This window comes from Flagellimonas crocea, assembly GCF_033441595.1.
GTDB lineage: Bacteria > Bacteroidota > Bacteroidia > Flavobacteriales > Flavobacteriaceae > Flagellimonas > Flagellimonas crocea.
The window spans coordinates 956,438-1,071,780 of record NZ_JAUZVX010000001.1; the positions used below are offsets into that span (position 1 = coordinate 956,438).

A 115,343-nucleotide genomic window follows, 5' to 3' on the forward strand; every position below is an offset into this window, starting at 1 on the left:
GATCATTCAAAAGCAAGTGAGGGACTTTAATCAGCGAGATTTGGATGGTTTTGTCTCTTGCTTTGCTGAAGATGTCCTGGTCACACGTTTTCCGAATGAGAAAATGTATCAGGGAAATGGTACGATGAAGGAGAACTACGAACGCTTTTTTGAAAATGTGGAATCATCGAGCGTAGAAGTGGTCAATCGAATTATTTTGGGAAACACCGTAATCGACGAGGAAATTACCAAAGTGGATGGTAGGGAAGGACATCAGGTGGCCATTTACCAGATTGAAAATGGACTTATCGCATCGATGACCTTTATTTTCCCTGATGGGCCCTTGACCGATGCGGAAAGTATTGTACAAGAACAACTGGATGCCTACAATAAACGGGATATTGATGCCTTTGCGGATACCTACGCCGATTCCATTGAGATATTTGAATTCCCCAATAAATCGATGGCAAATAGCAAATCCATGCTCAAAAAACAGTACGGTCCATTTTTTGAGAACACCCCCGATCTTCAGGCCAAGATCAAAAACAGAATAGTAATCGGGAACAAGGTAATCGACCATGAAATGGTTACGGCCAATAGCATGGAATTCAAGGCCGTTGCCATTTACGAAGTGGAAAGCGGGGAAATTACCAAGGTAACCTTTATCAAATAACCATTATGAAACTTCCGCACAACATCAGCAGAATTGAAGCCTTTAGCGACGGGGTCTTCGCTTTTGCAGCAACGCTTTTGGTCGTGTCCGTAGGAACGCAAGCGGAGAATTCCATACTCCAAGTGGATTGGATGGTATTTTTAAGTTTTGGGGTCAGTTTTTTTGCCTTGGTCGGGCTGTGGTCGGTACACTACAATTTCTTCCGACGCACCAATTATATGGACAATATGATCATTGGCCTCAATGCGGTTCTCCTGTTTTTGATACTCTACTACATTTTCCCAATAAAATCCCTGATCAATTCATGGACTGGGACCTTACAGATCAATGCTGAAGAATTTTCATCACTCTTCCAGCTCTACAGTCTCGGCTTTCTATTGATATTTACCTGCTACGCATTGATGTATTGGAGGGTGTATAAGAAAGCTGGCAAAAGTACATTGCAACATTTGTTTTACGCCCGACATTTTGGGCTTTTTATGATTGTTGCCCTCATCTCCATCATTTTTGCCAAATTTCATTGGGGACTAAATTATGGACTTCCAGGGATTGTCTACATGCTTCTGGGTCCTTTTTGCTATTTTCACGCTGTATACTTTCAGAAAAAAACCAACGCTTTTTAACATGAGAAATATTTTACTTGCACTAGTACTTACTTTCACTTCTTTGACTTATTCCCAAACCGATACACGGCTGTACGACATCATCAATTCCGTATCCGCAGAACGTATTGAAAGTGATGTGACCACGCTGGTCAATTTCGGCACAAGACACACTCTGAGCGATACCGTTTCACAAACAAGGGGAATTGGCGCTGCCAGACGATGGATTAAATCGGAATTCGAAAAAATCTCTTCGGACTGCAATGATTGCCTTGAAGTCTTCTATCAAAAAAACTTGATAGAGGAAGGCGATAATGCCCGAATCGTAAAAGATGTGGAAATTGTGAACGTGGTCGCCATCCAGCGAGGGACCAAATTTCCAAACAGATTTATCATCATGAGCGGGGATATTGACTCCCGTGTCAGCGACCCTACCAACTATACTTCGGATTCCCCTGGAGCCAACGATAATGCCAGCGGAATGGCAGGTACTATTGAAGCATCCCGTGTGTTATCCAAATACAAGTTCGAGAGCAGTATCATTTACGTTGGACTTTCGGGCGAAGAACAGGGCCTTTATGGCGGTAAGGGATTAGCGGCCTACGCCAAAAATCAGGGATGGGATATTGTGGGCATCCTTAACAACGATATGATCGGAAACATAACAGGAGTCGATGGCGTTGTGAGCAATAGGGACTTTAGGATTTTCTCCGAGCCCGTTCCCCCTACCGAAACCGAACAAGAGCGCAGGGCACGCCGTTTTTATGGTGGCGAAGTGGACGGGATTTCCCGTCAGTTGGCGCGCTACGTGTACGAAACCACCAAAACCTATATGCCCGAAATGAACCCGATGATGATCTACCGATTGGATAGATTTGGCCGCGGCGGACATCACAGGCCTTTTAATGATGCTGGATATGCTGGTGTTCGTATTATGGAGGCACATGAAAATTATACGCAACAACATCAAGATATTCGCGTAGAGGATGGCATTGCCTACGGAGACGTTTTGGAACACGTTAATTTTGAATACGCCAAAAAGCTGACCGCCGTAAATGCCATTACCCTTGCATCCATTGCATGGGCGCCACCCGCTCCCGAAACTGTTGAAATCGGTGGAATTGTGGAACCCAGTGCCAAACTTCGATGGAGCAAGGTCGAGGGAGCCGTAGGGTATAAAATATATTGGAGAGATACCACTTCCCCTACTTGGGACAATTATAAATACGTCGGAGATATTAGCGAGCACACCTTGGAAGGTATTGTCATCGACAATTACTTTTTTGGCGTTGCTGCTGTTGGCAAGGATGGACACGAAAGTCCCGTGGTTTTCCCAAACAAGGTTTTTAGGTAATAAAAATTCATAAATGAAACAAGCAACCCTGATCATTGCTCTTTTAGTTGGAGCATGGGCCATTAATGCCCAAGAATTTACCAGACAAGACTCCCTTCGTGGGAGCATTACCCCAGAACGTGTATGGTGGGATTTGAATTATTACGATTTGAACGTAAAAGTGGAACCTTCCAAAAAGTTTATCTCTGGGTACAATGTGGTCAGATATAAGGTGCTGAAAGAAGATAAAATCCTTCAGATTGACCTGCAGGAACCCATGAAGATTGAATCCGTTGAACAAGACGGTAAAAAGCTGAAGTTCTCCTCTGAGGGAAATGCACATTTCATCAAACTAAAAAAGAGGCAGATTCCTGGAGATTTCAACGAATTGAAAATTGTATATTCTGGATATCCAAGAGAAGCGGTGAGAGCTCCTTGGGACGGTGGTTTTTCATGGAAGGAGGACCCCAATGGCAATCCTTTTGTCGCCACTTCCTGCCAAGGACTTGGAGCAAGCGTTTGGTGGCCCAACAAAGACCATATGTACGACGAAGTGGACAGTATGCGCATCAGTGCCACCGTTCCGAAAGATTTGATGAATGTCTCCAACGGGCAATTGGAAAGCATAGAGGACAAAGGGGATTTCAAAACGTACAATTGGGTGGTCAAAAATCCTATCAACAATTATGGCGTAAACGTAAATATTGCGAATTACACCCATTTTGGTGAAGTCTACCAAGGTGAAAACGGGCCGCTACAGTTGGATTACTACGTGCTGCCTGAAAATTTGGAGAAGGCCAAAAAGCAATTCGCCCAAACCCCAATGATGATGCGCGCTTTTGAACATTGGTTTGGCCCATACCCCTTTTATGAGGATGGTTTTAAATTGGTTGAAGTACCCTATTTGGGCATGGAACACCAAAGCTCCGTAACCTACGGCAATAAATTTGAAAATGGCTACTTGGGCCGTGATCTATCGGGTACGGGCTGGGGACTACAGTTCGATTTCATCATAATCCACGAGGCGGGACACGAATGGTTTGCCAATAACATCACCTATAAAGACATTGCCGATATGTGGGTACACGAAGGATTTACCGCCTACTCGGAGAACCTGTACCTCGACTATCACTTTGGCAAAAAAGCATCCGCTGAATATGTTATCGGTACCCGCTCCAACATTCAAAACGACCGTCCGATCATTGGCCCGTACGGCGTAAATAAAAGCGGTTCTGGGGATATGTATTACAAAGGTGCCAACATGTTGCATACACTTCGCCAATTGGTAGAGGATGATGACAAATGGCGTCAAATTTTACGAGGGCTCAACAAGGATTTTTACCATCAGACCGTTACATCCGAACAAATTGAAAATTATTTGAGCGAAAAATCAGGCAAGGATTTATCCGCTTTCTTTGATCAATATTTACGTACCACCATGATTCCCATCTTAGAATATAAGCTTGATTGGGAATCCATCAGCTTTAGATACGTAGACATTGTGGATGGTTTTGATATGCCCATCAAAATTGTTGTAGATGGTTCGGAAAAGTGGTTGTTCCCGAATGCTACATGGCAAACTGAAAAATTGGAGGGAAACCAAGTTGATTTTGACAAAAACTTCTACATCGAGACCAAAAAAGTATAACCTTAAACTTTTAGACAAAAAAAAGGCTCCGCTAATGCGGAGCCTTTTTTTTATTTGCTTGTATTATCTTCTTAATTGAACTGTACCTGTGTCAGTGCAAACGGGCTTGCCTCTTCACCTTCGGCCTTATAAGTAAGGTATAGCTCAGGTTGTACCCCATCCGTTTTCTCGATAGGTATCACAATGGCACTACCTTGACCGCTAAGTCCATTTGGATTCAGTTGTCCTGTTCCGAGAACTTCGCCATCAGGAGATCCTGCCCTCAACTCCATGGTATAACCAATGCTTGGAGGCTCTTGCCATCCTACCATTACCATCAACCTACTTACACCGGTCAGGTCGGTATCTCCAATTTTCAACCATCCTTCGGTAGCGTTCAACAGCTGCAGCTGCATTCCGCCAAAGGCCATGGCCTGCATACCTTCCGTTGGGGTTCCATCAGGGAACGACATGCTGTTGCTTGCCAATACCACCGTTTTGGAACCTGTCAAAGGCAATGCCTCGTCGGTACCTTCGTCGGTGTAACTTGCCGTTAACAAGAACACTTCCCCACTCTCCTTGGCCTCTGGAGTAACGGAGCCCGAAAGTGGAAGTGATTGTTTTTTGCCATCTCCCGTTAAAGATTGAATGTATTGTGTAATCTGTCTTGCTTCCATTTGAGAAACATTCGGATGTGCAGGCATTACCACTTCTCCCCAAACTCCAGAACCACCTGCAATGATTTTCGCCATCAAGTAGTTGGTGGAACGTCGGTCTCCCTTATATTTTTCAGAAACCTCAAGGTAGCTTGGCCCAATGGATTTTTCATTTTCCTTGTGACAGGACTTACAATCCAAGCTTTGGGTCAATGCCTTGCCCATAACGGCACCTGAAACTTGTTGGTGTCCCAAGTTCATGTTCACCTCATCCATACCCGAACGGTACTCTACAGAAACATATACATTGTCCTCATTTACCTCGCTATCAGCATCGGTAACGTTAACCTTGTAATTGATAGGCTGTCCAGGAATATAGAAGGATGTATTCGCTTGATCCATATCAATATTCACGACTGGCCTTACATTTCCTGCCACAATGGTCTGGTCGGTACTTGATACCTCCTCGCCTGCAGGATCTTTAACCGTAACGTTCAATTTGTATGCTCCAGCTTCATCGTAAGTGTAAGTCAAGGTAGGTTCAGTGGTCTCTTTGGTCGTACCATCGCCCAAATCCCAAACATAACTCATGCTATCGCCTTCCCTATCATGAGCTTCAACAGTGGCCGTAACGGAAAGCGGCAAAGAACCAGAGTCGTTATCCACGATAAAGCTATCGATTACAGGGGCACGGTTTCCGCCGTTATATTCAATATAGCTCAACCCACTGTCCGGGTTTGCAGAGAACCATCCGCTACCATATTCCAATAGGTATACGCGTCCATCAGGACTCATCTCCATATCTATCAAATTGCTCAGTTCGATATCCGGGGCAAACGGCTCCATTTTGTTTACCGAACCATCTTCAAACAGGTGCAGTGCCATCATCCAACCTCTCATCCAATCGTATATGATGACTTTTCCATCATAATATGATGGCAATCCGCCGCCATTTGGATACAAATCTGACCAATACGTTGGTCCGGCCATGGCATTTCTTCCCCCTGAACCCAATTGTGGGAAATCTTGGGTTTCACCATAATGATAATATGCATACGCTGGTTGTGCCGGTGGCAATTCGGTCAACCCCGTATTGTTCTTGGAATCGTTGATGGGTTTATCTGGATTGAAAAACCTTCCGGACTCCCCTGTTTCGTAGTTGTACTTGTTATAAGCGAAGTTATCGCCGATGAACATTGGCCAACCGTAGTTACCTGGTTCACGGGCCTGGTTCATCTCATCGTAACCCCTTGGGCCACGGGTCTGTAAACTATCTGCACGAGCATCAGGACCAACATCTCCCCAATACACATATCCACGTTTTAAATCCACGGAAATGCGATATGGGTTACGGTGACCCATGGTATAGATCTCTGGGCGTGTTTTTTCTGTTCCTACGGGGAATAGGTTCCCTTCTGGAATATCATAACTTCCATCTTCGTTCACCTTGATCCTTAAAATTTTTCCTCTTAGGTCATTGGTGTTCGCAGATGAACGTCTTGCATCAAATTGTTCCTTTCCGGGAATATCGTTCAGCGGAGCGTAGCCATTGTTTACATATTTGGCCTCGTTATCGTTGAACGGGGTTGAGTTATCACCGGTTGATAAATATAGATTCCCATCCGGCCCGAAAGCAATGGAACCTCCTGTATGACAGCATATCTCACGTTGGCTATTCAACTCAAGAATAACCTGTTCGGATTCCATATCGAAGTTGCCGTCCTTATACTTGAAACGTGACAAACGGTTGATCCATTTGTCCCCAGTAGGCGCATAGTAAACGTAGATCCAATTATTATCCGCGTAATTGGGGTCTTTTTGCAATCCCATTACACCTTCTTCCGCATTTACACCCGGAGTTTCCAGTGTTTTATGGTAAACATCCAAAAATGCCACTTGACTGATTTCTTTGGTCTCATCGGAATATAACATGATCTCTCCCCTACGCTGGGCCACCAAAACGTCGTTGTTTGGAAGTACCGTCATTTCGGTAGGCTCGAAAAATTGTCCTGTTGATAGCACCACTTTGCTAAAACGGTCCGCCTCCGGAGGCATTTGGGAACTTGCCTTGGCATAATCCAATTCCAGATTTTTACCGATGGCATAATTGATTCCTCCCAATACATGCTTTAAGAACAACTCTTCGGAATAGCTTTCGTCCGTATGTCCTGCAGCGGTGTAAAAAGCACGTCCGCCATCAAATTCGTGGTACCATGCCATGGGATGATAGTCGCCATTTTGGCCACCTTCATATGTGGACTCGTCAACGGTCATCACAACATTGATACCGTCGTAAATATTTTTGTAGTTGTATAGTTCATCGGCACGGTGCCAAATGGTATCCGTGAAGAATTCGGTCGACGGATGATTTTTATCTTTAATGATAAAATCCGCTTCCGGTGTACCTGCCGGGTGGCTTAAGAATTGAGCTCCGACCAGTTTATTGTACCAGCCCCAATCGTATTCAGTGTCGGCAGCTGCGTGAATTCCCACGTAACCCCCACCTGCTTGGATGTAGCGCTCAAAAGCTGCTTCTTCCCGTGCATTGAGAACGTTTCCTGTGGTACTCAAAAAAACCACTGTGGAATATTGGGTCAAATTTTCATCGGTGAACAATTCCCCATTGGTTGTGGTATCCACAACAAAATCATTCTCCTTGCCCAATTTTTCGAGTGCTGCGATTCCTGCCGGGATAGAAGCGTGTTTAAAGCCCATTGTTTTTGAAAAAACGAGAAGCTTAGGTGACCCTTTACGCTTTTTGTCACACCCAACAAGAACAAAAAGTAGGCATAAAGCCCCTAAAATGTAATTCTTCATGTGCATTGATAATAGTTGAAATCTTAAAATTTAGTTTTAATAATTAGCAGATAGCCAATTAAGTGGCAATATAATTACTATTTTATTGAAATCGCGTTTCTATTGTCTCAAATTGTAAAAATAACCCTGTGAACAACATAATACGGCACACAAAATGCATCTGGGCCATTAGTTTTCAAGTCATTATTATAAAAATAGCGAAGGCTTACTTACCATAATTTCTGTGGTATATAAATGCTGCTACTCCTCCGACCAAAGCAAAGGCGCTCAGCATCCAAAACACGTTTTGATGTCCGATTTCTTCGCCTGGGTGCGCGTCCAAAAGCATGCCGTAAGCAGGACCTGCAAATACATCAGGAGTATAGCCCACCAAGGAAATAAGCCCTACTGCCGTACCCGTTAAAACCAATGGTATTTTGCCAACGTGCATAACACCAAAATACAAGGCTCTTATACCATATACTCCAGCAGCGATAATAACCACCGAGAGAAAAAACAAAAGTGTGGTTGTCGGGGCAATAACCCCACTTGCAAAGAGCAAGCCGCCTACTAGGGCCAACATAAAACTTACGACCAAAAGCCACGTAATCTTTAATCGATCGGCAATCAACCCGAAGAGAATCCCTACGGTCGGTCGAAGAAATTGTAGCAAGGTTCCCACTTTGGCCGATTCCACTTGGTTGTACAACATCACCTCCTCTGCATATTGTGAGATGATATCCGTGATTTTGTAGCCTACATAACCACATAAAATAATCACCATAAGCAACCAAACCGATGGCAATTTCAATACTTGTTTGATATCCTGCCAAGAAATGTGCTCAAGAATCACCTTTTCTTCGTCTACATCTGTTTTCATAAAAAACCAGACCAGAATTCCTATGAGTATGATGATTATGGAAGCAGAATAAATAACATAGGTAAAGGCTTCCTTTCGGTCATTAAGGTCGGCAACTTCGGGAGACTCGGATAAAAAGAAAGAAAATACCACTACCCCCAACAAACTGAAAAGCCCTCCCGTAAGTCCTCGCCCACCATCAAGAAAACCAAAGGCTTTTCCTTGCGAGTTGGTGCCTCCCCAAATTCTTGTGGCCTTTATCATGGCGGCCCAAAACAAAAAGATGGTCGTAAAACCCCACCAACCATAAACCATCTGCAGCACCCACATGTCCGGGTATTGAGCAAATACGAACCCGCCCAAAGCGGTCATCCATAATGCAATAGCTATCAATTTTCTGGGTTGGTACTTATCGGCCAAAGGTCCTCCCAACACATAAGAAACCATGGCAACCAAACCGTAAACGGAAAAACAGAGTCCCAACTCTACATTCTCCAATTCCAGAACATCCAATACGGTGGGCCTAAAAACCCGAGGGAATACAAAAGGAAGGATAAAGATGGCTTCACCCGAAAGAATCAATAAGAATAAATAGAACCAACTTGGCTTAGCCTCTTTCAAAAATTTGAATTTGGTTAAAAATCACTAAAAAAATTGGAAAAACCCAGAAGCATGATCAATAAAAAATCAGGTATCTTTAAGGATTCAAAATCAACCACAAATGACCCGATCACTCCTATTATGCCTTTTACTATTAATTGTTAGCTGCAAAAAGAAGGCCGTAAACCAATATGACTTGGCCATTACCAACGCACAAGTCATCCATCTGGAAACTGGAAAAATTGAAAAGCAAAACATACTTATTTCTGCGGGGAGAATTGAAGCTATCGAACCTGTGGACTCTAGTAATTTTAAGGCTGATTCCACCATCGACGCCTCTGGAAAGTATGTATTGCCAGGGTTTTGGGACAATCATATCCATTTAAGGGGAAGTGACAGCTTAATCAAAAACAACAAAAACTTTCTAAAACTGTTCATTGCCAATGGCATTACCACGGTTCGTGATGCGGGCGGCGACCTCACCCATTCCGTTATGGACTGGAAAAATCAAATTGAATCAGAAGGGTTGGTTGGTCCAACAATCTTTACCGCTGGACCAAAAATAGATGGCCCCAATAGTAGATGGGCAGGTTCCTTGGAAGTGGAATCGGAAGATGATGTTGTCCAAGCATTGGATTCGCTAGAATCTTTAAACGTGGACTTTGTAAAAATTTATGACAGTAGAATTTCACCTGACAACTACTTGGCGGCAATAGGGGAAGCCAAGAAAAGAGGATTTACCGTTTCTGGGCATATGCCGTTCACTGTTACCTTGGATGAGACCATAAACGCAGGGATGGATGGCATTGAGCACCTCTACTACATCATGAAAGGCTGTGCCAGCAATGAAATGGAAATTACCGAGAAGCTGAATCGGGGTGAAATTGGCTTTTGGGATGCTATGCCCGCCCTTATGGAAGGTTATACGGACAGCACTGCGCACAAAACCTTTAATACGTTAAAAGAAAATGATGTTTTTGTAGTTCCGACCCTTCACATTGGCGAAACATTGAGTTATATGGACGAGGTGGACCATAGTAACGATGCCTATATTCAATATATGGGTGATGGTATCGTTCAAACCTATCAAGGCAGAATACAATCAGCATTAAATTCATCCGAAGAGGCCAGGGAAAACAGAAAGCGATTGGATGCTTTTTTTGGCGAATTGGCGAAATCGCTCGATTCTGCAGGAGTTCAATTGTTGGCTGGGTCGGACAGCGGAGCGTTCAACTCTTATGCCTATCCTGGTATTTCCTTGCACAAGGAATTACAGGCCATGGTAGAGAACGGGATATCACCTCTTAATGCACTGCGAACCTCTAGCCCAAACGGAGCAAAATTCTTAAGTCAAACGGATGATTATGGGGGAATTTCCAAAGGAAAAGTCTCCGATTTGGTCATTTTGGATGCCAATCCATTGGAAAACATCCAGAATACCCAGATGATTTACTCCGTGATCAAGGGAAATCAGGTGTTTTCTAAAAAACAACTTCAGGAATTATTGAAGAACTCAGTGATGGATTAATTCCAAAAACAACAACCTCAACATGCAATCAAAGTACATATTCCTTTTAGCTCTTGCCCTATTAGTGAACACGTTGCAATCACAGACCCTATTCGTACCAGAACGTGTTTTTGATGGTAAGGAAATCCATAACGGTTGGGTGGTGGCTATTGACAGCAACCGAATTTCTTACGCTGGCCCGTTAAGTAACTTGAAAAGAGCCAGCACCTACACCAAAAAAGAATTAAAGGGCATGACGCTAATGCCAGGGATTATTGAAGGACATTCCCATTTGCTGTTGCACCCATACAACGAAACAGAATGGAACGACCAAGTTCTGAAGGAATCCCCCACTGAGAGGGCTATCAGAGGCTCCGTTCATGCCAAAAATTCATTGATGGCAGGCGTCACGGCCATGCGCGACTTGGGTTCGGAGGGAGCAGGTTATACCGATATCTACCTCAAAAAGACAATTGACGACGGTATTATTCCAGGCCCGCGTACTCTAATGGCAGGTCCAGCCATTGTGGCAACAGGCGCTTACGGTCCAAAAGGGTTCCATGACGGTGTTACAGTGCCTCTCGGTGCCGTTCCCGTGAGCGGTAGGGACAATGCCATCAAAGAAGTGAGAACTCAACTGGGCAACGGGGCCAACTTCATAAAAATATATGCGGATTACCGCTGGGGCACGGGAGAGCCCTCCCAACCCACCTTTTTACAGGAAGAAATAAACGCTATGGTTTCTGCAGCCACCACAGCTGGTCGCTATGTGGTGGCCCATGCCAGTACCCCAGAAGGAATGAGGCGCGCCATTTTGGGCGGTGTGGAAACCATTGAACACGGCGATGGCGGTACGGCTGAAATCTTTAGTTTGATGAAAGAAAATGGAGTAGCCCTTTGCCCTACCCTTGCCGCTGGAGATGCCATATCGCAATATCAAGGTTGGAAAAAAGGTGCCGAACCCGACCCAGAACGAGTGGCAAAAAAGAAAAAATCCTTTCAACTGGCACTGCAATCAGGGGTTGATATTGTTTTTGGTGGTGATGTTGGTGTATTTACCCACGGAGAAAATTATCGGGAACTGGAACTTATGGTTGCCTACGGCATGGAACCCATCAAAGCCTTACAGTCCGCAACCTCACTGAATGCAAAAATTCTTCATTTTGATGAACTGGGAATGATTCAAAAAGGATACTTGGCAGATATCATTGCTGTTGAGGGAAATCCTGTTGAAAACATTTCTCAAATGAAACACGTAAAATATGTGATGAAAGATGGGGTCGTTTACAAGGATGAATAAGCTACGCTGTCCCTTCACACTTCATTAACATCCTTTTAAGAAATGAGGCAGGGGTTTTTGGTATCTTTAGGCGACCAAAAAATGACCGTGCTTGTCCGAAGTATGCCGTTATCTGGTCAAAGCTAAACTCAAAAAACAAAGCCAACTAATGAAAAAATCAATCCTCTATTTTGTTCTTCTTATTACCGCCAGTATCACCGCACAAGATTTTGATGTGGAGCTGCTGCGAGACCTAAAACCAAGAAACATTGGTCCCGCAGGAATGAGCGGTCGTGTCACTTCCATTGATGTGGTCCATTCCAATCCCGATGTAATGTTTGTTGGAACAGCTTCGGGCGGCTTGTGGAAATCAACTTCTGGTGGAATAAAATGGGAACCCATTTTTGATAATGAAGTAACAGGCTCAATAGGAGCTGTAGCCATCCAACAATCCAACCCATCCGTAATTTGGGTAGGTACAGGAGAAGGCAACCCAAGAAACAGCCTAAATGGCGGATATGGAATTTATAAGTCCCTGGACGGGGGTAAAACCTGGAAATCCATGGGCTTGGAGAAAACAAGGCACATCCATAGGATCATAATCGACCCAACAGACCCCGATGTAGTGTACGTAGGTGCCATTGGTTCCCCTTGGGGCGAGCACCCCGAGCGAGGTGTCTTTAAAACTACGGATGGTGGTGAAACTTGGGAAAAGGTATTGTTCGTGAACAACAAAACAGGCGTTGCCGATTTGGTCATGGACCCAAAAAACCCGAACAAACTGATTGCTGCCATGTGGGAGCACAAAAGAGAACCATGGTTCTTTAAGTCGGGCGGAGAAGGCAGCGGATTGCACATTACGCACGACGGTGGTAAAACATGGAAACAAATCACCGCGGAAGATGGACTTCCCAAAGGAGATTTGGGAAGGATTGGTGTTGCCATAGCCCGAAACAAACCCAATATCATCTATGCCCTGGTAGAGGCGAAGAAAAATGCTTTGTACAAATCAACAGATGGTGGTTTCAAATGGGAGAAAATCAATGATAAAAGCGATATAGGAAACCGTCCATTTTATTATTCAGAAATATATGTAGACCCTCAAAACGAAAATCGGGTGTATTCGGTTTTCACCTATATCAATGTTTCCGAAGATGGCGGTAAAAATTTCACCCAATTGATGCCCGCCTATGGTGTGGACAATGGTGTGCACCCCGATCACCATGCCTGGTGGATTCACCCCGAAAACGGACAATTCATGATGGATGGAAACGATGGAGGTCTCAACATTACCAAAAACGGAGGCAAAACATGGCGCTTTATTGGTAATTTGCCCGTGGCACAGTTCTATCACATCAGTACAGACAACGAGTACCCGTACAATGTATACGGAGGTATGCAGGACAACGGCTCTTGGAGAGGACCCGCCTATGTTTGGAAAGCACAGGGCATCCGAAATAGTTATTGGCAAGAAATCGCCTTTGGCGATGGGTTCGATGTGGTTCCAGACAGGGACGATAGCCAATACGGATATGCCATGAGCCAGCAAGGGTATGTGAGCCGTTACGATTGGAAAACAGGGAACGGTTACATTGTACGCCCTACCCCGCCCGATGCGGACACGAAACTTCGGTTTAACTGGAACGCGGCCATTGGCCAAGACCCTTTTGACAACAGCACGGTATATTTTGGCAGTCAGTTTGTGCACAAATCCACAAACAAAGGTTTGACTTGGGAGGTAATCTCGCCAGACCTGACGACCAACGATAAGGAAAAACAAAAACAGAGCGAAAGCGGTGGACTTACGATGGATGCCACAGGGGCGGAAAACCACTGCACCATCATTGTGATAGAACCTTCACCCGTTGAAAAGGATATGCTCTGGATTGGAACAGACGATGGACGTGTGCACTATACCCAAAATGGTGGTGAAACCTGGGTCGAGGTCACCAAAAACATTAAAGGCTTACCAACGGGAAGTTGGATTCCACAGATAAAAGCTTCTCAGAACAATAAAGGTGAAGCCCTATTGATCGCAAACGATTACAGAAGGTTCAATTATACGCCATACGCCTACCGCACTAAAGACTATGGCAAAACCTGGACCCGTATTGTAGATGAAAACGATGTGGAAAGCTACACGCTATCCATTATCGAGGACCCAAAAAACCCCAACCTCATGTTCTTGGGTACGGATGATGGACTTTATCTTTCATTGGACGCAGGCAACAATTGGAAAAAATGGAACAAGGATTTCCCAACCGTTTCCACAAAGGATTTGGCCATTCATCCAAGGGAGCAGGATTTGGTCATCGGAACCTTCGGCAGGGCCGCTTGGGTATTGGATGATATCCGACCGTTGCGAAAATTGGCGGGCAATACTTCTGTTTTAGGGAAAGAAATCGGTCTTTTTGATAGTCCTGATGCCTATTTGGCCGCATACCAACAGCCCACTGGCGGTAGGTTTGGAGGAGATGCCATTTACAGCGGTGAGAACAGGGAATCAGGAGCTATGATCACATACTACCTAAAAGAAGGAGCTGACAAGTCCAAGGAAGAGAAAAAAGACGAAAGCGAAGAGGGTGACAAGGCCGAGGACGAAAAGCCAAAGGAAAAAACCAAGGATTCCATCTTTTTTGAATTCTATGATGGTGATAGGCTCATCAGAACATTGAAATACAAAACTCCCGAAAAGGCTGGTTTCCATAGAGTTTATTGGAACTTGGATGAAAAAGGTCCCGATAGACCTTCGAGAACCATCAGCAAACGCGACAGAGAACGTGGTGGTATCGAGGTAAAACCTGGAACTTACAAAGTAAAGGCCATTTATGGCGATGTGTCCGATTCCACCATGGTAACCGTTAAAACGGACCCAAGGTTGGATGTTGACCTCGCCTCCATCAACGAAGTGTACGAAACTGGCAAAAAACTGGAAGGATACACACAAACAGCCGCAGATGCCGTAAAACAATTGGTGGAAAGCAAAAATTTGGCTGAAAAATTCAAAAAAGAGCTCAAGGAACTGGACAAGGAGAAATTCAAGGAACAAATAAAAGCATCCGAAGAAATTACAAAGCAAATCGATTCTGTCATTGCCCTGTATTTGGGCAAGGAAGACAAAAGACAAGGAATCACCGATGATCCCGAACCTAACGTAATGACCAGACTGGGGGATGCTTCTTACTATGTAAATACAAGAAAATCTGGAATCACCGAAACCGAACGAAGAATGATTCGGTTTGCAGAAGAAGAACTAAAGGCAGCATTGGAAAGCACCAATGCCTTCTTTAATGATGAATGGAAATCGTACAGAACATCCATTGAATCATTGGATCTATCTCCTTTTAAGGAAACCGAAAGTTTTGAACTTAAATAAGCGAACCATGAAAAAATTATTGGCCATTGCCCTGATCACCAGTATTTGGGCGTGCAAAGAAGAAAAAAAGGAACCTTCCGTAGCGGATACGATGAAGACCTACACCATTGCCCAAATGATGGACAACGAATCCATTGGAGGAGGAAGTTTTTCGCCCGACAAATCCAAATTGTTGGTATCGAGCAACCGTTCGGGTATTTATAATATGTACACCATACCCACTTCGGGCGGGGACATGATGCCCATAACGCAGTCGGACAGCTCTTCGGTGTTCTCTATTTCTTATTTTCCGAATGATGAGCGAATGCTCTTCCGTATGGACAACAATGGTGATGAAATTTATCACATTTTTGTACGGGACACCGATGGCAGCCACAAAGACCTGACACCAGAGCAGGGGGCCCGTTCCCTGTTTTACCAATGGTCCGAGGACAAATCCGCATTCTTTTATGGCTCCAACAAGCGGGATAGCCGATTTATGGACCTCTACAAAATGGATTTGGAGACTATGGACGCCGAACTGATCTATCAAAATGATGATGGATACGATGTAGGCGTTGTTTCCCCTGATGAAAAATATGTGGCGTTGAGCAAATCCATCAACACGAACGATAGTGATCTGTTCCTGTACAATTTGGAGTCCGATGCATTGATGAAAATCAACAAAAACCAAAGTGGAAACGCACCACAGGATTTTTCACCCGATGGCTCCGCACTCTATTACACTACCGATGATGGCAGTGAATTTTCTTATCTGATGAGATACACCATTGCTGATGGATCGTACGAAAAGGCAATGGAACGTGATTGGGATATTTCAGGGAGTTATTTTACGGATAATGGCACCTATCAAGTCACTTACATTAACGAAGATGCCAAAAACACCATCGAAGTGATGGAAGTGGCCACGGGCAAAAACATAGAACTCCCCAAGGTGGAGAACATGGAGATTACCAGCGTTAGCTTTTCGGACGACGAAACCATGATGCGGTTTTATGCAGGTGGCTCGCATACACCATCAAACCTTTATGTGTACAATTTGGAAACCAAGGAGCAGAAAAAGCTGACCGATGTATTGAATCCAGAAATCCAAGGACAGGATTTGGTCAAGGCCGAGGTAATCCGATATAAATCCTTTGATGGCTTGGAAATCCCTGCGATTTACTACACCCCACACCAAGCAAGCGAGGAAAATCCAGTGCCCGCTTTGGTTTGGGTACACGGAGGTCCTGGGGGGCAATCCCGTCAAAACTTCAGCTCTTTCATCCAATATTTGGTGAACCATGGTTATGCCGTTTTAGCGGTGAACAATCGCGGAAGCAGTGGATATGGCAAAACCTTCTACCAAATGGACGACCTGAACCACGGTGACAAAGATTTGAAAGACTGCGTAGAGGGAAAAAATTGGTTGGCTCAACAACCTGAGATCGATGGGGAGAAAATAGGAATTATTGGAGGTTCCTACGGCGGATACATGACCATGGCCGCTTTGACCTATGCCCCTGAAGAATTTGATGTAGGGGTCAATCTCTTTGGGGTGACGAATTGGATGAGAACCCTAAAAAGTATCCCGCCATGGTGGGAATCCTTTAAGGATGCACTGTACAAAGAATTGGGAGACCCTTACAGTGCCGACTCCGTTCGGTTAAAACAGATTTCCCCTCTTTTCCATACCGATAAGGTCACCAAACCATTGATCGTACTTCAAGGCTCGCAAGACCCTAGGGTATTGCAGGCAGAGTCTGACGAAATTGTAGCTGGGGTGCGTCAAAATGGAGTCCCTGTAGAGTATGTCCTCTTTGAGGATGAAGGACATGGTTTTGTCAAAAAAGAGAATCAAATCACTGCATACAGTAAAATTTTAGAGTTTTTGGACGAGTACCTCAAAGGAGATGCAAGTACCCCAATAAAAGAAGAAAGTAAATGATCAAAAAATTAACTGCCCTTTTTATACTATTAGGAACATTATCTGCAAATGCACAACAACCTGGTGAGGATGAAATGGGATCTTGGTTCATGTATTTTGGCATGAACAAGGTCTCGGAACGGCTCAGTGTACACACCGAAGCACAGTTTAGGTTTTATGAGACCACGAGCAACTTTAACCAAATGTTGTTGAGAACAGGGCTCAATTACCACATCAACCCCAATGCCATAGCCACTGGAGGTTATGCGTTTATTGACACGGACAATACTTTTTATGAGTTTGAGGGCGTGGTCAATTCCAAGGAGCATCGGATTTTCCAGCAATTTATTCTTAAAAACAAGGTTTGGGAATTCCTGTTTGAACACCGTTACCGCTTGGAACAGCGTTTTTTGGATTTTGGGGAAACCACCGATACGCAACATAGGGCGCGTTATCGGATTCAAATGACCCTGCCATTGACCAACACGTTCTTTTTGAACTTTTACGACGAGTTGTTCATCAACCTTCAAGACGACCTTTTTGGACAAAACAGGCTCTATGGAGCGGTGGGGGTAAACATTACCGAAAACAGCAGTATACAGGTAGGTTACCTAAGAAACCAATTTGCCAATGCCGTCTACGACCGCTTACAATTTGCGGTGTTCTATAACCCTGACCTAAGAGGAATCTTTAAAAAGAACAAAGGCCGGAAATGAGATGGTCAAATGGTTGACACCTGTACAAATTATGCCTAACTTAGTAGGGAATCTAAAAACACATTTTAATGAAAAGTATAAAAGTAGTAGCGTTATCGCTAATATTTATAACAGCATTTAGCTGTAAAGAAGTAAAGAAAGAAGCTGAAGAAACAACCGAAGAGGTTGAGGAAACAGTGGAACAAGTGGCAGAACAAATAGATCCAGAAGTCATTACTTTCGAAATGGAACCCAAAAGCGATAGTAATGTAAGTGGCGAAGTTGTGTTTACCCAGGACGAAGGCGAAGTAATCATGAGAGCTACCTTTTTAGGACTAGATGAAGGCGAGCATGCCATTCACCTTCACGAAAAAGCGGATTGCTCCTCAGCTGATGGTACATCGACCGGTGGCCATTGGAATCCAACCCATGAACCACATGGAAAATGGGGCGCTGAAGAAGGGTACCACAAGGGAGACATTGGTAATTTTACGGCAGATGCCGATGGAAATGCCACAGTTGAGTTTTCTACCGACGAATGGTGCATTGGCTGCGGTGATGAGAAAAAGGATATTTTAGGAAAAGCCGTGATCGTACATCAAGGAACCGATGATTATACATCACAACCTTCGGGTGCCGCTGGTGCAAGAATTGCCTGTACCGGTATTATCCAATAAAAAAAGTGCTTAAGAGCTGCCCTAGTGCAGCTCTTTTTTATTTATTCAACTATGAAAGAATATTCGAACGGGGAAATTTCCGTAATCTGGAAACCCGAACTTTGCCAACATGCCGGAATTTGCGTAAAAATGCTGCCAAACGTATACAACCCTAAAGAAAGACCTTGGATAAAAGCTGAAAACGCATCTACCGAAGCATTGAAACATCAAATCTCAAAGTGTCCCTCCGGCGCGCTGAGCTATCGCTAAATTATCACCAATAAATTGTGGAGAACAACTATCAACTTGTAGACAACGAATCTGCCAAAAGATTTCAGTTCGAACTGGAAAATGGGGACATTGCAAAAATTGAATATATCAAGGCCAAAGAAAAAATATACCTTACCCATACCGAAGTCCCCCAAGGTCATGAAGGCCAAGGAATCGGTTCGGAGCTCATCAAACAAACCTTGGAACATATCAAAAAAGAAAATTGGACACTTATACCTTTGTGTCCCTTTGTTGCCAAGTATCTGCAACAACATCCCGAATGGAAAACGCTGGTGATGAAAGGGATAAACATTGAATAGAATAACAACAATCAATTTTATATTTTAGCCAACTGGCAATGCAATTGGACAACCTCATAGAACAATTTCAGAATAAGGATAAGGCAGCCTTCGAGGCCTTATATCACATGTATGCGGAGAATATCTGTGGGGTTATCAATGTCATTCTTAAGGATGCAGAGCGTTCCCAAGAGATTTGCCAAGACGTTTTTTTGAAAATTTGGGAGCGGTCGGACCAGTATGATGCCTCCAAGGGTCGTTTTTTTACCTGGGTATTGAACATAGCGAGGAACGCTGCAATCGACGAAGTGCGCTCAAAAACCTATAAAAACCAAAAAAAGAACCTTCCTGTTGATTCTCTCGTAGGTATTTTTGAAAACAGCGAAGATTTGAACGGCAGAATGGATACCATAGGCCTTCAATCCCTATTAAAGGGGCTTAAGGACAAATGTATTTTGCTGATAGATATGCTTTATTTTAAAGGATATACGCAAAAAGAAGCGGCCAAGGAACTGAATACTCCGGTCGGGACCATAAAAACAAGGATAAGAAGCTGTATTTCGAACATTAGAAAAAATATGGCATGAGCATAGATGTGAACGAGTACATAGCGTCTGGAAAATTGGAACTCTACGTTGCTGGAGCATTGTCCCCTGAAGAAAATCTTGAGGTGCAGCACTATGCTATTCAATATCCCGAAATCAGAAAAGAGATAGAAGCCATAGAAAAGGCCATTTTGAAACTCACAGCTGCTGCTTCTCCAAAAATGCCACAGGATGGTTTTGCGAAAATCAAGGAGGAACTGGACGATGTTATTCCGTTCGCCCCACAAGCTTCCTCTGAAAGAAAAACATCATGGGGCAGTTATCTGGGCTGGGCAGCATCCATTTTGTTGGCTGTTGGATTGTTCTGGATGTATACGGAGAACTCCAAATTGAAGTCCGAAATAGAACTGACCAATCAAGAAAAACAGAGTCTGGAGGATATCCTATCGGACACTCAAGAAGAAATTACTTCAAAAGAAACCCTACTGCAAGAAATCAGGGACAAAAATGTGACCGTAATTGCCCTGGGAGGACAAACGGTATCGCCATCTTCTTATGCCAAAGCCTATTGGAACAAAGAAGAAAGCAAGGTCATTATCGATGCACAGGGACTTCCTGAACCACCAGATGGCTTTACCTATCAGGTGTGGTCCTTAAAACTGGACCCTCTTACCCCTACCAGTCTAGGCCTATTGGATGATTTTGCATCACAGGACTCAAGACTCTTTACTTTGGAAAATGCCAACGAATCCGAAGCATTCGGAATTACATTGGAGCCCGAGGGCGGAAGCGAGACCCCAACATTGGAACAACTCTACACGCTAGGTGCCGTAGGTGCTTAAAATCGGTCTAAAACCATTTTTTTCTTTTAAAAATGATGACGGATATAATGGTCACCACGAGCATTACCCCCAATAGAATAAAATATCCATAACGTGATTTCAATTCGGGCATATATTCGAAGTTCATCCCATAGATGCCGGCCAAAAATGTAAGGGGAATAAATACCACGGAAAAAATGGTCAACGTCTTCATTACCTCGTTTAAACGATGCCCTTGTACACTGAAGAATAAGTTGATCTGACTTTCCAGCTCCATTATATCCGAATCAATATCGGCAATAAGCCCATTGATCTGTTCCCTGAGCTCGCTAAAATATTTGGTATGGAAACCTTTTACCTGGACCCTTTCCAACTTTACGATTATGTCCCGGAGTCCATGTGAGGCCTTTTTAAAATCCTGGATGATGGCCTTCTTCTGCTCCACCTCGAACATAAACTCTGGTGTGGGTTCCCTTTTTACAATGGCATCCAATGCGTTCTCCATGATCACACTTTCTTCATACTTGTCTTTATAGTTCGTGATCAGGGTTTCCAGAATAAAGAACAGCAGATAATCTGCCCTTTTTTTTCTGATGATACCTTTGTTTTCAAAAATACGTTGCCGTATCCAGTCAAAATGATCCCCCCGTTTTTCTTGTATGCACCAGTTGAAATCTTTGGACACCACAAAATACATTTGCTCGGATTCCATACTGTGGTGTTCCGTTTTCAGGATTCGGGCGGCTATAAAAAGCTGGTCTTCCAGTACAATCACCTTGTTGCCCAATTTTTGGTTCAATAAAAGCCTGAGCAAAAAATCGTCCAGTTCGTTTCCGTCGACCATCTGCCTAAACTCATCCATATATTCAAGTCCATAGGTATTGATCCAAGTAATGGACTTATCTCCTTTGGAAAGCAGCAGATCTTCTTCCAAAGAGAATTTTCTGTTATAGTAATTATCCGGTGAGTAATTTATCACCCATGAATTTTCTTCAAAATCTGTTGCCATGTCGTAAAAAATGAAAGGGTTTATTTGTAGTTTAGATTCTTAAGTTAAATCAAATTTACTAAGAACCATTATGTTTGACACGACGTCGTTCAAAACAGAGATTTTATTCACCGTTATCCTGTTGGCCATCATTATAGCCCTAAACTCGCTGACCAAAAGAGCCATTAGGCGCTTTGGTAGGACCAGTTCCATTGACATGAACAGCAGAAAAATCATTTTTTACCTGAGCAATCTGTTGTTCTACTTAGTGGCCTTCGTGGGAATATCGTTGATTTGGGGTGTGAACATGGAGGAATTTTCCGTTTTTATATCCTCTATTTTGGCTATCCTTGGGGTCGGTTTTGTGGCACAGTGGTCCATTCTATCCAATTTAACGGCCAGTGTAATATTGTTTTTCAACCATCCTTTACGCTTGGGCGATAGAATCCGGGTGATGGACAAGGATTTTGATTGGACCGGGAAAGTTGAGGACATCAGCGGATTTTATCTTTTTATGCGCACCGATGAAGGTAAACGCATCACCATTCCTACCAATTTGGTGATACAGAAGGGTATCGAAATTTTACAGGAGGAAAAAAAAGAACCTGACGACCCTTTGCAAAATGACTAAAAAAACGCCATGGCTTTTTAAGCCATGGCGCACCTAAAAACAACAACCAAGCCAGGGGCTTGTCAACACCCAACCTTGTTCTTGACAGGGGAAATGTCTACAGACTCACTATTTTAGCTTCTTTCATTGGTCCCAATTCATAGGAAGCACTCATCAATTCTTGTTTTAACCGGTCCACTTTTTCTTTTTGGCCATTGGCCTTGTAGATTTCTGCGGCTTGCTGTAAAATGGCAGGTTCATACGTAGCGTTCACTACGTGCTCCTCAATAAGTTGCAAGGCCTTCTTTTTCTCTCCCATATGCAACAAGCTATAGGCCAGCAATCCATAGGATTCGGGCGTGGGTCGGTTCCTGACTTCTTGTTGTGCCAACTTAAATGCCTTTTTTTCAACATCCATGCTCAACAAAAAGTCCACGTTGTAGGCATTGTACATATCGCCGTAGTCCTTATTGTTTTCAACGGTCTTGTAATAATTGTCCAAAGACTGCACCCTGATTATATCATCTTTCAAAAAGGCCGCCACTTCAGCTTTGAGGAGGTAATATTCCGGGGATTTGTTCTTTTTGATGATGGAATCCAAGATTCTCAGTGCTTCGGTACCATTTCTTTCGTGGGAATAAACGATCCAAGCAATCCCTTTTTTTGCATAGGAATTTTTAGGATCAAGTTCCAATGCCTTGAGATAGAATTTATAAGATTCCTCAATACGACCTGCATGACCATAAAAATCGGCTAGATTCGTGTAGGACCATATCCGCAGATGCCTTCTTTTGGAAGATTCCGCTTTTGCATTTGCCTTTTCCATAAACTCGATGGCGGTGTCCAAATCTCCTTTGTGATCGTTCCATTTGGCGACACGGATCAAGTAGCCAAAATCGGACATGTCCCGAATACTGTCCAAATATGAATTGGCGGTGTTATAGTTGCCCAGTTCCATATGCAGATCAAACAATAGGCCCTGTGTTTCCTTGATTCCACTACCGAAGGTTCTAGCCTGTTCCGCTAAATCCAGAGCTTCCCAGAACCTGTGTTGGGAAATGTAGTTTCTCGCTAGGGCACGAAGGTATCCCGGTTTGCCGACCGCCGCTATTTCTACTGCTTTCTTAAGCAATTGTTCCGCATCTTTTAGGTAGGCGACTTCTCCTGTTCCCTTAAAAAAACGGCTGTATTCGCTGGCTACATTGCCCAAACTCAGCAATTGTAGGCTATCCGGTTGTATTTTGTCGTTCCAAAGTTTATAATATTTTGAAGTAGCCTCCATGGGTTCGGAGGACAAGTACTTATCATAATCCTTTTTGTCCGTTTGGAATTCGGTTTTCTGCTCTTGGCAGGACACCAAAAATATCGCGACAAGCGGTGCTAAAATGTATTGTATTGTTGTTTTCATGATATTGTTTTTAGTAAAAAATGGGGAAGGAAAGTATCCCTTCCCCTGATTCCCTTTCATAGCAATTACTCGGGTGCTCCCAAATATGGGAACGTGCTGGAAATATTGGCAGTCAGGGCCACTCCATCAGATGTTAATCGTGGAAGATCGGCCATTCCGTCATCATTTAGGTCCTGTCCACTAAAACGGTCTCCTTCCATGCCTCCGAAAAACAAGATCAAAGAAACATCGATAATATCATCGTTCGGATGTCTTCCCGTTAATGCAACTTCATCCCCATCGGGAACCAATATCCTGCCATCATTGTCAAAATCGGTACCTGGATTAAAGTATGTTGTTGGTAGGTCCGGAGAAACTTCCAGAACGTCGGCCGCCAATACCGTGGTCAAGGTTGCGGCATCCAATCCTAGAATGTTGTTCTCATAGTTTACATCGGCTGGGTCCAATCCCAATTTAAGGGCGTACACATCGTGGTACTGCTCCAATCTGGCCTGAAAGCCTGCTTGAAATGCGGCGCTCATTTCTGAGGGAATGGTGGTGTTATGAGCATCTTTTACGCTCGCTTCACCTTCCATATCAAAACTCAATGTGGTGTTTATACCCGGGCGACCAATATGGTCCACTTGGGAAAATGTTCCGGAAAAATCAACTTCCATCATTTCTTCCTCCATCATCATTTCATCGTCCATGTAGGTTCCGTTGTCGTCGTTGCTACAGCCCACTACCAAGCCAAAGCCAAGAATAAGTGCGGTTGTATATAAAGATTGTTTAAGTTTCATAATATAGATTTAAAGTTTCTTATTGTTTTCTGTTCGTAGTTACCCAAGTTTTGTAAACCGATAATCCAAGGGCATTGGTGGCCGTTGGTGTTCCCAACATGCTGTTTGGGATTTCCACCACAATAGATAGCGTGTTTGCTCCATCAAAGGTGTCCGCTGCTTCTTCTGGGGGCAAAAATCCACCCGGTGCCGAATCCAATTCTGGGGATATTACCGCATTGAACTGGAAAAAGTCAAAAAAGAAAGGGTCTTGTCTTGGACCTGCAAAAAGGGACACCCCGTCAGTTGTGGTCTCCATAATCGCGGTACTGCCGGATATTTCCACACTGCCCAAAGGCGCATCGGTATAAACTTGGCTGCTCAATCCTGTTTGCGATGGGGCAACCGGTCCAAAAAAGTACATTTTCCCTTCCCTTGCAATGGCTTGGATAACCTGGTCTTCTACCAAATCGCCATCCAAATCAATGTTGATCTCGGTAAGCACATCCTCATCAAAAGTTCCATAGGCCAACTCCGGAAGTACATCTGACTGGAGATCTACCACAAAAACGGTATTGTCGGAACCTTCACTGGGTTCAAAGGCATAAAAATCTGCAATATCGGCCGTAGTCCCTGCGGACGAGGGTGCATCTATATGGTCCGCCGAAACCAAAATGGTAGCGGCAACGGCCAAGGTGCTCAAGCCTAATACGTATTTCATTGTTTTTTTCATGATACTTGTTTTTAATGTTTGTTACACCCCTACCTACGGAACCTTTTAAGGGGTGGTTTGGTTTTGATTTGTTAAAATTATCTTAACGTTTTTATGATGGACTGTTTCAAGAGGGCTTTAAGAATCTCGAATAATTTGTTTTACTTTGACGGTTCAATACCTATACATGAACCCTTCTGCCTCTGGATGGATAAATAAATTTGGTCATCTTGTAGACCAAGAACCTTCTACCTTTAAAGATTTCAATAGTCTGTACAAGGAACTCAAACGATATGGTTTTATCTATGGCGTTCACTTGGACATTCCTTCCTTTATTGAAGTGGAACATGCCTTGAGTGAAGATGAAATTGCAAAGATCAACCTGCTTACCGCTTTGTATTATACCTATGTGTTTGAAGTGGGCAAAACAGACTTTGAGGCTTTCGTGAACAAAGTTTTTGAGTACTACCAATCGCTGGATGTCAGTCGGATTTCTTTTTTGAACAAAATATTGACCGGGTCGAAAACAGAATCCCAGCTGGAAAAATTGATTGACTCCAGAATCTATTTAAGCGACAATACTTTTAGTAGGGCCCTTGGAAATAGTCTGACCAATTCGTTGCTCTATGTCGATATCCTCATCTTTATGGTCTATCTAAAAGGGGATAGAAATATCATGGAACATGCACAGCTTTTGGAGTACGTCACCATCAACATTGTTTACCATGCACTCAATTCCAAACAGACCCATGAATCGGATGCAAAATTGATTCAGTTGCTGGGTTCTTCATTGACCTATGTGGATCTTGACAAGGCCAAATTTGAGGGTGATTATTCGGATTTATTGAACCGAAATTTCACCGAGCACGAGAAGGATTATTTTCTTGATATGGCATGCTTGACGATATGGGAGGACAAGACGTTGGACTACACCGAGACCGACTATATTTTTGGCTTGGCAAAAGACCTTGGCAAGTCCAAAAAAGAGATGGATTTTGAGTTGGATTTTGTGAAGGATTTTTTCGAACAAAACAAGGATAAAATTGCCTATCTGAACAACCAAAATCTAGCGGCCCAATTCTATGATGGAATGTCCAAAAATGTGAGCAAACTTATCTTGCGAAACAGCAAAAGATTAAAAAAGGAACTTACCGAAAGTAGGGAATTGGTTTCCCTTTTATCCAAGTCAACGGTGAAAGATCTGAGCCCTGAAGAAAAGAAAAAAGTACAGAATCAACTGTTGGATATTTTTAAGAGCATCCCATCTTTGGCGATTTTTATGTTGCCCGGAGGAGCCATATTATTGCCCATTTTTATTAAATTGATTCCCAAACTACTTCCCTCTGCATTTGATGACAACCGCATCGACAAAAAGTAGCATTTTTAACCAAAAAACCTACTATAAGAAAAACTTATGATAGGTTTTTATTTTAATATTAATAATTGAAATTCAGATTATTGGAATTATTTACTCCAACCAAAGCTTAAAGTCTCTTACCCGCTCCCTACTTACAATGATCTCATGCTCCAAAAAGCGGTTCATCTTGATTTGAAGACGTGAATTAGTGTATGAAATGATGTCCCCGATGTGATTGATGTTCACATAGAACTTCCTGCTCACCCTGAAAAATTTTTGTGGCTCCAGTTCCTCCTCCAATTGCTCCAATGTAGTATCCAACAAATAATTTCTACCATCCGACGTGGCTGCATAGGTACCTTTGTTTTCACTGTAAAAACATTCCACATCATCTGCATTAATGATTTTTAAATGTTGTCCGACCCTCGCCGTAAAACGCTTTTTATATTCGCGTTCCAAGGGGTTCACCAAAAGGTTTTTTATGTCGTTGAAATCGATAGGTATTTTTCGGTTTTCCGGCTTGAATTTTTGATACTTTTTTACGGCACTTTCCAGCTCTTCCTCATCGATGGGTTTCAGTAAATAATCGATGCTGTTCAGCTTGAATGCTTGGAGTGCATATTCGTCAAAAGCAGTAGTGAAAATGATGGCACTTTTTACCTCTACGGCATCGAATATTTCAAAGGAAAGACCGTCCGATAATTGTATGTCCAAAAAGATCAGATCGGGGTGCGGGTTGTCTTGGAACCAAGCTATGGAATCTTCAACGGAATGCAGCATATTGGAGACCTCTATTTGCAATTCTGAAAGCAATCTCGACAATCGTCTTGCTGCCGGTTTTTCATCTTCTATGATAAGGACATTCATTTAATTTCTGTTTTGGTCGGGTTGGTGTTTTTACCTGTAATCTTTCTCAAGAATTTTATTTATTTGTCGCTCTTCCCAGTTTTTCAAGATCGGGATCCTGATGGTTTTGAGTCCATGAACTGCAATTACGACTGCCCAAATTATGGGAATCGCCAAAATATTCCAATCCAACCACCTCAAAAATCCTTCATCTGTATTGCTGCTCTTTTTTGACACCCATTGCACGATGTCTTCTTTTACCACCAATAAAAAGATGGTTACAAGACAGAATTCCACCAAATGAGTATAAAATCTTTTCAATGCCCTTACCTTTTGTTGGGCATTTTCAAAAATGGTCCTGTTGTTCATGGCCTTCATTTATATTTTTCCACTTTTTCCCTATCCTCATCCACGTATTTTTGAATTTGCCTTTCTTCCCACTTTCTGAAAAAAGTGAATTTGTTACGAAGGATGATAAGGGTATGTACCAATAAAATCAGAGCCCAAATTAAAATGTTAGTGGTAATCCAATCGTAGTAATAGGACTCCTTGGGAAATGCATCGGGTAATACCGAATTAAGTGCTCCGATCTTTAGGAGGTATAGAAACCCATTTACCACAACAAAGATCAGAATGTGCCTGTAGTATCCTTTGAGCTCCTTGACTCTTTTCTTGGCGGTTTCCAAGGAAGTTTGGTCGTAAGTCATATCACTTGTATTTGTTCATTTCCTTTTTGTCCTCTTCCATGTACTTTTTTATTTGGCGTTCCTCCCAATTTTTCCCCAAAAATGGATTGAACCCAAAGGTTTTGGATGCATGGAACAAAATACCCAGTCCCCATGCAAACAATGTTATAAAATGTTCCCATTTCCAAAAGTTATCCGTATTGAAGGATAAATTGACCAAAATGAAGGCGTTAATGACCAAATAGATGGCCAAATGTATATAAAACCCCTTCATCTCATCGACCCTTTTCTTGGCCCTTTTGTATTTCTCTTTATCAAAATTTTCCATAATTATTTCCATTTGTTGTCCTGTTCGTCCTTTCTAATAAATTCTTCAATTTTTCGTTTTTCCCATTGTTTGCCAAAAAACGGGTTAAGATCAAACGTTTTCATGGCATGGAAAACTATACCGATGCCCCATCCAAAGGCCGCCCATAAAAACCACATATAGCCAAAGCCGGTAGTAAAATAATTGATAAGTGCAAGACCGGTTATTACCAATACGTATGAAGTTAGATTTCCATAAAACTTTTTGAGCTCTTCCACCCGCTCCCTGGCACGTATGTATTTATTCTCTTTGTCCAAATTTTCCATAACACTGTTGTTTGTTGTGATGTGGTATTTAAAAATACTCATTATTAGAATTCCTTGTCGTTCATAAACTCCTGAATCTTACGCTCTTCCCAATCTTTTCCAAAAAGAGGGTCGTGCCCATATGCTGCCATCCACTGAACTACGAGTCCCATGCCCCATCCTATTGCGGGAAAAACTGACCAGGGGATATCCGTAGTTCTCATGTTGATGAACACCAAGAATGGAATAATAACGCAGTAGGCTGTCAAGTTGTGATAAAAGCATTTAATGCGCTCTACCTTTTTTCTTGCCTTTATGTAGCGGTCTTCGTTTGTATTTTTCATGATCTGTTCGATTTTTATTTTGATTATACTTCAAATTTCCGAATAAGATGGGGGCAAAAGAAAAGCGAGTTCCCGAACTGTAATTTTAATGGGATGAATTGTATTGGGTAAGGATAGAGGATTGAGGATTGAGGGTTGGTGGTTGAGGGTTGAGGGTTGAGGGTTGAGGGTTGATGTTAAAGGTGAAATTAAGGGCGAAGGGAGACTTGGCAGTTTCGATGTAAGTCCAAATTATATTCAACCTATGATGAGTACGGAATTCTAAAAATCATCCTTTTCCATAAGCTCCCTGATCTTGCGTTCTTCCCAGCGTTTTCCCCATAAAGGGTTATAACCAAAGGCGGCCATTCCATGTGCGGTCAAACCAAGTCCCCACCCGATGGTCGGGAAAAAAGCCCATAAAAAGTCGGTGGTACGAAAATTGAGCCACCAGAGGCAAGGAATAATAATACAGTATGCCATAAGGTTGCCGTAAAAATCCTTGATTTCCTTGACCCGTTTCATGGCCTTTGCGTACCGTTTCTCTTCAATAAAATGCTCTTGGGTTTCGAGCACGGTGTATTTTTGGGTGAGCATGGGCAGAAACACGCTAAAATCCTTTTCTGACTTTTTGATGACCATCTCCCGATCCGTCAAAATTTGATAGCGTTGTTTTATGTTCTGCAACCCTACCCCACTGCTTTTTTTCACAACCTGTTTTTCCTGAAGATTGTTGCTTACCACCAACATGCCACGCTCTTCAAAAACTTTAATGTGCAACGGTCTGGACGAGGTAACCACATTGTGCTTTACTGCATTTTCCAATAAAAGTTGCAGCGACAAGGGGACTATTTTTGCTTCTGGCTGGGAGCTGTTATCGGGAATATCAAAGATGATACTGTCCTCAAAACGCATTTTTAATAGCCTCACGTAGGTCCTGGCAAACTTTAGTTCTTCGTCCACCGTTACCAGATCTTTGTTTTTCTGTTCCAGAACATAGCGGTAGACCTTGGACAATGAGGTGGTAAAGTTTTGGGCCTGATGAGGGTCTTCCTCTATCAAGCTGGTCAAAACATTAAGGCTGTTGAACAAAAAATGGGGGTCTAACTGATTTTTAAGGGCATCAAAACGGGCCGATGCCGACCCTGCTATGATTTTCTGTTCCTTTACCTGTTTTTCCTTGTAATACTTATAGTAATAGGCGGCATAGAACAGAATGGCTACCGCCATCGAAATCAAAAATGAGCTCAGATAGTATTCCGTGCGCTCCTCGGATATAAACTGATCTAACGGTTTTTTGTACACCAACACGAACAATACCAATCTGGAAACAACAATACCGGCTATGGAAGCAATAATGTTTCCCAAGATTCCGTAGCCGATATATTTTTTGGTGAACAGCTCCTTATCGTACTTGCGCATCAAAAGAATGAACGAGGCCGCATTGAAAAGATATATGATCATGGAGAATATCATGCTCTCCCAGAACTCTTTCCACAACTGCTGATAAGTGAGATCCCACCCTTTGATAAAGAAAATAATGAGAAAAACTATAAAAATAGCCATCCCCACTAAAAATGCTTTTATAAGTTCTTTGATCAGGAGCTTCATGTTGTTCTATTTACCGCAGCTTGCCAAAACTTCCTTTGCCCTTTCTTCGCCCCAAGATGGGTAGAAAGGTGTTTCGGATTTAAAGGTAGCAAAAAGTTCCAAGGCCCTTTCCACATCTTTACAATATGGGGTGGTGTCCTTGCCAAAATAACGTGCTGCACCCATGTCCCATTCCGCTTTGGAAAGGATTACCCTGGGGTTGTTGGGCTCAAGTTCCATGGCCTTTTGATAGAGTTGTGCATTTTTTGGTGAAAGGGCCATGCCGTAGGTTGCCCCATCAAAAGCGATCCAAGCCGTGTTTATGAGTGCTTCCTGAATCAGGATTTCCGGATTGTCCGGGGAAATGGCCTTGGCCACATCCAAAAATTCCTTGGCCTTTGCTAGTTGCTTGCTCAGTTTTTCCTCATCTTTTTCCCCAAAGGAAATAACCGTGTTCACTTGGGAAACATAGTAGTAGGGCAACCATTTGTCCGGCTCCGCCGTGGCGATTCTTTCAAATAGGTTTGATGCTTCCACGGGCTTTTGGTCCTGCCACAAAGCAAATGCCTGTTCCATACCTTTGGTGTATCGGTCCTGTGCGTTTACAAAAGAGGCTCCTAGCAATACCATTGTTAAAATCAAATTTTTCATGACTGTCGTTTTTTGGTCCCGAAATTGTTCCAGGATGCGTTAATGATGGTCCAAAGTTGGTTCGGATGTTGTATTAAAAAAAAGAAGGGTTACCGAACTGTAAACATTCTAGGATGAACTGTAAAACATCAACCCATTAATTAATATTTTAGCGACAAGTTCCAAAATTAAGACCATGTACATACCACCACATTACAACAATGATGATATCGAGGAAATCAAAAATTTCTTGAAAAACAACAGCTTCGGAATTTTGATCAACATTGTGAACGGCAAACCTTGGGGCACCCATATTCCTTTGGAACTGGAAACCGACGAGTTTGGAAAGGATATTTTGACAGGTCATATTGCCAAGGCGAATCCGCAATGGAAACATTTTACGGACAAGGCTGAAGTGCTGTGCATTTTTAATGGTCCGCACGCCTATGTCTCATCATCTTGGTACAAAAAAGAGGAAGTGCCCACATGGAACTATATTGCCGTACATGTATACGGAACCTTGAAAGTATTGACGGAAGAAGAAACCATGGCTTCCATGCACCGATTGGTAAACAAGTACGAGAAGCAATCTAAAAAACCCATCTCCCTTGATCAAATGTCCGAGAAAACGTTACGCCAAGTAAAGGGCGTTGTTGGTTTTACGGTCCAAGTTTCAGATATACAGGCAATGTACAAGTTATCGCAGACAAGGACGGATGACCATCATAAAATAATCTCGGAACTGGAGGGACGTCAAGATCATGGGAGTCAAGGTGTTGCCCAGCAAATGAGGGACCGTACACCCTAAACTTTATTTTATTCAATATCCTGAAAAATTGCGTCGGCCCAATTGGAATATCTTGGGTTTTCTACATGCATGATCCAAATTTCACCTTTGTACTTCCCTTGCATTTTTGATTGGTACGCGGCATAGGCCATCTCATTTTCATCATACTTTGCCAAATACACGTAGTTGAGACCGTTGTCCGGATTTTTAAAGTATTGTGCCTGTAGTCCCTTGCTCTTAAGGTCTTCCATGAAGTTTTTGAGGTTCGTTTCATTCTTAAAAACGTTGGCCACAATATAATGTCCTTGACCCACTCCTTCAAGATTGATGTATTTCTCTATAGGCTTAAAAGCTCCACCGTGAAAGGTTCCCTCGTTCTTGGTCCCAGCATTTGTTGAAGCTTTCTTGGAATTTTGGGCCAGTGCCCGTTCGGTGGAAGCCTCAATGGCATTGTATACGGAATCCAAATCTTTGTTGTCGGCCAAGTAAAGTTTCTGGGCTTTGCCCTCTATATCCGGAATATCATCGCCATTGTGCCTTTTTACCAACCGCATCACCATTTCAAAACGTTTTTCCATTTCCTCTTCCCTGCTTTGTTTCATGGAATCCATTTTGTAGAGCAGGTCATCAATAACGGCGTAACTGTCCTCTTGCTTTTGCTGTAATTGAGCGATGCGCTCTTCCCAATAGGCCCTCTCCTCCTTGTTGGTTGGACGCAGGGTCGTTTCTACATCCAATTTACTGTTCTCTCCGGTCTTTTCCGTGGAGTTGTCCGCATCGGCCACAGCAGTGTTCTCAATCTTCTCTTTTTCATTTTCATCATTGGATACGAAAGTGTTCTTGGAAAGATTGGGAACAAAGGAATAGGCTATGGAAATTTCGTGCGTTACACCAAGATTGGCTATACTGTTGTTCAAGCTTTTCTCAAAATTATACCCAAACGACAATCTTTGGTTCAAATTGAAGCCGGTACCTGCCGATGCACCATAAAACTGATCATACCCTCCTTGTATCCAACCCAGTTTGGGAAGGTCGAAAATGATCCCCCCTCCAAAAATAGGGTCCTCGGTGCCTTCAAAACGGGCCCTTACCAAAGGTAACAATCTGCTATCCTCAAAAATACCGCCACCGTTTTCGAACTCATGGACGTACTGGATATGTCCTGAAAATGTCTTCTGGTTGAGATCGGTAAGTGATTTGCCGGATTTCAAATTATAATCCACCAGATTTTGAGCGAAAACACCAAAGTCGAATTTGCCCACACTTAGGTTCAGTCCAGGCTGAAAAGAGATAATAGAACTTTCTTCGGCCTCTCTCAAAAAAGGGTCGTCTTCCTGCGTAATCGCTCTACTTGGGTCATAGCTGCTTACATAATAAGGGATGTTAACCCCAAAGGTTAGGCTGCTTTCTTTGCCCAACTGGATACCATGGGAATAATTCGCCATAACACCCAAATTGGAGATAATTCCAACTCGCTGGTTGTAAAGGCTTAGCCCTAAGCCAATTCTATCGTTCAGCCGTCCACTATAACTTAAAAAGTAGTTTTGGCGGTTGTTGGCAAAATCTGCACTCTGGCTTCGATGAAAAAAGTTAATGTAAGATTTGTCCTCCCTGATAGATGAAAAGGTGGGATTGATCAAAAACCGGTTGAACTTCAAAAGATTTTGAAACGGAACATCATAATTTACATCAGGAGTGTTCTCTTCTTGCGCTTGCAAGGGAACGCCAAATAATAGTAAGATGAGTAGCGTAATCACATAACGCTTAAATTGGGTCGAAAACGTAGTTTGGGGAAACGTAGGTAGTTTTATCTCCATAGCCGACTGGGATTTGTAGGTTAATATTCCTGATTGGGACAGGTTTATATCTAAACAATAGTCTCATTTTTGCAAGATTTGGGAACTTGTAAGAATTTTATGACTAAATCTAATGTGAAATTAAACATTTTATCGTTGAACCGATAATTTTTTCGTTGAACGGTTATCCGAATTGACAGATGCATGGTTTTTACCAATGAAAATTGCATCTGAATTCATGAAATTTTAAGGATTCAACTTATTTTTATGACCAAAATCGGAACCATTTCTCCATATGCAGTCAGTAATCAGTATTGTTCCCTATTCCGAAATATATGGAAATGCCTTCAGGGAGCTCAACGAAGAGTGGATAAGAAAGTATTTTACCATTGAGGAAATGGACCGTAAAACGCTTGATCATCCCAAAGAAAATATTATTGACAAAGGCGGCTATATTGCCGTCGCCACCATTGATGAGGAACCCGTGGGCGTTTGCGCGCTCATTCCCTGTTCCTACGATGGTTTTGATTTTGAACTATCCAAAATGGGTGTGTCCCCTAAAGCCCAAGGAAAAGGGGTTGGAAAACTCTTGGGCCTGCACATTATTGAAAAGGCAAAGAGCTTGGGCGCCAGTACCCTATTTTTGGAAAGCAATCGAAAATTGGCTCCAGCCCTATCACTTTACAGAAAACTAGGTTTTGAGGAAATGGTCCCCATCGCATCCCCATACGCAAGAAGCGATATACAAATGTTTCTCCGGTTATAGGGAAAGTCCAATTTGGTGCGGCTTATCATCCGATTCCGTCTTCATCAAGAGGTGTTAGGAAGTCCTGTAAATTATTCCACATACTCTTATATTTCTGATAAAATCGCATAAAACACCTTTCTTTAGCTGCCTTGACAGTTTGGTATATCATTCATGGTCTGACCCTTTAAACTATAATTTATTTCATATCTCATTAAAAATGAGTATCTTAAAATTATAACTTGACAATACACCACCATGGGTCTGATCAAAAAACTTAATAAATGGGCAAATGCCCACACCAATTTAGTATTTGACCTGCTCCGAATCATGCTGGGAATCATTCTTTTTGTAAAGGGCATTGAATTCATGTCAGACTTCAAAGAAATGGAGCAATTGGCCCGTCCGTTCCAAGATATCCCAGGCGGTATGCTCATACTGCATTATTTGGTTCCCGCTCACATTGTTGGAGGCATCCTAATAGTGGTAGGATTGCTTACCCGCTGGGCGGCCCTGGCCCAAATTCCCATAGTTATTGGTGCCATTCTCACCAATTTTTTGGGGACCATGAACAGCAACTATCTGATCCTGTCCATTATCGTATTTATATTCTGTCTCTTTTTTGCGGTATTCGGTTCCGGGAAACACTCCGTAGATTATTACCTTAAAATGCAGCAATAGCCTATAAATTATCAAGTTGGTTGCTTTTTTTGTCCGTACTTATGGTCCAGAAAAACCCAACGAAGAAAAAGCTATCCGCCGGCGGTGTAATCGCTCTTCGGTCGTACACCCCGTTTACATTGGGAGTGTTCGCATACCGATAATTGCTTACGTTATTGATGCTCAGAAGATTGCTCACCGAGAAATACAGAATCTTTTGCTGGTCAATCAAATAGGCCCAATTAAAGCTTAGGTTGTTGTACGACTTTGTTTTTTTCTGCAAAAAACCCGATGCGTTGGGGTCGTTGTATGGTCTTCCAGAACCATAGGAATAGGACAGTCCTACTTGTGAGCGTAGCTTGTCCACCCAATATTTGGTAACCAATGAAGCATTGTGCTTGGGAGCAAAGTTGGGAGTCGCCCTTTGAGGAAAATTCCGATAGTCACGTTCCGTGTCCAAATAGGAATAGGAGAACCAATAATCCAAATTCTCAATGCTTTTGCTGTCCCTCCAAAAGATATCCACTCCCTTTGCATATCCGCTACCGGTATTGGCAAAGTCCGAATTGAATTGGGGCATATCGGTATCATATTTTACCAACCTATCGTAGTCCTTAAAATAAAGCTCGGTCCTCAAGGTCTTGCCATTCTTGATATATTGGTAGTTGAGAATATAGTGTGATGATTTTTCCATCTTCAGGTTTTCTTCAAATTTGATGACTTCGGAAAGTGGTCTTTGATAAAAATCGCCATACGCCAGTGAAAACTGTCCATCTTCCCCAGGCTTATAGGCCAGTGATATTCGCGGTGATAGTTCAAAACCATCCAGCAAGCTGCTGTAGGTGCCCCGAACGCCTATTTTTGCAGCAAATTTGTTGCTCAAAAAAATATCGGTCTCCGCATATGCCGCCCAAAGACCATCGTCAAAACCACTGCTGTATTCGTTGGCTTCGGCATCGTAATAGGTTTCATCATAATTTGTATTGAAATATTCCGCTCCAAAACTCAGATTATACCGATTACTGAAATTTTTATGTGCCTTCACTTTGATGTGGGATGATGTTTCATTTGCATCCACCCCGTCTTCTTGAATTCCCAGCTTATTGGAATCCCAAGCGATGGAAGCGCCCGAGGTAAGGCTCCAATCATTTTCAAAAAAGTATTTGTAGGAGCTGTTGAAGTAAAGGTTATTGTTCCTTAACCCAAACCGCACATAATCATCAAAATTGATATCTTCCTGTTCTATGTCCAAATTGGAATGATTGAAGCCCGTGTAGAGCTTAAACATGCTTCTATCTCCCTTGCTTCTGAAAACGGCCTCGCCGGACACCGATTCGTACGGGCTTTTCCAACGAACCCCTTGAGTTGAGGGAATAAGCGCCTCATAAGGGGCAAGATTCATGTAGGAGGTATTGATGCTCAAAGATTGGTCTCCCCAAATTTCGGTGTGTCCCAATCCAGCACCAACGCTCATGATGGAAATATCCGTTTTCTCTTGCAGGGGAACATCGGTAGTGTTCAATAAAAGTACACTGGACAAAGCTTGTCCATATTCAGCGGAATAACCGCCCGTGCTAAAAGATATTCCCTTAAAAAGGAAGGGAGAAAACCTGCCACGGGTCGGGGTATTGTTCGCGGTTGCATTAAAAGGTTGAAAAACACGGAGACCATCAATAAAAACCTGGGTCTCATCCGCTGTGCCCCCTCTTACGAACAATCGGCCATCTTCATTAACCGTGGTAGTACCCGGCAAGGTCTGCAGAGCGGCTACAAAATCGCCGGCCGCTCCCGCAGTGGTAACAATATCCAATGGTTTCAGTACCGAGGCCTTGGAATTATCACCTGCTTCAAAAGTGCCTGCAGTCAAGGTTACGCCGGACAGTGAGTTAATGGATTCGACCAATGTAATATGAAGGTCTTTAAAAAAGGAAACATCGCCAGCCTCGTAGTGCGGCTCAAAAGAAAGCATGGAAACAACCAAGGTCTGTGTCCCCTGCTCCATGGTTTCAAAACTAAAATGGCCGTTGACATCCGAAGATGCGCCATCGTACGTTCCTTCCAGGTAAATGTTGGCTCCTTCAATAGGGTTGTTTTTGTTGTCCGTAACCTTTCCGGTAATGGTCTGTTGTGCAATACCGGTACCCACGGTAAATAATAATAAGGTTAGATTGATGAGTGTTTTCATGACTGTTCTTTTTGATTGATGACGCAAAATTGTCCCAAGCCATGTTGCCAAACCAAAAGCAATTACCCAATTGTAATTTTTTACTACCGAGTTGATGCGGTGTATTTCCGTTTTCAGTTCACTCCAATAATTCTACATTTCGGTAGGTTGATTTTTTAAAAAACAACCATCTTCATGAATTTTGGGACATACAAAACATCAAAAACAATCATTATGAAAACTGTAGCACTAGCCTTAAGTCTATTCTTTGTAAGTACCATTGCCGTAGCGCAAGAAAAATCAGGTGTGGATATTACCGTCACCATCGACAACGTTTCCAACGACGAAGGAAAAGTTTTGATAGGTCTCCACACGGCGGACACTTTTATGAAAGGTCCCGGCATCCAAAATTTGCAAAGTGATATCGAGGGTGGTAAAGTAACCTTGACTTTTAAAAATGTAGCGCCCGGCAACTATGCCATTATGGCCATGCACGATGCCAACGAAAACAACCAAATGGATTACCAAGCCAACGGTATGCCCAAAGAAAGTTATGGAATGTCCGGAAACGACATGACCATGGGCCCTCCCGATTTTAAGAGTGCCATGTTTACCGTGGGCAACGAGGATTTGGATATGAATATTCGATTTTGATCAAAAAACAACAATTGCTTATCTGAAAAATCCTGCCATGTGCAGGCTTTTTCTTTTTCGGTATCTATTGTTCATGGACAAGATTTTCACATAGATTATCCTAATGGTTTTTCATATTTTTATACCCTAAAACTATAATTGAATGACCATAACCCAACTTCAATATGTACTGGCCGTGGCGGAGCACAAGAACTTTACCCTTGCGGCCGAAAAGAGTTTTGTTACCCAACCAACTTTGAGCATGCAGGTGCAAAAGTTGGAAGATGAGCTCGATGTGCTCATTTTTGACCGGAGCAAAAAACCTATTACCATTACCGAAGTTGGAAAAAAAATTGTGGCCCAGGCGAAAAATATTGTCGCTGAGGCAGAACGCATCAAAGATATTGTTGATCAGGACAAGGGTTTTATTGGTGGAGACTATACCCTTGGGATCATTCCCACGGTAATGCCCACCTTATTGCCCATGTTCTTGAATGCCTTTATAAAAAGATACCCCAAAGTCAACCTTATCATCAAGGAACAGTCCACCAATACTTTGATCAAAAACATTTTGGATGGTCATTTGGACGCCGGTATTGCAGCGACCCCGCTGGAAATAGAATTTATAAAGGAACGTCCGCTCTACTATGAACCTTTTGTGGGATATGTGCCAAAAGGCCATAGATTGGCGCCCAAGGATATGTTGACCACGGATGATCTGGATGTGAGCGACATTTTGCTTTTACAGGACGGACATTGTTTTAGAGAGGGGGTCATCAATCTTTGCAAAACCTCAAAAAGTAGTTATGGCGAGCAGTTCAAAATTGAAAGTGGAAGCTTTGAGACCTTGGTGAGCTTGGCGGATGAGGGCATGGGCATGACTTTATTGCCCTATTTGAACACACAGCATCTTGATACGGGCAAGAAAATGAACCTAAAATCCTTTCAACAGCCTACCCCTGCCAGGGAAATAAGTTTGATATACCACAAAAGCGAATTGAAAATACAGATTACGGATGCCCTGAGGGACCTCATTTCAAGTATTGTACGCGGAGCAATAGCATTTCAGGACGTTAAAATCATAAGTCCATTGGCCAAAAATTGAGAGAGCCGCTTTTCAGCGGCCCTTGTTAGTGTTTAAACTTTTAGTAACAACAATGTTGGCTGTAATTCTGGTTTGTCCACAATATAAAATTGCAACCAGATTTTCAATTCCTCCACTTCATTTGGCAACAATCTAGAAATAGCTTTCTGAAGTTCCCTAGTGAAGAGTTTAGCATCAAAACTCACCTTTTGAAGGATGATTTTGGTGTAATCTAACATAGCTCTAGGCATATCAATTTGATTAAATTGGATAAAAAGGTTGTGTTCTAAATTACTAAAAAAGGGGGGTAAAAAAGCTAACTTCCAGTTAAAAATTGAATATATTGTTGTTAAAATCGACCAAAGGCACATATGCACAGCAAAAACATGACCTACAATAACCCATTGATTTACAGTACTTTTTTAGCCATTTTTCTATTAACCGGCTGTGGTTCAATAAAAAAAACGATCAATTCCGAAATCAGTTCGGACCATCTAAAAAATTCTTTCCATGGTTTGGTTGTCGTCGATGCAAATAGTAGAAAAGAGGTCTATAATTTGAACGGGGATAAATACTTTACCCCTGCCAGCAACACTAAGATTGTGACTTTCTACACAAGTCTTAATTTGCTTCCCAAAAACATCCCTACTCTAAAATATTTGGTTGCCAATGATACTGTATTTGTGGAAGGAACTGGTGACCCATCTTGGCTTCACCCTTATTTTATGGACAGTACGGCTATTAATTGGCTAAAAAACCAAAGAACCATTGCACTCTACACCAAAAATCATGATGAGCAACGATACGGACCCGGCTGGGCTTGGGAAGATTACGATACCTATTTTTCGCCCGAGAAATCTACTTTGCCACTCTACGGAAATGTAGCTACCGTTTCAAACAACGGTGCTTTGGAGGTTTCCCCAAAATATTTTGAAGACCAAACCATGGTAAAGGACACGGCCATAAAAAGAGTGGAGTTCAAAAACCAATTCTATATTGCCCCAATGGAGCAGGACACTTTGGAAGTTCCTTATATGACCAGTGATAGTCTGACCAAAAAATTATTGGAAATAGCCACAGGAAAAGAGATTTTCTTGACCCAACATTTCCCCGAAGGCGAAAAACAAACATTGTACGGCATTGAAACGGACTCCATTTATAAAAGAATGCTGTTGAAGAGCGATAATTTTTTGGCGGAACAATTATTGTTGGCAGCGTCGGGAATGGTCTCCGATACCTTGAGCACCCAAAATGCCATTGATTATATGTTGGACAATCATTTCAATGACTTGAAACAGCAACCGCGATGGGTAGATGGTTCCGGGCTTTCCCGATATAATCTGTTTACACCGAGGTCCTTTGTCCAGATCCTCCAAAAAATGTACGATGAGATCGCGGAAGAACGCCTATTCGGAATTTTTCCAATGTGGGGACCCGATAATACGGTTGAACAATGGGAAGACCCCACCACAGAACCTTTTCTATTTGCCAAATCCGGTTCGGTGGGCAACAACTACAATTTAAGTGGGTATGTAAAGACGAAATCGGGCAAATTGCTCATCTTCAGTTTTATGAACAACCATTTTAGGGTGCCTTCCAAAGAAGTAAGGCAAACAATGTATGCCACATTAAAAAATCTTCACGAAAACTACTGATCAAAAATTCCTTGGATTTGGGCATATTGTAGCAGCATGATGGTTTTGGCATCCCGTATCTCACCAGATTCCACCATGGCAATGGCTTTTTCAAAATCCAGCTCCAACACCTCAATGTTCTCCGTTTCATCATCCGCACCACCACCTTCACTGATTTTCATACCATCTTCGTAGGCGCCTATAAAAAAGTGGAGTATTTCCGTAACCGAACCAGGGGACATGTAGGATTCAAAAACCTTTTTCACCTTATCAATTTTATAGCCGGTCTCCTCCTCCACTTCCATTTTTATGGTCTGCTCGGCATTGCCCTTTTCCAACAGTCCGGCGCACACCTCTATCATCATACCATCATCGTTGCCGTTTACATATGTGGGCATCCGGAACTGCCTGGTGAGCACCACCTTTCCCTTATCAACATTATATAAAAGGATAGCGGCACCATTGCCACGGTCATAAGCTTCGCGGGTTTGCTTTTCCCAAACACCATCATCCCGTAAATATTCAAAAGAGATTTTCTCAAGCGTATACCAATTATCTGAAAGCAGCTCCCGCTGCATGTTTCTGATTCTGTCGTTAGCCAAAATGAATAAATTTTTCTAAATATAATGCTAATCCATTTATCCGGATGAATCACTTCTTCCTTTTGACACCATCACAATAATGTCGATATTTATGCTTTGATGAAACCGACCAAACCTAATAATATGCGTAAGCCTCTACTTTATCTATTTCTTTTTGCCATTCTGATAAGTTGTAAGAAGAATACCGAAAAAAAACTGCCCCGAATAGCCATTGCAGGACTGGGAATTGAATCCAGCACGTTTTCACCTGCCCTAACCCATGAAGAAGCGTTCCATCCTAAAATCGGGGATTCCATATTTAACCGTTATCCCTTTATGGATGCTGATTCTTCCCTGAGACAACGGGCCGAATGGGTTCCCACTTTAGTGGGAAAATCATTGCCGGGCGGAACGGTTACACGAGAGGCTTATGAGTCCTTGGTAGGAAAGACCCTGACCATGCTGGAAGAAAACATGCCCTATGATGGTCTTTTCTTTGATATTCATGGAGCAATGAGTGTTGTAGGATTGGACGACCCCGAAGGCGACCTCATTAAGAGAATCCGTGAAGTGGTCGGTACTGATGTGTTGATTTCCACTTCCATGGACTTACATGGAAATGTTTCCAAACGATTGGCTCAGCATTCCGATTTGATTACTTGTTATCGTATGGCTCCCCATGAGGATGCCACAGAATCGCGCAAACGGGCCGTGGAAAACTTGGTCACTAGATTGGAAAACGGAAAAGGCAAACCAAAATATAAAGCGTGGGTCCCCGTACCCATCTTGCTCCCCGGAGAAAAAACGAGTACCCGAGTGGAACCCGGAAAAAGTCTTTATGCCAAAGTGCCCGAAGTGGAGCAAAAAGAAGGTGTGATCGATGCCGCCATTTGGATTGGCTACGCTTGGGCCGATGAGCCCAGAAACCATGCCGTAGTTATGGTTACCGGAGATGATAAAAAAGCTGTTACCGAAGGTGCGGAAAAATTGGCCAATAGTTTTTGGGATGTCCGCGAAGAGTTTGAATTCGTTGCTCCTACAAAACCCTACGAGGAAGCGCTGGAAACTGCCCTTGCCAGTGACAAGAAACCATTTATGTTGAGCGATATGGGCGATAACCCCACCGCAGGTGGTGCTGGCGATGTTACTTGGACCTTGACAGAACTTTTAAAACGTGAAGAATTCCATGTGCCAGGTGGCAAATCTTTGATTTACGCCTCCATTCCTGGACCCAAATTGGTTGAGGAAGCCCTGAAAGTTGGAGTTGGCGGGCAGGTAAGTGCTCCAGTAGGCGCTGAAATAGATGACCGATACGCTCCGCCTATAGAATTGACGGGGGAAGTGACCGCCATAAAACATGACGACGTTCACGCAGAGACCGAGGTCGTGGTAAAAGTGGACAATGCCCATATCATCGTTACAAAAAAGAGGAAACCATATCACAGAAAATCGGATTTCACCAATTTGGGACTTACCCCTAGTGAAACGGATATCATTGTAGTAAAAATTGGCTATTTGGTGCCTGAACTCTACAACATGCGAGGAGACTGGATCATGATGTTGACGCCCGGTGGTGTGGACCAAGATTTGGAACGATTGGGGCACAAAAGAATCATACGTCCTATGTTCCCTTATGATAAGGATATGGAACGTCCAGACCTATCTGCCCATTTGATAGAAGCTTCTGACAAGCTGGACTAAACGGTTACCGCTTGATTCAAATATTGACGAAAAGGTAACATCTCCTTGTAAACATCAACGATTTTTTCCTTGAAATTATCTCGGAGCACATCCGCTTTTGTCAATTTGTATTCCACTGCGAAAGTTTTGTTGCGCAGCAATTCAATGTGCGGATGATCGTTGGAAAACCCTTTGGGCGATGACACCAATTTTTCGTCCTCGTACAATCCACCGAACATTTTATTGAATGAAGGCTTGTCCAGAATTTTTTGCAATTCCTCGCCATTATAATCAATGGCTTCCCGGATACTGCGGAGCGCTTTGGAATCGGGTCGCCATCTACCTCCTGCTAAAAGACAGTTTTTTAGACCAATTTCGATATAAAAATCGGCTGAATTCGGAGCTTTGTCCAATCCAGCACCAAAATGGTCCTTATAAATGGGCTTGTTCGGGTGGAACATCAAATTGTTGTTGATGCGATTGATGCCCTTCTTTCCTGGAGTTGGGTAATAATCATCATGAAGTTGGGCCATGGTCATATCCAAATCGTCCAGCCAAGTGATGAAATCGTTGCGGAGGGATTTGTACCATTTACGGTTCGCATCCATCCATTCCTTGTTATTGTTTTGTTGTAATTCTTCCAGAAAATGGAACAGGTCGTTGAAATTCATATCCACAAAAGAAGTGAATTTTTAAGACTTCTGGAATCAGAATTCAGGAGTCAGAAATCAGATAACTGACCTCTGACAACTGACTGCTAATCAATAATTTCTCAACTATGCCTTCGACTACGCTCAGGCACCAGCTCGAAATGACATCTAAATCTTCTCTCTAGAATCTGTTATCGCCATCGAGCAAATCACCAAGACCACCTAAGATGCTTCCCTCCCCTTTGTCTTTTCCACCACCTCGCGGTGCAGCGGCCCAAACACGGCTGGCCAACCTACTAAACGGCAAGGATTGAATATAAACAGTTCCAGGTCCACGAAGCGTGGCAAAGAAAAGTCCCTCTCCACCGAACACCGAGTTTCGGATGCCCCCGATAAATTCAATATTATAATCCACCGTATGGGAAAAACCAACGATACAGCCTGTATCTACTTTCAAGGTCTCACCGGGTGCCAATACTTTTTTGGCCATGGTTCCGCCTGCGTGAACAAAAGCCATACCATCGCCTTCCAATTTTTGCATAATGAAGCCTTCACCACCAAAAAAACCACGTCCCAAACGTTTGGAGAATTCGATGCCTACGGAAACGCCTTTGGCGGCGCACAGGAAAGCGTCTTTCTGGCAGATAAACTTCCCTCCTTTTTCAGAAAGGTCTATCGGAACAATTTTACCTGGATATGGCGAAGCAAAGCTTACTTGCTTCTTTCCTTGACCAACGTTCAAGAAAGCGGTCATAAAAAGGCTCTCGCCAGTGAGCAAACGCTTCCCTGCGGAAAACAATTTTCCCAAAACCCCAGTATCTTGATTGGAACCGTCACCGAAGATAGTGTCCATTTTAATGTCTTGGTCCATCATCATAAAAGTACCTGCTTCGGCTACAACGGCTTCTTGAGGGTCCAGCTCTATTTCCACATACTGCATTTCTTCGCCGTAAATGTGGTAGTCTATTTCGTGTGCGTTCATTATAGGATTGTTTTTGAATGTTGTTTTGTTTATCTGTTGATTTGTTTTGGTTTTTGTTACATTCTTATTTGATAAAACTTTACCCTTTAGGCGTTAACCCTTTACCTTGATTATCCCTTCACCTTCACCGTCCACTCAAAATGAAAGGTGGAAACTTCTGCCCCATTTTGGTTGACCCCTACGGCTTTCATCCAGCAAGTTTGTCCTTCTCCCGTTTCAACGGTCTTTTGAATCGCATCGGCAATCAATTCCCCATCCTCACAGGTAAAATTGATTCGTCCCGTAGCTTTTTTGGTAAATGTGGCTTTGTTATTGGCGACGAGCATGGACACTTTTTTGCCACTTTCTTGGATTTCGTTCATCACCAAGGCACCCGTACTTAGCTCGGCGGCCATCCCCTGAACGGCCCAAAACATGGATTTAAACGGATTTTGATTCATCCATTTAAGCTTTACAGTGGTCATTGCTTTTTTATCATCAATATATTTGAGCCGCACCCCGCACCACCATGCCGAAGGGAGGTTCATAAATGTGAGCATATTGATTTTACTGGGTGTAAGTGCCATACTACTTATTTAAATCTGCTTAAAAATAGGTAAAAAGACGTTACCAATTATTGTTAATCATATGTTAAATTATAGTACTTTGTTTTGCATAGTACCATCTTTTGGATATATATTTGCATCGTAAGCTAATAGGTTAACCCTTTTACAATCAAAAAACATCAATCAGAAAATGGCAACTACAATCACCAAACACGAACGAAATTTATCCGCGATCATCCACGCGTCCATGTTCTCGAAGTACTTTATCCCTTTCGGGAACTTTATACTTCCGTTGATCTTATGGACCGCAAACAAAAAAGAGCATGCGTTTGTCGATTATAACGGCAAACAGGCTCTTAATTTTCAAATTAGTATGTTGCTTTACTCCATCGTGGCAGGTTTGGTCACCATCCCTTTCTTTATTGGATTTTGGCCAGACTTGTTCGATTGGAACTTTTTCGGGTTCCATGGGTTGAGCGACCTCAACAATTTGAACATTCATATTGACAGCGACGATTTTAGGTTTGGCAGATTGTTCTGGCCAGTGGGCATTACAGGATTCTTGCAAGTGGCTCTTGGCATTGTGAATATTGTTTTCACCATTCTGGCCACTATCCGAACCAATGAGGGAGAATATTTCAAATATCCGTTCACCATTAAATTCATCAAGTAATATATATAGGAGCTTAATCACCTCCGAAACATTCATCATCAATCAAAGAAAAGGAGTTTAAACATCAATCAAAAAACGAAAGAAACCATCATCAATCAAAGAACCGTTTCCACTCCCCTGCCCAATTCAGGGGACTGGAGTGGAAACGAAACCAAACAAAGTTTGGAGAACAAGAAAAAACTGTTAATTAAATGCCGAACCCAGTTCAGCATAAATTTAGACCCATGAAATTATGAACATAGAAAACACAAAAGCACAAATGCGCAAAGGTGTTCTGGAGTATTGCATCTTGTCCATCCTAAAGGATGAGGACAAGTATGCCTCCGAAATTCTGGACGCTTTAAAAGACGCAAAGATGTTAGTAGTGGAAGGTACCATATACCCTTTGCTCACAAGGCTTAAGAACGCAGGATTGCTCAACTACCGTTGGGAAGAATCCACATCGGGACCTCCCCGCAAATACTACGGTCTCACCGAAACGGGCCAGTTGTTCCTTAACGAACTAAACGGCACCTGGGACGAACTAAGAAATGCAGTCAATCTGGTAACCAACACAAAATAGAATCAAAAAATGAACAAGACAGTAAATATAAATCTAGCAAATACGCTCTTCCATATAGACGACGATGCGTATAACAAGCTGAGACGGTACTTGGAGTCCATAAAACGCTCCTTTTCGGGTACCAAGGGAAGCGACGAGATCATTGCCGATATCGAGGCCAGGATAGCCGAACTCTTTCTCGAAAAAATGGAGAACGATCGCCAAGTGATCACCAACAAAGAGGTAGATCAAGTAATCGATGTTATGGGGCAACCCGAAGATTACATGGTGGACGAGGATATTTTTGAGGACGAGCCCAAAAAGAGCTACGCCGAACCTTCTGCCAGCAGGGCAAAAAAACTGTACCGTGACATCGACCATAAATACATTGGAGGTGTATGTGCAGGTTTGGAGCATTATTTGGGCATAGATTCCCTTTGGGTAAGGCTCATATTTATTCTATTGGCCATATTTACCAGTGGTTTCGGACTTGTTGCCTATATCCTGCTTTGGATCTTGGTTCCTGAGGCCGCTACAACATCCCAAAAATTGGATATGCGGGGGGAGCCCGTCAACATCAGCAATATAGAACGCAAAGTTAAAGAGGGGTTTGATGATGTTGCCGACAAAGTAAAAAGTGTTGACTACGAAAAAGTGGGCAACAAGGTCAAAAGCAGCTCCAAGACCTTTTTTGATACCATCGGGGACATTATCCTGTTCCTGTTCAAGATATTCGGGAAGTTTATAGGGATTATCCTTGTGCTTGTGGGTGCAGCAAACCTGATTGCGCTATTTATTGCAATCGTTACCGTTGGTGCATTCGATGCCTCGAATTTTCCTGTAATCGATGTGTACAATACGGTAATCGAAGCTGGAATAATTCCAGTGTGGGCCACATTGTTATTTGGCTTCTTTGCCTTGGGAATCCCATTCTTCTTTGTGATGTACTTAGGGTTGAAGATATTGGTGAACAACCTAAAATCCATCGGGAACATTGCAAAATTCTCCTTGTTGGGCCTATGGTTGATCTCCATTGGAGCACTGATTGCCCTTGGCATAAAACAGGCCGCTGAATTCTCCTATACGGGAAGCGTCAATGACCGAACAGAACTGGCATTGGAAATTCCTTCCGATACTTTGGTTATTACAATGAATGAAGGCGATATGGATTATAACCGCGATGACATTCATTTTGGTCGAATGACCTTTGGTTATGACGAAAACGATGAACGTATCCTTATGTCTGATGAAGTTGACATCAAAATAAGAAAATCGGATACGGATTCCATCAGTATCAACATTAGAAAAGATGCAGATGGAAGCTCTACACCTGTAGCTCGTGATCGCGCCAGAAACATTGAATATGCCTACACTATTGATGGCAATGAAATTGTACTGGACAAATATTTGACCACGGAAACATCCAACAAAGCCAGAAACCAAGAAGTAACCGTAACCATTTACGTACCAGAATCCATGACGGTATATTTTGACAACTCCACCAGCCGATACATTGGCAGAGGAATCGAGAATGACCAAGGGTTTTATAGAAGCGGCATGGCAGGTCAACACTGGGTAATGAATGAGGATGGAGAATTGCGTTGTCTGGATTGCCCAGAAGACGAAGATGAAGAGGAATCAAATGGCGATGGTAAGATCATCATCAATGAAGATGGTATAGATATTAACATTCAAGACGACCAGGATTCTTTTGAAATGAAGATCAATGAGGATGGCGTAAAAGTTAAAGCCAAGGAAAAAAGTAACAATTGAGTCACTTAATTCGTCAATTCAGTAGATAAATATTTAAAAAGCACACATAAAAACAGACATTTAGACTGAAATTATTTCAGTAAACCACTAATCATTTTTCAAAATCAATCAATAGTAAAAACAACAATCATGACAACACTAGCAAGATTAGCAATCGCCGCACTCCTATCCCTTTTTGCATCCTCATGCATGATGAACATGAACTTCGGCGATGGAAAAACCGGTAACGGGGAAATCGTGGAGGAAAGCAGGGATGTAACAGAAGATTTTGATGTCGTATCCGCTTCAGAAGGTATCGATGTATTTGTATCTCAAGGAGATGAATTCAAGATTTCCGTTGAGGCCGATGAAAACATTATAGATTTAATCGGAACTGACATTAAAGATGGTAGACTTAAAATCCATGCCATAGAGAATATTGGTCGTGCAACCAAGAACGTTTATGTAACTCTTCCAGAAATTACTGCCTTGGAGAGTTCCAGCGGAGCCGACCTTATTGCACAAAATGTGATCAAGGCGAAAAACATTGAGTTGGATGCCAGTAGTGGTTCCGACCTTAATGTTGAGGTTATGGCCAGTGAAGTATCCGCGGATGCCAGCAGCGGTGCCGACATCAGGGTATCCGGTCAGGCCGATGCCCTTTTTGCCGATGCCAGCAGTGGTTCGGACATTAAAGCGCAAGATTTGGTAGTGAAAAGATGTAATGCCGATGCCAGTAGCGGCGCCGATATCTCCGTAAATGTTTCGGAGACCTTGATTGCTGATGCCAGTAGTGGAGCTGATATCCGATATACTGGTGATGCCAGCGTACAGACCAAAAAATCCGTTTCGGGCAGCGTTAGTAAATATTAATCCAATTCCCTTTAAATAGCAAAGGCCCACTGAGTTTTCAGTGGGCTTTTGTGTTTGTATGTTTGTTCGAAATCCTATATTAGCACCGAACAATACCAATACAAATTATGCAGATAAAACTCAAAAAACATATTCTTCAACTAGCACATACCTTTACCATTTCCAGAGAATCTAGGGACGAACAGGACACCTTGATCGTTTGCCTTTCGTTGGACGGAAAAACGGGGTATGGCGAAGCCACTTCCAATCCATATTATAAAATTACCATTGAAGGGATGATGGCCGAGATAGAAGCTGTCAGGTCACAAATCGAAACCTACGACTTTGACACTCCCGAAGATTTTTACGAGCATTTGGAGTCATTGAACCTGCATAAATTTACACTATGTGCCCTGGATTTGGCAGCGAACGATCTTTATGGCAAGCTTAAAGGAAAGCCACTTTATGAAATCTGGGGAACTTCCAACGAGAAGTATCCCATGACCAACTATACCATCGGAATAGATACCATCGAAAAAATGGTGGCCAAACTCCAAGAGAAACCATGGCCCCTTTATAAAATAAAACTTGGGACCTCGGACGATGTTGCTATTGTTCGTGAACTTCGAAAACATACCGATAGTATTTTCAGGATAGATGCCAATACGGCATGGACCGCCGAGGAAACCATCAAAAATGCCCCGTTATTGAAAGAACTGGGTGTGGAATTTTTGGAACAACCCCTAAAGGCAGATGATTGGGAAGGCATGGCATTGGTCAAAAAGCAGTCCGTGCTTCCTGTTATTGCCGATGAAAGTTGTATAGTGGAAAGTGATGTGGAAGCTTGTGGCGGGTATTTTCACGGCATCAATATTAAATTGACTAAGTGTGGTGGCCTCACACCTGCACGACGGATGATCAAAAAAGGAAGAGAGCTTGGATTGCAGCTTATGGTGGGCTGTATGACGGAGTCTACCGTTGGTATTTCTGCCATTGCCCAACTTTTGCCCCAATTGGATTATGTGGACATGGATGGTGCCATGTTGTTAAAAGGCGACATAGCCAAAGGGGTGGAAATTCTGGATAACGGAAAAGTGGTTTTCCCAACTTTACCAGGAAGCGGAATAGCACTGCTGTAATGACACACACGATAAATAGCATACCGGATAGGCAGGTTCTGATCAATGGCAAGCCCCATTTATATTTTGGCGGGACGGCTTATTTAGGGTTGCAAAATTATCCGCCATTCAAGGATTTATTTCTTAAAAATGTCTCCATATACGGGATGCATTATGGAGCCTCCAGAAAATCCAACGTTGCCTTAGGTATTTATGAAGAAGCGGAAAGGTTTTTGGCCCGTTGGGCAGGTAGTGAAAGCTGTTTGACGATGTCCAGTGGTTATTTGGCAGCCCAATTGACGGTACAAACGCTCTTGGAAAAGGGGCATCCTGTGATTGCGGCGCCCCATGCCCATGCTGCACTTCTCGTGAATGGTGTAAAAACCACAAATACTTTTGAAGCATTGAATCGGCAGGTATCAAAGGAAATCGATAAGGACCAATTACCTGTTGTGCTTTTTGATACCATCGATTTTTCGGGCGGCCAATACCCAAGTTTTGACGCTTTGAAAACCCTTCCTTTGGAAAAAATCATTTTGGTGGGCGATGATTCCCATGGTATTGGAGTGGTCGGTAATAATGGAGAGGGATGCTATGCTGAATTGAAAAAGCTAAACGCAGCGAAGCTTTTGGTTTGCTGTTCGTTGGGAAAAGGGCTTGGCATCCAAGCCGGGGCCATTTTTAGTACGGACCAAGATATTGAAATGCTTCGAAACACCTCCTTTTATGGTGGCGCAAGTCCTGCCCCACCTTCATTTATGGGGACTCTTATAAACGCCGGGGATTTATACTCGAAGCGTTTGGAAACCCTCAAAAGCAATTATCTACATTTTAAAGGCCAACTGAAAAATCCATCCTTTTTTAACCATATGAACGGCCATCCAACCTTTGAATTCAGCGATGCGACTTTGGCCAAATCCCTGGAGGAAAAGGGGTTTATCATTACAAATTTTAATTATCCCGATGCCAAAGGACCGCTGGTCAGTAGAATTGTTCTGAGTGCCTACCATACAAAAGAGGATGTTCAACAATTGGTTAATTGTTTGAACACCCTCTTATAATGTAAGTTTTACTTTATTAACTATTCGGTGTCCCACCAAACTGGGACTACAGGGTCTTTTTGATTGGCCAATACATTGGCCTCATTCCTATTTAGTTCAGTTGTTGGATAATTTGCCCTTCTGAACCATTGACCTGCAAACTCACTGTCTACACCATCAGCTTCCCTTCTGATTTCTAATCCGGTAAATACCTCATCAGAAAAGTCATATCTCCTATAATCCACAAAAGTTTCTGGATTTAAAAAGTTATGGATATATTTTTCCTTCATAATGTGGTGCAACATCAATTCACTCTCGCCTACGGCTATTGCACCATCGGCCAGATAATCGGTCCCGTCTACCCCATACATATCCATACTGGCGGTAATACCTTCCAAATAGGCACTGTAAGCGGTTGAATTTGTCCCTACACTGGTTTCGTTACCTCCATTGGCCAAGAATGCAGCTTCGGCCTTAATGAACAATACCTCGGCATAACTAATTAGTATCAATGGGGAATCCACGCTTGTGTAAAAACCGTCCGTTCTGAAACCTGTATTGGCATCGGTGCCATCAGGAGCTTCACCTTCTCCTCCACTTACATACCCTTTGTACTCATCCGCATCTCCATTTTGGGCGAATAATGGCAATCTAGGGTCAATTTCCAATGCTCCACTTTCAAATGGGTAATAATCACCATTCATGGAACTTACTATTTGGCTGGCAATATCATTACTCAAATTCCCGGTTTCCCTTGCCAAAATCTCCGCGGAATACCATGGGTTGATATTTCTATCGCTGTAGTACATGGCAAAATTGTCATCATTGGATGTAAATCCATTTTCAACACTTGCCAAAACCTCCGCTGGGGCAACTACTCCTTTGTTTACCAAATGCAACTGGTAACGTGCTTTTAAAGAATAAGCCGCGCGCAACCATTTTTCCGTGTCTCCCCCATAAATCAAATCAGAAGAACCTAACGTGAAAGATGAATTGTCCTCAGCCTCCAATTTAGCGATTGCCGTGTCCAACAGTTCAAAGATTTCATCATAAATTTCCTGCTGGGTATCAAATGAGGGAAAATTATTTTCAGGACCCTGAATGGCTTCAGAGTAAGGAATATTGTCCCAAGTATCCGTTGCAATGCCCAAGTTGGCCGCGATCAAGATATCGGCTACCGCATCAATGTGTGTTGCTCCATTCTCTGCTGCTTTGGCCTTAACCGCTTGTAGGTTTGGCAAAACGTACAAATAAACCTGATTCCATAGTCCAAGGGCCGAAGTCTGTCCTGCTGCACCACCTCCGGTGCTCACAAAATATTGTACATAATTTCCAAAAGAAAGTTCGGCCGACCTTTGACCTTCCAAAGTGCTATGAATTACCGGGGCTATCAAATCCTTCATTCCAAGCTGCTCTATTTCCGCTGTATTGGAAGGGGTATTCACATCAAAGTATTCGTCACTACATCCAATATAGCCCACGAAGGAGCATACTAGAAACAGTTTGGTTATATTTATTTTTTTCATAGTTGTCTTTTTTAAAATGCTATGTTTAAGCCTAATGAATAACTCTGGGACAAAGGAATACTCAACCCTGTAAACCCATATACATTGCTACCGGCACTGTATTGATTTCCTTCTGGATCATATCCGTCGAAAGGTGTCCAGATAAGAATATTGTTGGCACTTGCTGAAACACTTACTTTATCCAAACTCAGGTCTTTCACGAACTGACCGGCAAAATCATAGGAAAGGGATACGTTTCTCAACTTGACCCAAGAGGCATCTTGGACCAAGACTTCAGAAGCCCTATTGTATACATTTGAGTTCCTATAATAGTTTTGATCGATCAAGGCCTCTGTAGTATTGGGAACAAACCCGCCGTTACCATCGTCCATCACTCCATCTAAAACCACATCCACATCTCTCTGTATAGTACTCAAAGGATTTCCGTTACGAATGGAGTTTCTAAGCCCTGAATCATAAAGATCTCCGCCTTTTTTCCATTCCAACAAAAAGTTGAAGCCAATTCCCTTCCAGTTTAGGTTACTTCCTATGGATGAAATAAAATCTGGAAATGCATTTCCCACAAGTACTCTTTCATCTGTATTTATTACCGGGTACCCATCTGGCCCGATATAGCGCTCACCATTTTCGTACACCCATTTATAACCGTACAGCGAACCCATTTTATCACCTTCCCTAACTTCGGAAGTCACACCTGCAAATCCTGAATCAGCAAAGATTACGGATTCTATATCTTCGGGCAACCCTAGGACTTCACCCTCACTGGTCGACCAGTTCAAGATTAGTTCCCATCTAGTGTTTTTGTTCTTGATGACGTCCCCACTAAGTAGAACTTCATGTCCGAATACCTTAAAGTTACCTGCATTTCTTGTTAACACGGAGTATCCTGAAGAATATGCTACACCTACATCGAATATTTGGTTTTCAACTTTTGTGGTGTAATATGCGTAATCCAATCTAATCCTATTGCTCAAAAACCTTAAATCGGCACCAAACTCTGTGGATTTGTTACGTTCAGGCTTTAGTTCATATCCAATAGAAGTGTCCCTTCTGTATCCTCCGGTTCCTCCAAAAGGAAAATCTCCGTCGACCACATACAGGGCAGGAGCCTTACCAAATTGAGGTCCTTTTCCAACCTCTGCATATGAAGCCCTCAGCTTTCCGAAGGTAAATGTATCGCTGTCCCCAAATAAATCTGATACATCATAGGCCAAACTTACAGAAGGATAAAAGAAAGATCTTTCGTTTTGAGGCAAAGTAGATACCCAATCATTTCTTCCTGTTACGGACAAGAACAACTTGTCCATATATCCCGCCTTAAACTCTGCAAAGACACCAACATTGCGTTCTTGGGAAACCGTTTTGTTGATAAAATAGTTAGTGGTATTTCCTATTTCATTGATTCCAGCTATATTCAGGCCTTCACCCCTAGCTTCCAAATAACTTCTTTTTGAATCTGATATTTGTTGTCCCAAGGTAAGGTCTGTGGTGAAATCATCCGACCAATCCTTGCTCATTGCCACCAAAAGATTGGATTCCAATCCTGTATAGTTGATGTTCTGCTCCAAAATGAATCCGCCAACTTGGGAACCTCCATCCAAATCAGGCCCTACATAACGATTTCTTGCATCAGAAAAGTTATCAATCTGAGCCGCATACGTTACGTTCAACCAATCCATTGGGGACCATTTGAACGTTGCATTTCCTATCCAACGGTTTACATCGTCTTCCAAGTTACTGGTTTCCATGAGGTACCTCGGGTTATCTATGATTCCAAAAGAATAATCCCTTTCGCTCCCATCAGGATTTAAATAATCATTGATGGGGAAGGTACCAGAAAAATAGGATAGTGCACTCATAACGGATTTATCACCACCATTGGGCCTTCTTCCTCCAGAATTGGTGAATGAAACGGAAGCATCTATTGTAAAATTGTCCGTTACCTTGTAACCGGCATTTAATCTAAAGTTGGTCTTTTTGTAGTCCGTATTAGGCAAAATACCCTGTTCGCTGTTGTTACCCATAGAGAAGAAATAGTTCAAACGCTCGTTTGCACCACTGATGTTCATATTGATCTGTGAATTAAAGCCCGTCCTAAAAATATCATATGGACTATAGAACCGGTCATCTGTCAAATCAATGGTTTCTCCATCCACTTCAAAGGAATCAACAGCATACTCTGGACCCCAAGAATAGAATGAGGTTCCGCCCAATCGGGTAAATCCAGTATCCGTCTCCGGAGTATAAAGTGTTCTTGGAGCTCCGTTAAAACCTTCCCTATATTTGGTCTGTAGAGATGGCGTAGTTTTTACTTCCCTGAAGGTAGTGGAAGCCGTAACATTGATTTTGGCCTTTCCACTCTTCCCTTTTTTAGTCGTTATGATGATTGCACCATTGGCAGCCCTAACACCGTAGAGCGCGGTCGCAGCAGCACCTTTCAAAACGTTAAAACTCTCAATGTCCTCAGGGTTTAAGTCCCCTGCCCTATTGGAGAAGGCAAATTGTTCGCTACTACTGGGCGAATTGGAACCCGAACTTGGTCTAACTTCTCCCGAAAATGTATCATTGTTCATAGCAAGCCCATCAACAATGATCAAGGGTTGATTGCTCCTCGAAGGATCGATGGAAGTGATGCCCCTGATCAAAATATCGACCCCTCCACCAGAAGTCCCTGATGAACGGTTGATCTGAACACCGGCCACACGACCCTGTAAACTTTCAATAGGGTTTGCTTGCCCGGCTAGATTAAGGTTTTCTGTTTCAACCTTGGTAACGGAATACCCCAAAGATTTTTCCTTTCGTTCAATACCAAAGGCAGTTACAACAACTTCATCCAGTTGTGTGGAGTCTTCCTCCAAAACCACATTTATGGTGGATTCCGAGCCCACCGTAATTTCTTTGGGTTTCATTCCCAAATAGGAAAATCGTAATACTTGCCCGCTTGAGGCGTTAATGGAATAGTTTCCATCAAAATCGGTAGTTGTACCAACGTTGGTCCCGCCCACCACAATGGTCACTCCCGGTAAAGGTGTGCCCGAAATATCGGATACGGTACCTGTAATGGTCTGACCAAATGCGACAATGCACAAGAACATCGCAGCAAATGTTAAAAACATGCTTTTCATAGGTTAGGTTTTTGTGAATAAGGCCGAAAAGTGCTCAAAATATTTTACATATCAAACATTTGTACTTAAAAATGTTATATTATTTATAAACAAGCCATTTAAAGCCATTATCTTCAAATAGTTCCATTCTTTTCTGAAAAAATCGCACGCTAAATCTCATTTTATTGTTTTTTACTTCATTCCAAAAGAATCTACAAATTATCAAAGTGTTAATTTTTAGGGTGCTAAAATTTAATTTTATCAAAAAATATCCCTATCTTTTAATATATTCTAACACCTTAAAAGTAGAGCCTTATGAAAAAATCAGTTTTACTTTTCACTCTCATTTCTGTTTTCTTGATTGCGGGAAGCTTCACGGAACACGAGCCAACGGAACCGACCATTGAAGGAACTTGGGAACTTCAAAGTTTTTACAACTATGACGGAGAAAACGTTATTGATACCATTGAAAAATCCGATGGATACAGACAAGTCAAAATGTATTCAAAAGAAAAAATCATGTGGACGCGTTACGTACCGGACGACCCCAACGGAAGGTTTGGGTATGGTTCTTACCGAGTAACGGACAACTCATTGATCGAAGTTATTGAATATGGTGACGATGATATGATGAAAGCTTTGGACACCATGCGGAACTTTAGTTTTGAACTTATCCTAAAGGAGGATACGTTTAGCCAAATTACTGTTGACGTGGATGGCAACAGAACGTTTTCCGAAAATTACAAGCGGATTGATTGAATTACAATCACAAAAAAAGGCACTGAAATTTCAGTGCCTTTTTTTGTTTTAAGCCAACAATGTTTATGATGGCAAAAGTTCTTTGCTCTCTACGGAAGCCAAATAGCGTTCCGCATCCAAAGCGGCCATACAACCTGTACCGGCCGCTGTAACGGCCTGTCGGTAAATCTTATCTTGGGCATCCCCACTCGCAAAAACACCGGGTTTATTGGTTTTGGTAGATTTTGGTTGGGTGATGATATATCCTGTTTCGTCCATGTCCAACTGACCTTTAAAGACATCGGTATTGGGTTTGTGACCAATGGCTATAAACAATCCTGTTATTGGAATCTCCTGTTTTTCCCCAGTTTCATTGTTAACGACCCTAACGCCTTCCACAACTTGGTCTCCCAGTACTTCATCTACCTCTGTATTGTACAGTATTTCAATATTGTCCATACTATTGACCCTATGCTGCATGGCCTTGGAAGCCCTCATGTGGTCCTTTCGAACCAGCATGGTTACTTTTGTACAGATATTCGCCAGATAGGATGCCTCTTCGGCGGCGGTATCGCCAGCGCCTACAATGGCCACTTCCTGACCTTTGTAAAAAAATCCATCGCAAACGGCACAGGCAGATACTCCACCTCCTCGCAAGCGTTGTTCGCTGGGTATGTTCAAATATTTTGCGGAAGCTCCTGTAGAAATGATAACGGTCTCGGCCTCAAGTTCGGTAGCATCGTCCACTGTAATTTTGTGTATGCCCCCAACTTCATCGCTCAGCTGCACGGCGGTCACCATACCAATTCTAACTTCGGTACCAAACCTTTCCGCTTGTTCCTGCAACTGCATCATCATCGCCGGACCATCAATTCCTTGGGGGTACCCTGGAAAGTTGTCCACCTCTGTGGTCGTTGTCAATTGTCCACCTGGTTCCATTCCTGTATAAAGTACCGGTTTTAAATCTGCTCGTGATGCATAAATCGCAGCGGTATACCCTGCTGGTCCCGATCCTATGATCAACGTTTTGATTCTTTCTACTTTTTCTGACATAAATCTTCTTCCTGAAATATTATAATACAAAAGTAGGTTTTTTGTTCAAAAACTTACACCCTCCGTTTTTGGGGTTTTCTTAAAAGATGTAAACAATTGTGAATCATATGTCAGCTTTGGGCATCGAAAATGCCAAAAATAAAAAAGAGCCGTTGAAAACGGCCCTTTTTCCAAAAAGTAGGTCAAATTTATGGGAATATATATTTGATCTTAAAAACCGTTACAACCAAGGGGCTCAACCTCAAAAACCCCTTGGAGCAACGTAAACCTTATAATAAATAAGATATTAGGTAAAGAACACAAAGTACCCTATAATCACCCCATCCTATTCAAGGTTTGAACGTAAGCTTGAAAGCTTTGCGTTAACTGGGACAAACATACGACGGGATTTACTTTCGGAAGGGGCTCAATTAACCAATGGGCCTTTTGCGTTAACGAATGGGCCTTTTCAATTTATATTCACGTTTTTGGAGGGTCGTGTAGGAAAATATATGTGAAAATTACAATGTTCTGATTGCTAAGCAATTATTGAAAACACAAGGTTTATTGCCTGTATTTTACTTTTTTCTCGATTGTCTCGATCATCACATTGGCAATATCTTTTCCTGTGGTATTTTCTATACCTTCTAGTCCGGGAGACGAATTCACCTCTAAAAGTAAAGGGCCTTTATTGGACCGGATAAGATCTACCCCGGCCACATCCAAATTGAATACTTTTGCAGATTTTATGGCTAATTTTCGCTCTTCTGGGGTTATTTTGACTTTAGAGGCCGCACCACCTTGGTGGATATTCGCCCTGAACTCCCCTTTTTGGGCGGTCCGTTGCATTGAAGCGACGACTTTTCCGTTTACCACAAAACAACGGATATCGTGCCCATTGGCCTCTTTTATAAATTCTTGTACCAATATATTGGTCTGTACGCTCTTAAAAGCATTGATCACACTCTCCGCGGCCTTATTTGTCTCGGCGAGCACTACTCCTTTACCTTGTGTACTCTCCAATAATTTAATAATCAAAGGGGCGCCGCTTACCATACGGATAAGATCCTTGGTATCCATTGGGGACTTGGCAAATCCTGTGGTAGGTATATGAATATCGTTCTTGGAGAACAATTGCGAAGCAAAAAGCTTGTCCCTGGACCTACCGATGGAGTCTGCCGAGTTTAGGCAATACACTCCCAAGGTATCGAACTGTCGCAACAGGGCACAGCCATAAAATGTGACCGCTGGTTTTATTCGTGGGATCACCGCATCGAACTTGTCCAAGATATTCCCGCCACGGTACCGTATTTCGGGCGTAGAAGCATCGAGCTTCATGTAAACGTGTTCCACATTCAGGAAAACCACCTTATGTCCACGCATTTCTCCTGCCTCAATGATTCTTTTGTTACTGTAAAGGTTGGGATTGCTAGCCAATAGACCCAATCGAAGACCTTTTTTCTCGGTAGTGTAGGGTTGGTACTTTTTTTCCAGTTCCTCTTCAGAAATATCTCCTTGGATAAAGCTTTGTGAAGGATCTACCAAATACCTACCATTGATGGCCTCCCTTCCCAAGAGCATACGATATTCCATGGTGTCCCTATTGGCCAGAGTAAGCTCAATTTCGAATACGTTGCCCGCTATGTTCACTTTGGTCTTGATCACCGGGCGCTCGTCTGCTATACCTTGCGAACTTTTAACGTTACGCACATCGACCAGTTTGGCCTGGCATAAAATGGATATGCTTCTATTATCCTGTAACGGACTGACTTCGAACCTTACCCATTCTTCCAATCCCTTATTGAAAATTTTAATCTTACTGGCTTGGATGGATGATGTTTTTGCACCTGAATCTACTCTTGCCTTTATGGCAGGGATTCCCATATCATCGAAACGGCACCACTCTTCGCTGCCCAATATTTTAAAATCTTCCAAAACAAATATGTATTTAACTGATTAATCGCATAATGAACAAGTCCACGACCTCGACCAAAATCAAAATAATGATGATCCATTCCAGCCTGCTGCTTTCCCTATGGTCCATAATATTCATGAACAGGCTAAGGTTTTCCTTGATCACATTTCCTTGTTCCTTTATATTTCTATATCGCTCCTTTAAATCAAAGATCTGTTTTAAACCTTTGTCCAACCGATCTAGCTCCAAATCTTCCCAGACCACTTCATGGGAATCAAAAATATAGAGGTTTTCAGAGATCTGGTTGTTTATGTTCAAGACTTTTGCAATATGTCTTTTTAATTTTCTTCCTCCAATATCCAACTTTCCTTTTTGTTCCAAATAGGTGGTATGTTGGCGTGTTTCTTTCATGGCCTGTTCGGAAAGTCCCGCATAATGGTCCAATGCCACGGATTGCGACAAATGCATGAGTGCCAAGCGTATGCCTTCCACATTGGATTTTGGCATAATCACCTTGTCATGGTCAATCATGGCTTTCCCTTCCTCATCCACCAGCTCCATTTCCATGGTATCGGTAATTTCCGATAACTTCCATTCTTCGCAAAAAGGTTTCAGCTCCATTAATATTTGGGAAATCGATGCTTCATCATACCCAAAAAAGGAAACTACACCATATCTGAAAATATAAAGGTAACGGGAAGCATCGGAATAAAAAAGTTCGTCCCTATCTTCATAAAGGAGCTTTTTTTGCAATGCCTTCCTGCATGAGGGAATATTTATACTGAACGCCAAATGCTGTGCAGTTGCCTTTGATACCATTCTATGTTATTTGGTAAAAGAATTTATTCTTCTTCCGTACCTTCCAGTTCGTCGGTATCCAGCGTTGGGTCACCATCATTGTCATCATCGTTGTCGGAGTCATCATAATCTTCCATGGCCATTACCAAGCGCTTGCTTACTTTTATGAGGTAAGCGGTGTCCTCGGTCCTGACCTCGACACACTCCACGACTTCATTGCTGGCATTCCTGTAGGTTACGATATCGTCGTCGTCGTACCCATCGGGAAATTTTTCTACAAGGAGGTTGAGCATGTTCTTGTCCAATTTTTTGTAATCTACGATTACTCTTTTTAAAGCGGGGGATTGTCCTTTTCTCATGGCTACATGTCTAATAAATAAGCGAAAATCAACGGTGCCACGATGGTCGCATCGGATTCTACAATGAATTTTGGTGTGTCGATATCCAGTTTTCCCCAAGTGATCTTTTCATTGGGAACGGCTCCGGAATAGGACCCATAACTTGTGGTGGAATCACTGATTTGGCAAAAATAGCTCCAAAACGGCGTTTCTGTTTGTTCCAAATCTTGATATAGCATAGGTACTACGCAGATTGGAAAATCTCCGGCAATACCTCCCCCTATCTGGAAGAAGCCAATGCCATTGTCTGAATTTTTTTGATACCAATCGGCCAAAAAGGTCATATACTCTATCCCGGATTTTACCGTGCTGGCCTTTAGTTCGCCCTTGATTACATAACTGGCAAAAATATTTCCCATGGTGCTGTCTTCCCAACCCGGCACAACAATGGGAAGGTTCTTCTTGGCCGCCGCGTACATCCAAGAGTCCTTGATGTCTATTTCGTAGTATTGCTCCAAAACACCTGAAAGCAATAGTTTGTACATGAACTCATGAGGAAAATAGCGCTCACCTTTTTCGTCGGCTTCTTTCCAGATGTCATAAATATGTTTTTGCAAACGTCTAAATGCTTCCTCTTCGGGAATACAGGTATCGGTGACCCGGTTAAGGCCATTTTCCAAAAGTTCCCATTCTTCCTTGGGAGTAAGATCTCTGTAATTTGGCACTCTTTTATAGTGGGAGTGCGCCACCAAGTTCATAAGGTCTTCCTCGAGGTTGGCGCCGGTGCAGGATATGATGTGGACCTTGTCCGTACGGATAATCTCCGCAAAGATCTTCCCCAGTTCCGCGGTACTCATGGCGCCTGCCAACGATACCAGCATTTTGGAACCTTTCCCCAACTGGTCTTCGTACCCTTTTGCCGCATCTACCAGCGCGGCCGAATTAAAGTGTAAAAAATATTTTTGAATGAAATTTGATATTTCTCCTTTGTTACTCATCGTAGTCTTCTAATGTGTTTTTGGATTTCTTGAAGTCATCATCATCGTCGGCGAATCCTTCATCCGTAAATTCGTTGTTTTCTGAGAATTTATAGCTCAGCATTTTATAATATAGTTTTGCGGCCAAAAAATTGGATGATCTGTCATGCTCGTTCGGACAAAGCTCAACAATATCAAAACCTACCACATTTTTTTCCTTGAACACCCTGTTCAAAAAGTCCAATGTTTCGTACCAGAGCAGCCCTCCTGGTTCCGGTGTGCCAGTGGATGGCATGATGGATGGATCAAATGCATCCAGATCAAAGGTAATATAAACATTGTCGGTCATTAAATCCAACGCGGTATCCATCCAAAAGTCATCGTTTATCATCTCATGGGCAAAGAACACCTGATCTCTATCCATCACCAAAGTTTCGGTATAGTCCATGCTGCGAATGCCCACTTGTACCAAATTTGTGGTCTCTTTGGCCTCATACATGGCACAGGCATGATTGTATTTTGTGCCCAGATACTCTTTTCTTAGATCGGTATGGGCATCTATTTGCAATACAGTTAGGTCTTCAAAACACTCATTGAAAGCGCGAATGGCACCAATGGATATAGAATGCTCCCCACCAATCATGGTCACCAACTTATTCCGCTTGATGTATTCCTTTACGGTCTTGTGTACTGCATCCACCATACTTTCCGGAGTTGCAAGGTCCTCAATGGCATCGGCCAAGTAAATTCCATGTTTGTACACTTCGCTGTCCGTTTCAATATCATAGGTCTCCATATTGTCGGAAGCTTCCAAAAATGCTTCAGGACCTTTGTCGGCCCCTTTGCCCCACGTACTGGTGCCATCATAGGGAACAGGCAACAATACCACTTTTGACTTTTCGGCAGAGCCGTATTCCTTTGGAATTCCGGCGTACGTTCTTTCTGTTTTCATTTTTTGTTAAATCCTTTTTCAATTATTGCTGGGTACGGGCAAATCGTTGGCCTCGACCAGTACATCGGAGGTTTTTTTGCTTTCATACCCTAAAATGGACATGAACTCGCCCGCTGTCTGCTGTTTTGCAAAAACCGATGTTTTTATATTCCCTTTCTCGTCCCTGTTGATCAGGATATGTTTCGGATGGGGAATCAAGCAGTGTTGCAATCCGCCAAAACCACCTATGGTTTCCTGATACGCTCCTGTATTGAAGAACCCAATATACAAGGGCTTGTCCTTTCTATATTTGGGAAGGTAAATGGCATTCATGTGTTGCTCGGAGTTGTAGTAATCATCACTATCACAGGTCAATCCCCCCAATAGGATGCGCTCGTATTCATCGTTCCAACGGTTAATCGCCAGCATGATGAATCTTTTACTTATCGCCCATGAATCCGGCATGGTGGTAATGAACGATGAATTGATCATGTTCCATTTTTCCCGGTCGTTTTGTTGTTTTTGGTACAGTACCTCATAAATATTGCCCCCGCTCTCACCGACCGTGAAACTACCGAACTCCGTAAAAATGTTAGGTACGTCCACTTCTGCTTCATCGCATGCCTGTCCAATTTGATGGATTATCTCGTCCACCATATATTCATAGTCATACTCAAAGGCCAATGAATTTTTTATAGGGAAACCTCCACCTATATTAAGACTGTCCAAGGTGGGACAGACTTTTTTAAGGCTGATATAAACCTTCAAACATTTTAAAAGTTCGTTCCAATAATAGGCCGTGTCGCGGATACCGGTGTTTATGAAAAAGTGAAGCATCTTTAACTCCACTTGGTCATTAGGTTTTATGGACTGATTGAAAAACGGAACAATATTCTTGTACCCAATACCCAATCTGGAGGTGTAAAACTCAAACTTTGGCTCTTCCTCCGAGGCTATACGCACCCCTATTTGGAATTTACCGTCGATTTCATCCCCCAATAGGTTGATCTCTTCATAATTGTCGATGATAGGGATACACTTTTTATGTCCGGTATTTATCAGCCGGGCAATGTTCTTAATGTATTGGTCCCTTTTAAAACCGTTGCAGATCACAAAGGTATCCTCGGTAACCTTACCGTTTTTCTTCAAATGCTCTACAATGTTGATATCAAAGGCGGAAGAGGTTTCAATATGGATATCGTTCTTGAGGGCTTCGTTCAACACATGTTCAAAATGAGAGCTTTTGGTACAGTAACAATAGTGGTACTTACCTTTGTACTTGTGTTTCTTTATGGCATCGCCGAACCATCCCTTTGCCCTTTGGATATTGTCGGATATCTTGGGCAAATAGGTAAACTTTAAAGGTGTTCCGTACTGTTGGGCCAAACTATAGAGGTCTATGCCATGAAACTGTAGCTTGTTATCTTCCAATTGGAATTCCTCTTGGGGAAAATCGTAGGTCTGCTCGATTAAATCGATGTATTTTGTCTTCATTTAAATTTCGTAATTATAGCAAAAGATATTAATAAAAAGGGAGGACTGAAAATGGAAGTTTCTCAGATACGAAATTCAAATACGGTATAGGGTACAAAATAAGGTGTCCGTGAAAGACTACGGTCAAATTTATGGTGGTCATCGAAAGTCAGCCTGTGTATTCGGTGTCTCAATGTAAAGACGGCTTGTTGGGTAGACTTTCTTATCCCCAAAAGCCCGAACATGAAAAAAGTCTTCAAAGCTTATAGGCAATGGTTCCAAATTGGTCGGACCCATTTATGGGGCAAACATAACTAAAAATCCGATACGCCAATTTTTTTTACGAAAAATTATATGTGAATCAACTATTTATAAATCAAATACTTAACTAGTAAAAATAAACTACCAAACCATTCTTTATAAAAACTGGCCAACAGAAAACATCTATTGACCAGTCACTATTTGAATATTTTGAAAGTTATGCTTCCTTAACCTACCAATGGTGGCTTGTCATTAATGAAAGGCTGTTTGTAAAAACGTCTTCCTGTCGATTTATAAAGCGCGTTGGACAATGCCCCTATTACAGGTGGCAATGATGGTTCGCCCAAACCGGTCGGGTCTATGCCATTGTCCACAAAGTGCACTTCAATATTTTTCGGTGATTCGGCATGACGGATAAGACGGTATGTGTCAAAATTGGACTGTTCCGGTCTTCCATCCTCAAAACTCATTGCGCTATACGTGGCATGTCCTATACCATCGATCATTCCTCCCTCAATTTGGTTCTTGGCCGCAATCGGGTTGATTACAATACCACAGTCCACCGCACAGGTTATCTTATTCACTCTTGGCATATCTCCCCCATCTTCCAGCTCCAATACTTGGGCCACATAGGAATTATGACAGTAATACGCCGCTACACCCCTTGCTTTTCCAGTATCGGTGCCCCAATTGGCTTTTTCTTTAACCAACTTTAGGACTCCGGCATATCTAGCAGGATCGTAATCGTTTTGTTCTGGGTCGCCCACTGGGTTGTTGAGGGCCCTATCAAAAAGCTCCAATCGGAACTCCAACGGATCCTTTTCTGCTGCTTCCGCCACCTCATCCATAAAAGCCTGTTCGGCTCCAGCGATAAAGTTGGAACGGGGAGCTCTCCATGCTCCAGTGGTCACATTGGTGTTCAAGCTATGCTTTTCCGCCAAATAGTTGTCCACTGCCCCGGCTGGGAAACGATTTTCGAATATAAGGTCGTCGTTGGTACCTGCTCCGCGAACGTGCCAAGCAATCAGATTGCCATTTTCGTCCAATCCTGCCTTGTACTTCACTTTGTACGAAGGACGGTAGGTACCCTGAGTCATGTCATCTTCCCTTGAATACACCAATTTTACCGGTGCGTTCATTTTTTGGGAAATAACGGCTGCTTCGATTACAAATGGTCCATAAAGTCGGCGACCGAAACCACCTCCCATACGGGTCATCATTATATCAATTTTTTCCAATGGCATTCCCAAACGAGCTGATGCGGTTTTTTCAACGAACTCCGGTGTTTGTATGGGTCCCAGCAATTCTGCCTTTTCGGGCGTCACATGTGCGAAAAAGTTCATGGGCTCCATGGTATTGTGGGCCAAATACGGTGCCGAATAGGTGCTTTCCACAATTTTTGCCGCTTTTTTAAAGGCCGCATCTACATCGCCATCCTTCCTTGCAGGAGTTTCCGAAGGCGTATCGAGCAGTTCCGCCAAAGCTTCTTCGTGGTACGCAGTGCTCTCTGCCGTGGAATCTTGTTCCCATTCTACCTCGAGCGCTTTTTTGGCCTGCATGCATTCCCAAGTGCTATTTCCTACGATTGCCACAAGTTCTGCAATACCTCCGCCATCGGACCATTGTTTCTCAATACCTTCGGGATATACTTCAAAATGAAAAACATCTTTGATTCCCGGCATTGATTTTACTGCATCGGCATTCATTCCCTTGTATTTCATACCAAACGCTGGTGGATGAACTATCATGGCCGTCAACATGCCTTCTTTATAGACATCCAAACCAAAAAGAGGTTTACCTGTGACAATTTTTTTACCATCCACATTACGTTTGTCCGTACCGATAATGGAAAAATTACCATTGTCCTTCAACTCTACCTCTTCCGGAACTTCGATACCCGTAGCGGCGGAAGCCATTTCTCCATAACCTGCGGAATTTCCGCTGGCTTCGTGGGTGAGCACTCCATCCTTGGTGGTAATTTCATCTACCGAAACACCCCAAGCCTGTGCTGCAGCCTCCTTTAGCATATGCCTTGCCGTGGCTCCCGCCATTCGCAAGCTTTCCCATCCTTGACGTATGGACTGACTACCACCTGCCAATTGACGTGTAAATATATCTGTGTTGAGCGGAGCTTGCTCCACCATCACATTCTTCCAGGCGACGTCGAGCTCCTCGGCCACGATCATGGGCATGGATGTTTTAACGTTCTGACCTATTTCGGGGTTGGGCGACATTATTGTCACCATACCATTGTCCCCAACTTTTAGGAAACCGTTCAATTCAAACCACTCTTTCGGCAGGTTGTTCACCTGCTCGGGCGTCATTTTACAAGAAGCCAACCAGCTAAACCCTATAACAAGTCCACCGCTGGCCAATCCTGTATTCCGAATAAAGGCACGTCGTCCTATTTTTGTTTTTACAAGTGTCATGATACTAGTGTTATGGGTTATGATTTGGCCGCAAGTTTCACGGCTTTTTTAATTCTCGTATAGGTACCACAACGGCAAATGTTTCCGTTCATGGCCATTTCAATTTCTTCGTCCGTCGGGTTCGGGTTTTTCTCCAATAGTGCGGAGGCCGTCATAATTTGACCGGCTTGGCAGTACCCACATTGGGGCACATCCACTTCCAACCAAGCTTTTTGAACCGGATGGTCGCCTTCTTCGGATAGACCTTCGATGGTCGTGATTTCAGAATTTCCTACGGAAGATACGGTAAGCATGCAAGCTCTTGTAGCTGTGCCATCCAAATGAATGGTACAGGCACCACATTGAGCGATTCCGCATCCGTATTTTGTACCGACCAAGTTTAAGTGATCTCGTAAAACCCAGAGCATTGGGGTGGATGGATCCACGTCAACCTCCTGTTTAGTTCCGTTGATGTTTAGTGTAAAAGTTGCCATAATGTTGATTAATTCCCTAACAAGTTAAAGATTTTCAACAACAAAATGAGCTGTTGCTCAAAACATCACCTTAAAATTAACATTGTTTTTAAGATTTTTGAGGTTACTTAAAACGAGTATAAATAATATGGCTGGATCAAGTGTTATGCCAATCTAAAAATTAGATGTTGATGACAAAGTCCCCAATATCCATTTCAGTATTTTAATCGTGCAAAAACAGGTAAGTGGTCGGATGGGTATCTAGTATCCTTCGAGTCGCTCAAAATGGCACTTTTGAGCACCTCAAACTCATCTGACACAAAAATATAATCGATTCTTCGCTCTACGGGTTTGTTGAATTCGAAACCGTTGAATGTCCCCTCTGGACCAAAAGCATCGTTGCCCGCAGCGATGTGCGTATCTTCCATTTTGGACAAAATAATCTGTACGCCGGGGCTATCACTTTCCAGATTAAAGTCGCCAGTAACCACCACTGGGTAATTTTCAGTATTCAATTCCTTAATTTTCTCAAGGATCAATCTGGAACTTTCTTCACGTGCCTTTACCCCAACATGATCAAAATGCGTATTTAACATCATGAACTTGGTGCCATCACCCTTCATTTGAAAAATTCCATAAGTACACGTTCTTGGCAAAGCGGCATCCCATCCTTTGGACGGTTTTTCTGGCGTTGAGGACAACCAAAAAGTAGATTGCTGCAGAAGTTCCACTGTTTGAGTGTTGTAGAAAACAGCCGTATGCTCCCCTCTTTCATCACCATGGTCGCGGCCCACACCAAAATAGGAATAGTCGCTCAAACCTTTATCGATTTCCTTAACCTGATGAATGAGTCCTTCCTGTATTCCGAACACATCGGGATGGTAAAAATTGAGTTGGGAAATCAAAAAATCCTTGCGATTGTCCCAATTATTGGGAGCATCCTCCGGATTATCGTAACGGATGTTGTACGACATCACATCGATGGTCTGTGCATAATTGAACAGTGACCAGCTTACAAATAGGGCGAAAAAAATATTCTTCATTTTAAAGGGTTGTTGGCGGTTTTTTTGATGTTCTACCCGTTTTAAAATCTTGTTTCAATTCAAGCAAAAAATCATTTTGAAACGGAAAAATATTCCATTTCTGCCACACTAAGGTTATGATATCTTTATATCCTTCCAATTGGCAAGATTTCAACCTTATAATACTTAAAGTTGTTGCATGCTATTTTAAGGTAAAGGTTTCGGATAGTTCCGCATTGGAATTTGTGCCTACGAATATCTCAAATTCCCCGGGTTCCGATACAAATTCGAGTTGGGCATTATAAAATTTCAAGTCTTCCGGAGATAAGGTGATAGTGATGTTTTTGCTCTCGCCTTTTTTCAACATGATTTTCTGAAAACCTTTCAATTGGCGTTTTGGGGGCGTGATGCTTCTGACTAGATCCTGCAAATACAGTTGTACAACTTCCTCGCCATCATAATTACCAGTGTTTGTAACAGTCACGGTTGCGGCAATTTCTTCACCTTGATGGATTTCCTTTTTGTTCAATTTGAGATTGGAATACTCAAAAGTGGTATAGCTCAATCCATAACCAAATGGCAATAGTGGCGCGTTGGGCGCATCCAGGTAGTTCGACCTGAACTTTTGGAACTCGCCACTTTCGGGTGCTGGCCTACCTGTAACCTTTGTGCTGTGGTAAATGGGTATCTGCCCCACGTTCATGGGCCATGTTGCCGTTAATTTACCTGACGGATTGTAATCTCCGAAGACCACATCGGCAATGGCATTTCCCGCTTCAACTCCAGGATGCCAAACTTGCAAAATGGATACCGGCATATCAAATTCCTCGGGGATTGTCAGCGGCCTGCCGCTCATCAAGACCAAAACAACAGGTTTGCCTGTTTCCGCCAATGCCCTGATCAATTTCTTTTGACCCTCTGGAATGGAAATATCGGTGCGACTGGAAGACTCCCCGCTCATTTCGGTCGCTTCGCCCACTACCGCAACCACAACATCCGAAGTTTTGGACAAATCCAAGGCTTCTTTTAACATAGCCTCCGGGGAACGCCCATCAATCAGGATTCGCTCTCCCAAGGCATTTACATTCTTGGCAAAATCAGGATTGTCAGAAATATTGGCGCCTTTGGCATAATCAATTGTAGCAGCAGATGCTACGTTCTTAAATCCTTCCAAAATGGTCACGGCCAGATTAAAATCGCCAGTAGGGGCCCAAGTTCCGAGCATATTTTCCCTGCTATCGGCCAATGGACCGATCAAGGCTATCTTTCCTTCTTTTTTTAAAGGAAGTATGTTATTGTGATTTTTGAGCAACACGAAGGAACGGGTTGCCAATTTGCGTGACAACGCTCTGTTCGCCTCGGTCAAGATATCCTTTTTAGGACGTTTGGAGTCCAGGTACCTGTAAGGGTCATCAAAAAGTCCTGAAATATATTTGGCTTCCAGTACCCTTCTACAAGCATCGGTAATGTCCGTTTCGGTCACTTTTCCCTCATCCAAGGATTTTTTCAAGGTGGTCAAAAAGCCTTCGCCCACCATATCCATATCCAATCCGGCCCTTAATGCCAATACCGAAACGGCTTGAAGGTCACCCAACCCATGTGAGATCATCTCGTTGAGCGATGTGTAATCCGAAACCACAAAACCATCAAATCCCCATTGGTCGCGAAGCAAATCGGTCAACAGCCATTTGTTTCCCGTTGCCGGTACGCCATCCACATCGTTGAAAGAACTCATTACACTAGCTGCGCCTGCATCAATGGCCGCTTTGTAGGGTGGCAGGTATTGATTGAACATTTTGATCTTGCTCATATCCACCGTGTTGTAATCGCGTCCGCCCTCTGCTGCCCCATATAGTGCAAAGTGCTTTACACAGGCCAACATGGTGTGGGAGGCGGACAAATCGCTTCCCTGATAGCCTTTCACCATGGCTTCCGCTACCTTGGAGCCAAGATATGGGTCTTCCCCCGCTCCTTCAGAAATTCGCCCCCAACGTGGGTCGCGGGCAATGTCCACCATAGGAGAAAAATTCCAGTTGATGCCATCCGCAGTGGCCTCTCTTGCCGCCATTTGTGCGGCTTGCTCCACCAAATCCATGTCCCAACTGGACGAAAGCCCCAAAGGAATGGGATATGTGGTCTTGTAGCCATGAATCACATCGGAACCGATCAACAAAGGAATACCCAATCGGCTTTCCTTTACCGCCAAGTCCTGAGCTTTTTTCAGCTTATCCGGGCCAGCTACTCCAAACAGTCCGCCCACTTGGCCTGCTTTGATCTTGGCTCCCACATTTTCGCTCACAACTTCGCCCGTTGCCACTCCGCCTCCCGGCGTCAAAAGGTTTAGCTGACCTATTTTTTCGTCAATGGTCATTTTTTGCAACAATTGTTCTACTTCTGGAATTTTCTGTTGGGCGTTGGCACTTCCAAAAACAAGGGCCAGAATGGCGAAAAGTGACTTTTTATAGTTCATGGCAAGGTTATGTGTGTTAATGTCTTATTCTGATGTTGGTCCGGTCGCTTTCTTCTGATGCGAAAACAACCATGGCAACAAATCGGGTTCGGCAAATGCCGGGTCCCAGCTATTGTGATTTGCAAAATCGTACATCGTGAACTTAGGATGCACCCCTGCTTTCAACAATGCGGAGAGCATTTCTACGGATTTTAGCGGGTGTACTACATTGTCCTGTGCCCCATGAAAAATCCATAACGGTGTATTTTTTGCGTAAACGGACACTGATCCAGGTTCTCCGCCTCCACAAATGGGTATGGCGGCCGCAAACGTATCCGGTTTTCTGCTCAATAATTCAAAGGTTCCCATTCCACCCATGGAAAGTCCCATTAAATAGACTTGATCATCCTTGGTATAAGGTTCGGCAATGGTAGTTTCGAGCAAATCCATTACCATTTTCATGGGTTTTGTAGGTCCTTCATTGTATTTAAAGTCCAAATTGATGGGGTACGAACTTCTATCCACATCTACACTGGCCCAATAACTATCTCTTGGACACTGCGGAAAAATTACAATTGCCGGATATCGTTCTTGCAAATAATCGGTAGCGAACAATTTACCTCCGTTCCACAGTTGTTTTTCATTGTCGTTTCCCCGCTCCCCAGCTCCATGTAAAAACAGTACGACGGGATAGTTGCCATCTTCTTTAAAATTTTTGGGATACATGATCTGATATCTTAAGGTATCGTTCCCATCAATGAGCATTTTGGCTTCGTACTTTGATTGCCATTGTGCCGAAGCTAAATTACAAGCAAGCAGTAAAAGAAAACATGATAAATGTCTGGTCATATCAAAATCCAAGTTTGGCCAAACCAGCTTGAACATCTTCGTTACCCATAAACAAGTTCCAAAGCAGACCGGTCCGGTAGTTTTCAATCATGATGATCTGAGGACCTTGGTCTATGGCCAAATAGGCTTCTGCCACCCAATTGTATTCCGGGCTAAAAGCATCATAAAATCCTGCCGGCCCCAACAAGTCATCTTTATTTTTATAAAAATAGTGCATTGCATCCAAAGATTCTTCGGGAGCATAGGGAATTGAGCTTATGGCCGCTGTTGGTGATATTACACCTGTATCGTTACTGGGGCTATGGGCGTTGTAGCCTATACTGCCGTCATTGTTTCTGGTGTAACTGGCCGTTAACCCCCAACAATCCTCTCCATAATCCTGAAAATTGTCCGGATTTTCAACGCAATACTCGTAATTGATCATAGTATGGTTTACGTTGACATCCCAGTAGTTGACATAGTCATCGGAGAGATTTTTTGGATTGAGTCCCAAATAGGAATAGTGGGCCCAAAACAAGGGTCCCCCAAACTGTTCCGACCCATTATGCTTTACCAAAAGTGGATAGCCGTATTGCGTGTTCGCCGATTGGATTCCTCCGCCGGAGGCCCATCCATTGGAATATACGTCTTTTTCTATGCCAAAATCCGGTGAGGCTGCTGCCATCACGTAGGTAATCAACACCTCGTTATATCCTTTTAATTGAAGATTGATATCAAAACCATGATTGGGGCTCCAATGCCAATACAACACATTTTGATTTTGTGTATACCAGTCCCATTCCACGCCCTTCCAGAGGTCGTCGGCCTGTTGCGCCAATGCTTGCTCGACATCCGAACCGTTTTTGAAATATTCTTTGATGCAGATAAGGCCTTGTGCCAAAAACGCGGTTTCTACCAAATCGCCCCCATCGTCCAAATCGCTAAATGGAATTACGACCCCTGTGGAACCATTAATCCAATGGGACCAGGCACCATGAAACCGATCGGCGTTTTCAAGGAAATCCAGTAAACCGCCCAATCTTTCCACTGCTTCATTTCTTGAAACGAAGCCTCTTTCAATTCCGACCAAAATGGCCATTAGGCCAAATCCTGTACCCCCTGCAGTTACCACTCCAGCGCTATTGCCAGGATCGTTGGGATGATATCTTTCCCTTGCACCACCGGAATTGGAATCGGCATAATCCCAAAAGTACTTAAAGGTCTCTTCTTGGGTCAGATCCAACAATTCTTCATCGGTAATTGTCGGTTCCTCTTCATCGAGCTCTTCCGAAGGCAACTCCGGAGCTGTTGGAATATAGGTATAATCATCGCTTCCCCCACAGGATAAAATCAACGTAGCAAGCAAAAGGGTGTATACTATTTTTTTAATCATCTGCGGGTTTTATGTCCGGGGTTTCAAAACCCAATTTTTTCAATCCTTGTTGAACGTCTTCGTTGGCCATAAACAATTTCCAAAACAGTCCGCTCCTGTAGTTTTCTACCATCACGGGAATCGGCCCTTGGTCAATGGCCAAATATCTTGGCAGGTACCAGTCATCCTCTAAACTAAAAGCATCGTAAGGACCATACTTACCGATTAGGCTATCCTGTTCGTTGTACATAAATCTCATGAACTGTTTGCTCTCCTCCGGTGTGTAAGGCATAGACGACAAGGCCGCGGTCGGTGATATCACCCCCAAATCCGCTTCGGGCCGGTGCCCTGCATACCCATTGATGGAGTAGCTAGAGGTGAGGCCCCAACAATTTTCTCCATATCCTTCATAATCTTTGGGATTGTCCACACAATATTTATAATGGATCAAGGCATGGTTTCTGTTCAATTTCCAGTAATCGCCGAATTGATCTTTAAGGCCCTTTGGGTTTAATCCCAAATAGGAATAATGTGCCCAGAACAAGGGTCCTACAGGGGCATCGCTATGCTCGTAATGATTGAGTTCCGTTTCCAAGCCGTAGTAGGTGGTATCTTTGGCAATTTGCCCATCAACTGCCCACCCTTTTTCATAAACAGATCTTTCAATGGAATGGGTCGGGGATGCCGCGGCCAAAACATACATAATAAGGGCCTCGTTATAACCGCCAACGGGAAAGTTCATTTCCCATTGGTACTCAGGACTCCAATGCCAATACAGCACATCTTCCCCGTTCTTGGTATACCAGTCCCACTCTACACCTTCCCAGAGTTCCTGGATTTTCTCCGCTAATTGCTGTTCCCGTTCATTGCCATCTTCAAAATAGGCTTGGACCGTTAACAATCCTTGCACCAAAAAGGCGGTCTCCACCAAATCTCCGCCATTGTCCTTTTTGCTAAAGGGGGTAACTTTTCCCGTTGGCAAGATCCAATGGGACCATGCTCCGTGGAAGCGATCGGCTTTCTCCAAAAATCCGACAATCCGCTCATAGCGCTCAAGTGCCTGTTCCCTAGTGATAAAACCTCGTTCCACTCCGACCAAAATGGCCATAAGCCCAAAACCGGACCCTCCGGTGGTAATTATATCCTTATCGTGGTTGGGGTAAACCCCATCCATGTGTATACGCTCCCGCGCCAATCCCGAAACAGGCTCCGCCCCCTCCCAAAAGTAATTGAAGGTTTGATATTGGAGCGAATCCATCATTGCACTATCGGCAAGTTCCAGACTATCGGCTTTCTCTTCTTGTGACTTTTTAACGTCTTTGGTTTTTTGGCCATCGCACCCTATCATGATAGCGGCAATGGCCAATGGAATCAAAATTAACCTCATATAACTAAACTAACTAACTCAAATATTGTAACGTGCTTATAAAAAGCACTCTAATTGTTCATTATTTCTTGAATCTCTTCTTGTGTCAATGTTCTATCAAAAAGATATAGATTATCGATATAACTTAAATCGGAGAGGTGGTTCCAACCTATAAAGTTGGGCGCTCCGGATCCTATGGACAGAATGGAGCAGTTTTCCCAGCTGATGGTTTTACCATCCATGTCCCCCGTGTTGACCACTGGTTCTCCATTTAAGTATATAAGCGTTTGGGTTTCCGTTACCGTAAATGCCACGTGTACCCATTCATCAACCGTGGCATCGATTACATCTCCATCGTTCCACACATCTCCGGCATCGGTGCCCAAATGCAATTTGATACGCTGCTCATCAGCACTTCCTTCCCTGATAAGCCTGAATCCTGCGGACAAATCGTTATCAGCTCCGTTCATTGGCGGACTTACGACTAATATCCCTGCTCGGTCAGGGTTTGAATCGACCTTGTACCAGAAAGCTCCACTAAATTGATTGTTGAACAAACCATCTATCGGGAAAGTAAGGTAGGAATCCGTTGCTCCGGCGTAGGCATCACTACCAACGGCACTTTCACCTGCAAAACCGGGTGAACCTACCACAGTGGCCTCTTCGCCAGAATTGTCATCCACGTTAGATCCATCAAATGGCATGTAGAGTGTAGATCCATAGTTTTTGGGAGTTACCGAGCCACCGGCCACGGCCGCTACTTCTTCTGGAGAAAGTGCTTTGCTGTAGAACCTTAAATCGTCCATTATGCTATTATCCGATAAATGGCCCCAGTAATCGAACGTTGGTCCTCCCGCTCCAATGGTAAATGTATCGCAACCGGTCCAATCAATCGGTGCCGACATGGCTGATGAAGCTACTTCGGTTCCGTTAAAATAGATTACACTTTCACTATTTGATATGGTAAAGGTGATGTGTACCCATTCTCCTGCGGCCACATCTATAACGTCACCATCGTTCCAGCTTTCGCCGCCTCCTGTTCCAACATTCAACTTGATCTGCTGGGTTTCGGCAGATCCTTCGCGGAACAATCGGAAGCCTTGGAAGCGGTCCACGGCATCATCACCTATGGTGATAATACCTGCCCTATCCGGAACAGCGTCGACCTTATACCAGAATGACCCACTGAACTCGGAAGTCATTAGGCCTTCCGCAGGGTAATTGATATAGGAATCGGTCGCCCCTAAATAGGCTTGTTCCCCCACTTGACTTTCGTCGGTGAAGCCAGGACTCCCGACCGTTGATGCGGCCTTGCTGCCAATCAGGTCTATATAATCACCATCAAATGGCATGTATAGGGATTCACCATCGTATTGAGGTGTGTAAGGGTTTGCGGCGTTGATCATGATTTGAACATCGCTCTGTGTCAATGCTTTATCAAAAATGCGAAGTTCATCTATTTGACTGGCATCGTATCCGTGGTCCCAATAATCAAAGGTTGGGCCACCGGAACCTATTACCAATTGTTCACAGCCCGTCCAATCAATGGGTGCGGGCAAATCGGCCGTAAGTATCTCTACGCCATCAAAATAAATGGTGCTCTGGGTCTGTGATATAGAAACGGCCACATGCACCCATTCTCCTGCAGTCGCATCAATAACTCCTCCATTGTTCCAGCTTTCTGCTGCACCTGTTCCCACATTGAGTTTTATGGTCTGCTCATCGGCATTTCCTTCCCGGAACAAACGGAAACCTTGGTTCCTGTCATCTGCGTTGTCCCCGACGACCAAAATTCCTGCCCTATCGGGTGTAGGGTCTACCTTATACCAGAAGGCTGCACTGAACTCGGTACTTTTTAATCCATCCATGGGAAATGTCAAATATGAATCTTCAGCGCCCATATAAGCGTCCGCACCTAGAAAACCTCCTCCAGCAAAGCCCGGATTACCGACTTCTCCCGCTTCCTGGAAGCTGATAAAGTCCATGTAATCTGCATTGAACGGCATGTAAAGTACTTCTCCATCAAACTTTGCGCTGTATGGGGCAAGTTTGGCAAAGTTCACTTCTTTTGTAGTGGTCTTGCCCTCGATATCGGTAGCGGATACGACAACTTTATGTTCCCCATTGCCCAAACCATTATAGGTGACTTCTTCCAGTACGATGCGATAATCCTTAAAGGAATTGAAACTTGCAATCTGCGAACCATCCATGGATACTGTTACGCTTGCCACTTCAATATCATCGGTTACCTTAAATGCAATGTCTATGGAGGTTTCCTCCTCAAATGGCATCAGTTCCACTCCTTCGGTGGGGTAGGTTATCGCAACCTGAGGTGCTGTTTCGTCCACACCGGCATCAACAGCGGTTATGGGGTCGATTCCTTCGTTACAGGAAACTACCAGAATTCCCAGAAGAATCAGTATGGATTTAGTTATGTATTTCATCTTATGTCGTTTATTTAGTTAGTGTTAATCGTTGCTACCACCGCCCAATGTCGGCAATGCATCCACCTGTGCCTGTGGGTAGGGCAATAGCTCTTTGTCCGCAGTGAAGGTTCTTCCGTCATAGCTCAATTCGGAATAGTTGTCCAAACGAATCATATCGTAATAGCGAATTCCCCATTCCAAGGCCAATTCGGCAAATTTCTCATCCATTACATCATCGGAAGATACTCCGGACAAGGATGGTAGACCCGCTCTGTTCCGAACTAAGTTCACGGCTTGGTCCGCAGTCATTCCTGAAGCACTGGCCCCACGTGTCAAGGCCTCGGCGTACATCAACAATATTTCGGCATAGCGTATAACTATCATGTTTTTACCTCCACCGTAATCATTCCGTTGTTCCGTTAGCTGCACAGATGGCAAATAATGCTTTCCACTCGCAAACAATGCCCGGGCATAATCGTTGATCACATCGCCATCTCTTGTGGTATTGTCCACAAATGAAGGAAGGGTTGTATAATCCGGGTCTGTTTGCAATTCTGCGATGCCACGGTCTGTCCACAATACACTGGTTTCCAATCTTACGGATTCGTTGCGATCGAGCATAAACTTGATAAACTTCATACTGGGCTCATAAAAACCCCAACCGTCGGATGCATTTTCTCTTGCAGGGGTCCATCCCTGAGGTCCAAATGGTGCATAGAGATGATAAAAGGTATCTCCTGTACTGGAGCCGTAATCAGAAAATTGTAGCTCGAACAAGCTTTCGTCGCTCAACTCTCCAGGTTTTTTGAAAAGACTGTAAAAATCCGGATACAAGGAAAACTTGTTGGAATTGATGATGGCTGCACAGGCATCCGCCATTTCCTGATAGTTCTCCATTTCCATATGGGCCATGGCTTTTATGGCATATGCGGTGTAACGTGTTACTCCCCCCGGAATATCGGTTCTTTCGTTGGGTCTCATATTGGGGAGCAATGGTATCGCTTCGTCCATTTGATCAGAGATGTACTGCATGATTTCCTGCTTACTGACTGGACCATTGGCTATCTCGGCATCGGGCTGAGTCGATTCAATTATAAATACGTCGCTCCAAACCCTGGATAGGTTGAAGTGCAACCAAGCTCTCATCACCTTGATTTCAGCAATGTATTGGTCTGCTTTTGCTTTACCGCTTTCATCGGCAAAATCCTTGAAATTCTCTATCAGTTCAATCTCCGTGTTCAATTTTACAATATCTCCATAATGCCCGTTCCACAATAAGTTGTACATCCAATATCCTTGGTCGTATACATAATTATCGGTATCGGCAAAGGGTTGTTGATCCCCCAAACCTCCGGCATTCACATCATCACCACGGACAGAGAGCAGTAATGGCTCCTCCCATCCCCTTGTTGCAACAATGTAGTAGGAACCTATCAAGGCCTGCACCATATTCTCGGTGGCCGTGTAATCGAGGTCATCTGCATTGAGCTGACCTTCTCTGTCTTCAAATTTGTCGGAACATGATTGGACAAAAAGTATTGCAATCAAGACAAACACTATTTTATACAATGGGCTTTTGCTATTTTTCATCTCAATTTTCTTTTTATAGTTTAACATTGACACCTATGGTATAAATTGCCGGAACAGGATAGGTCTGACGGTCTACTCCGTCCGACACTTCCGGGTTAAACCCGTTGTAGCTGAAAAGTGTCAATGGTCTTTCCGCGGTCAATGTGAATTTAATATCAGGCATTTTACCCTTAAGTTTATCACCTCTAAGGGTGTAGGCCAACTGAATATTCTGAATTCGGAAGAAATCTCCGTCCTCTACCCAGAAGTTGCTCAGTTTTTGGTTCCAGCTGTCCCGCAGGCCGGCGGATGATGGGTAGGAGTTGCTGGTACCTTCCCCATGCCAACGATTTTTTGCCAAATCGGCATCCATATTGGTATCATTGGTAAAAATGACCTCACCTCTTTTTCGGTTCAGTATTTTGTTACCGCTTTGTCCATAAAAATTCATGGAGAAACCAAAATCCTTGTAGTTAAGTCCTATGTTACCTCCGTAGGTAAACTTGGGCAGAAAGGACCCCAATACCATTCTGTCTTCATCGGTTATTGTACCGTCTCCGTTTCTATCGTTAAAGATCAGATAGCCAGGCTCAATATCCTGTCCATTGGAGATTGCATTTTGGGCAACCGGATCTGCATCTATCTGTGCTTGGTTTTGATAAACACCAGTGGTTTCATATCCGTAAAATGCATAGAGCGGCTCTCCCACAATGGTTCGCTGCCTGAACTCTGCTGAACCGGAATCTATGTAACCGCTTTCATCCTCGATTTCTATGGCTTCATTTTTCACCGTGGTGAAATTGGCGCCTACGGTATAGGTGAAGTCAGGTGAAATTTCATCGCTCCAATTCAAGGCAATTTCTATACCTGAGTTACGTATCACCCCGGAGTTCCTTGAAATGGTCTGGTTTGCTATGGGGATATAAACGGGCATAATGGCATCTTCCGTATCCCTTATATAGTAGTCCGCCTCCAACGACAAACGATTTTTTAGAATGTTCATGTTGAAACCAAAGTCCAGTTCTTCAACAACTTCCCATGTTAAATCGGTATAGGTACTGGTTGCCGTGATTCCGGTGTTAGGATTATCCCCAAGGTCTACGGTTTCATTTTCGATAGTATTTGCACCCGCACTTGCTGGTACGTTATCGTTACCCAAACGGCCCCAAGCGGCCCTAAGTTTTAAGAAGTCAAAGAAACCAACGTTTTCCATAAAGGGCTCTTGGGAAACCACCCATCCAACACCTATGGATGGAAAATATCCCCACTGTTGTTTGGTGAACTTAGAAGATCTATCGGCCCTAAAGGTTCCGGATAGCAGGTATCTATTTTTAAAATTATAGGATACCCTTCCAAAATAAGATTGTCCATAAATCCTATTGTTGTCCTCTTCTACATTATTGTTGAAGGATAAAGGGTCCGCAAAATCGAGATACCACGATGTTTCGTAATTGATACCCGCAATATCGCTTCCCGTAGCCTCAAATCTATTGGCCGCTTCGTCCCTAAAGGAGGTACCTGCCATGATGGTCACATTGTGATCCTCGGCAAAGGTATCCGTATAGGTTAGTAAATTGTCCCAAATTTGGTTGTAGTAGTTGTTTTGTTTTCTATTGATGGAGGACAACCGTTGATCTCCAAATCCCATATTATAGGGCAGGTTCACGTATCTTTCCTCCAAGGCGGAAAAATCCACATTGTAGGTTGTTTTGAAGGTAAGTTTATCCTTGATCAAATCTGTTTCCAGATAAATATTTGCCAAAAGCTTACGGATTTTCAACCTGTTATCATTGTAATCCATATCAGGAAAAGGATTTTGGGTACTTCTATATCCCAATGCCTGTGCGTTTGCATATCTGGTCGGCGTAGCCTCGGTATTCAATTCATCAAAAACAGGTAAAATAGGTACGGCGAAATATGCTTTGAACCATGCAGAATCCTCTGGGCTCTGTTGGGTCGCATTACTAAAAACCGTATTTACCCCCATTCTTAGGTTATCGGTGACGTCAACATCCAGTTTTGAACGGATATTGAACCGTTCATACTCGTTTCTCATATCCAGCAAACCTTCTTGGGAGAAATAGTTGGTTCCCAAGGAATATGAAACGTTTTCTGTACCTCCGGTTACGCTTATGCTATGGTTTTGAATGAGACCGTCCCTTATAATTTCGTCGTACCAATCCGTGTTCACCGCAGGTACGTTTGGGTTGATACGGCTCCTTCCGTAGCGTTGCATGGCATTCAATATATACTCAATATCCGCTTCGGAACCAGATTCGACAGCCATGGTGACAAATTGTTCCGCATTTGCCATTTTAAGTACATTTTGGGCACGTTGAATCCCAGTATAGCCATTATATTCTATGGTCGGTTTTCTGTTTTTTCCGCCAGACTTCGTTTCGATGATGACAACCCCGTTCGCCGCCCTTACCCCATAAATAGCTGAGGAAGACGCATCCTTAAGTACGTTCATCGACTTTATATCGTTCGGGTTCAAGAAATCGATATTGCTGTAGAACATCCCATCCACTACATATAAAATATTGGTGGCGTCCGAATATGTACCCAGACCTCTAATCCTAACAGTGGGCGAAGCTCCTGGTGTACCCGGTGTGACGATTTGGACCCCTGCTACCTTTCCCTGTAAAGACTGGACAGGGTTGGCAGATGGCGTTTTTTCAATCTGTTCGGCATCAACTGTGGCAATGGAACCGGTAAGGTCCGCTTTCTTCTGTGTTCCATACCCTACCACTACTACCTCATCCAAGGCCTCGGTGTCTTCCATCATGGTAAGATTTATGGTAGTCCTATTATTTATAGGTATGGTCTGCGTACTAAATCCAACATAACTGTAGACCAATGTTCCGTTTGCCGGAACGTTTTCCAAACGATAGTTCCCATCAAAATCTGTTTGAGTTCCTGTAGTAGTGCCCTGAAGCACTATGCTTGCCCCTGGCAACGGCTGACCTTGATCGTCCATGACCGTTCCCGAAATCGTTATATTATCTTGGGCCAAAAGAATGGCTTGAAACAACAAAAACGAGATTAGCAAAAGTTTGCTTTTAATTTTCATAATTGTGCAAAAATAGAGTTAGATTATTGCTAAATTAATAAAGTAGCGAGTTGTTAATGAAGAGTTGGATTACATAATAAATACATCATCAATAAAGCCGCCGAAGCGCCTTATTTCACTGTGCTTGCAGTAGTACCGTTCGTTTTGATGTAAAAAGAATTAACATAGTGATGTAGTGTTGATGTAGTTGAAAAAAACGTTCCCCATCTTCAACTCGAACGATTTTACGGGTCTAAAACGTGATAAGGAAATTCGAAAGGTTCTCGGAACTGTCCATATCCAGTTTTTTTCGCAATCGATATCGATGTATTTCAACACCGCGAACCGTTATCCCCATAAGCGGGGCTATTTCTTTGGTGGAAAGGTTCATCTTTAGGTAAGCACATAGTTTTAGGTCTTTGGGCGTCAAGGAGGGATAGGTCTTCAATAATCTTTCAAAGAAATCCTCGTGCAATTCCTTAAAGTTGACTTCAAAACGTTTCCAGTCCTCGTTATCCTCAATAGAACTGTTAAGTTTCTTCACAAAAGACCTATATCGTTGCGAATTCGAGAACTTGTCCTTGTTCATGATCAGCATATTCTTGAGCTCCAATATCATTTCATTCTTTCGCGCTATGTTCAATGTTGTACTTGCCAGTTCGTTCTGTTTCAGTTTTACCTCTTTGGCCAGTTCTTCTTTTTCCAACTTGGCCATTCGTTCCATTTGCTCCTGCTTCATCCGTTCTTCCAGTTCACTGTGCTTTCTTTGCAGTTTTCTTCTATTGTACCTTCTGACCACATAAACGGCAAGAACAGCAAGTGCCAAATACAGGAAAAGACTCCACCATGAAAAATACCAGGGTGGTGCAATCTCAAAATGTAGCGTATTAAAATCGGAAACTACATTGCCCATACCCACTGTGGAAACTTTAAAGGTATACGCGCCAAATGGTAGATTTTGAAAATTGATGAATCCATTTTCATCATACTCGGAGTATTCTTTAGGACCTTCCAATTGGTAATAATAGTGTGGCGATATGTATTCCGGTGAAGCCACCTTTATGGTGATGGATTGAGAATATCTGAATGGAATGTCAATCAAATTGTTGCCCGCAGCATAGGTGTTTTCTTGGTCTTGAAGTAGCACAAAATAAGGCACTGGAAGTTCTTGGGTTTCTGAAAAACCTTGAAGTCTTGGATTGTTTATCTTGGCAAAACCGTCCGTAAGGGTAATATAGGAGGTACTATCATTGATTTTAATGACATTTTGGGAATCGGGCGCCAAACGTTCCTGTAACGGAAGATCGGTCACAATTAAGCTATCTCCCTTAAGATTGGTATGGATAATGGCTTTTTGCTCTTCGTCGTCCACAAACCAAAAATATTGTTCGTCAAAAAACAGCAGCTCTTTGTTGCTAAAATTCTTGAACTCTTCAAATTTTTCAATTTTGTCACCAATGGGGTTGTAGGCGAACCAATTTCCCTCACTGTTCAAGACTATATTGTTTTTAATGTTGTAGAGCTTCACATTATATTCACTTGGGGCACCTTTCTCGGTAAACCTCTGTATTGAATCTACCTTATCGTAACCATCCCCTCCTAAATGAATCCTGTAAAATCCTTTATAGGGATGAGCCGCCCATAGAATCTCGGGGGTTTCGAAACATAACTGTTTTACCGGGTCGTCAAAACCTTCAATCCTGACCACGTTCCATTGGCCATCATCCGACTTCTGAAACTTTGCGAGGCCATTGTAGGTGCCTTGGATATATGTTGCCTTCTGATCGGGAACTTTGATCAATTGATAACCTCCCGCTATTTCACTGACAAGGTCAAAGCTCTTCTCCGTTACCTTGTAGGTTCCCGTATTGTGACCGCAGAGCAAATCCCCGTCAATGACCCTTAAATCCCAAACATGCCCCTGAGAGCCACTGACAAATCTAAGTTCGTTGCCCTCAAAATAGAAGACACCGGTATTGCTGCCCAAAAACAATTTGCCGTTGTACCGGGCAATATCGTAGACCATTCCCAAGGTACCTGTATAATCGGTGTAATAGGAAATCGGATTGTGGAGTCGGATTCTCGCCATTCCATTATCCAGTCCCAACCACAACTGATCATTGAACAAGAGCGTGGAAAGTACGGTATTGTTCTGAAGCCCAGATTCGCGGTTCAATATCCTGAACTGCTTTGAAGTGGAATCGTAAAGGTACATGCCATTTTTAATGGTACCGAAGCCCAAAAGGCCATTGTCCAAAACCCGGATTTTGTTCAATTGATGCTGTTTAAGCTCATCATTTACAGGTTCTGTCCAAGGTTTTAAAGTTTTTCCATCAAAGAGATAACAGCCATTCAACTTTGTGCCCACCAAAAGTTGACCATGGAACAGGGCCATATCCGTTATGGTCTTTCCAATTAATAGGTCTTGATTCCGAAAAGGCTCCAACGCTCGTTCCTTTACTTGAAAAAGTCCCAAGGACCCTCCTGCAACGACCAATTCCCCATTAAATTCTATAAAATCCGAGACCACCTCGGGCGGGTCAAATACGGTAATCTTATCATCGAAATAAGAATAAATAGCTGAGAACGAACGAAAAACAACCTTCCTATCCTTCGATGGTAAAATTTCCCAAAACTCTTCGCTAGTAAATGTGTGATCTTTGATCAGATGTGTCAAAGAGGTGTATCCGAGCTCTCCAAATTCGTCCTTCGTCCAATACCCAAACTCCTCGTAGGAACCCGTATAAATTCTGTCGCCAACACTTTCCACGGAACGGATTATGGTATTATTGGGCAATTTGTTCAAGGTCCATTCCTCTCCATTAAAATGGAGCAAACCTTTGTTATTGGCCACAAAAAGCTCTCCCCTTTCGTTTACTGAGATATCCCAATTCTTTGTCCCGCCCTTGTAGTCCAAAAGCTGATAATTTTGAATCGGGGGCAGCAATTGTTGCCCGTAGATGGAGACACAGGAAATCATCAAGAGTATTGACGCGAGCCTAAATAACATACTGGACGGTTTGTTTGGTACAGGTCTTTGAAACCACGAATTTACAAAAGTACGTGAAGTAATGACCGAAATAATCAGGGGCAAAGCTTGCTGACCTGTTTATATTATAGTTCTGAACGTAAGGTTGACCCTCGATTTTTGCACCACTTTTGTAGGGGGCAAACGATGTTGCCAATATGTTTGAATCTCCCCTTTCATGACCAAAAGACTCCCATGGTCCAGTAATAGCTCTACTTTTTCCTTGGTGTTTTTATGCTTGAACACAAATTTTCGTTCCGCCCCAAAACTCAACGAAGCAATGGCACCATTAGGCTGAAGTTCCTTTTCATCATCGCTGTGCCAGCCCATCCCCTCCTCGCCCGAATGGTACAAATTCAGCAAACATGAATTATAGGTTTCATCCGTGAGGTTTTCTATACGGTTTTTAAGTTCCATGAGTTCGGTAGTCCAGGGCAGCGCTTTCTTGGTGCTTTTGGAATAGGTGTATTCATATGGCCTATCCCCATACCAAGCAACTTTTCGCTTGGTTACAATGCGTTTGCCAAAAATGTGGATCACATCATGCTCCCAAGGAATGCTATTTTGCAACTGTTCAAAGAACAGATTCGCCTTATTACGATCTACAATAGGACCAAAATAATTTGCGATGCCATGCCGTGGCAGTATGTTTTGATTAGGGTCTATTTGATTCGTGAACAAATCCATATTCCTTGGCTACATTTACCTGGAGAGCCTTTCTTGGGTTTTTTCCAATATTTCGGCTACGCGTTCCCGTAGCATATCAGGTTCAATGATCTTGGCACAATCCCCGAACATCAGAAACCAGCGGGCAAATCCGTGCTTCCAATCGGTCGTCATAAACGTCATTTCCACCTCATGGCCTTTAATTTCACTGGAAACCAGACCGTAATATTTGGTCTGACCCTGAATAAACTTCGCCACAGCCCTATCCACAGCTATCTTCACCTTTGTTTTGGCCATTTCCTCCCTTTTGTTCCTGTGCTCGTCCATGGTGCCATGCTTCAACAAAAAATCCTGTGAGGTTCTTGTTATTTTATGGATTCTATCCGTTCTAAAATGACGGTAATCCGTCCGCAAATGGCAATAGCCCAAAATATACCAATAACCGTTTTCGTGAAAAAGCCCCACAGGTTCTATGCGCCTTTCGGACGGGGCCTCCTCCCGCAAGGATTCATATCGGAGAAAAACCTGTTTCCGTTCCGCAATGGACTCGAACAGTATTTCAAGGGCGTTCGGCACCTTCTCATTGAACAAGACCTCACCCGGAACTATGGACACTTGAGACTCCAAGGCCTCTACCCAATCCTTTTCCTTTCCGCGCAATACCGATTTCAATTTGAACATGGCCGATTCGTAATAGGCACCAAGGGATCTATCCGTGAATTTTTGCATGAGTTTTTCCGCCGCCACAAAACTTCCCGCCTCTTCGCGGGTAAACATTACCGGTGGCAGCCGGTACCCCTCCATTATGGAATATCCCACTCCCGCCTCGCTTGCAATGGGCACCCCGGAAGCTTCCAAAGTCCGGATATCCCTATATATGGTCCGCAAGCTCACATCAAATCGGTCGGCAAGTTCTTGGGCCTTTACAATACGCTTGGTCTGTAATTGTATCAAAATGGCCACTATCCTATCAAAACGTTTTACGGTATCCATTCCCATTATTGCACGAGCTATTTCCCAAAGATAGGATTTCAATCCATGGATGAAGGGTGTTTTTTTGCTCATATTTACCCATTGTTAAAATATGCTCCAAAGTTATTTTGACATTATGACAACAGGATGTCATCATCTTTTTTTGATTTTGATTTTTACTACTGACACGGGGCTGTCACCCACCCCTTTTAATTTTGGTCTCAGAAACAATAAACCTTTAAATCATAATTTGATGGAAAACACCTTTAATGAACAGACAACGGCCCAAGTAATGACACCTGAACAGTTTTTGGAGCACTATCAAGGCCATAGAAGGCTCACCCGACGGGTTATCGAAGCCTTTCCTGAAAAAGAGTTCTTTAACTACAGTATTGGCGGTATGCGGCCTTTTTCCGAAATGGTGAAGGAGCTATTGGCAATAGCCGTTCCGGGACTTACCGAAATTGTATCCGAAAGCACCAGTGAGTTTGATGAACATAGGGACTACGGCAGCACAAAAGCCCAATTTTTACAAAAATGGGACCAAGACACGGAAGAAATCAACAAATTATGGAAGCAGGTTCCAGTTGAAAGATTTCAAGAGGTCATCAAACTTTTTGGCCAATATGAAGGCACCGTGCTATCCAATCTGCAGTATTTTGTGGACAATGAGATCCATCACCGTGGCCAGGGATACGTATATCTACGAGCTTTGGATATTGATCCACCATTTTTTTACGACAGGAATTAATTATCAACATGAAGACGATACATGTATTCAAAACTTCCGTGAAGGGAAAAGGACAAGTGAGGAAACTCCGTCCTTTGTTGAACCATCTTGTCGCCAAAAACGGATATTGGAATTTCGACCTAGAAGATCGGGACAATATTCTAAGGGTGGAGACCCAAGACCTACCGGCACCGGTAATTGCTTCATTGTTGAAAAACAAGGGGTTTCTATGTGAAGAACTGCAATAAAACTGTAAAATGAAGAGGTCGTTTAAAATGAATTAGGACACGTCATTCTGAATTTATTTCAGAATCCCATCATAACGATTAAAAATCTTATGAGAACCCGAAACAAGTTCTGGTTGACGCAAAACAGTATTTTAAACGACCTCTTTTAAATTATAGGTTCGCCTTTTCCTTGAGTTCGTTAAACTTCATCAAAAGTTCTTGGTACCGCTCTTTTTCCTCTTGGCCAGGCTGCTTATCGGCACTGCTCAAAATGTAGTACAAATATGAAATCTGGGCCACCATCACCACTTCCGGGTAGGCGCCTTCATCATTTTTGAGCTGTTTCAAAATATCCTTGTAATGCTGCACTTTAGCCTCGCCCACTTTGGATTCTTCCAGTTCCTTGATTTTCTTCTCTACCTTATCTTGAAGCATTTTGGCTTCTGACAACAGATCTATCACCTTAAATTGGAGTTCTTGCTGTTCTTTCATATCAGATAAGGAAACTCCATCATCCTCGAGTTTTGGGTCGATCAGAACTTCAAAAGATTGCTCATAGGATTGGTTGCCCACGGTAAGTTTTGCGGTATAGTTACCGGGAAGCACCATAGGTCCATTTTTATAGCTTCTGCTTTTATTTTTGTCCCAAGCCCCTTTCTGTTGTAGGTTCCATTTAAAGCGATTAAGTCCTTTCTTCGTCTCCAATTTTTCGTCCATGTATACAAAGGTCATGCTAAGGCTCATGTCATCCACTTTTTCAGTGGTGGATTTCAATTGAGTTGAGTCGCTTACAATGGTCGCGACTTCTTTGCCCTGCGCATCGGTAATTTGAAGACTGACCCCCTCTTTGATATCTGTCGGCAAATAGTAATCCATGATCACACTGGTTGATGGGTAGTTCGGAAAATCGCCACCGCCCCATGGAGTATCATATCGGTATGTATCATCCGGTTTGAACAATACCGGCGCATCTCCCAGTTGGTTGATTTTTTCGTTACGTAGCGCAGTTATTTTATCCAGAATCCAGAATCCACGTCCCATGGTGCTTAAAATCAAATCCCCGCGGAACAGGGTGATATCCGTAATCGGAGTAACCGGAAGGTTTTGTTGAAATGCTTTCCATGTGGCACCATCATCAAAGGATACGAACATTCCATATTCCGTTCCAGCGTACAAAAGTCCCTCGCGAACCGGGTCTTCCCGCAATACCCGTGTCACATAATCGGATGGAATTCCATTGGAACCCGTACTGATCAGTTCCCAGCTTTCACCATAATTGTCCGTTTTATAGAGATATGGGGTTGTATCCCCCAGCAAATGCCTATCCACTGCAATGTACGCTGTGGCCGGGTCAAACTGGGATGGTTCTACGGACTCTACCCTGCCCCCTTTTGGCAATTTCTTGGGCGTAACGTTCTTCCATGTTGCACCACCGTCTTGTGTAACGGAAATAACACCATCATTGGAGCCTGTCCATATCAAACCCTTGCTTATTTTGGATTCCCGGATGGAATAAAGCGTGCTATAGTACTCCTCCCCGGTAATATCCCTTGTGATCGGGTTTCCGGAAATCACTTGCTTATCTGGTTCGTTGGCAGTAAGGTCGGGGGAGATAATTTCCCAATTTTTTCCGCCATTGCTTGTTTTGTGCAGGAACTGAGATCCCATATATACCACTTCCGGGTCATATGGAGAAACATGGATAGGAGCCACGCGCTGGAACCTATATTTCAAATCCTTTGGGTTGTGTCCATAAATATTGGACGCACCAATGGAATACTCTCGACTTTGGCCTGTTTTTTTGCTGTAGACGCTAAAACGACCCTTACAGTTATTGTAGACCATATAGTGGTTTCCCGGCATAGGAATAGCGGGTCCCGTTTCGCAGCCACCAACATCCATCATTACACTTCCGTTTGCTGGAGATGTTGCTATAGGAGCCTTGCTGGGTATGGCAATGGTGGTATTGTCCTGCTGTGCGCCATAGACCCAATAGGGATATTGGTCGTCCACGGCTACTTGGTACATTTCGGCAGTGGGCTGATTGTACTGGGTGGACCACGTCTCGCCCCCATTGTGTGAAACATTGGCACCACCATCGTTGCTTTGGATCAACAGGTCCGGATTGTTCGGGTTGAGCCAAATATCGTGATTGTCACCATGGGGAACGCTCATTCGCTTCCATGTTTTTCCACCATCCATGGATTTTATCAATGGGTTGGCATTAGAGTAAATAATATTCGGATTGGTAGGGTCCAGTTCAATATTGGTATAGTAAAACGGTCTGTTCACCAATCGTTCATCATCGGAAACATGGGTAAAGGATTTACCTTGATCAACGGATTTGTACAATCCTTGGTCCGCCTCGGGGGCCTCAATGACCGCATAAAGTATTTTGGAATCTACAGGTGAGACCGCCAAATCTATCTTCCCGATCAATCCTTTAGGGAGTCCTTTCTCCAGTTTTTCCCAATCTTTCCCACCATTGACGGATTTATAGATACCGCCCTCGCTATTCTCGCCACCGGAATCGATGGTCCAAGGAGTACGCCGTGCTTTCCATGCCGCGGCATAGACCACATTGGGGTTTCCTGGCAGAAGTTCCAAATCTGAAAATCCGGTCTCTTCTGACACGAAAAGAACTTTCTCCCAAGTTTTTCCACCATCGGTGGTTTTAAAAATTCCACGTTCCTTATTGGGCTTGAAAGCATTCCCGATAGCGGCCACCCAAACAATGTTGCTGTTTGTAGGGTCGATTTCCACAGCGCCGATCTGTCCTGCATTATCCAATCCAATGTGCTCCCACGTTTTCCCGGCATCTATGGATTTGTACATTCCTTTTCCTTCAATGATGTTGCTTCGGATTCCATCGGAACCTGTCCCCACATAAATGATGTTAGGGTCATTGGCGGCCACTTCTATGGCACCGATGGATGGTGTTTTGAAGAATCCATCCGAAACATTGTGCCAACTAGTTCCGTAGTCTTCGGTTTTCCATACACCTGCACCTGTAGCACCAAAATAAAAAGTACCCGGCAGCATTGCGGTTCCGGTCACGGTGGTCACCCTACCCCCTCTGGAAGGTCCAATGGTACGGTATTGCAGGGCTTCAAAATCTTGTGCGAAGGTTGCACAAGTCAGTAAAAACGTAAATAAAAAATAAAATGAGCGTTGTCTTATGGTCATGAGTCAGTTAGATAGTTTGGTTTCTTCCCAAATCTACTAAATACCTAGCCAATCTAAAATGGTAAATGGCAGGAATTACAGCCTTGCCAGTTTGAATGGGATTGAATTACGAATTCCACAACCTTGACCTTTTAAATTTATTGGCAGAAAAACAACGCTTTCTTTTGTTCTGGGGACTACTCGTTTTTTACGTATTTGTAGCTGCAGCCCTCAATACACAAAATACTGGTGGGCGAAAGCAGGAATTCATTTTTGTTGAACTCAATGTTGTAGGTAATCAGACCTTCTTCGTTTTCCATTACGGATTCAAATCCATCGCAGTCAAATTCAAGTGATAGTTCTTCCCCTTCCACAACGTAGGTTCCCGTTCTACATTCCGGATTTCTGCTGGAAATAAAGGTGCCATTGGCAAAAAATTCTATTTCCTCGCCATCCTCTACCGTAACCCAATATTGTGGCCCTCCGGCACTGATATAGGCCGCTGTCATCTTCCATTTTCCTGTCAGCGAGTTTTGCGAGGTAGAGTTATCACCATTGCTCTCATCGCAACCTACAGAAAGTACCATCAACCCAAATAACAAGAAATGGACAAACAATTTTTTCATAAAAACAACTTTTAAAATAAGATGGTCAATTCTCCATAAGTTGCGTCTGCACATTTTAAAATATTTACAACCAGTGATTTATGAACCGTCTTAAAGGACTGCTTCATTTCTATCGAATAGATGCCTCAAAGAGGGATAAAACAAAAAACTGATAGCCTATTTTAACAATTAATTTTTAGATACCTCTCTAAGACCCAATTTTTCCTGATCAACCTGAAAAGCGTCACCATGCATTTTTAACATATACGAACCGATAGATTATATAATTTTGATTACTTTTTTAATATGGCTGTTTTCATGGATAAGATAGTTTATGCACTACTTTTTTCACTAATCATTTCACCAGTTTTTGGCCAACAAAGTTTGCCCCTAAAAATTGGCAATGACAAAATCAAGCCACTTACCAAATTAGTAGACAGCTCCCTTCAGGCAAATCTGGAAGAAGAGCTTTTGAACAATGAAACCTGGTCCCATTTGATTTCCCAAAAAAAGATGGCCATCGGAATAGTAGATCTGAGCAATCCCGAAAAAGTACGGTTTGCCCGAATCAATGGCAATCACATGATGTACGCGGCCAGTCTCCCAAAAATAGCCATCCTTCTTTCCGCGATGGATGCCATTGAGAAAGGAGAACTACTGGAAACCAACGAGGTAAAAAAGGACATGCGGCTGATGATCAGTAAATCGGACAACGCCGCTTCCACCCGAATGATCGACCGAATCGGTTACCAAAAAATAGAATCCGTAATGACCGACCCCAAATACGCCTTTTATGATGAGGGCATGGGCGGTGGCCTCTGGGTAGGAAAGCGATATGGGGGAGGCGGAGACACCTATAGGGAGCCTTTAAAAAATCTGAGCCATGCCGCATCCGTGACCCAAGTGTGCCGGTTTTATTACCTATTGGCAAACGGCAAGTTGGTCAACGAAAAAAGGTCCAAACAGATGCTGGGCATCATGGAAAACCCCGAACTGCACCACAAGTTTGTGAACACCCTTGAAAAAATTGCCCCCGGTGCCCAGTTGTTCCGAAAATCGGGTTCCTGGAAGACCTACCACTCCGATTCCATTCTGGTCTGGGGAAAAACCTCCAATCGTCGTTATATCTTGGTCGCGCTCATCGATGACCCCAATGGCGAAGAAATCATAAGAAATTTGGTGAAACCTGTAGAGAAAGTTTTGAAAAAGCCCGAAATTTAGTGATCGGACCCAAAAACCCATAGCCACACCATGATTTACAGGCTGGCCAACAACTTTTTTGATATCAGAAAGGGCGAGTACAAAATCTCGCTTTTTATGTTTTCCTACATTTTCCTGATCATTTCGGTCCTGCTGATCATCAAGCCCACCATCAACTCGTTGTTCCTGTCCGAACTCGGTGCCGAACAGCTCTCCGTGGCCTTTATTTTGGTGGCGCTTGCGGCCATTGTCAGTTCCGCGTTCTATACCAAGATCTTGGCAAAGTTTGAACTGAACCGCATCATAAAAGCCACGCTCTATATTTCCATCGCAGTGTTGCTCAGCTTGGGTATTTTACTGAAACTGCAGTTGATGAACACTTACCTGCTCTTCTTTTTTTACACGTGGGTGGCCATTTACGCAGTGCTTTCCGCGTCGCAATTTTGGGTGCTGGCCAACTTGGTTTTCAATGTAAGGGATGCCAAAAGATTGTTCGGTTTCATAGGCTCCGGTGCCATTTTGGGAGGGATTTTTGGTGGCTACCTCACCTCGATTTTTGCACCATTGCTCGGCAACGATGCCATGATCTTTATCGCTGCGTTATTGCTGTTCGGCTGTTTCCCGCTCCTGCGGTTCATCTGGAAGCTACGCGTGAACAAACTGGACGAGTTCAAACAGAAAAAAAGGATCACCACAGTGGACGGGCATCCGTTCAAATTAATATTAAAATCGAGGCACTTGACCTATATGGCGCTCATAGTGGCCGTGGGAGTGCTCGTGGCCAAGTTGGTGGACTACCTTTTCAGTGATTTTGCCGCCCGCTCCATCGAGGACCCGGAAGAACTCACCGCCTTTTTCGCGTTTTGGTTCTCTTCGTTCAACCTATTGTCATTGGCGGTGCAATTGTTCCTCACCCACAGGATTGTTGGGGTGTGGGGCGTGGGCTTTTCGTTGCTCCTGTTGCCATTGGGAATATTGTTCGGGTCGGTTTTTTTTCTTTTTTTACCCGAGTTGTCTGCCATTGTCGCCATCAAGGCGATGGACGGGGTGCTGAAACAATCCATCAACAAGAGCGCTTCGGAACTGTTGGCCCTTCCCCTGCCCTTCGACCTGAAGAACAAGACCAAATCCTTTATTGATGTGGTGGTGGACAGCGTGGCAACGGGCGTCGCAGGAATTTTGCTCATTTTCTTTGTGAAGGGGCTGGATGTCGGCACCACAAGCATCACCGTATTGATCATCTTTCTGGTGCTGGTGTGGATTTTCTTTATCGGTATCCTTCGGAAAGAATACTACGCCACCTTCAAAAAAAATCTGGAATCCGCCACGGACAAGAATAAACATGTAGACATTAGGACTAAACCGGTTTCTGTACTGAGCGGAATGCGAAATGTATTCGCCCATGGAACCGAAGAGCAGATTCTTTTTATGCTCAACAAATTGATGGAGATCAATGACAGAAGGTTCACGGATGATGTGGTGGAACTGTTGGAACATCCTTCGTTGGAGGTGAAAGCTGCCGCGATGCGAAACCTGTATTATTTGAACAGTTCTTCCATGGTAGCGAATATTCCACAGCTTTTGAAATATGGTGACGAGGAATTGACGTTGGCCACTTTTGAATACCTCCTGCTCCACGCCGACCAGAATGAGGAATTTGTTTTTGATGAATTTCTCGATTCCGATGAGGAACTGATCAGGGATACGGCACTTTTTTGTTTGGCCAGGGAAAGTGCTGGCAACCATACTTTAAAATTAAAATATGACCTAAAAGGAAGGTTGCAAAGCCGATTGGAAAGCAGCTCGGGCGCCATCGACCCATTGGTACTGAAAGCCATTGGCGCTTCGGGGTACAAGCAATTTTATCCAATCATCTTGGATAATCTTGACGCAAAAAATGAAGCTTTGGTAAGACCCGCCATTGTGGCTTCGGGCATCAGCATGAGTCCCTTGTTCATTGATAAGTTGTTGCACCTGTTGCCCAACAAATTACTTCGACCTTTGGTCGTGGAGGCGCTGAACAGTTATGGTCCACGTATCCTGCCCATTCTGGTTTCATTGGTCAAAAAGCGGAAAATTCCACTTCAGGTGTGCCGATTTGTGCCCTTGGTCATCAAATCCTTCAAATCCAAAGAAGCGGTCCATTATTTGTTCCAACTTTTTGATGATGTGGACCTCAGCGTTCGGTTGGAAGTGGTGCGTGCATTGAGCGACATCCGAAAGGAACGGCCCACTTTGCATTTCAATCGGTTCAAGGTCATCGCAAAGATTTTTGAAGAATGCAAACTGTACCATCAGACGCTTTCGGCCATGCATACCCAAATCATCATTTCCTACCGAAACCGGAAAAAATCCGGGGCGGAGATCAAAATGGAGGAAAGGGACGCCCGTGCTTCTTTGTTGGAATTGTTGGAAAGACGCTTGGATGCCGGTCTGGAACGTATTTTTAAGCTTTTAGGGTTGAAATATGTGCAGGAAGATGTGCAAAATGCCTATTTGGGACTGCTCAGCCCGAAGGAGGAAGCACGGAACAAAGCCATTGAATTCTTGGACAACCTACTCACGGGAAACCTCAAACAAAAATTATTGCCGATCATCGAAGAGGCCGTAATGGATTTTTCCTCGGAAGAAGCCATCCAGAAAATAAAGCACAACATCCCATCAGAGATGGAGTGTTTTGAACAATTGTTGCAAGTGCCGGATGTAAAACTGAAACTTGCGGTACTTTACCTCATCGGCAAGCAACGGGACGAGCGGTACATTCCTCTTTTGCGCCGTTTTGGAACGGACGACGACCAAAAAGTGCGGGATTTTGCCGAAAAAGCTCTTGCCGAGATTTCAGGCACTACCCTTTCCTAACGATTTTATCGATGGCGGAGGCGAGATACATGTGGTCGGAGGCGGAATTCTTCCGGAGCACGTTTGTCATCAAGACTACCATATACCTGCAATTGTCCGGATGCTCCACAATGATGACGGAGTTCATAAAGTTTTGGACATTGCCCATGTATTTCCCACATTCTTCACCCTTGCTTCGGTCACATTTGTAGAGGCTCCCCGATTTAAAATAAACCGCTGCTTCCTTCAACGCTGGGGATTGCGCGTAGCGAATCCGCCTATCGGTCATGTACATTAATCGTTTCATTTCAAGGCTGCTCGCTGCATCTATCACATTGCCCTGTTCCAACTGTACCAAAAACTTCATCAAACCAATGGGCGTCCCGATGCTACCGCCCTTATCGCCTACGTAGGTATTGGCACCTCGGGTGAAAAAGCTTCCCAAACGCCATTCATCGGTCGTGATTCCTAAAGAGCGAAGCGGCAGGTTCACCACATCATTTGCCAAATCCGTCAATTCCTTTTTCGGGGTTTCCTTAAAATAGGCCATGGCCTCTTCTTCGGTCAGTTCTGGATATTTCTCGCCGAAGGCGGCCATCAGCAATGCTTCGCGCCAAACGATGCTCGCCGCTCCGTTATTGCTCACCGAAAGCATGTGGTCCGCCCATTCATATAGACTGAACACATCACTGGCAACCACCTGCCTTTTCACCAAGGTGTTTTTTTCAATATTGTAAATAGGAATGGTATGCTCATCCGTGAGTCCCCAAACGCCTGCCTTCACCGTTTTTTGCTTCAACAATTCGGTGCGTTTTTCAAAGGAATCTGGGTAAATCTTAGACAATTGCTCAAAAAGCGCTGTCAGTACTGCCAATTTGCCCACGCTCCCCGGTTGGTAGCCCAAGGTCGGGTTTCGTTCGGCATAACGAACACTGTCCACATCCGAAATGTCCAATATGGTAAGCGAATAACTTCTGTCCAGTCCGCGAAAAAGCGCATTGATATCCTTTTGAAAGGATTCATCAACCACCAAAAAACTGCCCACACTGTCCGATTGTCGGGAAAGAAGGTTCAATTGGATATCCTCCCACGACTTCATGGCCCCGGCAGGCAAGGTATTAGCGTCCTTGATCTCTCCATTTTTGATCAATTCCAACCGTTTGAGCCTTTTGATGCCCGTGCGTTCATATCCATCGATAGGATAGTATTCGGAAAAACCGATACAGAACATCCCAAAAACCACAATAAGAACTATCTTTTTCATCTATATTTTTTTGTCAAGTGAAATTTGCTTGGAAAGGTCTATCCTTGGGGTTATGGATTCCAGATAGGTGGAACCAAGCGCTTTTTTATTTTCCACAAAGGGCCTTATCTGAAACAGCCATAGTTTATTGTCCTGAAATCCCAGTTCCACATCGTAAGCTCCTGTGTAGTCCGAATGGGTTTCCTTGGGCACGCGTTCACGGATGGTAGTGGCAAGATCCCGAATGGCATTGATATTCGCCTCGCTCAATATCCGATCTTGAAAAGTAGCGATCGCCTTTCCGGTTCCACCAGTTTTTGGCAAGGTGTTGTAGCGTTTTTCCCTGGCCGGGGCGAACAAGACATATCCACCGGATTCTTTGATGAGGTACGATTCCGCTGCCTGACCATCCACCGCACCTCCTGCACCACGGCTGAAGGCCACTGTAAGGTCTTCTTCGGTGCCCGCACCGATTCCTTTTGTGATGAGCACCCCAGAGTAATCCACATCCACACTTGGAATCACCAAAATTGATGGAAATACGTTCTCGGGATTCAATAGGTATTTTTGCCGCCATTTGAAGCTACGCTCGGTATAGGGTGAGGCCCAAACTTCCTTGATGCCTTCCAGAATCTTCTCTTTTTCGGCTGCGTTGAAGATGGTCAGGTTAAGGCCAGCACCGGTAAAATCCTTCAAATCTTCCATGTTGGTGTCGCTGCGCAGAAATACGGGAACGGCTCCCAATTCAGCTCCCAGTACGTCCTTGAATCCTTTTTCAAGTTGATTCACAAAATCATCCTGCAAAGGCATTTTTTTGATGGCGGCGCGCAAGGTTTCCAATTGGCGCAGTTGGTAATTTTCGACCTCTTTTTCAGAAATTCCCGATGTCGTCATTTTATCGGCTTCCTTAAACATATTGGTCAGAAAATCCCAATAAGAAACATCTTGGTCAGGCATTTTTTGGTTCATGTGAACCCTGAAAATCCCGAAGGGAATCACCAAACCTTCCACTACTTTTTCGGGGAACATTTTTTTGAGTTGGCCCAAATTGGCCGCTTTGGGACCACACAATTTTCCTGAATCATCGGCATCCACGTTGCGAAGGTTCAACACATTGGTTTCATCCAAACGGATTTGTTGGATGGGCACTTCAATGCGTTCCTCCTTGCGCTCTTTTTTGGAAAACAGGGCAATTTCCTCGGCCGTCATTTGGCTTTCCGGTTTCATGATGACGTTCCCTTTGTTGGAAACTGCATAAAAAACTCGTTGTCCATCATATTTTTTAAGGTCCTGAAGATTTTGGTCCGATAACGCGGCATTGGGAATGGCAAGGTTACGGGCCAACAATTGTACGTGGGAAACCATATTGCCTTCCGCCACCGTGGCAATTCCGGCCACAGGTTTCAAGTCGGACGGAGGCCGTTGGAACACATAAATCTTATCCGAAGAGACTTCAATGTCATCCGAGCTGCCCCCAATGACCACAAGTTCCCCAAAGGCATAACCGGGATTGAGCCCTCGGATGGTGCTTTGGTTCCCGACATCCATCACCTTGTTGGCCAGTTGGGACTCTTCGGCTATCAAGTTGCCCAATTCTCCCACGCTCTGACCCAGGTGAAGTGCCACCGAACCCCTGATTTTGTCATCCACAAAACCAGCGGCCAAAGGTTCAAACTCCACAAATTCCTTAACGGTTGTATCGTAATTGGCCTTGACCATGGCTGCGCTCCATTCCACGGCAGACCGGGCACGGTTCAGCACTTCGGTCAATTGCGCGAGCGAAAGTTGGTCGGCTTCATATCTGGTTAAATCGCCTGACAATTGCTCCCATTCCCACTGTTCAATGTATCCGGCACCGGTCACGGCCATTCCCAAATAGCAGATTTTATGCAAAAGTTCCTTTAGGTTCTGGGGCTGATAATCGGCTGATGTTTTAAAAACGATTTCTTCCAGTTTTAGGGAAACATCGAGCAATTGAAGGCGTGCCATCGGCCTTTTTTCTTCCAAAAGTCCTTCGCGGATATCGAACAGGAGTTGTGAGGATTGTTCCAGCAATAGCTCTGGGTTGTTCCTAACATCGGTGTTGGAAGCAAAGCTTTCAATTGCTTTTCCCAGCGGTGTTCCCTTGGTCAGCGAAGCCTTTTTTGTCAAAGAGCTGATGTCAATCGGTTTATGGAACTCCTTCATCACCTTGACCAATTCGTCCAACTTGGTGGAGACTTCGCTGGATAATTTGGCACTGTGCTTCTGTTTGAATTGGATTACTTTTTGAATATCGCCCTCTTCTGGCTGGCTATGTATTTTTACCCGTAAGTCCATAAAAGGGAGGTACAGATCGGATATGATCTTCGATTGGCTCCGCATGGTCTGGGCAACATTGTCATCACCGCTATGGGGAACATCCTTCAAGGATTGTCTGATCAAGAAATATTCGTTTCTTACGATTTCATCTTTTCCCAAAAGCCATTTGTAGAAGTCGATTCCCCAAGCTTCCTCATCCTCTGCCTGAACCGACCCCCTGTAGAATTGCCCTTTTTGGTTAATCCAACCATCATCCACGCTTTTAAGGTATTTCTCCAGCTGGTACTGTTTTAAACGGGCATGGTCGTTAGTAGCATCCCAAAAGGGTTCCTTATCGGTATAGGCCAAAATCTGGCCCAAAAAAATATGGTTTGATTTTCCCAAGGCAACGACTTCATCCTTGTAGCGGGCATGTTGCACGCCTGGACCAATATTATCAGGACATGGATCCTTTGGCGCCCTTATGCTTCCATCGGTACAGAACCATCGAATGTCCTTGTACGGTCCGCGGATATCGTTCTTGAACTTGGTGATCATTGCCGTGATATCCTTGGGTTCCGTTTTTTGGGAAAACCCAAATTGGCAGCCGAGCATGATCAACCCAATGAACAAGTGAACTATATTTTTGATTTTCAATCTTTTTTTATGGAATAACTTACTCATTTAGAACAGTTAATTAACAGGATAAAAGTATTTCATAAACACATAACCACCATCAAATTGGGTAAATATTTGCAAATAGATCGTCTTGTGGTTTTGATTGTAAGGAACAAAAAATCCCCATGAGGTAACCGTTGGGGATTCTTGTAGAATTTTTACTTTGGAGAATATGAAATCAGTCCTTCCATTCTCCCTTGAATACGAAATCTTTTTGAGGCATTCTAGTACGCTCAGCGGATTCGTTTTCTTGTAAATCTTCGGGCAAGCTTTCCATATCACCTCCATAATAGCCAACGGCAATGGCAGAAGACACATGATAACCTTCAGGAACATTAAATACTTTTTGAGCTTTTTCCCAATCTACTCCTGCCATGTGGTGCAGCGCAATATCCATGTATTGGGCCTGTATTGTCATATTTCCCAGACAAAGTCCCAAATCGTGGGGCGCGTGAAAATTCTCTTTGCCCTCTTCATTCTTTTCCTTGTAAACGGCCAACATTAGGAGCGGTGCGTTTACTGCCCATTGTTGATTGAAATCGCTAAGGCAATCCACTATTTTGTCGTAGGCCTCGGAGCCTTTTTCTGCATAGATAAATCTCCATGGTTGTACGTTGTAAGAACTTGCAGCCCAACGGGCAGCTTCAAAAAGTTGATTGATCTGCCCCGGTTTTATTTTTTCGTCCTTAAAGATGCGTGGGCTGTAGCGTTGCTTGAGCAAGGCATATATCTCATATTCTGTATCTGCTATTTTTCTTAACCGAATTTGGTCTTCTTCTGAGGTAATAATCATAATTAGTTGCTGTTTTCTCTCTAAGAAAAGATTATTAAGTGGTTTGCATTGCCTCAATTCGATATTATGTTGACGCTAATGGTTTTTGGATATTATCATTATAAAAACCGATGCTGTTCAATCTCGTGGGGGCTTTTTTACTCTTCTTTTCCATATTCCCTTTTATAGATGCGCACTATCACCATAAACAGGTTGATAAGCAATGGACCAAAAACAAGACCGATGAACCCAAACAAGGGAATACCTACCAGAACACCGATCAATGTAATGAGGGGATGGACATCGTCCAATTTTTTTAGAATGTACAACCGTATCAGATTATCCGTGGATCCTACAACGATCATTCCGTACAAAAGAATACCCCATGCTTGGAAGTTTTGACCATTGGAAAGGGTCAGAATAAAAACAGGGATGGTACCCAATAAATTTCCCACGAACGGTATCATGGACCCAATGGTCACCATTATGGCCCAGAAGAATGGGTTCTCTATACCAAAAATCAAAAAACCCAACAGGGCGACCAGTCCTTGGGCAAGGGCGACCAATGGAATCCCCAAGGTGTTGGCCTTTACAATATCGTTTACCTCGGTACCAATTACCTTAAGGTTTTTGTTGCTGATGGGAATATAGTCATAAAGCGACTCGTAGAGCTTTTTGCGGTTAGTAAGCATGTAAAATAATATAAAATACATGATGGAGATGGCAATCACGGTATTGAACGTCCCCCCCACAAGTCCCTGAAGATTATCGGACAACCAGCTGGAAACGGCAGAAGCATCTATGTTGGAGGTAAACTTATACCCGATGGCATTCTCCAAATATTCCAATTGGGACTTTATCATGGATGTAATCTTATCTGTATTGTCCACCGCTTTGCTGATTTTGTTCCCCAACATAAAAAATGCCCCGGAAATTGGCAGGAGTATGGCAAAAAAGGAAGCTATCATCAGCAGGCCCGCAGCTAAGTTTGGGTTCCATCCCTTTTCGACCAATTTTTTCATTGGTTTTTTCAATAGCACGAATAAGGTGATGGTCCCAAGAATTCCAGAGAAATAGGGAGCAATTTCGATAAAAATCAACCCTGCCATTAAAAGGATAAGGAGCAGGATAAAAATCTGGCGAACGATTTTTGGGTGTATGTGTTTCATGTTCTTTTTACTGATTAGGGGCAAAATATTTAACCATTGATGGGGAAAACAAGGGTCTTTTACTGATTCAATTTGCTCTGGATGTACAAGCTTTTTTTTGGTAGCAGGGTGAACTATTGAATCTTTTTCAAGTTGACAAATTAGTTTTGGTAAGATTGTCCCATTCGAGATTATTATTACTCTAAAAAAGATATGAACTTTAAGATTTTCCCCTATCCGGGTATTTATGCTTTTGCGTCAACAATTGGCGTGTTCCAGTCAACACCTTGCCCATGAAAGAGGTAGATTTAAGTATTATTAATCCTAAAAATTACAACTATGAATAATGATCAGTTAGAAGGCAAATGGAAACAAGTAAAAGGTAAGTTCAAACAAAAATACGGTGAGGTTACCGATAACGATCTAACATACTCTGAAGGAAAGTTCGATGAGATGTTGGGAAAAATACAAGAGAAAACAGGAAAATCCAAAGAAGCCTTGAAAAAGGAAATCGAAAGCCTGTAAATGATTTTATAACAAAAAAATCTCCGAAGCTTCGGAGATTTTTTTGTTTCTATTTCTTTCATTCGACTGTTAGGGAACCAAGGCGTAGGTGAACGCAATGGTGGTTTGGGTAGTGGTTCCGGTCACATCCTTAACATTGAAAGTTTCCGCAAAGCTAAACTCCGTAGCCTCGGTATTGAATTCCACTGTCGTTGACTGGATGGTACAAGAAGCTGTTAAACGCAAGGTATTCGACGACAATTCCCAAGTTCCAGAGGTTTGAATCTTATTGGTGCAGTCCTCTGCATTTTGACCCTCTTCGTAGGAGAATGTACGCTGGGATCCAAAGGTGTAAACTGCATCTTGCTGACAATCGGTGTACTGACCGTATAGATTCGTTGATGGGTTATCGACCCCGTCATCTGTCAAATCCAGGGCTTCTCCTGCAACGATAGCGGACAGCACCCATTCTCCTACCAATTTTTCTTCATTAGTAGATAATTCCCCTGTAAAATCTGGAGGGCATTGCGTTCCATCGTCCGAACTGCAAGAGAACATAACTATTCCTGTTAACAATAATACTCCAATACTTAAAAACTTATTCTTCATTTTCACTTTTAGCTTTAAACGTTTCCTTAATGATGGATTAAATCGCAAATGGTTGTGTTAAAATTATGATATCGTTACAAATTGTGTTGTTTGCAATGCTTGGTTTGGAGTGAATCTTTTTCCATTAAAATTTAAAAATACATTGATTATCAATGGTATACAAAATTCAACATAATTGCGTGAATATTCAAAACGATATGCCTAAAAACACAAAACACTGAAAATCATAAGATTAACAGTGTTTTGAATTTACTTAAATAAGGTAAGTCGGGATGACTGACCTCTTGACGAGGTGCTAACCCATTAATATCCAGAATATTATGTCGATTTTCCCAAAATAGGACATCCCATAGGACATCTTCGTGTGAAATAATGATTTTCACAACGTAAATATCGATATTTAAAATCAAACCACACCATCTTGTTTTATTTAATTTTAAATCAAAATAGACAAAGGAATTTTTGTGAGTTCAAAAGCTCATCACAAACAAGTTAAGCATCTATTCGGCCTATCGACAAGCAGATATAATAAGAACTTTGATTGTCAATTTTAACCTAGCCGTATAAATTACAAGATTTAGATTTTTGCCACCGGTGTTCCAGCCAAGCCATTACTGGTCCACCTTACATGATGGACACGATCGAGTTTAGAGATTTTGATTGCAGTGATACCTGAATCTTGTGATGTTTTCAATACTACCAATGACCATGCCTATACCGAAGTTGTGTAGAAAAATCCAATAAACTTATACAACCCGAATAGGATTAAGGTAACCCCCAATCCTATTCGAACCTTTTAATATATTCTTCTGGACGTTCCTTTTATTTCTTGGTCAAATGATATCCAGCCGATTCAACGGCAGAAGTGATTTCCTCTTCCGTGGCACTTGTGGTCTGTACGATCAACAATTTGTCTTGGGAAGCAAAGTCTACAGACCAATCGGTCACGCCATCCACCTTATCCAAAAATGGTTTTACGGTATTGGCACACCCACTGCACTTAATATTTGATTTGAATTGTAATGTACTCATGTTCATCGATTTTAAATTAGAAAATTACTATAGTTTAATCGTTTTAAGCCTCAAACTGTTCAATACGACCGATACACTGCTAAAGGCCATAGCGGCACCAGCTATCATCGGGTCCAACAAAAATCCATTGATTGGATATAGAAGCCCTGCAGCTATAGGAATTCCAATGATATTGTATATAAAGGCCCAAAAAAGATTTTGTCTTATACCTATAACGGTCTTATGGGAGAGCTTCAGCGCTTTGGGAATCGCATTTAAATCAGAGGTGATCAGGGTCATTTTCGCGACATCCATGGCTATGTCGGACCCTTTGCCCATGGCGATGCTGACATCTGCTTGGGCAAGTGCCTGCGAATCATTGATACCATCGCCCACCATGGCGACCACCTTTCCACTTTCTTGAAGCCTTTTTACAAAATCAGCTTTCTCTGATGGGAGCACTTCGGCTTCATAGCTTTTGATACCCACCTGTTGTGATACGGCTTCGGCTGTCATCTTGTTATCACCGGTCATCATGTAAACTTCCATACCATTCCCCTGCATTTCCCGTATGGCTTCCTTTGAGGACTTTTTTATGCTATCCATAATGGCCAAAATCGCCTTTACCTTGCCTCCACCGCCAAAGTATATGACCGTTTTGGCCTCCTGCTCTAACCCTTCGACCATGTGCCCCAGGTTGTCATCCATGGCGATTCCTTTTTCGACCATCAACTTATGATTGCCCACAAGGTATTGGGTTCCATCCAATGCCTCAGCGCGAACACCTTTTCCTGTAATACTATTGAAGTTCAAAATTTCGATCGGATTTACCTTTCTATTTTTTAAAAAGGAGACCACGGCTTCAGCCAAGGGATGTTCGGACTGTCCTTCCATGGCATATAAAATTTGCTCCAGGCCCCTGTGATCGGTCACATGGTCCGCAAAGACCATATCGGTCACCACTGGCTTTCCTTCTGTTATGGTTCCCGTTTTATCCAGGACAATGGCATTTACTTTGTAACCCAACTCCAAACTTTCCGCATCTTTGATGAGGATATTGTGTTCGGCCCCCTTGCCGATTCCCACCATGATGGCTGTGGGGGTTGCCAAACCCAGCGCACAAGGACAAGCTATTACCAATACGGCAACTGCGGTCAACAGTGCATGGGTAAAAGCGTCCTCACCTCCCAGGAACATCCAGGTGATAAATGTCACCACTGAAATCGTCATTACCACGGGAACAAAAATACCGGCAATCCTGTCCACCAATTTTTGTACGGGCGCCTTGCTCCCCTGTGCTTCCTGCACCATCTTGATGATCTGGGACAAAAGGGTCTCCCCTCCCACCCGGTCAGCTACAAACTGAAAGCTTCCTTTTTGGTTTACGGTACCGGCAAAAACTTTTTCACCCTTTGTCTTTTCTACAGGGACGGGTTCGCCCGTGATCATACTTTCATCAACATAGGAACTTCCTTTGGACACTGTTCCATCCACAGGGATTTTCTCTCCCGGTCTGACCAATATCGTTTGACCTACCTTGACCGAAGAAATAGAGATTTCCCTTTCCTCCCCATCTGCTATCACCTTTAAGGTCTTGGGCTGCAACCCCATCAATTTCTTTATGGCGGAGGATGTATTTGATTTCGCCTTTTCTTCCAATAATTTCCCCAATGAAATAAAGGTGATGATCACTGTGGCCGCCTCATAATATACATGGGGTTCCATGCCTTTACTGAGCCAAAATTCAGGAAAAAAGGTATTGAATGCACTGAACAAAAAGGCAATGCCCGTACTGAGTGCGACCAAGGTATCCATATTGGCCTTACCGAATCTGGCCTGTTTGAGGGCATTTATGAAAAAACTTCGGCCAAACCAGAACAGAATAGGAACGGCAAGTACCAACGAAATCCACCTACCCAGGACCCAATCCATAAAAAACATCCCCAGAAGGAAAATGGGAAGTGTCAAAATAGCGGACCAAAGGGTTCGCTTTTTTATGGATACATAATGCTTTTTCGAAAGCTCTTCCTGTACTTCGGTAGGATCCTCGGCATCCACAATTATATCATAACCGATTTGACGTACCGCATTTTGAAGATCGCTTAGGTCCATAGCACTGTCATACTCCACAAGGACCGTACTATTGGCAAAGTTGACACTGGCATTGTAGACCCCTTCCGTATGGCCTAGCATGGATTCCACGCTGGATGCACAGGCAGCACAGGTCATTCCAGTGACCGGGAAAGATTTTTTTGACACCGTCTTCGGTTTCCTTTCGGTGTCCTCAATAATATCGATTGCATCCATTTTCTACTCCGATTTGTATGGTACAAATTTCAGAATAGACCTAAAATGCACTGTTACGTTATTTACTGAAAGAGTTGTAGAATTTTCCGAAAAATCAACCTTTACCTTTCTTCGTCAAGTACTTAACCTTAATTGGTGAGTGGTTTTTAGAATTCGGCAACATCTATGAGATCAGGTTCGCCCACGTCAATCTTTTTTGGAGAATTTGCCCCGATCAGTTTAGAATATATTCGATAGGACAAACCATTGTAGTGAACTTGGGGCAAAACGAAAGCATTGGTAGTAAGTAATCGCCTCTCATTCGGCCAGATTCTTTGTTTCTTCGCTAAGCGATCCCTCGAATTTAGGAATAGGCCGCTTTTCTTTCCCAGCTTCGGTTTCCACTATTCCATTTTCCTTGATGTCGTTTATCAACCATTGCATTTCCATTATCTCCCTGCGTTGCGCCTTGATAATTTCATTGGCAAGCTCACGTACCCTGACATCTTTTATTTGAGAACGTTTACTGGTCAAAATAGCAATGGAATGATGGGGTATCATTCCTTCCATGTAGTCGACTCCTGAAACGGTAACCTGACTCCTGACCAGCCATATCCCACCTGCAATCAACAAAACACCCAAGGCTAAAATTGACATGTTCTTGCGTCGGTCTTTATACATCTGTAGCATATATAGCAGCATAATAATGATCATCGATCCCCCCATGATCAAAGTCATGAAAAATCTAGTCTCACTATACCAAAAATGATCAATGATTTGATATGAGTGGGTGTACATTAAAAAAAACATGGCGACCATTGAGGTGCCAATCATCGCAAAAAACTTTAAATAATTATTGGATTTCCTTTGACTATCTTCCATTGTGCAAATTTTATCTGGTTATTGTGATTATTCCTTGACTTTCGATTATTGTATTGTTCCATTCCAATTGTAGGCCTGACAATTTACCTGTCCCAGTTATCATATATTGGTTCAATTGGCTTTGCTCATCGCTTGTATTTTATATTGACCTCCGTTATTTTCCAATGCCTTTTGTAGATTTTCAAGGGGGACCTCAAATTGCGACTCCACTGTAGCTTCTGCGTTTTTTAGATTGACCGCTACATCGGCTACACCGGCCACATTGAAAAGAGCTTCTTCAACGTGCCCCCTACAGCCATCACAAGTCATTCCTTCTATTTGGTATCTTCTTTTCATGTTGTGATGATTTTATATTTTAACAATTTTACACATAGAATCAACAATGTTGGTTCCAACACGTATGGGAAAAGTAACACTTTCTGTATAAGGGCGTTGTTTGAAAAAAAACAAACCTTGACCCATTTGCGAAGAAAGGTGTTTTTTAAATAGCGTTTAGGAGGCTGGTTCCTTGGGAAGGTATTGCGACCTTAACGATAGAGGTTAAATATCATCAAGCGATATTCTATTTTGAATGGCACTTTTCTTAAATTGTGTAGGTGTCATTCCAGTTACTTTTTTAAATTGGTTGCTTAAATAGGCAACGCTGCTATAGTCCAATTGAAACGCTATTTCTTTTAAGCCCAATTCATCATAAACAAGAAACTCTTTGATCTTTTCAATCTTTTGGTTGATGATATATTGCTCCAAGGTAATGCTTTCCACCGCGGAAAACAGCGAACTAAGATACTTATAGTCAAGATGCAATCCATCGGAAAGGTATTCGGGCCATTTGACCTTTTCCATGGGTCCGGTGTAGTGTATCGCCTCAATCACTAGGTTTTTGATCTGTTCTATCAACTGACCTTTACGATCGTTGATGATCGTAAATCCAATTTTCTCAAGTCGTTCGTTGAGACCTTCCCGTTTTTCAGGCGTGATTTTCCCATTGAGGGTTATTTCACCCAACGACACATTCATATAGGGAATGCCCTCATCGTCCAAAATACCTTTGACGGCCATGATGCATCTCGGACAGACCATGTTTTTGATGTACAACACATCTTTCGATTTACTGGACCCAACTTCCATATCATGCAGTGAATTTCCACAGGGCCTTCAAAAAAATGACGACCACTGCCAATATAACGATCAATATCAAGGCCAATATGCCAAGGATTTTCATTCTTTTTTCCTTTCTATTCTTGGCCGGGTCCCGTTTCCTTTTCGCCAGCCCCCTTTTTTTCTTTCGTCTTTGCCTCCTAAGTTCGCTCATTTTTCCCAAAATGGTTCAACTGGCACAATAGTCAACTATTTGCTCCTAACAGGAGTCCTTTGCCAAATAAGTATGTCAATGTGTTTGAACTATCGCCTTTTCCATAATTTTCTGATCGTTGGTGAGCTGACATACCACAACAAGAATCCACTCAAAACGGTAATCAATCCCATCAGGGAAAAAATCCGTAAAACCATGGTGTTAAAATCGTCCCGTCCCTCATAGTCCATGGTATGGGTCATCCACAAAAAATCGAACCATCTCCAGGACCGATGCCTTACACGTTGAAACGACCCATCGGTCTCTGAGACATACGCTTTAAGGTTTTCATCCGTTTCATAGGTGATCACATAGGCCGGTAATGGACGTCCACGATACTCGTGCTGCCCACCTGTTTGGGTGAGTCTTTCAACACTTTTGACCTTAAGTTCGGGCAACATATACTGTGAAGCAACGGCCAAGGCCTGTTGTTCATCGATACCCTTTTTGATCTCCCCCGTTTGTGCATCCATCAAAACCCCGCCATTGATCCAATAATAGGGACTTCCCCCTATATTTCTCATTTCCAAAGATTTGATTTTAACGTTCCCGTGTCCATTGGGAGCAATTAAATTCCCAAATTCTGACTGGTCCGGATGCTCCTTGATGAATTGATCTCCATGGATCTCGTCAATGTCCGTCCAACTAAAATATAGTCCACTGATGGTCCACATTAGGAACTGGATCCCAATAAATAGGCCAAGATATCTATGTATCTTTCTGACCTTCATCGATGTTTTTCTTCCGACCATTAGTTCTTCCCGTTGTTCCGTGAGGAGTTATGCATCTTTACAATTTTCCAATCCCCATCCGTTTTTTTAAGGATGGTGGTGGCAACCCCTTTTCTGCTGATCGTTTTGCCCTCACCTCCATTTTCCGATTTTAGGCCAATGGTATAGACATAGCTTTCCGTAGTAAAGGCAAAGGGTAGCTCCACCTTCACTTCAATGGTATAATCCGAGAACTTAAAACTGTTGAAATGTCCAAGTTCTGGACCTATATGATGGTCGTGATAATGTTGATAGGTGCCTTCCACGCCCCCGGATTCAAAAACTTCGGAATCTTCCGCAAAAAGCTCCAAGGTACCTTCCGTGGTCAAGTTTTGCAGTGCTTCTTTATAGCTTTCCAATATCCTCAGCACAGCGGCCCTGTCCTGGTCTAGGTTTTCCTTGTTAGGGTTTGTTTGGCCAAAGCTTGTCCCTGTGAGAAATACGGCCATTAGAAAAATCTGTAAAGTAATACGTTTCATTGGTTTGTTTTAACATTGTTTAGGTTAGTATATATTGTATGATAAAGGCTCCCAGGACAATCGAAATGACGATCCCATACAGGATATGGGCCAACCATTTTTTTAAAATGGCCTTTTTCGGCTGCACAGGTCCATTGTCACGACAACAATCTTTCATCCTTTTTTTCCATTAGTGCCTGACAAGGGAAGGGAACGATTAACTAACTAACTCACCAACCAATCAACTTTGGGTGTTCCCCTCCCTTTCAGGACTTTATTTCCTCATTCATAGTAACCGGACATGACCAACAACAATAGCAATATCGTTTGTCCCGGTTTTAGGGTAATTTCCATGTCATTTTCAATTATCCAATTCTTCCATTAGATCATTTACCAAGGTCAATATCCGTTCTTTCTCTTCCACCGATAATTTTGCATCCTTATGGATCAGGGTATAGGAAGATAGGGGCATCTTATCGTCTTCGATCTGACTTGCGATGGACTTTAGTTTGCTCCTTTTTCTTCGATCCGAATAGTCGCCCCATTCATTGAAATTGAGTTCTTCCTTTCCCTCTTTGATGTGTTCTTCCAAAAACCAGGCGATGGGTTGGACCTTATTGTACCACGGGTATTGGGTGTTGTTACTGTGGCAATCATAGCAAGATACCCGCAAATCGTGTTCGATATCCTTGGCAACCTGGTTCACCGACATGAAGTCCGTATCGGGAACCACATCGCTCAAGTTGGGATCTGTGGGCACAAACTGGATGCCCACAAATCCCAACAGCACTACCAATACTATGATTTTCAGTACTTTCATTTAATTGATTTCCTTTTGCACCTTACCACAGGTCAACATCTTACTTCCAAAAAATGGATTCTGGATTTCGCTGCTTGCGCTGAGCCACGTTCCTCCTTGGTTGTTGTTGTACATGGGGCAGAATTGTTGGTACAAGGTTTTGGAAGTCCCGGTTATCGCAACAAAATCGACCATATCCTTGCCCAGTCCTTCAAAGTGTTCCCGTTGGTGACCGATATCACTTTTGGCGATATGCTCCCCATGTTCCTTGGCCACTTCAATGATATCGGACAGCTCCTTCTGTTGCTGTTCATCGTATCCGCTGATATCAAAGCTGCCCAAGGCACTGGCCAAGGCTTGGCCCGATTTGGCCGCTTCATCCTTATTGTCCGCCACCAGGGCATCCTTCAGTTGGAGGTAGCTGTCGATCACGGATGTGCCCTGTGCATCGGACGAACCCATATCATGGTCCATGGTCCCGTGGTCCATTTCCCCCGCAGAGCTCTCATGGTGATGGCCCTCTTCCGTTCCCATCTCCATATGGGCTCCTTCCTTGTCATTTGTTTCCTTCTTACCGTCCTTACAGGAAATCACGGTAATGGTCAAAAGCGCAATGGCAATTGTACTTAATGTAACTGTTGTTCTTTTCATTGTAATTGATTTTAAGATTAATTCCTCGTTTTGATTGCCCGGGGTAAGCATTTTTGTATTATCCCCTATTATTGTTACTATTTTAATTTTTTCATCTAATTTTCCATTTCTCCCACGCAGGCACTCAGCCCTTATTCTTCCTCGACCGTACGCTTTTTCCCCAAAAAAAATCGTTCCCCGAAAAAAATAAGCACCATCAATGCAAGGGCAACGATGACCACCAAGGGGTCACTACCCGCCTTTGACCAAATAAAGACGCCCAACACCAGTACATCCAGCACAAGGGCCGTAATGAGGATAATGGGATTTGCACCGATTTCCTTTCGTAGATTTTTTAGGACCCCCCAATGGATCCCGATATCCATGATCAAATAAAAGATGGCACCCAATGCAGCGATCCGGGTCAAACTCAGGCTATTTTTTTTGTATTCTACCATTTAAAAACGGGCTAGCAGGCCTCCGCCCCAACCATATCGGTTGTTGTAGTTGGCCTGGATTGAAAAATTACGTGAAAGGATATAGGAGGCCCCTACCAGCCATTGGGTCTCACTTTCATAGGATGAATTCCCCAAATCGTTGACCCATCCAAAATCGGCCCGATATTCATATTCCCCCTCGAGGAAAATCCTTGGAAAAAGCAATAGTTCCCTATCCAACCTTATTCTTGGACGCAGCTGGTGGTCCATACTCACATCCATATTAAAGCGGTATGGGGTAAAATACTTGACCCCTATCAGTCCCACTGTATTGAAGCGGTCATAGGAATCAGGGATGGAGGTTTCCGTGTTCACCCCTGCATAGACCCGTACCCAGTCATTGAGATACCTGTTATAATTGAATTCCACCTCGGCATTTTGGTCGTAGTCAAATTCTGCCCGTACCCCAAATTCATTCCTGATATTACTTGAAACAAGGAAGAGTTCATTAAAATTGGAACCCAATCTGGCAGCACCCCAAGCATAATAATGGTCAGTTTCATCTACCAACTTTTGAACAGGAAAATCCTTCATTCTCACATCCCTTGGGGTATCATAACTGAAAACCCGGGCCATGCCCCCCATCATGTGATAGAGGATATGACAGTGGAAAAACCAATCCCCGTACTCTTCATTATAAAATTCGATGACCACTTTCTGCATGGGCGGCACATTGACCGTATGTTTCAAGGGTGACTTTTCACCATTCTCATTGATGACCCTGAAATAATGCCCATGGAGGTGCATCGGATGGTGCATCATGGTCAGGTTGTTGAGGGTGATCCGGGTTACTTCCCCACCTTTGATCTTGATCTTATCGGTTTCTGAAAGTGGCACACCGTTCATACTCCAGATATACCGTTGCATATTTCCCGTCAGGTTCAACAGAATGTCATTGACGGGCAGATCGGCATTATAGGTAGTACTTTCCTTTGCTTTTAAGAAATCATAGTTGAAATACGTTTTACGGGTATCGTAATCAAAAGCTGAAGTGTCTTTCTGCATCATTGGCATAGTCTGAACCATAGGGTCTTCCATCTTATCCTTATGTCCGGTGGATTTCATTGACGTTGAATCCTTTTCCATTCCTGCCATATCCCCCATCTTTTTATCCATCTCCATGTGCCTATGATCTTCATTCGCATTCATAGGCCTTTTATCATCCATCTTCGCAATGGGTTTATCCTTTTGACCGCTCATTTCGGTCTTATCCATCGACATCCCATTGTGCATACCCATATCCATGCTGCCATCCTTCATGTCCATCTGCATCCCATACTTTTGCATCAAATATTCGGGTGTATTTTTCTTCTTGTTGCCGGCCATTGCCGGAGCTCCCATTTTCATGTCCATTTGGGCCATTTGTTTCATCATCGCCACTTTGTCGGGCCTATCGATGGTCGTTGCGGGAAAAAGCGTTCCCTGCCCTAAATGCAACGAAGTATGCCCGGAGCCGTCCTGTGCCGTGGCCGTTACCTCCAAAGTGCCTTCAGGAACGGTCACGATGACATCATAGGTCTCGGCAATGCCAAAAAGAAAACGACTTTTGGAAACTGGCTCCACATCGACACCATCCCCGGAAACCACCATGGGGTTACCGCCACCGAAATCCATCCAATAATAGGTGGAGGCAGAGGCATTGACGAACCGGAGCCGCACTTTTTCACCGGGTTTGATATCAGGGTATTCGGCCAATGTTTCCCCATTGGTCAAAAATGCCGGGTAATAGATATCGGCAATATCTGCTCCTTCCATACGATCTCGCCAAAATTTGAGCTGTGCCCCGAGCGCACCTTCCTTGATGACCCTGCCCAAGGGTACGGCGGTCCCCTTTTTGACCTGATACCACTCGTTTCCCCTTTTAAGGTTTCGAAGCACGTTCATGGCCTTTTCGTTCGTCCAATCGGAGAGCACCACGACCAAATCCTTATCGTAGTCCAATGTCTTTTCCTTGGGATGGATCAGTATCGAGCCATACACTCCCTTTTGCTCTTGAAGCATGGTATGGGAATGGTACCAATAGGTACCTGATTGGTTGATCGGAATCCGATATTGGAAAGTTGTGCCAGGTTCAATGGGAGGGGTCGTCAGGTACGGTACCCCGTCATAAAAATTGGGCAAGATCAATCCATGCCAGTGTACGGAGGTTTCCACATCCATCTTATTGGTCACGTTGATCAGGGCGAGGTCACCCTCGTTGAATTCCAAGACCGGTCCCGGAATACTTCCGTTGATGGTCATTGCATCGGCAGTGACCCCACCGAGGGTCAATTTGTTCTGTTCCAGTACAAGATTGTATTCCCGAACGGGTCTACCTTCCTCTTTTCTGTCCTCACCATTTGTCCCCACTTGCCCAAAAACATGGGTCGTCAAGGCAGTTAGGACAAAAAACAAGATTTTAGATTTCAATATTTTCATCATTCATTCATTTACATTTGTTCAATTACATTTCATCGGTGATTTCACCGCAGGTCAACATAGCCTCTCCGAAATAGGGGTTTTTGATCTCTTTGGTCGTACTCAACCAATAGGCACCTTTGTTGTTGTCGGCCATCGGGCAAAATTGTTCGTATATCTTTTGATCGACCCCAAAAAGCTTGACACCTTTGGATAGATGGGCGGACAGATGTTTAAAATGATCGCGTTGCGCCTTGATATCCGATATCTTTGAAATGGAATTCGCCGAATTGGAGATTTCCTTCGAGATCGTCATCCAATGGTCGTGCGCCTTTTTGTCCGTCAATTGTTTCATATCCACATGTTCCAAGGCCGACAACACTTTTTTGGCAGCGGCATTGGACTTAGCGGCATTATCATTGACAAGCGCATCCTTTAACTCCAAGTAGGCGCTCAACACCTGTTTCAATTGGTTTTTAAAAGTCGCTGTCGCCGTCATTCGCTGATTCATATCGGAATGGTCTATTTTGTTTTCCTGTTTGACATCGCCCATATCCATATCCGAATGATCGCTACCGCCTGTACCCTTGTCATCCCCCATCTTCATTCCTCCGTGGTTATGTCCCGTCATGGCGGGCCCACCTTCAGGATTCATCATGCTCGGTTTCCCGGCCAATTGGGCCGCCGCGTCTATACTAAAGGTCCCGTTTACCGCGATCTCATCCCCTTCTTGCAGACCCTCCTTGACAATGAAACCATTTCCCAACGATGGTCCCAAGGTGACATCGCGCAACACAAAATTCACCCCATTGGACGTGGTATTTTTGATATATACCACAGATCGTTCCCCGGTCCACATCACTGCCGACTTTGGAATGGTTATCGCTTCTGATGCAATGGGCTGTTTTGCTTCCACGGTTCCGGAAGCGAACATTTCCGGCTTTAACCTTAGACTGGCGTTCCCGATCTCGACTCGGGCCTTGGCAACCCTTGTCATGGGATTGATCACCGGATCGATATAGGAAATCCTGCCTTTGAAGTTTTCACCGGGAAGTGAGGGTATGGTAAAGACCACTTCATCGCCTTTTCTTATCCAGGGCATGTCGGTCTCATAGATATCGAAAAGTACCCAAACGCTGTTCAGGTTGGCAATTTGATATAATGCCTTGCCCTTGTTGACATAGTCGCCAAGGTTTACCATTTTTTCGGTAACGTAGCCTGAAACATCGGCATGTATCGGCAATTCCTCCTTAACGGTCCCGGATTGAAGTATCTGTGCGATTTGGTTGTCGGAAAGTTTCCAGTTTTTTAATTTTTCCTTGGCGGCATTAAAAAACTGCGGTTGGGTGTCCGCCACCTTTCTTGCTTCAAAAAGTTCTTCTTGTGCAGTGACCAGGTCAGGGGAATAAATATAGGCGATGATCTGCCCCTGTTTGATGTACTCCCCTGTAAAATTCACCATTAGCCTTTCCACCCTGCCGGGAATATGGGAAGATTGGGAATAGATCGATCGTTCATCCGCTTCCACCTTGCCATTAAGATCGATCAATTTGACCGGGGCGGTCTTGCCCACGATTTCCGTAGTGACATTGGCAAGCTGCATGGCGGTTTTCGACATGCTAACGGCCATGGGGTCCAGTTCCGAACCGTTGTCATTTTCCAAAGGGATCAAGTCCATCCCACAAATGGGACAATCTCCCGGTTCCGTCTGTCTGATCTGGGGATGCATGGAGCAGGTCCAAATGGTTTCTCCCGATACTTCCGAAGTATGTTGGTGTTCCTCTGTGGCATTGCCCTTGGAGCCCCCGAACAATAGCCATCCCAGCAAAAGTCCAAGAACCAAGGTGGACAAGGCTATTTTTACTATTTTTTGTGTTTCTGATTTCATCTGATTATTTTTTTGCCGTGATATAGTTAAACTTGGCCAACGCTATTTCATATTGCGTCAATGCGCTTATTTTCAATTTAGTATACTTCAACAATTGTTGCTGCATTCGTAACACCTCCTCGAAGTCCTTCCCGGAATTCCCATAGGCTGTGAACAACAGATTGAGTGCTTGTTCCGATTCCATGATCTGTTCATCAAAGAGGGAAATCAGATCGGTCTGCTGCCTTATGTCAAAAACGGCCATTTCATAATTGGTCTTCAATGTATTGGTGACTTCCTTTTTTTGCAGTGCATAACTTTCCTGCATCAATTGGGCCTCCTTTTCGGCTGCCCTGTACTTACCCCTGAATAGGGGCAGGCTCAAGGTAACCATGGGCATCAATACATCCTTGCCGTTATCGGGAACCACCATGTCCGTTCGCTCATCGACCATTACATAGTCCAGTCCGATCCCAACTTTTGGCAAGCCTTGTTTAAGGGCTGCCCTTTCAGAGACCTCTGCTGCCTTGACCTTTAATTCCAGGGAATTCAAAAGCGGATGGTCCACCACCAAGGAATCTTTTGTGTAATCAATGGGCAGTACATTGACCCCAAAGGTCTCAGGGATGTTTATTTGTTCATCTTCCTTACGGTCCAATAGTTTATTGAAGGACGCCAGAAGTGGGATTTCCTTATGTTTAAGGATACCCAGATTCGTCCGGGCTTCCTTTAAAAGCACGTCCACCCTTAAGACAT

At 43.3% G+C, this 115,343-nt stretch carries 98 protein-coding genes (2 of these 98 running past the window's edge); 35 read left to right on the forward strand and 63 right to left on the reverse strand.

Annotation, left to right across the window (positions count from 1 at the left end; translation table 11 throughout):
- The 4 genes in view from SD449_RS04365 to SD449_RS04380 are tightly spaced (at most 13 nt apart) and all read left to right on the forward strand, a layout consistent with a single transcriptional unit that may run on beyond the window.
- On the forward strand, positions 1-652 hold the 3' end of the coding sequence (locus SD449_RS04365; protein ID WP_318309008.1) for a nuclear transport factor 2 family protein. It extends 872 nt beyond the left edge of the window; 652 of the gene's 1,524 nt are visible here — the last part of the coding sequence; the start codon falls outside the window, past its left edge; the stop codon is at positions 650-652.
- Positions 653-657: 5 nt separating this feature from the next.
- Complete coding sequence (locus tag SD449_RS04370) at positions 658-1,275, forward strand: TMEM175 family protein (RefSeq protein ID WP_318309009.1); 618 nt, start codon at positions 658-660, stop codon at positions 1,273-1,275.
- 1 nt (position 1,276) lies between these two features.
- On the forward strand, positions 1,277-2,608 hold the full coding sequence (locus tag SD449_RS04375) for a M28 family metallopeptidase (RefSeq protein ID WP_318309010.1): 1,332 nt from the start codon (positions 1,277-1,279) through the stop codon (positions 2,606-2,608).
- Positions 2,609-2,621: 13 nt separating this feature from the next.
- Complete coding sequence (locus tag SD449_RS04380; protein WP_318309011.1) at positions 2,622-4,235, forward strand: M1 family metallopeptidase; 1,614 nt, start codon at positions 2,622-2,624, stop codon at positions 4,233-4,235.
- 71 nt (positions 4,236-4,306) lie between these two features.
- Here the strand turns inward: SD449_RS04380 and SD449_RS04385 are convergent, their stop codons facing one another.
- Together SD449_RS04385 and SD449_RS04390 are read right to left on the reverse strand one after the other, a co-directional pair.
- On the reverse strand, positions 4,307-7,693 hold the full coding sequence (locus SD449_RS04385; protein WP_318309012.1) for a ThuA domain-containing protein: 3,387 nt from the start codon (positions 7,691-7,693) through the stop codon (positions 4,307-4,309).
- 199 nt (positions 7,694-7,892) lie between these two features.
- A complete protein-coding gene (locus SD449_RS04390; protein ID WP_318309014.1) occupies positions 7,893-9,146 on the reverse strand; it encodes an MFS transporter in 1,254 nt (417 codons plus the stop codon).
- A gap of 100 nt (positions 9,147-9,246) precedes the next feature.
- Here SD449_RS04390 and SD449_RS04395 point away from each other — a divergent pair, with 100 nt between their 5' ends.
- From SD449_RS04395 to SD449_RS04440, 10 genes are all read left to right on the forward strand, one after another.
- Positions 9,247-10,653, forward strand: a complete 1,407-nt coding sequence (locus SD449_RS04395) for an amidohydrolase family protein (RefSeq protein ID WP_318309015.1) — start codon at positions 9,247-9,249, stop codon at positions 10,651-10,653.
- Between the two features lie 22 nt (positions 10,654-10,675).
- On the forward strand, positions 10,676-11,932 hold the full coding sequence (locus SD449_RS04400; RefSeq protein ID WP_318309017.1) for a metal-dependent hydrolase family protein: 1,257 nt from the start codon (positions 10,676-10,678) through the stop codon (positions 11,930-11,932).
- Positions 11,933-12,080: 148 nt separating this feature from the next.
- Positions 12,081-15,287 (forward strand): VPS10 domain-containing protein, encoded by a 3,207-nt coding sequence (locus tag SD449_RS04405; protein ID WP_318309018.1) that lies wholly within the window; start codon positions 12,081-12,083, stop codon positions 15,285-15,287.
- Positions 15,288-15,294: 7 nt separating this feature from the next.
- Positions 15,295-17,214 (forward strand): S9 family peptidase, encoded by a 1,920-nt coding sequence (locus tag SD449_RS04410; protein ID WP_318309020.1) that lies wholly within the window; start codon positions 15,295-15,297, stop codon positions 17,212-17,214.
- The gene (locus SD449_RS04415) at positions 17,211-17,909 is read left to right on the forward strand and encodes a DUF2490 domain-containing protein (RefSeq protein WP_318309021.1); all 699 of its coding nucleotides are present in this window, start codon (positions 17,211-17,213) and stop codon (positions 17,907-17,909) included. The genes SD449_RS04410 and SD449_RS04415 overlap by 4 nt, the downstream gene beginning before the upstream one ends.
- A gap of 68 nt (positions 17,910-17,977) precedes the next feature.
- On the forward strand, positions 17,978-18,565 hold the full coding sequence (locus tag SD449_RS04420; protein WP_318309022.1) for a superoxide dismutase family protein: 588 nt from the start codon (positions 17,978-17,980) through the stop codon (positions 18,563-18,565).
- A 51-nt stretch (positions 18,566-18,616) separates the two neighbouring features.
- Positions 18,617-18,814, forward strand: a complete 198-nt coding sequence (locus tag SD449_RS04425; protein WP_318309024.1) for a (4Fe-4S)-binding protein — start codon at positions 18,617-18,619, stop codon at positions 18,812-18,814.
- Between the two features lie 17 nt (positions 18,815-18,831).
- Positions 18,832-19,134 (forward strand): GNAT family N-acetyltransferase, encoded by a 303-nt coding sequence (locus SD449_RS04430; protein WP_318309026.1) that lies wholly within the window; start codon positions 18,832-18,834, stop codon positions 19,132-19,134.
- A 38-nt stretch (positions 19,135-19,172) separates the two neighbouring features.
- The gene (locus SD449_RS04435) at positions 19,173-19,700 is read left to right on the forward strand and encodes an RNA polymerase sigma factor (protein ID WP_318309027.1); all 528 of its coding nucleotides are present in this window, start codon (positions 19,173-19,175) and stop codon (positions 19,698-19,700) included.
- A 2-nt stretch (positions 19,701-19,702) separates the two neighbouring features.
- Positions 19,703-20,500, forward strand: coding sequence for an anti-sigma factor (locus tag SD449_RS04440; RefSeq protein WP_404828020.1), 798 nt, complete (start codon positions 19,703-19,705; stop codon positions 20,498-20,500).
- Positions 20,501-20,507: 7 nt separating this feature from the next.
- Here the strand turns inward: SD449_RS04440 and SD449_RS04445 are convergent, their stop codons facing one another.
- Positions 20,508-21,488: a CorA family divalent cation transporter gene (locus tag SD449_RS04445; RefSeq protein WP_318309030.1), complete on the reverse strand. Its 981-nt coding sequence runs from the start codon at positions 21,486-21,488 to the stop codon at positions 20,508-20,510.
- A 70-nt stretch (positions 21,489-21,558) separates the two neighbouring features.
- Here SD449_RS04445 and SD449_RS04450 point away from each other — a divergent pair, with 70 nt between their 5' ends.
- The gene (locus SD449_RS04450) at positions 21,559-22,098 is read left to right on the forward strand and encodes a mechanosensitive ion channel family protein (RefSeq protein WP_318309031.1); all 540 of its coding nucleotides are present in this window, start codon (positions 21,559-21,561) and stop codon (positions 22,096-22,098) included.
- A 97-nt stretch (positions 22,099-22,195) separates the two neighbouring features.
- Here the strand turns inward: SD449_RS04450 and SD449_RS04455 are convergent, their stop codons facing one another.
- The 3 genes from SD449_RS04455 to SD449_RS04465 all read right to left on the reverse strand — a co-directional run bounded on the left by SD449_RS04455 (position 22,196) and on the right by SD449_RS04465 (position 24,976).
- A complete protein-coding gene (locus SD449_RS04455) occupies positions 22,196-23,485 on the reverse strand; it encodes a tetratricopeptide repeat protein (protein ID WP_318309032.1) in 1,290 nt (429 codons plus the stop codon).
- A gap of 65 nt (positions 23,486-23,550) precedes the next feature.
- Positions 23,551-24,264, reverse strand: coding sequence for a DUF4331 family protein (locus tag SD449_RS04460; protein WP_318309034.1), 714 nt, complete (start codon positions 24,262-24,264; stop codon positions 23,551-23,553).
- 19 nt (positions 24,265-24,283) lie between these two features.
- Positions 24,284-24,976, reverse strand: a complete 693-nt coding sequence (locus tag SD449_RS04465) for a DUF4331 family protein (protein ID WP_318309035.1) — start codon at positions 24,974-24,976, stop codon at positions 24,284-24,286.
- Positions 24,977-25,142: 166 nt separating this feature from the next.
- Here SD449_RS04465 and SD449_RS04470 point away from each other — a divergent pair, with 166 nt between their 5' ends.
- Positions 25,143-26,333, forward strand: a complete 1,191-nt coding sequence (locus SD449_RS04470) for an LETM1-related biofilm-associated protein (protein WP_318309036.1) — start codon at positions 25,143-25,145, stop codon at positions 26,331-26,333.
- Between the two features lie 90 nt (positions 26,334-26,423).
- Here the strand turns inward: SD449_RS04470 and SD449_RS04475 are convergent, their stop codons facing one another.
- From SD449_RS04475 to SD449_RS04510, 8 genes are all read right to left on the reverse strand, one after another.
- Positions 26,424-27,179, reverse strand: a complete 756-nt coding sequence (locus SD449_RS04475) for a LytR/AlgR family response regulator transcription factor (protein WP_318309037.1) — start codon at positions 27,177-27,179, stop codon at positions 26,424-26,426.
- 30 nt (positions 27,180-27,209) lie between these two features.
- Positions 27,210-27,527, reverse strand: a complete 318-nt coding sequence (locus SD449_RS04480; protein WP_318309038.1) for a 2TM domain-containing protein — start codon at positions 27,525-27,527, stop codon at positions 27,210-27,212.
- Positions 27,528-27,532: 5 nt separating this feature from the next.
- Positions 27,533-27,865 (reverse strand): 2TM domain-containing protein, encoded by a 333-nt coding sequence (locus SD449_RS04485; RefSeq protein WP_318309039.1) that lies wholly within the window; start codon positions 27,863-27,865, stop codon positions 27,533-27,535.
- A 1-nt stretch (position 27,866) separates the two neighbouring features.
- Entirely contained in the window at positions 27,867-28,172 is a 306-nt protein-coding gene (locus SD449_RS04490) for a 2TM domain-containing protein (protein WP_318309041.1), read from the reverse strand.
- A gap of 2 nt (positions 28,173-28,174) precedes the next feature.
- On the reverse strand, positions 28,175-28,477 hold the full coding sequence (locus tag SD449_RS04495) for a 2TM domain-containing protein (RefSeq protein WP_318309042.1): 303 nt from the start codon (positions 28,475-28,477) through the stop codon (positions 28,175-28,177).
- A gap of 44 nt (positions 28,478-28,521) precedes the next feature.
- A complete protein-coding gene (locus SD449_RS04500; RefSeq protein WP_318309043.1) occupies positions 28,522-28,800 on the reverse strand; it encodes a 2TM domain-containing protein in 279 nt (92 codons plus the stop codon).
- Between the two features lie 261 nt (positions 28,801-29,061).
- Entirely contained in the window at positions 29,062-30,390 is a 1,329-nt protein-coding gene (locus tag SD449_RS04505; RefSeq protein WP_318309044.1) for a 2TM domain-containing protein, read from the reverse strand.
- 6 nt (positions 30,391-30,396) lie between these two features.
- Complete coding sequence (locus SD449_RS04510; RefSeq protein WP_318309045.1) at positions 30,397-31,020, reverse strand: tetratricopeptide repeat protein; 624 nt, start codon at positions 31,018-31,020, stop codon at positions 30,397-30,399.
- 175 nt (positions 31,021-31,195) lie between these two features.
- On the opposite strand from SD449_RS04510, the gene SD449_RS04515 reads away from it, so the two are divergent.
- Entirely contained in the window at positions 31,196-31,807 is a 612-nt protein-coding gene (locus SD449_RS04515) for an FMN-binding negative transcriptional regulator (RefSeq protein ID WP_318309046.1), read from the forward strand.
- An 8-nt stretch (positions 31,808-31,815) separates the two neighbouring features.
- On the opposite strand, the gene SD449_RS04520 is transcribed toward SD449_RS04515, so the two are convergent.
- A complete protein-coding gene (locus SD449_RS04520; protein ID WP_318309047.1) occupies positions 31,816-33,603 on the reverse strand; it encodes a PorP/SprF family type IX secretion system membrane protein in 1,788 nt (595 codons plus the stop codon).
- Between the two features lie 274 nt (positions 33,604-33,877).
- Between SD449_RS04520 and SD449_RS04525 the strand changes: the two genes are divergently transcribed.
- Positions 33,878-34,348: a GNAT family N-acetyltransferase gene (locus SD449_RS04525; protein ID WP_318309048.1), complete on the forward strand. Its 471-nt coding sequence runs from the start codon at positions 33,878-33,880 to the stop codon at positions 34,346-34,348.
- 237 nt (positions 34,349-34,585) lie between these two features.
- The gene (locus SD449_RS04530; protein ID WP_318309049.1) at positions 34,586-35,008 is read left to right on the forward strand and encodes a DoxX family protein; all 423 of its coding nucleotides are present in this window, start codon (positions 34,586-34,588) and stop codon (positions 35,006-35,008) included.
- Between the two features lies 1 nt (position 35,009).
- Here SD449_RS04530 and SD449_RS04535 read toward each other — a convergent pair whose 3' ends face one another.
- Complete coding sequence (locus SD449_RS04535; protein WP_318309051.1) at positions 35,010-37,172, reverse strand: TonB-dependent receptor; 2,163 nt, start codon at positions 37,170-37,172, stop codon at positions 35,010-35,012.
- Between the two features lie 213 nt (positions 37,173-37,385).
- On the opposite strand from SD449_RS04535, the gene SD449_RS04540 reads away from it, so the two are divergent.
- Both SD449_RS04540 and SD449_RS04545 read left to right on the forward strand, forming a co-directional pair.
- The gene (locus SD449_RS04540; RefSeq protein ID WP_318309053.1) at positions 37,386-37,805 is read left to right on the forward strand and encodes a DUF2141 domain-containing protein; all 420 of its coding nucleotides are present in this window, start codon (positions 37,386-37,388) and stop codon (positions 37,803-37,805) included.
- A 142-nt stretch (positions 37,806-37,947) separates the two neighbouring features.
- The gene (locus SD449_RS04545; RefSeq protein ID WP_318309054.1) at positions 37,948-38,889 is read left to right on the forward strand and encodes a LysR substrate-binding domain-containing protein; all 942 of its coding nucleotides are present in this window, start codon (positions 37,948-37,950) and stop codon (positions 38,887-38,889) included.
- Between the two features lie 32 nt (positions 38,890-38,921).
- Here the strand turns inward: SD449_RS04545 and SD449_RS04550 are convergent, their stop codons facing one another.
- On the reverse strand, positions 38,922-39,119 hold the full coding sequence (locus tag SD449_RS04550; protein ID WP_318309055.1) for a hypothetical protein: 198 nt from the start codon (positions 39,117-39,119) through the stop codon (positions 38,922-38,924).
- 135 nt (positions 39,120-39,254) lie between these two features.
- Between SD449_RS04550 and SD449_RS04555 the strand changes: the two genes are divergently transcribed.
- The gene (locus tag SD449_RS04555) at positions 39,255-40,523 is read left to right on the forward strand and encodes a D-alanyl-D-alanine carboxypeptidase (protein WP_318309056.1); all 1,269 of its coding nucleotides are present in this window, start codon (positions 39,255-39,257) and stop codon (positions 40,521-40,523) included.
- On the opposite strand, the gene SD449_RS04560 is transcribed toward SD449_RS04555, so the two are convergent.
- Complete coding sequence (locus tag SD449_RS04560) at positions 40,517-41,104, reverse strand: NUDIX domain-containing protein (RefSeq protein WP_225604771.1); 588 nt, start codon at positions 41,102-41,104, stop codon at positions 40,517-40,519. The genes SD449_RS04555 and SD449_RS04560 overlap by 7 nt on opposite strands.
- 123 nt (positions 41,105-41,227) lie before the next feature.
- Between SD449_RS04560 and SD449_RS04565 the strand changes: the two genes are divergently transcribed.
- Positions 41,228-42,784 (forward strand): M81 family metallopeptidase, encoded by a 1,557-nt coding sequence (locus SD449_RS04565; RefSeq protein ID WP_318309058.1) that lies wholly within the window; start codon positions 41,228-41,230, stop codon positions 42,782-42,784.
- Here SD449_RS04565 and SD449_RS04570 read toward each other — a convergent pair.
- The 3 genes from SD449_RS04570 to SD449_RS04580 form a co-directional block, all read right to left on the reverse strand.
- Positions 42,781-43,434: a DUF2461 domain-containing protein gene (locus tag SD449_RS04570; protein WP_318309192.1), complete on the reverse strand. Its 654-nt coding sequence runs from the start codon at positions 43,432-43,434 to the stop codon at positions 42,781-42,783. The two genes, SD449_RS04565 and SD449_RS04570, sit on opposite strands and share 4 nt — an antisense overlap.
- A 160-nt stretch (positions 43,435-43,594) precedes the next feature.
- Positions 43,595-44,395, reverse strand: a complete 801-nt coding sequence (locus SD449_RS04575) for a TIGR00266 family protein (protein WP_318309059.1) — start codon at positions 44,393-44,395, stop codon at positions 43,595-43,597.
- A gap of 110 nt (positions 44,396-44,505) precedes the next feature.
- On the reverse strand, positions 44,506-44,961 hold the full coding sequence (locus SD449_RS04580) for a DUF4442 domain-containing protein (protein ID WP_318309061.1): 456 nt from the start codon (positions 44,959-44,961) through the stop codon (positions 44,506-44,508).
- Positions 44,962-45,130: 169 nt separating this feature from the next.
- On the opposite strand from SD449_RS04580, the gene SD449_RS04585 reads away from it, so the two are divergent.
- The 6 genes from SD449_RS04585 to SD449_RS04610 all read left to right on the forward strand — a co-directional run bounded on the left by SD449_RS04585 (position 45,131) and on the right by SD449_RS04610 (position 50,937).
- Complete coding sequence (locus SD449_RS04585; protein WP_318309063.1) at positions 45,131-45,613, forward strand: DUF4870 domain-containing protein; 483 nt, start codon at positions 45,131-45,133, stop codon at positions 45,611-45,613.
- A 232-nt stretch (positions 45,614-45,845) separates the two neighbouring features.
- Positions 45,846-46,175: a PadR family transcriptional regulator gene (locus SD449_RS04590; protein ID WP_207032903.1), complete on the forward strand. Its 330-nt coding sequence runs from the start codon at positions 45,846-45,848 to the stop codon at positions 46,173-46,175.
- Positions 46,176-46,184: 9 nt separating this feature from the next.
- Positions 46,185-47,927, forward strand: coding sequence for a PspC domain-containing protein (locus tag SD449_RS04595; protein ID WP_318309064.1), 1,743 nt, complete (start codon positions 46,185-46,187; stop codon positions 47,925-47,927).
- 129 nt (positions 47,928-48,056) lie between these two features.
- A complete protein-coding gene (locus SD449_RS04600; protein WP_318309066.1) occupies positions 48,057-48,779 on the forward strand; it encodes a head GIN domain-containing protein in 723 nt (240 codons plus the stop codon).
- 107 nt (positions 48,780-48,886) lie between these two features.
- On the forward strand, positions 48,887-49,897 hold the full coding sequence (locus SD449_RS04605) for a dipeptide epimerase (protein ID WP_318309067.1): 1,011 nt from the start codon (positions 48,887-48,889) through the stop codon (positions 49,895-49,897).
- Positions 49,897-50,937, forward strand: coding sequence for a pyridoxal phosphate-dependent aminotransferase family protein (locus SD449_RS04610; RefSeq protein WP_318309068.1), 1,041 nt, complete (start codon positions 49,897-49,899; stop codon positions 50,935-50,937). Before SD449_RS04605 ends, SD449_RS04610 begins: the two co-directional genes overlap by 1 nt.
- Before the next feature lie 20 nt (positions 50,938-50,957).
- Here the strand turns inward: SD449_RS04610 and SD449_RS04615 are convergent, their stop codons facing one another.
- Positions 50,958-52,442 (reverse strand): SusD/RagB family nutrient-binding outer membrane lipoprotein, encoded by a 1,485-nt coding sequence (locus SD449_RS04615; protein ID WP_318309069.1) that lies wholly within the window; start codon positions 52,440-52,442, stop codon positions 50,958-50,960.
- Between the two features lie 11 nt (positions 52,443-52,453).
- Complete coding sequence (locus tag SD449_RS04620; RefSeq protein WP_318309070.1) at positions 52,454-55,567, reverse strand: SusC/RagA family TonB-linked outer membrane protein; 3,114 nt, start codon at positions 55,565-55,567, stop codon at positions 52,454-52,456.
- A gap of 294 nt (positions 55,568-55,861) precedes the next feature.
- Between SD449_RS04620 and SD449_RS04625 the strand changes: the two genes are divergently transcribed.
- On the forward strand, positions 55,862-56,305 hold the full coding sequence (locus SD449_RS04625) for a hypothetical protein (protein ID WP_318309071.1): 444 nt from the start codon (positions 55,862-55,864) through the stop codon (positions 56,303-56,305).
- A gap of 63 nt (positions 56,306-56,368) precedes the next feature.
- On the opposite strand, the gene trxB is transcribed toward SD449_RS04625, so the two are convergent.
- The 20 genes from trxB to SD449_RS04725 all read right to left on the reverse strand — a co-directional run bounded on the left by trxB (position 56,369) and on the right by SD449_RS04725 (position 85,667).
- The gene (gene trxB / locus SD449_RS04630) at positions 56,369-57,337 is read right to left on the reverse strand and encodes a thioredoxin-disulfide reductase (RefSeq protein WP_318309072.1); all 969 of its coding nucleotides are present in this window, start codon (positions 57,335-57,337) and stop codon (positions 56,369-56,371) included.
- A gap of 543 nt (positions 57,338-57,880) precedes the next feature.
- On the reverse strand, positions 57,881-59,251 hold the full coding sequence (rimK, locus tag SD449_RS04635) for a 30S ribosomal protein S6--L-glutamate ligase (RefSeq protein ID WP_318309073.1): 1,371 nt from the start codon (positions 59,249-59,251) through the stop codon (positions 57,881-57,883).
- A gap of 13 nt (positions 59,252-59,264) precedes the next feature.
- Positions 59,265-60,050, reverse strand: coding sequence for an RMD1 family protein (locus tag SD449_RS04640; RefSeq protein WP_318309074.1), 786 nt, complete (start codon positions 60,048-60,050; stop codon positions 59,265-59,267).
- Between the two features lie 23 nt (positions 60,051-60,073).
- On the reverse strand, positions 60,074-60,388 hold the full coding sequence (locus SD449_RS04645; protein ID WP_318309076.1) for a hypothetical protein: 315 nt from the start codon (positions 60,386-60,388) through the stop codon (positions 60,074-60,076).
- A gap of 2 nt (positions 60,389-60,390) precedes the next feature.
- Positions 60,391-61,365 carry a deoxyhypusine synthase family protein gene (locus SD449_RS04650; protein WP_318309078.1) on the reverse strand — a complete coding sequence of 325 codons (975 nt, stop codon included), beginning with the start codon at positions 61,363-61,365 and terminating at the stop codon, positions 60,391-60,393.
- Complete coding sequence (gene speB / locus SD449_RS04655) at positions 61,358-62,296, reverse strand: agmatinase (protein WP_318309079.1); 939 nt, start codon at positions 62,294-62,296, stop codon at positions 61,358-61,360. The genes SD449_RS04650 and speB overlap by 8 nt, the downstream gene beginning before the upstream one ends.
- Positions 62,297-62,314: 18 nt before the next feature.
- Positions 62,315-63,769 (reverse strand): type III PLP-dependent enzyme domain-containing protein, encoded by a 1,455-nt coding sequence (locus tag SD449_RS04660; protein WP_318309080.1) that lies wholly within the window; start codon positions 63,767-63,769, stop codon positions 62,315-62,317.
- A 467-nt stretch (positions 63,770-64,236) separates the two neighbouring features.
- Positions 64,237-66,438, reverse strand: coding sequence for a xanthine dehydrogenase family protein molybdopterin-binding subunit (locus tag SD449_RS04665; RefSeq protein WP_318309081.1), 2,202 nt, complete (start codon positions 66,436-66,438; stop codon positions 64,237-64,239).
- A 17-nt stretch (positions 66,439-66,455) separates the two neighbouring features.
- Positions 66,456-66,911 (reverse strand): (2Fe-2S)-binding protein, encoded by a 456-nt coding sequence (locus tag SD449_RS04670; protein ID WP_127137706.1) that lies wholly within the window; start codon positions 66,909-66,911, stop codon positions 66,456-66,458.
- A 194-nt stretch (positions 66,912-67,105) separates the two neighbouring features.
- Positions 67,106-67,933: an endonuclease/exonuclease/phosphatase family protein gene (locus tag SD449_RS04675; protein WP_318309084.1), complete on the reverse strand. Its 828-nt coding sequence runs from the start codon at positions 67,931-67,933 to the stop codon at positions 67,106-67,108.
- Between the two features lie 181 nt (positions 67,934-68,114).
- Positions 68,115-70,382 carry a beta-glucosidase BglX gene (gene bglX / locus SD449_RS04680; protein WP_318309086.1) on the reverse strand — a complete coding sequence of 756 codons (2,268 nt, stop codon included), beginning with the start codon at positions 70,380-70,382 and terminating at the stop codon, positions 68,115-68,117.
- Positions 70,383-70,406: 24 nt separating this feature from the next.
- Positions 70,407-71,210, reverse strand: a complete 804-nt coding sequence (locus SD449_RS04685) for a carboxylesterase family protein (RefSeq protein ID WP_318309088.1) — start codon at positions 71,208-71,210, stop codon at positions 70,407-70,409.
- A gap of 1 nt (position 71,211) precedes the next feature.
- Positions 71,212-72,582: a glucoamylase family protein gene (locus SD449_RS04690; RefSeq protein ID WP_318309089.1), complete on the reverse strand. Its 1,371-nt coding sequence runs from the start codon at positions 72,580-72,582 to the stop codon at positions 71,212-71,214.
- Positions 72,575-73,948, reverse strand: coding sequence for a glucoamylase family protein (locus tag SD449_RS04695; protein WP_318309091.1), 1,374 nt, complete (start codon positions 73,946-73,948; stop codon positions 72,575-72,577). The genes SD449_RS04690 and SD449_RS04695 overlap by 8 nt, the downstream gene beginning before the upstream one ends.
- A 50-nt stretch (positions 73,949-73,998) precedes the next feature.
- On the reverse strand, positions 73,999-76,371 hold the full coding sequence (locus tag SD449_RS04700; protein ID WP_318309092.1) for a LamG-like jellyroll fold domain-containing protein: 2,373 nt from the start codon (positions 76,369-76,371) through the stop codon (positions 73,999-74,001).
- 24 nt (positions 76,372-76,395) lie between these two features.
- Complete coding sequence (locus SD449_RS04705) at positions 76,396-77,943, reverse strand: RagB/SusD family nutrient uptake outer membrane protein (protein WP_318309094.1); 1,548 nt, start codon at positions 77,941-77,943, stop codon at positions 76,396-76,398.
- Positions 77,944-77,956: 13 nt separating this feature from the next.
- On the reverse strand, positions 77,957-80,995 hold the full coding sequence (locus SD449_RS04710; protein WP_318309096.1) for a SusC/RagA family TonB-linked outer membrane protein: 3,039 nt from the start codon (positions 80,993-80,995) through the stop codon (positions 77,957-77,959).
- A gap of 232 nt (positions 80,996-81,227) precedes the next feature.
- On the reverse strand, positions 81,228-83,984 hold the full coding sequence (locus tag SD449_RS04715; RefSeq protein WP_318309098.1) for a helix-turn-helix and ligand-binding sensor domain-containing protein: 2,757 nt from the start codon (positions 83,982-83,984) through the stop codon (positions 81,228-81,230).
- Between the two features lie 99 nt (positions 83,985-84,083).
- Positions 84,084-84,689, reverse strand: a complete 606-nt coding sequence (locus tag SD449_RS04720) for an alpha-ketoglutarate-dependent dioxygenase AlkB family protein (protein ID WP_318309099.1) — start codon at positions 84,687-84,689, stop codon at positions 84,084-84,086.
- A 15-nt stretch (positions 84,690-84,704) separates the two neighbouring features.
- Positions 84,705-85,667: a helix-turn-helix transcriptional regulator gene (locus SD449_RS04725; RefSeq protein ID WP_318309193.1), complete on the reverse strand. Its 963-nt coding sequence runs from the start codon at positions 85,665-85,667 to the stop codon at positions 84,705-84,707.
- 226 nt (positions 85,668-85,893) lie between these two features.
- On the opposite strand from SD449_RS04725, the gene SD449_RS04730 reads away from it, so the two are divergent.
- Both SD449_RS04730 and SD449_RS04735 read left to right on the forward strand, forming a co-directional pair.
- Complete coding sequence (locus SD449_RS04730; RefSeq protein WP_318309101.1) at positions 85,894-86,391, forward strand: DinB family protein; 498 nt, start codon at positions 85,894-85,896, stop codon at positions 86,389-86,391.
- A gap of 8 nt (positions 86,392-86,399) precedes the next feature.
- Complete coding sequence (locus SD449_RS04735) at positions 86,400-86,618, forward strand: hypothetical protein (RefSeq protein WP_318309102.1); 219 nt, start codon at positions 86,400-86,402, stop codon at positions 86,616-86,618.
- A 150-nt stretch (positions 86,619-86,768) separates the two neighbouring features.
- Here the strand turns inward: SD449_RS04735 and SD449_RS04740 are convergent, their stop codons facing one another.
- Together SD449_RS04740 and SD449_RS04745 are read right to left on the reverse strand one after the other, a co-directional pair.
- On the reverse strand, positions 86,769-89,783 hold the full coding sequence (locus SD449_RS04740) for a WD40/YVTN/BNR-like repeat-containing protein (protein ID WP_318309103.1): 3,015 nt from the start codon (positions 89,781-89,783) through the stop codon (positions 86,769-86,771).
- 176 nt (positions 89,784-89,959) lie between these two features.
- The gene (locus SD449_RS04745) at positions 89,960-90,388 is read right to left on the reverse strand and encodes a lipocalin family protein (protein WP_318309105.1); all 429 of its coding nucleotides are present in this window, start codon (positions 90,386-90,388) and stop codon (positions 89,960-89,962) included.
- Between the two features lie 297 nt (positions 90,389-90,685).
- Between SD449_RS04745 and SD449_RS04750 the strand changes: the two genes are divergently transcribed.
- Together SD449_RS04750 and SD449_RS04755 are read left to right on the forward strand one after the other, a co-directional pair.
- Entirely contained in the window at positions 90,686-91,588 is a 903-nt protein-coding gene (locus SD449_RS04750) for a serine hydrolase (protein WP_318309107.1), read from the forward strand.
- Between the two features lie 30 nt (positions 91,589-91,618).
- Positions 91,619-94,426, forward strand: a complete 2,808-nt coding sequence (locus tag SD449_RS04755; RefSeq protein ID WP_318309108.1) for an Npt1/Npt2 family nucleotide transporter — start codon at positions 91,619-91,621, stop codon at positions 94,424-94,426.
- Here the strand turns inward: SD449_RS04755 and SD449_RS04760 are convergent.
- From SD449_RS04760 to SD449_RS04775, 4 genes are all read right to left on the reverse strand, one after another.
- Positions 94,413-95,669: a serine hydrolase gene (locus SD449_RS04760; protein WP_318309109.1), complete on the reverse strand. Its 1,257-nt coding sequence runs from the start codon at positions 95,667-95,669 to the stop codon at positions 94,413-94,415. The genes SD449_RS04755 and SD449_RS04760 overlap by 14 nt on opposite strands.
- Complete coding sequence (locus SD449_RS04765; RefSeq protein WP_318309110.1) at positions 95,670-98,612, reverse strand: PEP/pyruvate-binding domain-containing protein; 2,943 nt, start codon at positions 98,610-98,612, stop codon at positions 95,670-95,672. It abuts the gene before it with no gap.
- A 172-nt stretch (positions 98,613-98,784) separates the two neighbouring features.
- Positions 98,785-99,399 (reverse strand): nitroreductase family protein, encoded by a 615-nt coding sequence (locus SD449_RS04770; protein ID WP_318309111.1) that lies wholly within the window; start codon positions 99,397-99,399, stop codon positions 98,785-98,787.
- A 137-nt stretch (positions 99,400-99,536) separates the two neighbouring features.
- A complete protein-coding gene (locus SD449_RS04775; protein WP_318309112.1) occupies positions 99,537-100,547 on the reverse strand; it encodes an AI-2E family transporter in 1,011 nt (336 codons plus the stop codon).
- Positions 100,548-100,865: 318 nt separating this feature from the next.
- On the opposite strand from SD449_RS04775, the gene SD449_RS04780 reads away from it, so the two are divergent.
- Positions 100,866-101,051, forward strand: coding sequence for a CsbD family protein (locus SD449_RS04780; RefSeq protein ID WP_318309114.1), 186 nt, complete (start codon positions 100,866-100,868; stop codon positions 101,049-101,051).
- A 69-nt stretch (positions 101,052-101,120) separates the two neighbouring features.
- On the opposite strand, the gene SD449_RS04785 is transcribed toward SD449_RS04780, so the two are convergent.
- From SD449_RS04785 to SD449_RS04850, 14 genes are all read right to left on the reverse strand, one after another.
- Positions 101,121-101,639, reverse strand: coding sequence for a DUF5004 domain-containing protein (locus SD449_RS04785; RefSeq protein ID WP_318309116.1), 519 nt, complete (start codon positions 101,637-101,639; stop codon positions 101,121-101,123).
- Positions 101,640-102,461: 822 nt separating this feature from the next.
- Positions 102,462-102,671, reverse strand: coding sequence for a heavy-metal-associated domain-containing protein (locus SD449_RS04790; RefSeq protein WP_090297511.1), 210 nt, complete (start codon positions 102,669-102,671; stop codon positions 102,462-102,464).
- 27 nt (positions 102,672-102,698) lie between these two features.
- Positions 102,699-104,957: a heavy metal translocating P-type ATPase gene (locus tag SD449_RS04795; RefSeq protein WP_318309117.1), complete on the reverse strand. Its 2,259-nt coding sequence runs from the start codon at positions 104,955-104,957 to the stop codon at positions 102,699-102,701.
- Positions 104,958-105,254: 297 nt separating this feature from the next.
- Complete coding sequence (locus tag SD449_RS04800) at positions 105,255-105,818, reverse strand: DUF305 domain-containing protein (RefSeq protein ID WP_036385854.1); 564 nt, start codon at positions 105,816-105,818, stop codon at positions 105,255-105,257.
- Positions 105,819-105,929: 111 nt separating this feature from the next.
- Entirely contained in the window at positions 105,930-106,154 is a 225-nt protein-coding gene (locus SD449_RS04805) for a heavy-metal-associated domain-containing protein (protein ID WP_090294903.1), read from the reverse strand.
- Positions 106,155-106,358: 204 nt separating this feature from the next.
- Positions 106,359-106,946: a helix-turn-helix domain-containing protein gene (locus tag SD449_RS04810; RefSeq protein WP_036383511.1), complete on the reverse strand. Its 588-nt coding sequence runs from the start codon at positions 106,944-106,946 to the stop codon at positions 106,359-106,361.
- Between the two features lie 273 nt (positions 106,947-107,219).
- Positions 107,220-107,921 (reverse strand): PepSY domain-containing protein, encoded by a 702-nt coding sequence (locus tag SD449_RS04815; RefSeq protein WP_036385860.1) that lies wholly within the window; start codon positions 107,919-107,921, stop codon positions 107,220-107,222.
- Positions 107,921-108,418: a YybH family protein gene (locus SD449_RS04820; RefSeq protein ID WP_036385862.1), complete on the reverse strand. Its 498-nt coding sequence runs from the start codon at positions 108,416-108,418 to the stop codon at positions 107,921-107,923. The genes SD449_RS04815 and SD449_RS04820 overlap by 1 nt, the downstream gene beginning before the upstream one ends.
- A 340-nt stretch (positions 108,419-108,758) precedes the next feature.
- Entirely contained in the window at positions 108,759-109,217 is a 459-nt protein-coding gene (locus SD449_RS04825; RefSeq protein WP_036385864.1) for a heme-binding domain-containing protein, read from the reverse strand.
- Complete coding sequence (locus SD449_RS04830; protein WP_318309122.1) at positions 109,218-109,847, reverse strand: DUF3347 domain-containing protein; 630 nt, start codon at positions 109,845-109,847, stop codon at positions 109,218-109,220. It abuts the gene before it with no gap.
- A gap of 131 nt (positions 109,848-109,978) precedes the next feature.
- Positions 109,979-110,284: a hypothetical protein gene (locus SD449_RS04835; RefSeq protein WP_182849956.1), complete on the reverse strand. Its 306-nt coding sequence runs from the start codon at positions 110,282-110,284 to the stop codon at positions 109,979-109,981.
- Positions 110,285-112,741: a multicopper oxidase domain-containing protein gene (locus SD449_RS04840; RefSeq protein ID WP_318309195.1), complete on the reverse strand. Its 2,457-nt coding sequence runs from the start codon at positions 112,739-112,741 to the stop codon at positions 110,285-110,287. It abuts the gene before it with no gap.
- 25 nt (positions 112,742-112,766) lie between these two features.
- Positions 112,767-114,608: an efflux RND transporter periplasmic adaptor subunit gene (locus SD449_RS04845; RefSeq protein WP_318309124.1), complete on the reverse strand. Its 1,842-nt coding sequence runs from the start codon at positions 114,606-114,608 to the stop codon at positions 112,767-112,769.
- A gap of 4 nt (positions 114,609-114,612) precedes the next feature.
- Positions 114,613-115,343: the 3' portion of a TolC family protein gene (locus tag SD449_RS04850; RefSeq protein ID WP_318309125.1), read on the reverse strand. The gene runs 493 nt beyond the window's last position; 731 of the gene's 1,224 nt are visible here — the last part of the coding sequence; the start codon falls outside the window, past its right edge — the gene reads right to left on this strand; the stop codon is at positions 114,613-114,615.

Bases quoted from the DNA above. Each gene is read 5' to 3' on its own strand.
- SD449_RS04435 (WP_318309027.1), top strand. From the start codon at position 19,173: ATGCAATTGGACAACCTCATAGAACAATTTCAGAATAAGGATAAGGCA.
- SD449_RS04705 (WP_318309094.1), bottom strand. From the start codon at position 77,943: ATGAAAAATAGCAAAAGCCCATTGTATAAAATAGTGTTTGTCTTGATT.
- SD449_RS04480 (WP_318309038.1), bottom strand. From the start codon at position 27,527: ATGAACAACAGGACCATTTTTGAAAATGCCCAACAAAAGGTAAGGGCA.
- SD449_RS04730 (WP_318309101.1), top strand. From the start codon at position 85,894: ATGGAAAACACCTTTAATGAACAGACAACGGCCCAAGTAATGACACCT.
- SD449_RS04800 (WP_036385854.1), bottom strand. From the start codon at position 105,818: ATGGAAGATAGTCAAAGGAAATCCAATAATTATTTAAAGTTTTTTGCG.
- SD449_RS04380 (WP_318309011.1), top strand. From the start codon at position 2,622: ATGAAACAAGCAACCCTGATCATTGCTCTTTTAGTTGGAGCATGGGCC.
- SD449_RS04835 (WP_182849956.1), bottom strand. From the start codon at position 110,284: ATGGTAGAATACAAAAAAAATAGCCTGAGTTTGACCCGGATCGCTGCA.
- SD449_RS04500 (WP_318309043.1), bottom strand. From the start codon at position 28,800: ATGAAAAATACAAACGAAGACCGCTACATAAAGGCAAGAAAAAAGGTA.
- SD449_RS04460 (WP_318309034.1), bottom strand. From the start codon at position 24,264: ATGAAACTTAAACAATCTTTATATACAACCGCACTTATTCTTGGCTTT.
- SD449_RS04650 (WP_318309078.1), bottom strand. From the start codon at position 61,365: ATGAGTAACAAAGGAGAAATATCAAATTTCATTCAAAAATATTTTTTA.
- SD449_RS04470 (WP_318309036.1), top strand. From the start codon at position 25,143: ATGAACCCTTCTGCCTCTGGATGGATAAATAAATTTGGTCATCTTGTA.
- SD449_RS04485 (WP_318309039.1), bottom strand. From the start codon at position 27,865: ATGACTTACGACCAAACTTCCTTGGAAACCGCCAAGAAAAGAGTCAAG.
- SD449_RS04455 (WP_318309032.1), bottom strand. From the start codon at position 23,485: ATGAAAACAACAATACAATACATTTTAGCACCGCTTGTCGCGATATTT.
- SD449_RS04670 (WP_127137706.1), bottom strand. From the start codon at position 66,911: ATGGCAACTTTTACACTAAACATCAACGGAACTAAACAGGAGGTTGAC.
- SD449_RS04740 (WP_318309103.1), bottom strand. From the start codon at position 89,783: ATGACCATAAGACAACGCTCATTTTATTTTTTATTTACGTTTTTACTG.
- SD449_RS04765 (WP_318309110.1), bottom strand. From the start codon at position 98,612: ATGAGTAAGTTATTCCATAAAAAAAGATTGAAAATCAAAAATATAGTT.
- SD449_RS04530 (WP_318309049.1), top strand. From the start codon at position 34,586: ATGGGTCTGATCAAAAAACTTAATAAATGGGCAAATGCCCACACCAAT.
- SD449_RS04700 (WP_318309092.1), bottom strand. From the start codon at position 76,371: ATGAAATACATAACTAAATCCATACTGATTCTTCTGGGAATTCTGGTA.
- SD449_RS04745 (WP_318309105.1), bottom strand. From the start codon at position 90,388: ATGAAAAAATTGTTTGTCCATTTCTTGTTATTTGGGTTGATGGTACTT.
- SD449_RS04550 (WP_318309055.1), bottom strand. From the start codon at position 39,119: ATGCCTAGAGCTATGTTAGATTACACCAAAATCATCCTTCAAAAGGTG.
- SD449_RS04615 (WP_318309069.1), bottom strand. From the start codon at position 52,442: ATGAAAAAAATAAATATAACCAAACTGTTTCTAGTATGCTCCTTCGTG.
- SD449_RS04785 (WP_318309116.1), bottom strand. From the start codon at position 101,639: ATGAAGAATAAGTTTTTAAGTATTGGAGTATTATTGTTAACAGGAATA.
- SD449_RS04660 (WP_318309080.1), bottom strand. From the start codon at position 63,769: ATGAAGACAAAATACATCGATTTAATCGAGCAGACCTACGATTTTCCC.
- SD449_RS04535 (WP_318309051.1), bottom strand. From the start codon at position 37,172: ATGAAAACACTCATCAATCTAACCTTATTATTATTTACCGTGGGTACC.
- SD449_RS04605 (WP_318309067.1), top strand. From the start codon at position 48,887: ATGCAGATAAAACTCAAAAAACATATTCTTCAACTAGCACATACCTTT.
- SD449_RS04720 (WP_318309099.1), bottom strand. From the start codon at position 84,689: ATGGATTTGTTCACGAATCAAATAGACCCTAATCAAAACATACTGCCA.
- SD449_RS04405 (WP_318309018.1), top strand. From the start codon at position 12,081: ATGAAAAAATCAATCCTCTATTTTGTTCTTCTTATTACCGCCAGTATC.
- SD449_RS04475 (WP_318309037.1), bottom strand. From the start codon at position 27,179: ATGAATGTCCTTATCATAGAAGATGAAAAACCGGCAGCAAGACGATTG.
- speB (WP_318309079.1), bottom strand. From the start codon at position 62,296: ATGAAAACAGAAAGAACGTACGCCGGAATTCCAAAGGAATACGGCTCT.
- SD449_RS04490 (WP_318309041.1), bottom strand. From the start codon at position 28,172: ATGGAAAATTTTGATAAAGAGAAATACAAAAGGGCCAAGAAAAGGGTC.
- SD449_RS04505 (WP_318309044.1), bottom strand. From the start codon at position 30,390: ATGAAGCTCCTGATCAAAGAACTTATAAAAGCATTTTTAGTGGGGATG.
- SD449_RS04790 (WP_090297511.1), bottom strand. From the start codon at position 102,671: ATGAGTACATTACAATTCAAATCAAATATTAAGTGCAGTGGGTGTGCC.
- SD449_RS04395 (WP_318309015.1), top strand. From the start codon at position 9,247: ATGACCCGATCACTCCTATTATGCCTTTTACTATTAATTGTTAGCTGC.
- SD449_RS04575 (WP_318309059.1), bottom strand. From the start codon at position 44,395: ATGAACGCACACGAAATAGACTACCACATTTACGGCGAAGAAATGCAG.
- SD449_RS04590 (WP_207032903.1), top strand. From the start codon at position 45,846: ATGAACATAGAAAACACAAAAGCACAAATGCGCAAAGGTGTTCTGGAG.
- SD449_RS04815 (WP_036385860.1), bottom strand. From the start codon at position 107,921: ATGGTCGGAAGAAAAACATCGATGAAGGTCAGAAAGATACATAGATAT.
- SD449_RS04510 (WP_318309045.1), bottom strand. From the start codon at position 31,020: ATGAAAAATTTGATTTTAACAATGGTATTGCTAGGAGCCTCTTTTGTA.
- SD449_RS04555 (WP_318309056.1), top strand. From the start codon at position 39,255: ATGACCTACAATAACCCATTGATTTACAGTACTTTTTTAGCCATTTTT.
- SD449_RS04845 (WP_318309124.1), bottom strand. From the start codon at position 114,608: ATGAAATCAGAAACACAAAAAATAGTAAAAATAGCCTTGTCCACCTTG.
- SD449_RS04665 (WP_318309081.1), bottom strand. From the start codon at position 66,438: ATGACACTTGTAAAAACAAAAATAGGACGACGTGCCTTTATTCGGAAT.
- SD449_RS04465 (WP_318309035.1), bottom strand. From the start codon at position 24,976: ATGAAAAAAACAATGAAATACGTATTAGGCTTGAGCACCTTGGCCGTT.
- SD449_RS04695 (WP_318309091.1), bottom strand. From the start codon at position 73,948: ATGAGGTTAATTTTGATTCCATTGGCCATTGCCGCTATCATGATAGGG.
- SD449_RS04410 (WP_318309020.1), top strand. From the start codon at position 15,295: ATGAAAAAATTATTGGCCATTGCCCTGATCACCAGTATTTGGGCGTGC.
- SD449_RS04610 (WP_318309068.1), top strand. From the start codon at position 49,897: ATGACACACACGATAAATAGCATACCGGATAGGCAGGTTCTGATCAAT.
- SD449_RS04385 (WP_318309012.1), bottom strand. From the start codon at position 7,693: ATGCACATGAAGAATTACATTTTAGGGGCTTTATGCCTACTTTTTGTT.
- SD449_RS04570 (WP_318309192.1), bottom strand. From the start codon at position 43,434: ATGAATTTCAACGACCTGTTCCATTTTCTGGAAGAATTACAACAAAAC.
- SD449_RS04415 (WP_318309021.1), top strand. From the start codon at position 17,211: ATGATCAAAAAATTAACTGCCCTTTTTATACTATTAGGAACATTATCT.
- SD449_RS04445 (WP_318309030.1), bottom strand. From the start codon at position 21,488: ATGGCAACAGATTTTGAAGAAAATTCATGGGTGATAAATTACTCACCG.
- SD449_RS04755 (WP_318309108.1), top strand. From the start codon at position 91,619: ATGATTTACAGGCTGGCCAACAACTTTTTTGATATCAGAAAGGGCGAG.
- SD449_RS04495 (WP_318309042.1), bottom strand. From the start codon at position 28,477: ATGGAAAATTTGGACAAAGAGAATAAATACATACGTGCCAGGGAGCGG.
- SD449_RS04400 (WP_318309017.1), top strand. From the start codon at position 10,676: ATGCAATCAAAGTACATATTCCTTTTAGCTCTTGCCCTATTAGTGAAC.
- SD449_RS04795 (WP_318309117.1), bottom strand. From the start codon at position 104,957: ATGGATGCAATCGATATTATTGAGGACACCGAAAGGAAACCGAAGACG.
- SD449_RS04775 (WP_318309112.1), bottom strand. From the start codon at position 100,547: ATGAAACACATACACCCAAAAATCGTTCGCCAGATTTTTATCCTGCTC.
- SD449_RS04640 (WP_318309074.1), bottom strand. From the start codon at position 60,050: ATGGTATCAAAGGCAACTGCACAGCATTTGGCGTTCAGTATAAATATT.
- SD449_RS04710 (WP_318309096.1), bottom strand. From the start codon at position 80,995: ATGAAAATTAAAAGCAAACTTTTGCTAATCTCGTTTTTGTTGTTTCAA.
- SD449_RS04770 (WP_318309111.1), bottom strand. From the start codon at position 99,399: ATGATTATTACCTCAGAAGAAGACCAAATTCGGTTAAGAAAAATAGCA.
- trxB (WP_318309072.1), bottom strand. From the start codon at position 57,337: ATGTCAGAAAAAGTAGAAAGAATCAAAACGTTGATCATAGGATCGGGA.
- SD449_RS04780 (WP_318309114.1), top strand. From the start codon at position 100,866: ATGAATAATGATCAGTTAGAAGGCAAATGGAAACAAGTAAAAGGTAAG.
- SD449_RS04840 (WP_318309195.1), bottom strand. From the start codon at position 112,741: ATGAAAATATTGAAATCTAAAATCTTGTTTTTTGTCCTAACTGCCTTG.
- SD449_RS04420 (WP_318309022.1), top strand. From the start codon at position 17,978: ATGAAAAGTATAAAAGTAGTAGCGTTATCGCTAATATTTATAACAGCA.
- SD449_RS04515 (WP_318309046.1), top strand. From the start codon at position 31,196: ATGTACATACCACCACATTACAACAATGATGATATCGAGGAAATCAAA.
- SD449_RS04810 (WP_036383511.1), bottom strand. From the start codon at position 106,946: ATGGAAGTTGGGTCCAGTAAATCGAAAGATGTGTTGTACATCAAAAAC.
- SD449_RS04595 (WP_318309064.1), top strand. From the start codon at position 46,185: ATGAACAAGACAGTAAATATAAATCTAGCAAATACGCTCTTCCATATA.
- SD449_RS04600 (WP_318309066.1), top strand. From the start codon at position 48,057: ATGACAACACTAGCAAGATTAGCAATCGCCGCACTCCTATCCCTTTTT.
- SD449_RS04690 (WP_318309089.1), bottom strand. From the start codon at position 72,582: ATGATTAAAAAAATAGTATACACCCTTTTGCTTGCTACGTTGATTTTA.
- SD449_RS04715 (WP_318309098.1), bottom strand. From the start codon at position 83,984: ATGTTATTTAGGCTCGCGTCAATACTCTTGATGATTTCCTGTGTCTCC.
- SD449_RS04520 (WP_318309047.1), bottom strand. From the start codon at position 33,603: ATGGAGATAAAACTACCTACGTTTCCCCAAACTACGTTTTCGACCCAA.
- SD449_RS04585 (WP_318309063.1), top strand. From the start codon at position 45,131: ATGGCAACTACAATCACCAAACACGAACGAAATTTATCCGCGATCATC.
- SD449_RS04750 (WP_318309107.1), top strand. From the start codon at position 90,686: ATGGATAAGATAGTTTATGCACTACTTTTTTCACTAATCATTTCACCA.
- SD449_RS04820 (WP_036385862.1), bottom strand. From the start codon at position 108,418: ATGAAACGTATTACTTTACAGATTTTTCTAATGGCCGTATTTCTCACA.
- SD449_RS04830 (WP_318309122.1), bottom strand. From the start codon at position 109,847: ATGAAAAGAACAACAGTTACATTAAGTACAATTGCCATTGCGCTTTTG.
- SD449_RS04580 (WP_318309061.1), bottom strand. From the start codon at position 44,961: ATGGCACTTACACCCAGTAAAATCAATATGCTCACATTTATGAACCTC.
- SD449_RS04725 (WP_318309193.1), bottom strand. From the start codon at position 85,667: ATGGGAATGGATACCGTAAAACGTTTTGATAGGATAGTGGCCATTTTG.
- SD449_RS04545 (WP_318309054.1), top strand. From the start codon at position 37,948: ATGACCATAACCCAACTTCAATATGTACTGGCCGTGGCGGAGCACAAG.
- SD449_RS04685 (WP_318309088.1), bottom strand. From the start codon at position 71,210: ATGACCAGACATTTATCATGTTTTCTTTTACTGCTTGCTTGTAATTTA.
- SD449_RS04825 (WP_036385864.1), bottom strand. From the start codon at position 109,217: ATGAAAGTACTGAAAATCATAGTATTGGTAGTGCTGTTGGGATTTGTG.
- bglX (WP_318309086.1), bottom strand. From the start codon at position 70,382: ATGAACTATAAAAAGTCACTTTTCGCCATTCTGGCCCTTGTTTTTGGA.
- SD449_RS04525 (WP_318309048.1), top strand. From the start codon at position 33,878: ATGCAGTCAGTAATCAGTATTGTTCCCTATTCCGAAATATATGGAAAT.
- SD449_RS04565 (WP_318309058.1), top strand. From the start codon at position 41,228: ATGCGTAAGCCTCTACTTTATCTATTTCTTTTTGCCATTCTGATAAGT.
- SD449_RS04450 (WP_318309031.1), top strand. From the start codon at position 21,559: ATGTTTGACACGACGTCGTTCAAAACAGAGATTTTATTCACCGTTATC.
- SD449_RS04375 (WP_318309010.1), top strand. From the start codon at position 1,277: ATGAGAAATATTTTACTTGCACTAGTACTTACTTTCACTTCTTTGACT.
- SD449_RS04675 (WP_318309084.1), bottom strand. From the start codon at position 67,933: ATGAAGAATATTTTTTTCGCCCTATTTGTAAGCTGGTCACTGTTCAAT.
- SD449_RS04760 (WP_318309109.1), bottom strand. From the start codon at position 95,669: ATGAAAAAGATAGTTCTTATTGTGGTTTTTGGGATGTTCTGTATCGGT.
- SD449_RS04645 (WP_318309076.1), bottom strand. From the start codon at position 60,388: ATGAGAAAAGGACAATCCCCCGCTTTAAAAAGAGTAATCGTAGATTAC.
- SD449_RS04425 (WP_318309024.1), top strand. From the start codon at position 18,617: ATGAAAGAATATTCGAACGGGGAAATTTCCGTAATCTGGAAACCCGAA.
- SD449_RS04370 (WP_318309009.1), top strand. From the start codon at position 658: ATGAAACTTCCGCACAACATCAGCAGAATTGAAGCCTTTAGCGACGGG.
- SD449_RS04620 (WP_318309070.1), bottom strand. From the start codon at position 55,567: ATGAAAAGCATGTTTTTAACATTTGCTGCGATGTTCTTGTGCATTGTC.
- SD449_RS04805 (WP_090294903.1), bottom strand. From the start codon at position 106,154: ATGAAAAGAAGATACCAAATAGAAGGAATGACTTGTGATGGCTGTAGG.
- SD449_RS04625 (WP_318309071.1), top strand. From the start codon at position 55,862: ATGAAAAAATCAGTTTTACTTTTCACTCTCATTTCTGTTTTCTTGATT.
- SD449_RS04540 (WP_318309053.1), top strand. From the start codon at position 37,386: ATGAAAACTGTAGCACTAGCCTTAAGTCTATTCTTTGTAAGTACCATT.
- SD449_RS04735 (WP_318309102.1), top strand. From the start codon at position 86,400: ATGAAGACGATACATGTATTCAAAACTTCCGTGAAGGGAAAAGGACAA.